Here is a 115,343-nt window from a genome sequence, read left to right as displayed (position 1 = left end):
ATGCGTCGATTTCCTGGCGCCACGGAACCGACGGCTGCGCTCCTTTACGGGTAACCGCAATGGCTGCCGCCGCATGAGCAAAGCGCACCGCGTCAGGAAGCGCTTTACCTTCCAGCATCGCCGTTACCAGCGCGCCATTAAAAGTATCGCCGGCGGCTATCGTGTCCACCGCTTTAACCCTGAATCCCGGAATACGCTGGCCGCTGCCGTTAACGCTCAGCCAGACGCCGCGACTGCCGAGGGTGATAATGACGGTTTCAATGCCTTTGCCATGCAAAACATTCGCCGCCAGAGCCGCTTCATCATCGTTTCCGACCTTAATGCCGGTGAGTTTTTCCGCCTCGGTTTCATTGGGGGTAATCATATTGACCAGCGCCAGCAGCTCATCAGGCAATTCGCAGGCTGGCGCCGGATTGAGAATCACCCGGGTCTGATGCTGATGGGCTATTTTTGCCGCCGCCAGTACGCTTTCCAGCGGTGATTCCAGTTGCATCAACAGAGCGGCCGCCGCGGCAATTCTTTCTTCCTCGTCGGCGACGCGCTGCGGATTCAGTGCGCCATTCGCGCCAGCGCTAATACCAATAACGTTTTCACCTTCGCTGTTAACAAAAATTAGCGCCACGCCGGTAGGCTGCTGCGCCACAACACCAATCGGCGCGATATCAATACCATCGCTGGCCAGTTGTTGGCGTACCCGACCACCAATATCGTCATCGCCCACACAGGCGATAAACGCAATATCCGCGCCGCTACGCCCGGCAGCCACGGCCTGGTTAGCTCCTTTACCGCCAAACGCTACCTGGTAATGATGACCGGTAACGGTTTCTCCGGGAGCGGGAAACTGGTCGAGATTCAGAATATGGTCGACATTGATACTGCCAAGAACAACCAACTGACCTGAGTTTTTCATCTTTGCGCTATCCCTCTGCAGACCAGAATGACGCCGCCGCAACGGGGTGTAAAACTGGTGACAAGCTTCAACCCGGTCATTAAACCGACCTGGCTACAGGAAAATTCATTGGTAAAATCAATGCTGCGATTTTTACCGTAAACGATAAAGCCCAAAAAGAGATTTTTGGGCTTTATCAGTCATTTCACGCCGCTCAGGGCGGCGCCATGCCCGGCGTTGGTTAATGTTTACTTAGTCACCAGCTTCAGTTCAACCGGGATCTGAGCTTCTACCTTTTCACCTTTCAGCACTTTATCCGCCGTCTGCACGCCAATAACGCCGATCAGTTCAGGCTGCTGAGCAACGGTAGCCCCCATTTTACCGCCTTCTACAGCTTTAATTCCGTCTGCGGTACCGTCAAAACCAACCACCAGCACATCACTCTTACCGGCAGTCTGCAGCGCGCGCAGTGCGCCAAGCGCCATCTCGTCGTTCTGAGCAAATACCGCCTGAACGGTCGGATGCGCCGTCAGCAGGTTCTGCATCACGTTCAAACCTTTGGTGCGATCAAAGTCCGCTGGCTGGCTGGCCAGTACACTGAATTTATGCGCCGCCACGGCCTGTTTAAAACCTTCACCACGCTCGCGGGCTGCGGAGGTGCCGGCAATGCCCTGTAATTCGATCACTTTGGCACCCTCACCCGCTTTCAGAGCGATAAAATCACCGGCCATTTTTCCGCCCGCCACGTTGTCAGAAGCGATATGGCTGACCACATCCCCTTTACCGGCCATACGGTCCAGGGTAATGACCGGGATATTGGCCTGGTTCGCCATCTTCACCGCATTCCCCACGGCGTCAGAATCCGTTGGGTTAATCAGCATCAGTTTGGTGCCCCGCACCGTCAGATCCTGAACGTTAGCCAGCTCTTTCGCCGGGTTATTCTGGGAGTCAAGCACCACCAGGTTGTAGCCAAGCTTGTCCGCCTCCTTCTGGGCACCATCTTTCAGCGACACAAAGAAGGGGTTATTCAGCGTTGAAATGACCAGCGCGATGGTATCTTTCGCCATCGCGTTGGCACTGAGGGTAGCGCTCAGCGCCACGGCGGAAACCAGGGTAGCCAGTTTTTTCATGTTCATATTCACGATGTCCTGTAGGGTTAGCGTTACTGTTTTTTGTTGTCCACCAGAACCGCCAGCAGAATAACCACTGCCTTAACGATCATCTGGTAATAGGAAGAAACACCTAACAAATTCAAACCATTATTCAGGAAGCCAAGAATCAATGCGCCGATCAGCGTCCCGACAATGCGGCCTTTCCCTCCCGCCAGGCTGGTACCTCCCAGCACTACAGCGGCAATGGCATCCAGTTCATAACCAGTACCAGCTGTAGGCTGTGCTGAAGAAAGGCGCGCGACTTCAATTATCCCCGCCAGCGCGGAAAGCAGGCCGCACAGGGAATACACAATAATTTTTACTCGATCAACGCTGATGCCGGAAAGTCGGGTCGCCGCTTCGTTACCGCCCAGCGCATAAATATAACGGCCCAGGCGAGTATGGTGCAGCATGTACCAGGCCGCCAGAAAGACAATCGCCATAATCCATACCGGCGTCGGGATCCCCAGCGGACGGCCAATCCCGAACCAGCCAAACAGATCGGCGTTGTCTGAGAACCCCGTATTCACCGGGCTACCGTTGGTATAAACCATAGTAACCCCACGCAACAGCAGCATCATGACCAGTGTGGCGATAAATGCCTGTACCCGGCCTTTGGCGACGATAACCCCGGTAACCGCGCCGATCGCGGCCCCCAGCGCCAGCGCAGCGGCAACCGCCACCAGCGCATTCACTTCAATACCGACAATCGACGCTGCCACCGCGCCAGTTAATGCCAGCAGAGAACCAACCGAAAGATCGATCCCGGAAGTCAGAATCACCAGCGTCATTCCCACCGCCATGATGGCGTTGACCGACGTCTGCTGCAGAATGTTAAACAGGTTATTGACGGTAAAAAAGTTAGGGCTCAGCGTCGAGACAATCGCAATCAACACCAGCAGAGCAATAAGCGATTTTTGATCCATCAACCAGGCTTTAGTGAACCAGCGACGGCTGGTGACTGTCGGGGTATTCATAATAATTGCTCCTGATTCACACGATTTAGTTTGCCAACAGCCGCGGCCATCAATACTTCCTGGGTAGCCTGCTCGCGCGTGAATTCCCCACTGCAATGGCCTTCATGCATCACAATGATTCTGTCGCTCATCCCAAGCACTTCCGGCATCTCACTGGACACCAGGATGATACTTAACCCTTCGGCTTTAAACTGATTAATTAACTGATAAATCTCTTTTTTCGCCCCCACGTCAACGCCGCGGGTTGGCTCGTCAAGGATCAGAACTTTCGGGCGGGTCATCAGGCCGCGGGCAATCGCGACCTTCTGCTGGTTACCGCCGGACAGTAACCCTATGGCCTGTTCCATGGAGGGGGTTTTTACGTTGAACAGACGGATAAAATCCTGTACCGCCTGCTGTTCGTCTTTGTGTTTCAGGCTACCGCCGGCGCGACTGAAATAGCGCAGCGCGGTAAGCGACATGTTCTCTTTAACGGACATCCCCAGTACCAGACCATCCCGCTTACGGTCTTCGGAAATATAAACAATGCCGTTTGCCAGACCATCCTGCGGGGTGCGGGTAACCACTTCACGCCCGTCAAGATATACGCCTCCGGCGCTGCGCGGCAGGGCGCCATACAATACTTTCATTAATTCAGTGCGTCCGGCCCCCATCAGGCCGGATACGCCGAGGATCTCACCGCTGCGCAGCTCAAAGCTGACGTCATGCACTCCTGGCCCGGAAACTTTATCAACGCGCAGGCGTACGCCGCCGGGCGCCTTATCCAGATGGGGATACTGCTCTTCCAGCTTACGGCCCACCATCATCTCAATCAGGCTGTCTTCGGTTAACGACGCCACTTCCCGTTCGGCAATAAACTGCCCGTCACGGAATACCGTCACATCATCGCAAATCTCGAAAATCTCTTTCATACGGTGAGAGATATAAACGATTCCTCTGCCCTGCGACTTCAGTTCACGAATGACCCGAAACAGCGATTCGGTTTCAGTATCGGTCAGCGCGTCGGTAGGCTCGTCCATGATGATGACCTTCGACTCAAAGCTCAGCACTTTCGCGATTTCCACCATTTGCTGATCGCCTATTGAGAGTTCTCCCACCGTCCGGTGACTGTTAAAGCGCAGGTTCAATCTGGCCAGCAGTTTATCCGCTTCGGCATACATCTTTTTCCAGTCGATGCGCCCGAGGCGGTTAACAAATTCCCGGCCCAGAAAAATGTTTTCGGCAATCGTCAACTGCGGGATCAGATTCAGTTCCTGGTGAATAATGCCAATTCCCGCCTCCTGAGAGGACTTCGGCCCGGTAAAGGTTGTCTCTTTTCCCAGCCATAACAACGAGCCGGCATCACGGGAATAGATACCAGTCAGAACTTTCATCATGGTGGATTTACCGGCGCCGTTTTCACCCACCAGCGCCATAACGCGCCCGGCGTACACATTGAGCGCCGCGCCGGACAGGGCTTTCACGCCCGGGAACGACTTATCGATCCCTTTAAGTTGGAGTAATGCTTCCATAGCAACCTCAGAAGGTTACGCCGGCGCACAGAATGATATTCGCATAAGGAGAACACTCTCCACTGCGAATGACCGCCTGGCTGTCAGCGGTTTTCTGTTTGAACTGCTCATGAGAAATGTAACGAATTTCAATGGCATTGCCCTGGCGCTGCTGCAACTGTTCCAGATGCTGCAGTAATGCCTCGTGAAGTTGAGGGTTCTTTTGTTTGATCTCACTGGCAAGGATAGCGGCTTCAACCTGCATTTCCACCGTAACCACCTCCAGCACCTGCATAAATGAAGGCACTCCCTGAGTCAGCGCCATATCCACGCGCTGTGTGGAAGAGGGAATAGGGAGACCCGCATCGCACACCACCAGCGTATCGGTGTGACCCAGGCGAGAGATAACGGCAGAGATTTCGGCGTTGAGGACAGTACCTTTTTTCATTTCTTTTACTCCACGAGCGAAACGTTTCGCTGACAAAAGTGTAGCCAGAGAGTTGCGCAGGCAACAACCAGATAAAATCAGAATTGTGATCACTATCGAAACGTTTCGCTCACGTTTTGCAGTATCAAACAATAATAGCCGTTACTGCCCTGCTGAACGCCGACACAACAGAGGAAGGAGCCCCCGGCAACCCGGGGGCAAAAGGAAAAGGGTTAGATTTCTACCTGTGTACCCAACTCGATCACCCGGTTAGGCGGGATTTCAAACTGATCCGGGGCGCGTAACGCATTGCGCTGTAGCAATAAAAACAGTTTGCCGCGCAGACGCAGGTACCACGGACGATCGCCAATAATCAGCGACTCATGAGACATAAAGAACGATGTCTCCGTCATCCGGCAACTTAATCCTTCCAGACCGCAGCGGTGGAAAACCTCCTCCACATTCGGCGTCTCGCGCCAGCCATAGCTGGCCACCACGCGCCAGAAGGTCGGGGAAAGCTGCTCTATCTGCACGCGCCGCACATTATGAACATAAGGCGCATCCTCGGTGCGCAGCGTCAGCAAGATCACCCGCTCATGGAGCACCTTATTGTGTTTAAGGTTATGCAGCAGGGCAAAGGGAATAACGTTCAATGCCCGGGACATATAAACTGCCGTTCCCGGTACCCGCACTGGCGGTGATTTTTCCAGTGAAGCTATCATCGCCTCCAGGGAGTTACCATGCTCATGCATACGGCGCAGCAGGCGAAAACGCTCGCTCTTCCACGTCGTCATGATCAAAAACATCACCAGGCCGAGGCTTAACGGCAACCAGCCGCCGGAAAAAATTTTCTGCACGTTGGCGGAAAACAGCGGGATGTCGATGCATAAAAACGCGGCGCCCGTCAGCAGGACGGCGATTTTATTCCAGTGCCAGTTTTTCCGCGCCACGGTACAGGACAGAATCGAGGTCAGTACCATCGTTCCGGTAACAGCGATACCGTACGCCGCCGCCAGGTTGCTGGAGTGCTCAAAGCTGATAATCACCAGCACTACCGCAAAATAGAGCAGCCAGTTAACTACCGGAATATAAATCTGCCCGGACTCCATCTCCGAGGTATGAATAATGCGCATCGGCGACAAATATCCCAGCCGTACCGCCTGGCGGGTCAGAGAGAAGACGCCCGAAATCACCGCCTGAGAAGCGATAACCGTCGCCAGGGTAGCCAGAATCAGCAAAGGAATCAGCGCCCAGTCAGGCGCCAGTAAAAAGAAGGGGTTCTTAATCGCCTCGGGATTTTTCAACAGCAGCGCCCCCTGGCCAAAATAGTTGAGTACCAGGGAAGGCAGCACCGCGCTGAACCAGGCTATACGGATTGGTAATTTACCGAAATGCCCCATATCGGCATACAGCGCTTCCACTCCGGTAATCGCCAGCACCACCGCTCCCAGCGCAACGAAAGAAACCGCTTTGTATTCCAGGAAAAAGTGCACCGCCCAGGCCGGGTTCAGCGCCCGCAATACTTCCGGATTATCAATAATACTATTCAGCCCAAGCACGGCGAGGACCAAAAACCAGGCCAGCATCACGGGAGCAAACAGCTTTCCGACCATGCCTGTCCCATGCTTTTGAATAGCAAACAGCAGAGTCAGTACAATCACTGAGAGTGGAACAATATACGGATCGAGGGAAGGCGCGGCGATCTCCAGCCCCTCAATTGCCGACATAACGGAGATAGCCGGGGTTATTACCACCTCGCCATAGAAAAAGCTGCCGCCGATCAGCCCCATAATGACCAGCATCGAGGTAGTTCGCGCCGAGGTATTACGCCCGGCCAGCGACATCAGCGTCAGAATCCCCCCTTCCCCGGCGTTGTCGGCGCGCATGACAAAGGTGAGGTATTTAATAGAGACGACAAAAATCAGCAACCAGAAAATCAGCGACAGAAAGCCAAAGACAGCATCCCGCTCCACGCCAAATCCAAATTGCCCGGAAAGACATTCCCGCAGGGTATAAAGGGGGCTGGTACCAATATCGCCGTATACCACCCCAATGGCCGCCAGCGTGACCGCCGGCAACGACTGTTTATTATCAGTGCTCATAGACTAATCTTTCATATAGATTCTGAAATCGTGTGCTCAGAGCCGGCCGGTCAGTCATAACTTTTGTAACCCGTTCGAACGATTCCCGGATTCGAAGTGGCAAATAAAATCGCCCGACAGGACAGGCTCTTAGTCCATTGGCACACCAAAAGGCGCACAGTATGCACGATGCGTCTGGTAATCGTAGCGCTAAATGATGCTGCATTAACATATTGCAAAGAAATACCCCGCAGCTTAGCTCAATATCGATGCCCTTACGAAACGGCTATACTCGCCATTCTGTCGTAGTGAAACCAGGTAAGGACGCAGATTAATTATGGCTCAACCACATTTACTGGCAGAAAGAATTTCCAGGCTCAGCCAGGCGCTGGAAAAAGGACTTTTCGAACGCAGCCACGCCGTACGCCTGTGCCTGTTGGCCGCCCTCAGCGGCGAAAGCGTATTTTTGCTGGGCCCGCCGGGGATCGCCAAAAGTCTGATCGCCCGGCGCCTGAAATTTGCCTTCGAGCGGGCCACCGCCTTTGAATACCTGATGACCCGCTTTTCCACGCCGGAGGAAGTTTTCGGCCCCCTGTCAATCCAGGCGCTGAAAGACGAAGGCCGCTATGAGCGACTGACCCGGGGCTATCTGCCGGAAGCGGAAATCGTCTTTCTCGACGAAATCTGGAAAGCCGGGCCGGCTATCCTTAATACTCTGTTAACGGCTATCAATGAGCGGCGCTTTCGCAACGGCGCCAGCGAAGAGAAAATCCCCATGCGCCTGCTGGTGGCCGCTTCCAACGAACTCCCGGAAGCGGACAGCAGCCTGGAGGCGCTTTATGACAGGATGCTGGTGCGCCTGTGGCTGGACCGGGTACAGGAAAAACACAACTTTCGCTCGATGCTGGTGAGCCAACAGGACGAAAATGATAATCCGGTTCCCGCCAGCCTGCGGATCAGCGACGATGAATACGCCAGCTGGCAACAGGCGATCCCCGCCGTTGCGCTGCCGGAGTCGGTTTTTGAATTGATCTATACCCTGCGCGAACAGCTGGAGGCACAGCCACAGGCCCCCTATGTCTCCGATCGACGCTGGAAAAAGGCCATCCGCCTGTTACAGGCCAGCGCATTTTTCAGCGGCCGCGAACAAGTTGCTCCTGTTGATTTAATCCTGCTGAAAGACTGCCTGTGGCACGACACCAGCGCGATGCAACTGATGGAACAGCAACTGGATATATTGATGACCGGTTCAGCCTGGCGGCAAAACGCCATGCTGGCCCGACTGGCCGCCATTCAACAGCAACTGATGCAACTACGCCAGCAGCAAAGCGATCGCGAAGCGTTGACCCTGACCCGCCAGAGCGGGCTGTTCCGCCGCCAGCCGCACTATATTCTGCCGCCGTCCCTGAGTGAGGAAAACCTGACGCTGCTGCTTCAGCGCCCGCTGAGACTGCATGATATTGAAGTCAGCCATGTGGTGCTTGCCCGCAGCGCGCTGGAGCAGTGGCTGCAAAAAGGCGGCGAGATCCGCGGCAAACTTAACGGCGCCGGTTTCAGTCAGTTACTCAATCTGGAAGTGGATGCCGCCTCCCGCCTGGTGATCCGCGACATCAGCCTGCAGTCCAGTGAGCTGGCGTTACCGGGATCCCACCAGCATAATAAATTGCCGCCAGAAATTGCCAGCGCCCTTGATGAACTGATGACCACCTGGCGCCAGCAGCACAGCGCATTTACCGAACAACAACGCTGCCTGTTTATTCAGGATGCCTGGCTGGGGCGTATCGAAGCCAGTCTGCAGAACGTCGCGACACAGATAAAACAGGCTCAGCAATGCTGAGCCTGGCCGCTATTGATACACTGCTGGCCATCAGCGAAGGGGAATTAATCGAAGAAATTATTCTCACCCTGTTGGCTGCGCCGCAACTGGCGGTTTTCTTTGAAAAGCACCCGCGATTACGCAAAGCGGTAACCCGGGATATCGGCCAGTGGCGGGCGCTACTGAAAAATCGCCTGCAGGACGCCCGGGCTCCCGCCGAACTCACCCGGGAAGTACTGTGTTATCAACAAAGCCAGTTATTACCGGATGCGCAGTTCAACGCCCGGCTGGCGGATATTGTCCAGCAACTGGCATCCTGGAACTCTCCCTTTCTGGGCCAGGCGCGCCAGATGATTGATGACAACCCACACTTTACTCCGGCCCAGCAGACTCTGTTCCTGCAACGCTGGCGCGTCAGCCTGATTGTCCAGACCACTGCTCTGAATCAGCAATTGCTGGAAGAAGAACAGGAGAAGCTGCTTAATGATGTCCAGCAGCGCCTGACGCTTAGCGGCCAACTGGCGCCAACGCTGGCGACCAGCGATACCGCCGCCGGGCGCTTATGGGATCTCAGCGCCGCTACGCTGAAGCGTGGCGATTATCTGCTGATCGTCAAGTACGGCGACTTTCTTTCCGGCCAACCAGAGCTGGCGGCGCTGGCGGAACAACTCGGGCGTTCCCGGGAGGCAAAAGCGGTCGAAAAGAAAGACGCGCCGCTGGAAACCTGGCGCACGCTGGTGCGGGAACCCGCGACAGTACCTGAACAGGTCGACGGGCTACAGCGCAGCGACGACATTCTGCGCCTGCTGCCTCCGGAACTGGCTACTCTGGGTATTACCGAGCTGGAGTTCGAATTTTACCGTCGGCTGGTGGAGAAACAGCTTCTCACCTACCGTCTGCAGGGCGACAGTTGGCGGGAAAAAATCACTGAACGCCCGGTGGTACACCGGGAAACCGAACAACAGCCCCGGGGGCCGTTTATCGTCTGCGTCGATACATCCGGTTCAATGGGCGGTTTTAACGAACAGTGCGCCAAAGCCTTCAGCCTGGCGCTGATGCGCGTCGCGCTGAGCGACAATCGCCGCTGTCATATTATGCTGTTTGCCAGCGAAGTGGTGCATTATGAATTAACCAGCCAGCAGGGCATTGAGCAGGCGATTCGTTTTCTGAGCCAGCAGTTCCGCGGCGGTACCGATCTTGCTCTCTGTCTGCGGGCTACGGTGGAAAAACTACAACAGCCCGGCTGGTCGGAAGCGGATGTGGTGGTGATTTCCGACTTTATCGCCCAGCGCCTGCCGGATGATGTCGTCAGTCAGGTGCGCCGCCAGCAACAGCAGTTACAGCAACGCTTTCATGCCGTAGCGATGTCCAGACATGGAAAACCCGGGATCATGCGCATCTTTGATCATATCTGGCGCTTTGATACCGGGTTGAAAAGCCGCCTGCTGAGACGCTGGCGGCCGGGGAAGTAAATTACAGCAGAGTGGAAACGCTGTCGCGCACCTCAGCAGGCCAGACGCCGCACTGTACCTGGCCGATATGCGACAGTTGTAGCAGAAGCATAGTCAGGCGTGACTGACCGATACCGCCGCCAATCGTCTGCGGCATTTCCCCGTTCAGCAGGCTCTGGTGCCATTCCAGCGCCATGCGGTCTTCATCGCCGGTCAACGCCAGCTGGCGTTTTAATGTTTCCGCATCAACGCGAATGCCCATTGAAGAGATTTCAAACGCATCTTCCAGCACCGGGTTCCAGACCAGAATGTCGCCGTTAAGGCCGGCGATCCCCTGCGCGGTAGGTGTCGTCCAGTCATCATAATCCGGCGCCCGCACGTCATGACGCTTACCGTCCGCCAGTTTGCCGCCGATCCCCACCAGGAATACCGCGCCCAGTTCCCGGGCGATAGCCCGCTCCCGGCCTTTGGCATCCAGATCGGGAAAACGCTGCTGCAGAGTTTCGCTGTGTACAAAGTGAATATGTTCCGGCAGGAAAGGGGTCAGCCCATAGCGCTCGCTGACTTCCCGCTCTGTCGCTTTAATCGCCTGCCAGATAGCTTCAACGGTGGATTTCAGGGTGCCAAGGTGGCGTTCGCCGTCTCCCATCACCCGCTCCCAGTCCCACTGATCTACATATACTGAGTGGATTGGCGAAAGCCGGTCTTCATCCGGGCGCAGCGCTTTCATATGGGTATAGATCCCTTCGCCGGCGCTGAAATCGTGCTGGCCGAGGGTTTTGCGCTTCCATTTGGCCAGCGAATGCACCACTTCAAATTGCGCTTCCGGCAGCGCTTTCACTCTCACCTGCACCGCTTTTTCGCTGCCCGACAGATTGTCCTGAGTGCCGTCGCCGATACGGCTAAGAATCGGAGCCTGGACTTCGATAAGCCCCAGTTTCTCCTCAAGCTGACGAGAAAAATAGGACTTAACAAAACTGATCTGGCGTTGTGTGTCGATATAAGCGGCTTTCATTGTTATTTACTCCTGTCATTCCTGTACCGGAGATTAAGCAACAGATTGAGGTATGAATTCAATATTCAACAACAAAAAAGCCTTATAGCTTTTAAAATCGTTAAAATAAGGCTATAAAAAATTGTAATTCGATATTATCCATAAGGAAAAGCGATGGAAAATTATCAGATCGACAATCTCGATCGCGGAATACTGGAAGCGCTGATGGCGAATGCGCGTACACCGTATGCCGAACTGGCTAAACAGTTCACCGTCAGCCCCGGGACTATCCATGTCCGGGTAGAGAAGATGAAACAGGCGGGCATCATTACCGGCGCTCGTATCGATGTTAGCCCGAAGCGCCTCGGCTACGATGTCTGCTGCTTTATCGGCATCATCCTCAAAAGCGCCAAAGACTACCCATCGGCGCTGGCCAGGCTGGAAAGTCTGGAAGAAGTGACCGAAGCCTATTACACCACCGGTCATTACAGCATCTTTATTAAAGTGATGTGCAAATCCATTGATGCGCTCCAGCAGGTACTTATCAACAAGATCCAGACTATTGACGAAATTCAATCCACAGAAACCTTGATCTCGCTGCAAAACCCGATCATGCGTACCATCACTCCCTGACAGGTTGTCAGTACTGGCGGGGCCGTCCGCCGATCGTGATGTCTCAGCCGCACGATCGGCGCGTTATCCATGACGCTCCAGGTATACCCATATTATCCACAGGTAGATCCCAGCCCGCTCACAGCGTACAATACGCGTCGATTTGATTTTTGCGGGATCGCCCATGGCCGAGATAACCCTGATCAGCGGCAGCACGCTGGGGAGTGCTGAGTATGTCGCCGAACACCTGGCGGATAAGTTACAGGAGGCGGGACACAGCGCTACGGTTTTGCATGGTCCGCAACTGGCGGAACTGAAGCCGCAGGGGATCTGGCTGGTGGTGAGCTCCACACACGGCGCCGGCGACCTGCCTGATAATCTTCAGCCGCTGTATGACGATATCGCCAGTCAGCGTCCCGATTTGAGCGCGCTGAGTTATGGCGCCATCGGCATTGGTAGTCGCGAATACGACACCTTCTGCGGAGCAATAGAAAAAGTGGATGCGCTGTTAACACAATGCGGCGCTTCGCGGATCGGCGATCTACTGAAGATCAACATACTCGATCATGAAATACCGGAGGATCCGGCGGAAGAATGGCTGGGATCCTGGGTGAAATTACTCCCTGAAATGTAAAGATCATCTTTTTTTCTGTGGATAACTGGCTTAAGAAGCTTGGATCAACCGGTAGTTATCCAGATAACAAGTGTTGTTCACTTTTTGAGTTGTGTATAACCAGCCATTCTGATCCCAGCTTATACGGGCCGGGATCACCGATCTTTCACAGCAAACGATCCTGAGCAACCTTTTGATCATAAAAAGGGAATCCGCCTTATCCACAGACCATGGCGATCTTAATAAAAGATCACAATAGAACAGATCTCTAAATAAAAAGATCTTCTTTTAAATAGCAAAGATCCTGGCGCTTTCTCGATCGACTAAAGTTGAGTAGAATTCCCGCCCCGGGATTAGTCACCCTCATTCGCACAACCGCGAGGCAGTTAACCATGTTTTATCCGGATCCTTTTGACGTCATTATCATTGGCGGGGGTCATGCAGGTACTGAGGCCGCGATGGCCGCAGCCCGTATGGGTCAACAGACCCTGTTATTGACACATAACATTGATACGCTGGGCCAAATGTCATGTAACCCGGCGATCGGTGGTATTGGCAAAGGACATCTGGTTAAGGAAGTGGATGCGCTGGGCGGTCTGATGGCACAGGCGATCGATAAAGCCGGTATTCAGTTCAGGATACTAAACGCCAGTAAAGGCCCCGCCGTTCGGGCTACCCGCGCTCAGGCGGATCGGGTGCTTTACAGGCAGGCGGTACGTACCGCGCTGGAGAACCAGCCGAATCTGATGATCTTCCAGCAGGCGGTTGACGATCTGATCGTTGAAAACGATCGCGTGGTGGGGGCTGTCACCCAGATGGGGCTGAAATTCCGCGCCAGGGCTGTGGTGCTGACAGTGGGGACATTCCTCGACGGGAAAATTCATATTGGGCTGGAGAATTACAGCGGTGGCCGTGCCGGCGATCCGCCTTCGGTTCCTCTGGCCCGCCGACTGCGTGAACTGCCGCTACGGGTCAACCGCCTGAAGACCGGGACGCCGCCGCGCATAGATGCCCGAACGATAGATTTCAGCGTGCTGGCGCAACAGCATGGCGATAACCCGATGCCGGTATTCTCTTTCCTCGGGGATGCCAGCCAGCACCCACAGCAAATGCCGTGTTACATCACACACACTAACGAAAAAACCCACGATGTGATCCGTAATAATCTCGATCGCAGCCCGATGTATGCCGGGATCATCGAGGGGATCGGCCCGCGTTATTGCCCGTCTATCGAAGATAAGGTGATGCGCTTTGCCGATCGTAATCAGCACCAGATCTTCCTGGAGCCGGAAGGGCTAACCAGCAACGAAATTTACCCCAACGGGATCTCTACCAGCCTGCCTTTTGACGTACAAATGCAGATCGTGCGCTCTATGCAGGGGATGGAGAACGCCAGAATTGTCCGTCCCGGTTATGCTATCGAGTATGATTTCTTCGATCCCCGCGACCTTAAGCCAACGCTGGAAAGCAAATATATTCACGGTCTGTTCTTCGCCGGCCAGATCAACGGCACCACTGGCTATGAAGAGGCCGCTGCCCAGGGGCTGCTGGCCGGGCTTAACGCCGGCCTCTATGCGGCGGAGAAAGAGGGTTGGGCGCCAGCCCGTTCCGATGCCTATCTCGGGGTTCTGGTGGATGATCTGTGTACTCTCGGCACCAAAGAACCGTATCGCATGTTTACCTCGCGCGCCGAATACCGTTTGATGCTGCGTGAAGATAACGCTGACCTGCGTCTGACGGCGATGGGCCGGGAACTGGGGCTGGTGGATGATGTGCGCTGGGCGCGTTTTAACCAGAAGCTGGAAAACATTGAACGTGAGCGCCAGCGGCTGAAAGAGACCTGGGTGCATCCCGGCGCGGACAATGTCGCTGAGGTGAACGCTCAACTGATTTCGCCGCTTTCCCGGGAAGCCAGCGGCGAGGATCTGCTGCGCCGCCCGGAAATGAGTTATGACAAACTGGTGGCATTGCCGATGTTCGCGCCGGCGCTGAGCGATACTCAGGCGGCGGAGCAGGTGGAGATCCAGGTGAAATACGCAGGCTATATCGCCCGCCAGCAGGATGAAATTGAAAGACAGCAGCGCAATGAGAACACACTGCTGCCGGCGACTCTGGATTATCGCCAGGTGAGCGGGCTGTCGAATGAAGTTATCGCCAAGCTTAACGATCATAAGCCAACATCTATCGGCCAGGCATCGCGTATCTCCGGGATCACGCCGGCGGCGATCTCGATTCTGTTGGTGTGGCTGAAAAAACAGGGGTTGCTGCGCCGCAGCGCCTGATTAAAACCCTTATCCAGGCCGGGTGTTACCTGGCCTCTTTTTTTATGGATTCAAGACTGTGTTGAATGAACTCAATCGTCTGCTTAAGAGCGCCGGTATTTCACTGCCTGATCATCAGAAACACCAGTTACTGGCCTATGTGGATATGCTCCACAAATGGAACAAAGCCTATAACCTGACTTCAGTGCGCGATCCCCGGGAAATGCTGGTGCGCCATATTATCGACAGTATCGTGGTGGCGCCGCAACTGACAGGCGGCCGTTTCATCGATGTCGGAACCGGACCGGGGCTGCCGGGAATTCCGCTGGCGATAGTACTTCCGCAGGCGCATTTTACGTTGCTTGATAGTCTGGGGAAACGGGTGCGTTTTTTGCGCCAGGTGCAGCATGAGCTGAAGCTGGAAAATATTACCCCGGTGCAGAGTAGGGTGGAGGCGTATCCGGCGCAGCCGTCGTTTGACGGCGTTATCAGCCGGGCATTTGCCTCGCTGGCGGATATGGTGAACTGGTGTCATCACCTGCCAGGAGAAGAAGGCTGTTTTTATGCCCTGAAGGGCCAGCGTCCTGATGATGAAATCGCCGCGTTGCCGCAGGGCTATCAGGTTGCAGATATCGTTCAGCTCAATGTACCGGAACTGGTTGGCGAACGTCATCTGGTGATTATTAGACCTCAAAAAAATTAATATTTATCAAAAAAAGTCGGAAAAAAAATGTTTCTCTAACGTTAAAATCCACCTTCTGAGTCCAGGAAATGGTTAGTTACGTTTAACCATATATTAACGTTGGTTTTTCCTGAGGTTAACGTCGCTTTTTTTGTTAACCCAAAATAATAGTCAACAGCGAAAATATCAGCTTCCTATCAGTCAGCTGTGTGGAATATGTTGCAACCGTTAAAATATATTCTTATTTGTCAATGAATGGTTTTTGCACTGTTAGTGAATGTTTTGAAAAGAGTCGCTGCGAATTATCTTATTTATCATAGAGATGGTAGATAGATAAACAGAACTATGTGCAAAAGGAATGGAATTTTTCTGTTTAATATGTGATCGCCGGCACGCTTTTCTGGTGCGGGATTTCGGCTTTTTACTGTTTTTGTGCAATAACGCCAGTTTCCTGAAAAATAAGAAAATGAGCGTGCCGAAAAATATTTAAACATTTATTCACCTTTTTGCTACTTATAGTTTGAAATCACGAGGCTGGCCCGTATAATTTGACCGCTTTTTGAAGCTTGACTCGAAGCCATAAAGACAGTTTTATACGACACGCGACATTCCTCGAAAATGGAGCAGGAGTCACTACCATGCCAGTGTCGCTCGTGAGCCTGAATGTGGCTCGTAAGCTTCTGTTTGTTCAGTTTCTGGCGGTAATGGCATCAGGCGTGCTGTTTAGCCTCAAAGACCCCTCCTGGGGAATATCCGCCGTAGGCGGAGGTTTGGCGGTCTGGTTGCCAAACGCGTTGTTTATGATTTTTGCCTGGCGTCATCAGGCGCATACACCTGCGAAAGGCCGCGTGGCCTGGTCGTTCGCTCTCGGGGAAGTGTTCAAGGTGGTGATCACCTTTACGCTGTTGGTGGTGGCGCTGGCATACTTTAAGGCGGTGTTTTTGCCGCTGATAGTAACGTGGGTTTTGGTGCTGGTGGTGCAGATCCTGGCGCCAGCTGTAATTAACAACAAAGGGTAAGAGGCATCATGTCTGCAGGAGAAATCTTAACCCCACAGGAGTACATCGGTCACCATCTGAATAACCTTCAGATTGACTTGCGTAACTTCTCGATGGTGGATCCGCATAACCCCCCGGATACTTTCTGGACGTTGAACATCGACTCGATGTTTTTCTCCGTGGTTCTGGGCCTGCTCTTCCTGGTTCTGTTCCGTAAGGTTGCCAAACATGCTACCAGCGGCGTCCCCGGGAAATTCCAGACCGCCGTGGAGCTGGTTATCGGCTTTGTGCATGGTAGCGTGAAAGACATGTACCATGGCAAAAGCAAGGTTATCGCCCCGCTGGCTTTGACGATTTTCGTCTGGGTATTCCTGATGAACCTGATGGACTTACTGCCAATCGACCTGCTGCCGTATATCGCAGAGCACTGGATTGGTCTGCCAGCGCTGCGCGTGGTGCCGTCTGCCGACGTGAACATCACCCTGTCCATGGCGCTGGGCGTGTTTATCCTGATTCTTTTCTACAGCATCAAAATGAAAGGCGTTGGCGGCTTTGCAAAAGAGTTGACGCTTCAGCCGTTCAATCACTGGGCATTTATTCCGGTCAACCTGATTCTGGAAGGTGTCAGCCTGCTGTCCAAGCCGGTTTCACTTGGTCTGCGACTGTTTGGCAACATGTATGCCGGTGAGTTGATTTTCATTCTGATTGCTGGTCTTCTGCCGTGGTGGTCACAGTGGATCCTGAATGTGCCCTGGGCCATTTTCCACATCCTGATCATTACGCTGCAGGCCTTCATCTTCATGGTTCTGACGATCGTTTATCTGTCGATGGCGTCTGAAGAACATTAATTTTTACACAACACTACTGCGTTTTAACTGAAACAAACTGGAGACTGTCATGGAAAACCTGAATATGGATCTGCTGTACATGGCTGCCGCTGTGATGATGGGTCTGGCGGCAATCGGTGCTGCGATCGGTATCGGCATCCTCGGGGGTAAATTCCTGGAAGGCGCGGCGCGCCAGCCTGATCTGATCCCTCTGCTGCGTACTCAGTTCTTTATCGTAATGGGTCTGGTGGACGCAATCCCGATGATCGCTGTGGGTCTGGGTCTGTACGTGATGTTCGCCGTCGCGTAGTACGCGTTGCTTTTATAAATTTAAGCAATATCAGAACGTTAACTAATTAGAGGCATTGTGCTGTGAATCTTAACGCAACAATCCTCGGCCAGGCCATCGCGTTTGTCCTGTTCGTTCTGTTCTGTATGAAGTATGTATGGCCGCCAATTATGGCTGCCATCGAAAAACGTCAGAAAGAGATTGCTGACGGTCTGGCTTCAGCAGAACGAGCTAAAAAGGATCTTGATCTAGCCCAGGTCAACGCGACCGACCAGCTGAAAAAAGCGAAAGCGGAAGCCCAGGTGATTATTGAGCAGGCGAACAAACGCCGCGCTCAAATCCTGGACGATGCCAAAGTCGAAGCAGAGCAGGAACGTAACAAAATCGTGGCGCAGGCGCAGGCGGAAATCGACGCCGAGCGTAAGCGTGCTCGCGAAGAGCTGCGTAAGCAGGTTGCTATGCTGGCAGTGGCTGGCGCCGAGAAGATCATTGAACGTTCCGTGGATGAAGCTGCTAACAGCGACATCGTCGATAAACTGGTCGCTGAACTGTAAGGAGGGAGGGGCTGATGTCTGAATTTGTTACGGTAGCTCGCCCCTACGCCAAAGCAGCTTTTGACTTTGCCGTTGAACACCAGAATGTCGAGCGCTGGCAGTCGATGCTGGCGTTTGCCGCTGAAGTGTCTCAGAACGAGAAAATGGCCGAGCTTCTCTCTGGCGCGCTGGCGCCGGAAACGCTCTCTGAGTCGTTTAACTCAATTTGTGGTGACCAGCTTGACGTCCACGGCCAGAACCTGATCCGGGTTATGGCGGAAAACGGGCGTCTGCGGGTACTTCCTGATGTTCTGGAGCAGTTTATTCAGTTACGCGCAGCCCGCGAGGCTACTGTGGAAGTGGAAGTCACTTCCGCCAGCGCGTTGAATGACGCCCAGCTTGCGAAGATTAGCGCCGCAATGGAAAAACGTCTGTCACGCAAAGTAAAGCTGAATTGCAAAATTGATAAGTCTGTAATGGCAGGCGTTATCATCCGCGCGGGTGATATGGTCATTGATGGTAGCGTACGCGGCCGTCTTGAGCGCCTGACAGACGTCTTGCAGTCTTAAGGGGACTGGAGCATGCAACTGAATTCCACCGAAATCAGCGAACTGATCAAGCAGCGAATCGATCAGTTCAACGTGGTGAGCGAAGCTCACAACGAAGGTACTATTGTATCCGTAAGCGACGGTATCATCCGCGTCCACGGCCTGGCCGATGTGATGCAGGGCGAAATGATCTCCCTGCCGGGTAACCGTTACGCTATCGCACTGAACCTTGAGCGCGACTCTGTCGGTGCGGTCGTTATGGGTCCGTACGCTGACCTCGCCGAAGGCATGAAGGTGAAGTGTACTGGCCGTATCCTGGAAGTTCCGGTTGGCCGCGGCCTGCTGGGCCGCGTGGTGAACACCCTGGGTGCGCCTATCGACGGTAAAGGGCCGGTTGAGCACGACGGCTTCTCCGCTGTTGAAGCCATCGCTCCGGGCGTAATCGAACGTCAGTCTGTCGACCAGCCGGTGCAGACCGGTTACAAGTCCGTTGACGCCATGATTCCGATCGGCCGTGGTCAGCGTGAGTTGGTTATCGGCGACCGTCAGACCGGTAAAACCGCGCTGGCTATCGATGCCATCATCAACCAGCGCGATTCCGGCATCAAATGTATTTATGTGGCTATCGGCCAGAAAGCGTCCACCATTTCTAACGTGGTACGTAAGCTGGAAGAGCACGGCGCGCTGCAAAACACTATCGTTGTGGTTGCCACCGCGTCTGAATCCGCCGCACTGCAGTACCTGGCGCCATATGCCGGCTGTGCGATGGGCGAATACTTCCGCGACCGCGGCGAAGATGCGCTGATTGTTTACGATGACCTGTCTAAGCAGGCTGTCGCTTACCGTCAGATCTCCCTGCTGCTGCGCCGTCCGCCAGGACGTGAAGCATTCCCGGGCGACGTATTCTACCTCCACTCACGTCTGCTGGAGCGCGCTGCGCGCGTTAACGCTGAATACGTTGAAGCTTTCACCAAAGGTGAAGTGAAGGGCAAAACCGGTTCATTGACCGCACTGCCGATTATCGAAACCCAGGCGGGTGACGTTTCCGCGTTCGTTCCGACCAACGTAATCTCCATTACCGACGGTCAGATCTTCCTGGAATCCAACCTGTTCAACGCCGGTATTCGTCCTGCGGTGAACCCGGGTATCTCGGTATCCCGTGTCGGTGGCGCAGCCCAGACCAAGATCATGAAGAAACTGTCCGGCGGTATCCGTACCGCGCTGGCGCAGTATCGTGAACTGGCAGCGTTCTCTCAGTTTGCATCCGACCTTGATGATGCTACCCGTAAACAGCTGAGCCACGGTCAGAAAGTGACCGAGCTGCTGAAACAGAAACAGTATGCGCCAATGTCCGTTGCGCAGCAGTCTCTGGTGCTGTTCGCGGCCGAGCGCGGTTATCTGGAAGATGTTGAACTGGCGAAAATCGGCAGCTTCGAAGCCGCTCTGTTGGCTTATGTTGACCGTGATCATGCTCCGCTGATGCAGGAAATCAACCAGTCCGGTGGCTATAACGACGAAATCGAAGGCAAGCTGAAAGGCATCCTCGATTCGTTCAAAGCAACCCAATCCTGGTAATGGTCGGATGGCCTGCTGTTAAGCAGGCCTTCTGGCACAGAGGAGAAGCTCATGGCCGGCGCAAAAGAGATACGTAGTAAGATCGCAAGCGTCCAGAACACGCAGAAGATCACTAAAGCGATGGAAATGGTCGCTGCCTCGAAAATGCGTAAAACGCAGGAACGTATGGCGGCCAGCCGTCCTTATGCAGATACCATGCGCAAAGTGATTGGTCACCTTGCGACCGGTAATCTGGAATATAAGCACCCTTACCTGGAAGAACGCGACGTAAAACGCGTGGGCTACCTGGTGGTGTCGACCGACCGTGGCCTGTGCGGCGGCCTGAACATTAACCTGTTCAAAAAGCTGCTGGCTGATATGAAACAGTGGTCTGATAAGAGCGTTCAGTGCGATCTGGCGCTGATTGGCTCCAAGGGCGTTTCGTTCTTCAGCTCTGTGGGCGGCAACATTGTCGCTCAGGTAACCGGGATGGGGGACAACCCTTCCCTGTCAGAGCTGATCGGTCCGGTAAAAGTGATGTTGCAGGCCTATGATGAAGGCCGTCTGGACAAGCTTTATATTGTCAGCAACAAATTTATTAACACCATGTCTCAGGTTCCGACTATCACTCAGGTGCTGCCGCTGCCGGCGTCAGAAGATGAGGAGTTGAAGCGTAAATCCTGGGATTACCTGTACGAACCGGATCCGAAGTCGCTGCTGGATACCCTGCTGCGCCGCTATGTGGAATCACAGGTTTATCAGGGCGTGGTAGAAAACCTGGCCAGCGAGCAGGCCGCACGTATGGTGGCGATGAAAGCCGCTACCGACAATGGCGGCAGCCTGATTAAAGAGCTGCAGTTGGTATACAACAAAGCTCGTCAGGCCAGCATTACTCAGGAACTCACCGAGATTGTCGGTGGTGCATCCGCGGTATAACCAGGTTAATTCGTAGAGGATTCAAGATGGCTACTGGAAAGATTATCCAGGTAATCGGCGCCGTAGTGGACGTCGAGTTCCCTCAGGATAGCGTACCGAAGGTGTACGACGCTCTTGAGGTGACGAATGGCAATGACCGTCTGGTGCTGGAAGTTCAGCAGCAGCTGGGTGGCGGCGTGGTGCGTACCATCGCCATGGGTTCTTCTGACGGTCTGCGTCGCGGTCTGGATGTTGCTAACCTCGATCACCCGATTGAAGTCCCGGTAGGTAAAGCGACGCTGGGTCGTATCATGAACGTACTGGGCGAGCCGGTCGACATGAAAGGCCCTATTGGTGAAGAAGAACGTTGGGCGATTCACCGCGAAGCGCCGTCCTATGAAGAGTTGTCAAACTCTCAGGAATTGTTGGAAACCGGCATCAAAGTTATCGATCTGATTTGTCCGTTCGCCAAGGGCGGTAAAGTTGGTTTGTTCGGCGGTGCGGGCGTAGGTAAAACCGTAAACATGATGGAGTTGATCCGTAACATCGCGATCGAGCACTCCGGTTATTCCGTGTTTGCCGGCGTGGGCGAGCGTACTCGTGAGGGTAACGACTTCTACCACGAAATGACCGACTCCAACGTTATCGACAAAGTATCCCTGGTGTACGGCCAGATGAACGAGCCGCCGGGAAACCGTCTGCGCGTTGCGCTGACCGGCCTGACCATGGCTGAGAAATTCCGTGACGAAGGTCGTGACGTTCTGCTGTTCGTTGACAACATCTATCGTTACACCCTGGCCGGTACCGAAGTATCCGCGCTGCTGGGTCGTATGCCTTCAGCGGTAGGTTATCAGCCGACCCTGGCAGAAGAGATGGGTGTTCTGCAGGAACGTATCACCTCTACCAAAACCGGTTCTATCACCTCCGTACAGGCGGTATACGTACCGGCGGATGACTTGACTGACCCGTCTCCGGCCACCACCTTTGCGCACCTTGATGCAACCGTGGTACTGAGCCGCCAGATTGCGTCTCTGGGTATCTACCCGGCCGTTGACCCGCTGGATTCCACCAGCCGTCAGCTGGACCCGCTGGTGGTTGGCCAGGAGCACTATGATGTGGCGCGTGGCGTGCAGTCAATTCTGCAGCGTTATCAGGAACTGAAAGACATTATCGCCATCCTTGGTATGGACGAACTGTCTGAAGAAGACAAACTGGTGGTAGCTCGCGCGCGTAAGATTCAGCGCTTCCTGTCCCAGCCGTTCTTCGTGGCAGAAGTATTTACCGGTTCTCCGGGTAAATATGTGTCTCTGAAAGATACTATCCGTGGCTTCAAAGGCATTATGGATGGTGAGTATGATCATCTGCCAGAGCAGGCGTTCTACATGGTTGGCTCTATCGACGAAGTCGTGGAAAAAGCCAAGAAACTTTAACGCCTTAACTGGAGGGTGATATGGCAATGACTTACCACCTGGATGTCGTCAGCGCAGAACAGGCAATGTTTACTGGTCTGGTTGAGAAAATTCAGGTAACGGGTAGCGAAGGTGAACTGGGTATTTACCCGGGTCACGCGCCGCTGCTCACCGCCATTAAGCCTGGTATGATCCGCATCGTGAAGCAGCACGGTCATGAAGAGTTTATCTATCTGTCCGGCGGCATTCTTGAAGTGCAGCCTGGCAGCGTGACCGTTCTGGCTGATACCGCGATTCGCGGCCAGGATCTCGACGAAGCGCGAGCCCTGGAATCGAAGCGCAAAGCAGAAGAGCACATTAAGAGTTCTCACGGTGACGTGGATTACGCTCAGGCGTCTGCGGAACTGGCCAAAGCGATCGCCAAACTGCGCGTTATCGAATTGACCAAAAAAGCGATGTAATACCGGCCTGTAGTATGTGGAAAAGCCAGTCAAACGACTGGCTTTTTTTTATTGGCAAGTATAGCTTTTGGGTTATTTTGTGTGTTTTTTAGTTCTTATGTCCTCAATTTTTTCCAGTTTTTCATCTTGTATGTAGTAGCGATGAGTGTTATCACGCAAAATAATTTCCCCGGTTTTTTTGTTATATTTTTCATGACGTAAATTGTATTGTTTTTTTTCACTAGTATTGGTTAGAGAGCGGCGGTTTGCGATGGTCCGATCTTCGGATGTGCTGAGAATGACACCATATCTGTCGATAAAATTTTCGCTGTAATAACTCATCAGGAAATCGGAAAAAATAAACGGATTGTGTTTTTGGTGTGAGTCGTTGCTCAGATAGTCATTCAGGCTGTAGAGGGCGTTATTGATAATAATGTAATGTTTATAAGAAATTCTGAAGTAGTGAATATTATCCTGTGGTGTGATAGCTATTTTTTTGAGGTTTGTTGGTATGTTTCTTTGTATCCATAAATTTTTATTGGTTCGGGTAATGTAGTAATCAGTGAAAGTAGAATCCTCTGAGGGGACACATCTTAACAAAGGGTAGCCGGGAATTGGGCAGGTTTTTTGAACGGCAACAGGCTTTGAGCCTGATAAAGATTCTATTATTTGCTGGTGATAAAAGAGATTATTTTGATCCGCTGACAGGCCTGTACCAGGAAGAACGTCAAGATCGGTGGAGACATCTCTGCGAAGAGTCAGGTGTACCGGGCTGGTTCTGTCTTCTGGCCAGTTAACTGCGTATATGTGCTGGCCAGTGCTGATAAATGAGGAATTAATAACTCGTACTTTGCCGGTAACCTGAACATTCAGAGAAATACCGTTCATATAAATATTATTTTTATCCCAGGCCAGCTGGCAGCCCAGATCCTCCTGGTATTTATTTTCAGGATGGTACAGCTGAAAGGTTAGTGGATCTGCGCCTTTAATTTTTTTGTCATTATAGTAAACATTGACATTATCTGAGATGTAAAATTTTCTCAGGCATGAGTTTTCTTTATTGAAGGTTTTTATTTTTTGTGGATTAATATCAAGCAAGTAATAATGTGTTTTTTCCCGACGAATTTCAGGGAGAATGTTCATATTTGGGGCCATGCAAATGACCGAGGTACATGACTTTCTTTGATTGTAGGTTTTGTTATCAGATATCGGATACCAGATCTTATTATCATAAAGGACATAAATGTTTTTATCGATTCGCTGGTATTCGCTATCTTTTTTGCAAGCCTTCTTTTTTACTTTTCCGTCTGCATGCCAGTATTCTTTACAGGAATCGAAGGCGCTATACCCGGGAGATATAAACATAAATGATATTAATATTGTCAGGAGCGGTCGGTTTGTTATCGTTAGTGTATTTTTATTGATTTTGTTTTTCATAAACTTCCCTGTTTTTAGTTCATTCATTGACCATTTTTTATTTCCATTAATTCAGTATTTATATTTATGTTGTTAATAATTCTCTGTTTGTATTATTTTTTGAATGTAGCAATTTCCTGGTATCTCAGCAATGGGCTTTATAATTGAAGGTAAACCCAAAGGATCCTCTCTGTAGCGCTTTTTTTGGAGGGGGAATAAAGTTAGTTTATTGAAATAAAAAATAAAAATTGATTGGCAACAGAGGGCGTGCATAATATTTTCTTGAATAGTCAGTTTTGCACCGAGGCTGGCGGGGCGTTTGGTCGATTTATAGGCGTTCCATTTTAGCTTGCAAAATATGTAGAATTTTTAACATGAGAGAGTTTAACTTCCCACTCCATCTACCGTCAGGATGCGTATGTCAAACAGTGCGATGAGCGTGGTTATTCTTGCCGCAGGCAAAGGTACCCGCATGTATTCCGATCTTCCGAAGGTACTGCATCTGCTTGCCGGAAAGCCCATGGTGCAGCACGTCATTGATGTAGCCAATGAATTAGGCGCATCTCAGGTTCATCTGGTCTATGGACACGGCGGCGATCTGCTTAAACAGCGTCTGAGAGAAGACAATCTGAACTGGGTGTTACAGTCTGAGCAACTGGGAACCGGCCACGCGATGCAGCAGGCGGCGCCATTCTTTGCCGATGATGAAGACATTCTGATGCTGTACGGTGATGTGCCGCTGATTTCCCAGGCTACCCTGCAACGACTGCGCGATGCTAAACCACAGGGTGGTATTGGTTTGCTGACCGTAAAACTGGACGATCCCTCCGGCTACGGGCGCATCACCCGCGAAAATGGCAAAGTAACCGGTATTGTCGAGCAAAAGGATGCCTCTGAAGAGCAGCGTCAAATCCAGGAAATCAATACCGGGATCCTGATTGCCGGCGGCGCCGATCTGAAGCGCTGGCTGGGGCAATTGACCAATAATAATGCCCAGGGTGAATACTACATCACCGATATTATCGCCATGGCGTACCAGGAAGGGCGCACTATTGCGGCGGTACATCCGGACAGGCTCAGCGAGGTGGAGGGGGTGAATAACCGTCTGCAACTGGCGCGGCTGGAGCGCGTTTGCCAGACCGGGCAGGCGGAAAAATTGCTGCTGGCTGGCGTGATGTTGCGCGATCCGGCGCGCTTTGATCTGCGCGGCGAGCTGGTGCATGGGCGCGATGTGGAAATTGATACTAACGTTATCCTCGAAGGGCGGGTAACGCTCGGCAATCGCGTCAAAATTGGCGCCGGCTGTGTTATCAAGAATAGCGTTATCGGCGATGACTGTGAGATCAGTCCCTACAGCGTCGTGGAAGACGCCCATCTCAGCCCGTTCTGCACCATTGGCCCGTTTGCCCGCCTGCGCCCCGGCGCGGAGTTGCTGGAAGGCGCGCACGTGGGGAATTTCGTCGAAATGAAAAAAGCGCGTCTGGGTAAAGGTTCCAAGGCCGGGCACCTCACTTACCTGGGCGATGCGGAAATTGGCGATAATGTGAATATCGGCGCCGGTACCATTACCTGTAATTACGATGGCGCCAGGAAATTCAAAACTATCATCGGCGATGATGTGTTCGTGGGGTCGGACAGCCAGTTGGTGGCGCCGGTCAGCGTTGGTAAAGGGGCGACGATCGCCGCTGGCACCACGGTGACGCGCGATATCGCCGAGAATGAACTGGTGTTAAGCCGGGTGCCGCAGGTCCATAAACAGGGCTGGCAGCGGCCGGTGAAGAAAAAGTAAAGTGAATCAGGCAGGCGGTTTTCGCCTGCTGTTTGACCGACGGGAGGCAATAAAAATAACCGCCACCGTCCTCTCCCGATGCGGAGAATAAAATGATAACCCCACTCTCTACAAGGCTCGGGGAAATAACAGGTCAGCGACAACGCATGGCGTAATGCCATCATCAGGAAATTTAACTATGTGTGGAATTGTTGGCGCGGTCGCGCAACGCGATATTGCTGAGATCCTTCTCGAAGGGCTACGTCGCCTGGAATACAGGGGCTATGACTCCGCCGGACTGGCGGTACTTGATAGCCAGGGCAAGATGACCCGGATACGCCGTCTCGGAAAGGTGCAGATGCTGGCCCAGGCGGTGGAAGAGCAGCCGCTGCATGGCGGTACCGGGATAGCCCATACCCGTTGGGCGACCCACGGCGAGCCGTCGGAAAAAAACGCTCACCCGCATATCTCCGAACACGTTGTTGTGGTCCACAACGGTATTATTGAAAACCACGAGCCACTGCGCGAAATGCTGCAGGCCCGCGGCTATCAGTTTGTTTCAGAAACCGACACTGAAGTGATTGCTCACCTGGTGCACTGGGAGCTGGAGCAGGGCGGAACGCTGCGCGAGGCCGTAATGCGCGCTATTCCCCAACTGCGCGGCGCCTACGGTACTGTGATTATGGATACCCGCAATCCTGACGTTCTTCTGGCCGCCCGCTCCGGCAGCCCGCTGGTTATTGGCCTGGGGGTTGGGGAGAACTTCATTGCTTCAGACCAACTGGCGCTGCTGCCGGTAACCCGCCGCTTTATCTTCCTTGAAGAAGGCGATATTGCTGAAGTGACGCGCCGCACAGTCACTATTTTCGACCGCAGCGGTACAGAAGTGAAGCGCCCGGATATTGAGTCCAGCCTGCAGTATGATGCCGGCGATAAGGGACACTACCGCCACTACATGCAGAAAGAGATCTACGAGCAGCCGGACGCGATTAAAAACACCCTTACCGGGCGCATCAGCCATGGTGAAGTGGATTTAAGCGAACTGGGGCCCGATGCGGATACGCTGCTGGCCCAGGTCGAGCATATTCAGATAGTCGCCTGTGGTACCTCTTACAATTCAGGTATGGTCTCCCGCTACTGGTTTGAAGCGCTGGCCGGCGTGCCCTGCGATGTCGAAATTGCTTCCGAATTTCGCTATCGCAAATCGGCGGTGCGCCGCAATAGCCTGATGATAACGCTCTCTCAGTCTGGCGAAACCGCCGATACGCTGGCGGCGCTGCGTCTTTCTAAGGAGCTGGGGTACCTCGGATCGCTGGCGATTTGTAACGTGCCAGGGTCTTCGCTGGTGCGGGAATCCAGCCTGGCGCTGATGACCAAAGCCGGTACCGAGATAGGCGTCGCGTCGACGAAAGCATTCACCACCCAGCTTACTGTGCTACTGATGCTGGTAGCGAAGCTGAGTCGTTTGAAGGGGCTGGATGCCGCCGTGGAGCGCGAAATTGTCCACGGTCTGCAAACGTTGCCGAGTCGTATCGAGCAAATGCTGTCTCAGGATAAGCGTATTGAGGCGCTGGCGGAGGAGTTCTCTGACAAACATCATGCATTGTTCCTCGGGCGCGGCGATCAGTATCCGATCGCCATGGAAGGGGCGCTGAAGCTGAAAGAGATCTCTTATATTCATGCCGAAGCCTATGCGGCCGGGGAACTGAAACACGGTCCGCTGGCGCTGATTGACGCCGATATGCCGGTGATTGTTGTGGCGCCGAACAATGACATGCTGGAGAAGCTCAAATCCAACATTGAAGAGGTTCGCGCGCGCGGCGGGCTGCTGTATGTGTTTGCCGATGAAGACGCCGGCTTCAGCGATAGCGAGACGATGCGCATTATTCAGATGCCGCATGTTGAAGAGGTGATAGCTCCGGTTTGCTATACCGTTCCGCTACAACTGCTGTCTTATCACGTCGCTCTGATTAAAGGCACCGATGTGGATCAGCCGCGTAATCTGGCTAAATCCGTTACCGTGGAATAACCCCCTCTGCCGCGCCCGATCCGGGTGCGGCATTACCCCGCGTTTTATGACAATTTGTCATTTTCAGCTACTGTTAATCCTTTCATAAAAAGAAAATCCTCCGGTCATTATTTGGTTATAATTATAGATAACAGATTGATTGTATAAGCATTTTTTAAATCAATTTGCCGGGGAATTGCGCTGTCATAAAACTGTCATAATTCGTACATTTAACTGTCACCAAACTGTCCTATTTTGCTCGCATAGCAACTCAAACAACGAATTACCGACACCGAGCAGGAGACATTATGAACGTTATGCGTACCACCGTCGCAACTGTTGTCGCCGCGACCTTCTCTCTGAGCGCTTTCTCCGCTTTGGCGGCAGCAAGCCTGACTGGCGCGGGTGCCACTTTCCCGGCGCCGGTGTATGCCAAATGGGCGGATACCTACAACAAGGAAACCGGTAATAAGGTGAACTACCAGGGTATTGGTTCCTCCGGTGGCGTTAAACAAATCACCGCTAATACCGTCGATTTTGGCGCCTCCGACGCTCCGCTGTCTGATGAGAAATTGCAGCAGGAAGGGTTATTCCAGTTCCCGACCGTTATCGGCGGCGTAGTGCTGGCGATTAACCTGCCGGGCGTCAAATCCGGTGAGCTGGTACTGGATGGTAAAACCCTCGGTGATATTTACCTCGGCAATATCAAGAAGTGGGATGATGCGGCGATTGCCAGGCTGAATCCGGGTCTGAAACTGCCTTCCCAGAATATTGCCGTGGTACGTCGCGCTGACGGCTCCGGTACCTCTTTCGTCTTCACCAGCTACCTGTCCAAAGTGAATGAAGACTGGAAATCTAAAGTTGGCGCTGGCTCAACCGTTAACTGGCCGACCGGCCTGGGCGGTAAGGGTAACGATGGCATCGCCGCTTTTGTTCAGCGTCTGCCTGGCTCCATTGGCTATGTAGAATACGCTTACGCTAAACAGAACAGCCTGGCTTACACCAAACTGGTGTCTGCCGACGGCAAACCGGTTAGCCCGACAGAAGAAAGCTTCTCTAATGCCGCTAAAGGGGCTGACTGGAGCAAATCTTTCGCTCAGGACCTGACCAACCAGAAAGGCGATGATGTATGGCCGATCACCTCTACCACCTTCATCCTGGTGCATAAAGAGCAGAAGAAACCAGAACAGGGCGTTGAAGTGTTGAAATTCTTCGACTGGGCCTACAAAGAAGGGGCTAAACAGGCTAACGATCTGGACTATGCTTCACTGCCGGAAAGCGTGATTGAACAGGTTCGCGCCGCCTGGAAAACCAATGTCAAGGATAGCAGCGGTAAAGCGTTGTACTAAGCAGCCTTACCTGCTCTGAAGCGTTGTGGTTCAGGAGGTTAACGGATTCCCTCTCGCGCAGAGGGAATCATGCGGTTAGCCTTCTGAAAATTCAGTATCATGGCACTTCTTCAGAGCTCAACGTAAAGAGTGGAATATGGCGGTATCAAAGCCTGTGTTTAACCCCCCGGGGAAAAAAGGTGACATGATTTTCAGTGCGCTGGTCAGACTGGCAGCGCTGATAGTGTTATTTCTGCTGGGCGGTATTATTGTTTCTCTGATCTTCTCCTCGTGGCCAAGCATTGAGAAATTTGGATTCTCTTTCCTGTGGACCAAAGAGTGGGATGCCCCTAATGATATCTATGGCGCGCTGGTGCCGATTTACGGCACGCTGGTTACCTCGTTTATCGCGCTGCTGATTGCGGTGCCGGTGAGCTTCGGTATCGCCCTGTTTCTTACCGAACTGGCGCCTGGCTGGCTTAAGCGACCGCTGGGGATCGCCATTGAGCTGCTGGCGGCAATCCCCAGTATTGTGTACGGCATGTGGGGGCTGTTTATCTTCGCTCCGTTGTTCGCGACATACTTCCAGGAGCCGGTCGGCAATATTCTTTCCGCGGTGCCTATTCTTGGCGCGCTGTTTTCCGGTCCGGCGTTCGGCATCGGTATTCTGGCCGCCGGTGTGATCCTGGCGATAATGATAATTCCCTACATTGCCTCGGTAATGCGCGATGTGTTCGAACAAACGCCAGTGATGATGAAAGAGTCAGCCTATGGCATTGGCTGTACCACCTGGGAAGTTATCTGGCGCATCGTACTGCCGTTCACCAAAAACGGGGTGATTGGCGGCGTTATGCTCGGACTGGGGCGCGCGCTGGGGGAAACCATGGCGGTCACCTTTATCATCGGCAACACCTACCAGCTCGACAGCGCCTCGCTGTATATGCCGGGGAACAGTATCACCTCGGCGCTGGCCAATGAATTCGCCGAGGCGGAGTCCGGGCTGCACGTAGCCGCGTTGATGGAGCTCGGCCTGATTCTGTTTGTTATTACCTTCATTGTGCTGGCTGTCTCTAAACTGATGATTCTGCGCCTGGCGAAGAACGAGGGAGCACGCTGATGGCAACCATGGAAATGCAAACTCCGGCTGAACTGGCGGAATCGCGCCGTAAAATGCAGTCCCGCCGTCGTATGAAAAACCGCGTGGCGTTGACGCTATCGATGGCGACCATGGCCTTTGGCCTGTTCTGGCTGGTCTGGATCCTGCTGTCGACTATCACTCGCGGTATCGACGGTATGTCGCTGGCGCTGTTTACCGAAATGACGCCGCCGCCGAATACTGCCGGCGGCGGTCTGGCGAACGCGCTGGCAGGTAGCGGATTGCTGATCCTGTGGGCGACTATTTTCGGTACGCCGCTCGGTATTATGGCCGGTATTTACCTGGCGGAATATGGTCGTAAGTCCTGGCTGGCGGAAGTGATTCGCTTTATTAACGACATTCTGCTTTCCGCGCCGTCGATCGTCGTGGGGCTGTTTGTCTACACCATTGTTGTGGCGCAGATGCAACATTTCTCCGGCTGGGCCGGGGTGATTGCGCTGGCGCTGCTGCAGGTGCCTATCGTTATCCGCACCACGGAAAATATGCTCAAACTGGTGCCGGACAGCCTGCGTGAAGCAGCATACGCACTGGGTACGCCGAAATGGAAAATGATCTCCGCCATTACGCTGAAAGCATCGGTGTCCGGAATTATCACCGGGGTGCTGCTGGCGATTGCGCGTATTGCCGGTGAAACCGCGCCGCTGCTGTTCACATCGCTCTCCAACCAGTTCTGGAGTACCGACATGATGCAGCCGCTGGCCAACCTACCGGTGACCATTTTTAAATTTGCTATGAGCCCGTTCGCCGAATGGCAACAACTGGCCTGGGCCGGGGTGCTGATTATTACCGTCTGCGTGCTGTTGTTGAACATTCTGGCGCGCATACTGTTTGCGAAGCGTAAGCATTAATTTTTAACGGCGGGGCATGGTCGCCGCGCCGCATGAGGAATAGACACCGATGAGTATGGTTGATACCGCCCCGGGCAAAATTCAGGTTCGCGATTTGAACTTCTATTACGGGAAATTCCATGCCCTGAAGAACATCAATCTGGACATTACCAAAAACCAGGTGACGGCGTTTATCGGGCCGTCAGGCTGCGGTAAATCCACGCTGCTGCGCACTTTTAATAAAATGTTTGAACTGTATCCGGATCAGCGGGCAGAAGGGGAAATTTTGCTGGATGGTGAAAACATTCTCACCAATACCCAAGATATCGCCCTGCTGCGCGCCAGAGTCGGGATGGTGTTTCAGAAGCCGACGCCGTTTCCAATGTCGATTTATGACAATATCGCCTTTGGCGTTCGCCTGTTTGAGAAACTCTCCCGGGCGGATATGGACGAGCGCGTCCAGTGGGCTTTGACCAAGGCCGCACTGTGGAATGAAACCAAAGATAAATTACACCAGAGCGGGTACTCTCTCTCTGGCGGTCAGCAACAGCGTCTGTGTATTGCCCGCGGGATTGCCATCCGTCCGGAAGTATTACTGCTTGATGAACCCTGTTCCGCTCTTGACCCCATTTCCACCGGGCGAATTGAAGAACTGATCACCGAGCTCAAGCAGGACTATACGGTGGTGATTGTAACCCACAATATGCAGCAGGCTGCGCGCTGTTCCGATCATACGGCGTTTATGTACCTGGGCGAGCTGGTGGAGTTCAGCGACACGGACGAGCTGTTTACCCGGCCAAAGCAAAAACAGACTGAAGACTATATTACTGGCCGTTACGGTTGATGCGTTCCCGTCATCTCCGGTCCCCGACCATCAGACGCGGGCCGGATGTCGGGTATCAGGAGAGCACCATGGATAATCTCAATCTTAATAAACACATTTCCGGCCAGTTTAACGCCGAGCTGGAATATATCCGCACCCAGGTCATGACCATGGGCGGGCTGGTGGAGCAGCAGTTGTCTGACGCCATCACGGCGATGCATAACCAGGATAGCGAGCTGGCGAAGCACGTTATTGAAGGCGATAAAAAGGTCAACATGATGGAAGTGGCGATTGATGAAGCCTGCGTGCGCATTATCGCCAAACGCCAGCCGACGGCCAGCGACCTGCGCCTGGTGATGGCTATCATCAAAACCATTGCCGAACTGGAGCGCATTGGCGACGTTGCCGATAAAATTTGCCGTACCGCGCTGGAGAAGTTTTCCCACCAGCACCAGCCGTTGCTGGTGAGTCTGGAATCGCTGGGGCGCCATACGGTGCAGATGTTGCATGACGTACTGGACGCTTTCGCGCGTATGGATCTCGACGAAGCGGTACGAATCTACCGTGAAGATAAAAAGGTCGATCAGGAGTATGAAGGGATTGTGCGTCAGCTGATGACCTACATGATGGAAGATTCGCGCACCATACCCAGCGTACTGACAGCGCTGTTCTGCGCCCGTTCTATCGAGCGGATCGGCGATCGCTGCCAGAATATTTGCGAATATATTTTCTATTTCGTTAAAGGGCAGGATTTCCGTCACGTTGGCGGAGATGAGCTGGATAAACTGCTGGCCGGGAAGGACCCTAAAGAGTAACCTTCGTTATTCTTTATAAAGCCACCTGCATATGGGTGGCTTTTTATTTATTTGTTTTATGTGATTTGTTTTTATATTTATATTGTTTATATTTTGGTGATAATTTTCGTTATTCATCACAGTTTATGCATTTTATAATTGTCTGGAAATTTAATTAGCTTATTTTCAGGTAAATTTTACGGATTGTTACTGCATATCGCAGGCAAAACCTGACCCTTCTGTGGAGGGGGCAGGTTTTTTTTTGCCTGAATTTTCAGAATGTGATTTTTTGAGTGGAAAAAGCGATGGAAAAACTGACACAGGACATTATTGCCGGGGTTGGGGGAAAGAACAATGTGGTCAGTGTGATCCATTGCGCTACGCGCCTGAGGTTTAAATTAAAAAATAGTTCGCTGGCCGGGACGGAAATGTTACGTAATCACCCGGGCATTATTATGGCGCTGGAGAGCGGCGGTCAGTATCAGGTGGTGATTGGTAATCACATCAATGATGTTTATAAGCTGTTGGTTAAAAACCTCGGGCCAGCAGAGGATATGCCGGATGGTAAAGAGACCTTGCTGGGGCGCTTTATCGATTTGGTTTCCGGGATCTTTGCGCCGTTTCTGGGGGTCATGGCCGCGGCAGGGATTCTGAAAGGAATGCTTTCGTTACTGGCCGTCTGCGGCTGGATACAGGAAAAAAGTGCGGCCTGGATGCTGCTGTACAGCGCCAGCGATGCGCTCTTTAACTACTTTCCGCTGGTGCTCGGTTACACCGCCGGAAAGAAATTTGGCGGTAATCCTTTTGTTACCCTGACCATTGGCGGCGCGCTGATGTATCCGCTGATAGTGCAGTCTGCGGGGCTGAGCGTGGATTTTTTTGGGATACCGGTCAGGGTATTGAATTATAGCGCGTCGGTAATACCGATCATTTTCGCTTCATGGGTGAGCTGCCGGCTGGAACGTTTTGTTTATCCACGACTGCCGGTGGCAATACGAAATTTTATCACCCCGTTACTTTGTCTGATCATCGTTGTACCTCTGACTTTTAGCCTCATTGGGCCGGTTTCCGTCTACCTGAGTCAATTGTTCGCTCAGGGATATCAGGTTGTTTACAACATGGTTCCGTGGCTGGCTGGCGGGTTAATGTCCGGATTATGGCAGGTGTTCGTTATTTTTGGGCTGCACTGGGGTTTTGTCCCGGTAGCGATTAATAATCTGACGGTTCTCGGACATGACACTTTTGTTCCTCTGGTGCTACCGGCAGTGATGGGCCAGGTCGGAGCCTGCCTGGGAATTAGTCTGCGCCAGCGCGATGCGCAGAAAAAAATGATCGCCAGTTCTGCTGCCATTACCGGGCTGTTTGGTATTACAGAGCCCGCAGTATATGGCGTCACATTGCCATACCGCCGCGCTTTTATTTTTGGCTGCACAGGCGCGGTCGCCGGCGGCATTATTATTGGCATCGGCGGAACGCAGGTTTATTCATTTGGCATGGCCAGTATATTTACCTTTATGCAAATTATTCCACCGCACGGTGTTGATATGACGGTATGGGCTGCGGTGATTGGCTCGGGCGTTGCTCTGTTTTTTGCTTTTATTGGTAGCTGTCTTTTCGGTATACCGCGAAAAAAATAAATATCTCCATTAAGGACTATCACTTCAGGAAAGGAAACGATGAAAAAACTATCTTATCTCATTGCGTGCGCGCTTTTTTTCCCCTCAGTTGCCTGCCGGGCAGATAGCCAGGCGGCAGGTATGACAATTGAACAACGGCTGGCGGCGCTGGAAAAAGATTTGCAGGAGACAAAACAGGCACTGAAGCGCTACCAGGAGAAAGAAAAAAATCACCAGCAGACAGTTATTGCTGCTGCGCCGCAACAAAACAAAATGCCGCCTGTGGCGGTGTTGGTTCAGTCTCAGCCGGGTACGGATCAGGGAGCGGAAAAGACATCCACAGTAACAGCTATCACCATGAAGGACCTCAGTAAATTTGTTAAGGATGAAATTGGTTTTAGCTACAACGGTTATTTCCGATCGGGATGGGCGACGACATCAAATGGCTCGCCGACCTCCTGGGCGATTGGCTCCCTGGGGCGTCTGGGCAATGAATATTCCAGCTGGTTTGATCTTCAGCTATCGCAGCGCGTTTATCATGAAAACGGAAAAACTGTAAAAGCGGTGGTGATGCTGGATGGTAATGTCGGGCAAAATTATGCCACTGGCTGGTTCGGCGATAATAAAGCCAATGACAATTTTCTGCAGTTTTCTGATATGTACGTAACCGCCAATGGCTTTCTGCCCTTTGCTCCGGCTGCTGATTTCTGGGTCGGTAAACACGGGCTACAAAAATACGAAGTACAAATGCTTGACTGGAAAACCCAGCGTACCGATGGCTCTGGCGGGGTGGGAATCGAGAACTGGCTGCTTGGGCCCGGGAAGCTGGATATCGGCCTGACGCGGGATGATGTGGATGTTTATAACACCTCATTGACCAGCTCCCAGAAAGTCAATGCCAACACTATTGATGTACGCTATAAAAAAATTCCACTTTGGGCGCAGGCCGATATGCTGCTCAGTGGTCGCTATACGATGGCGAATAAAAATGGTACCCAGAAAGACAATGAAAATAGTGGTGCTTATTACCAGTGGAAAGATACCTGGATGCTGGGCGCGGCCCTCACTCACCAGTTTGACGGCGGCGGCTTTAATGAATTAAGCCTGCTGGTCGCCAATAATTCGACGGCCAGTAGTTTTTCAAGATATGCGGGGTCCAGCCCATTCGTGACCAATATGGGGCGCTATTATGGCGAACATACTAATGGCACAGCGCTGCGCCTGGTTTCTCAGGGAGAAAATTATCTCGCCGATGATGTGATTGTCGCCCATGCGCTGGTCTGGTCGGCGGGGAATGATATTTATAGCTATGAGACCGGGTCACACAGCGATTTTGAAAGTATCAGAGCGGTCGTCAGGCCTGCTTATATCTGGAGTAAATATAATCAGAGCGGCGTTGAGTTGGGGTATTTCACCCAGACTAATAAAAATAAATTTGACGACAAATTTACCGAGTCAGGATATAAGGCGACGCTTTATCATGCGTTGAAAGTTAACACCAGTATGCTCACCTCCCGGCCGGAAATTCGCTTCTACGGTACTTATATGCATGTTCTTGATAATGAGCTCGATCAGTTCAGATACGCTGATGATAAAAATAATCAGCTTGCCTTTGGTATACAGGCTGAAGTCTGGTGGTAATTAATCATTGAGGGTTATAGAAATGACTTTTAAAAAAAATGGTGTAATGCTTTTGCTGGCCGGTGTCCTGGCATTCGCCCCGGTGGGTTCATGGGCTGAAACGTCCCCATTGCCAAAAGTGCCGGACTTTAGTATTCCGGTAAAAAATTATATTACGGCTGTGAATGCCGATAACAGTGTGACATTCCGCCTCTGGGCGCCTGACGCTCGCCGGGTTGCGGTCGTCACTGGCGCTACCCCGGAGAGTCTGGCCTCTCACGTCATGACGCGCGATGCCGGCGGCATCTGGTCGTGGCGTAGTCCGGTACTATCCGCCGGTTTGTATGAGTATTTTTTTAATATTGACGGTTTTCGTTCGGCGGATCCAGGCAGCAGTTATCCAAAACCTCAGCGACAGGTGAATACCAGCCTGGTGCTGGTACCGGGCAGCATTCTGGATACCCGGGCAGTACCGCACGGCGACCTGCGAACCCTGACTTATCATTCCGCCGCCCTCAGCGCTGAGCGCCAGCTTTATGTCTGGACGCCGCCGGGATATGACGGTACCGGCGATGCGCTGCCGGTACTCTACTTCTATCACGGGTTTGGCGATACTGGTCTGTCGGCGGTAACCCAGGGGCGCATTCCGCAGATCATGGATAACCTGCTGGCGGAAGGGAAGATTAAGCCCATGCTGGTGGTAATACCGGATACGGAAACCGATATCCCCCACGCGGTACCGGAAAACTTCCCGCCCGCTGAGCGGCGCAAAGATTTTTACCCTGCCAATGCGCAGGCGGCTGACCGCGAATTGATGAACGATATTATTCCACTGATCGGGCAGCGTTTTAACGTCCGTCCGGATGCGGACGGCAGGGCGCTGGCCGGGTTGTCTCAGGGGGGATATCAGGCGCTGGTCTCTGGTATGACCCATCTGGAAAGTTTTGGCTGGCTGGCGTCATTCAGCGGGGTGACCACGGCCACGGTCCCCAACCGTAATGTGGAAAAACGCCTGAATCAGCCGCAGAGCATTAATCAGCAATTGCGCTACTTTGCCCTGGTGGTTGGCGAGAAGGACGGCGTTACCGGCGGTGATATTGCGGCGCTGAAACGCGAGCTTGAACAGAACGGCGTGAAATTTGACTATCGCGCTTATCCGGAATTGGGTCATGAAATGGATGTCTGGCGCCCGGCGTATGCGGAGTTTGTCCAGAAATTGTTTAAATAAAACATAAGCCCGCCACGCCTGGCGGGCTGTCGCGTTTTTTCAGCGCGTCAGATTCCAGCCCCGGGCTTTCCACAATTCGGGAAGCTGTGCGAGGTCGGTAAACGTGGTCACCAGCGGGTGATCGATAGGTTTATTGTGGGGATCGGCGCAGAAGTAAAACACTTCCATACCCGCAGCGATCCCCGAGTGAGCGCCAGCTGACGAATCATCCACCAGGATGCAACGCTGTGCCTCCACGCCCATCGCGCTGGCGGCGTGGTACATCAGCGCAGGATCGGGTTTCCAGCGCTGAATGTCATAACCGCTGTACAACCGCTGATCAAAGTAGTGCAACATGCCGGTTTTCCCCAGCGAATGCTGCATTTTGCTGACCGGGCCATTAGAGACCACGCACATCGGGGCGGTGATGGTTTCCAGCAGGCGGGCGGCGCCGGTAATTTCTACCAGCTCGCTGTCGAACAGGCGCGCTACCTCAGCCCGGTAGAGCGGTTCCAGCTCATCGCGTTGCAGATTGACGCCATGTTCGGCGTTGACGGTATCAATAATTTCGTAGAGCTTGACCCCTTTAAAGCGCCGGAATACCTCTTCGAGATCCAGCATAATGCCCGACTGCGCGAACATATGGACATAAGCTTTAGAACAAATGACTTCACTGTCGACCAGCGTGCCATCGCAATCAAAAAAAACCGCTTCGGGTTGGGACATGCCATTTCCTGTTTCTACAAGTTGAACGTTTACTCTATGCTGTTCGATCCACGCAATCGATGCCGTATAAGCAAATTCAATGAAAAAAAGTCAGCTTCAGCCGTCAATATCGCGGCATTTTGGTATAGGATAGCGGCGAATTTTCCCCTTTTCTCCGGAACCAGATGATGAGCCAACACAACACCGCCCAGCCGTCAGGCCAGGGGCTGCTCGAACGCGTGTTTAAACTACGCGCCCACGGTACCACGGCACGTACTGAGGTTATTGCCGGTTTTACTACTTTTTTGACGATGGTCTATATCGTCTTCGTTAATCCCCAGATTCTTGGCGCGGCCGGGATGGATACTCAGGCGGTATTTGTCACCACCTGTCTGATTGCGGCGCTGGGCAGCATCCTGATGGGGATCTTCGCTAACCTGCCGGTGGCGCTGGCGCCGGCAATGGGGTTAAACGCTTTTTTCGCCTTTGTCGTCGTCGGAGCGATGGGCCTGTCCTGGCAAGTGGGGATGGGCGCTATTTTCTGGGGCGCGGTGGGGCTGCTGCTGCTGACGGTTCTGCGGGTGCGTTACTGGATGATCGCCAATATCCCTCTCAGCCTGCGGGTGGGGATCACCAGCGGTATCGGGCTGTTTATCGGCATGATGGGACTGAAAAACGCTGGCGTTATCGTCGCGAATCAGGAAACCCTGGTGACTATTGGCAATTTGACCTCCCACAGCGTGCTGTTAGGGATTCTCGGGTTCTTTATCATTGCTATTCTGGCCTCGCGTAATATTCACGCCGCGGTGCTGGTTTCCATAGTGGTGACCACGCTGCTGGGCTGGATGTTGGGGGATGTGCACTATACCGGGGTGGTCTCCGCGCCGCCGAGCGTCATGTCGGTTGTCGGTCAGGTTGACCTGATGGGCTCACTGAATATTGGTCTGGCGGGGGTGATTTTCTCTTTCATGCTGGTTAACCTGTTTGACTCTTCCGGTACGCTGATCGGCGTCACCGATAAAGCCGGACTGACCGATGAAAAAGGCAAGTTTCCGCGGATGAAGCAGGCGCTGTATGTTGATAGCGTCTCTTCAGTGGCCGGTTCTTTTATCGGCACCTCATCGGTTACCGCATATATTGAGTCTTCTGCCGGCGTTTCGGTTGGGGGGCGCACCGGTCTGACCGCGGTGATTGTCGGCATTCTGTTCCTGCTGGTGATTTTCCTTTCGCCGCTGGCCGGCATGGTTCCCGGTTACGCGGCGGCTGGCGCGCTGATTTATGTCGGCGTGTTGATGACTTCCAGCCTGGCGCGGGTTGACTGGCACGATCTTACCGAAGCGGTACCGGCGTTTATCACCGCGGTAATGATGCCATTCAGTTTCTCGATCACCGAAGGCATTGCGCTGGGCTTTATCTCTTACTGCGTGATGAAACTGGGGACCGGGCGTCTCCGGGAACTGAGCCCGTGTGTGGTCGTGGTGGCGCTGCTGTTTATTCTGAAGATTGTATTTATCGACGCTCACTAAGGCGCGACTGGCAGGAAAAATGCCGGCCTGATGGCTGGCATTTTTTAGGGTTGCGATCAGGCTTTAACGCGCAGGATAAATTCGCTGAATGCGGTGAGCTGGCCCTGCAGATGGTCCAGTGTGCCCTGATCGATCACTTCGCCGGACTGGGCGTCCACTTTGTTCTGGATGGCGCCGCCCATAAACTCCGGTTTATTCATCACCATGGCGTCAAGGAAGACCAGGATCTGGCGCAGGTGATACTGGCAACGGGCGCCGCCGATCACCCCCATGGAGCTGGTCTGAATCAGTACCGGTTTCCCGGCCAGCGGCTGTTCCGGCAGACGCGACAGCCAGTCGATGGCATTTTTCAGGCCGCCTGGCACTGAATAGTTATATTCTGGCGTCACGATCACAACGCCATCCGCCGCGGCTATCTGTTCCGCCAGCGCGGTAACGGTTGCCGGGAAGCCTGCTTCCTGTTGAAGGTCGGCGTCATACAGCGGAATATCCGCAATAGAAGGAAGCGCGTCGATTTGCATGTTTACCGGTGCCAGCTTTGGCAGCGTACGAGCGACCATCGCGTTATATGAGCCTTTACGCAGACTCCCCAGTAAAGTAACCACTTTCAGTGTATCGGACATCGTCGCTCCTTGGTTGCGGTTATATGAGTATTAAATCATCAGCGCCTTTTCAGACGGCATGCTGGTAAAACGCATGATACGCCCATCGGGACTGTGACAGCGAGTCTGAATATCCGGGAGTTTTCGCCAGCCCTGGCGGTTGTCGAACTCCCACAGCGTCACGGGGACAACGGAGGGCGTGCCTGCCAGCGCCCAGACCAGAACATCTTCAGCATCGCACAGCGCCTCAACCTCTGGTATGTCCGCCACCCGCAGGCGCCCGGCGCCGGGAAGCAGTTGGATATCGTCAATGTGCAGATTGTTCTGGTTGGTTAATTTCATCACGCTTCTGCGCAACGTCGCCAGTTGTAGGCTCGCTTCCTGCGGGTCTTTTTGGTTGTGAATCCAGATGGTTTCGTTGCGGGTAAACTGCTGTGGGGAAAGAGGTTCGCGGCTGGTTCGGGTACCGGTAGAGGGGCGCTGGATGGCCATATCCAGGCCACATCGCCCGTCCGGGGTTAGCGCCACGCCGACAATATTGCCGGCGCAGGAGAGAGAGAAGTCCGCCAGCATGGGATCGGCAAAACACAAACGCCCGCTTTTAGATTCAATAATTTTGGGCAATCGCCCGATACCGTAAAGCATAAATAGCAGTTCAGCCAGCAACGAGCGTGCGGCAATGAATCGTGCGCTCAGGTGTTCGGGAAGACCGCGGGCAATGGCATGGCATTCGCTGGATAGTCGCGTCGATGTCAGGTGTTTGGGACTGATGATCCCTCGCGCAAAATGCGTCGCCATTTTTCTCTCCTTGATAATGGTCGTGTGTGAGGTCACGTGCTGTAGCGCAATGGCTGGAGGCGTTCTCCGATGCTACAGAAACTATAGGTCGTACTCTGCGTCCTGGCCAATTTTCCCGCGTTTGTTATGGGGAAATTCTTTATCAGGGGAAAAAAAGCGACAGGCTTTACAATTTAGTATCGTTATCAATTTATCGGACAATATATTACCTGTCGATGCCTTCACAGGAAACTGCTGAACCTACGGAAAAAGGGCGGGTTATATCAACAAAATGGCGATTATCCGCTGCATCTGCTGATGCGCTGGACAATGAGTCCGGCCCACCAGGTCTGGTGGGCCGGGGAGGAGCATCACTCTCCGACGCGATAAGTCGCGCTGTCAGGATCGGTTTTCACTTCCCAACTGCCGCCGGTACGGAATGAACTGGCGGAGGCGTAAGTGTCTTCCATAAACTGGAAATAAACGATCTTACCGTCGCGGACTTTGGCAAGGATAGAAAAGGGTGAGTTGAACTGCTTACCCACTGCCGTTGAGCGATAGGTAAAGTCGCCAAATACCGCTACGTTGTCGCCGCTGGCGAACATCTCACTTACCCTGAAATCGACGATTTTCCAGTATTTCGCCACCCGGGTGAAGGTGCTGACAAACGCTTCAGGACCTTTTGAGGTGCCCGTCCATGGCTCGATTTTCTTCAATTCCGGGTTATCAAAGTTTAACGAAACGTAGGTCGCGTCTGGCGCTACCAGTTGCCCGGCGGCGGCGGCCACTTTGTCCGGCGAAGTATGGTTCAGGAAGGCCTTGACGACATCCAGCGGCTGACGGGTTTTCTGGGCGGTAGCCATCATCTGCTCTGGCGTTTCAGCCATCGCGCTGGATTGCCACCCCGCGACAGCCATCAGACCCAGCAATCCAATACCGATTGCGCGGAAATTGATCGGGTTTGTGTTCATAAATATCTCCTCACTGGCTCGTTACGCCAGGTTGTAAAATGATATGTTTGTACTCCAGAAAATCATCCATTTGCGCCAGTCCACGCAGACGCCCCAGTCCGCTTTGCTTGTAACCACCCTCTTCAAATTCATCGCGCAGTACCGCCCAGTCGTTGATCCAGACGGTGCCGGCTTCAAGCTTTGTCGCCACGCGCAGCGGGAGATTGATGTCCGACGACCAGACGCTGGCTGCCAGTCCGTATTCGCTGGCGTTGGCCAGCATGATGGCCTCTTCTTCGCTGTCAAAAACCTGTAGGGTGAGCACCGGGCCGAAAACCTCCTGTTGCACGATGGGTAACCCGCTGTCTGTCACCTCCAGCAGCGTCGGGCGATAGAATGCTCCGCTGGCCAGCGGCCCCTCCGTCACTGCGCCGCCGCGTAACAGCGCTACTGCGCCGTTGCGCAGCGCGTCTTCAACCATAGCGTCTACCCGCGCCACATTGGCTTTATCAATCAATGGCCCCATTTCACTGGCGGGATCGCTGGCCGGGCCGATATTCAGTTGCGATAAGCGGGCAATTAATTGCCGGCGCACGGATTCTGCCACTCCACGCTGTACCAGCAGCCGGCTGCCGGTCATACAGAACTGACCGGCGAAGGTGGTGAGCGCCATTTGTGTTGTGCGCAGCGCCGCCTCCAGGTCGGCGTCATCAAAAATAATCAGCGGCGTTTTTCCGCCCAGCTCAAGGCCAAATCGCTTCAGTTTTGCTGCTCCTGCCGCGGCGATCGCCCGTCCGGTGCGGGTGCTGCCGGTAAAGCTGATTACCGGCACATCCGGTGATTCCACCAGATAGCTGAGTACTTCTTTTTCGCCGGTAACGATGTTTACCACGCCGGTGGGCAGCAGCAGTGATTCGCTGATAATCTGTGCGAGTAGCGCGTTGAGTTGCGCGGTCTGTCCGGGCATTTTGATAACCGTGGTACATCCAGCCGCTAGGGCGGGAGCAAGCGAGCGGCTCAGTAACGCCACCGGCGAGTTCCACGGTATGCTGATACCGGCAACCCCTGCCGCCTCGCGGATGACCAGTGAGAACCGGCCTTCTCCCCACTGCGCGGCGCGTCCGCCATCCTGAAAAATCAACCCGGCGCAATAACGTAATGCCGGTACCGACAGGGAGACCTCAAACCGGGCTTCCGGCAAAACTTTACCGTTCTCTAGGCTCAATAGTTGCACCAGCGGCTCAGCATGATGTTCAATGCGATCCGCCAGATCGTGCAGTACCCGGGCGCGTAATTCGCGATTATATTTCCAGTCGCTGCTGATAAATGCGCGGCGTGCCGCCTGTACGGCCCGGCTGGCTGTATCCGTATCGCCAATGGCATAATCGCCAATTCTTTCGCCGGTTGCCGGATTGATGCTTTCTCCGTGCTGAAGGCTGTCCAGCCACTGACCATTGACCCAGTGGCGGGCGCTGGAAAATGGGGTTGGTTGATGGCTCATTGTGATTCCCTGGGTGGTGAATGTATTGCCAGGATAACGGCTTTACCTGGCGCGAATAAGCCGCTAAGTTGGGAAATACTGTTCCATTAATGGAATAATCGATGGCGCTTAATCCTAATGACCTGCTGCTGTTTATTCGTGTGGTTGAAGAAGGCAGTTTTACGCGCGCGGCGGAAAAACTGGCGCTACCTAAATCCACGCTATCACGGCGTATTTCCCTGCTGGAGAATGTGCTCGGCGAGCTTCTGCTGCGGCGCTCCACCCGCAAACTGTCGATAACCGATTTCGGCCATACGTTTTATTTGCAGGCAAAACGTATGGCGAATGAGCTGGATATTGCTGCGGCGCTCGGCGATCGGGTGTTAAATCAGCCCTGCGGCTTGCTGCGTATCTCAATGCCCGGCGATTTTACCAGCGACATGCTGGGCGAATTTCTGGCGCGTTTTATGGCTAATTATCCGGCGGTGATGCTGGAGATCGACGTATCGCAACGGCGCGTTGATTTAACCGGGGAAAATTATGATCTGGCGATCCGTATGGGGACGCTACCTGACGACGCCACGCTGGTGGCGCGTCGTATCGCCAGTTTCCATCCGGGGCTGTACGTATCGCCCGACTGGTTGGCGAAATGCGGTGAACCGCAACGGCCCGAGGAGTTGCTGAATCATCAGGTATTGTCGTTACAAATGCGCGCCAACAGTTCGCCGTTATGGACATTAAGCTGCGGCGAGGCGCGCTGGCAGGGCTCTCCGCAGATGCGGGTAAAAGCGAATGCGCCTGGGGTGTTGAGGGAGATGGCGATCGCCGGTGCTGGGATTGCCTGTCTGGCCGGGCACTTTGTCAGGGATCAGGTGATAGCGGGAACGTTAAGGCAGATACTCACGGAATGGACCATGCCTGAGATACCGGTCTGGGCGGTTTTTCCGGGACGGCGTTTAATGCCCGCGCGTACCCGGTTATTTATTGAAAAACTGCAGGTCTATCTACAGGATGTTTAGCCGCGCATTAGCCACTTCAGCTAATGCGGGTTAGTAAACGCTCACCTGTCTGCCAGGGAGAGGCTATTTACCAATACAGAAGCTGGAGAAAATACGTCCCAGCAGGTCATCGGAGGTAAATTCGCCGGTTATTTCGCTGAGATTGTGCTGGGCCAGACGCAACTCTTCGGCCAGCAGTTCGCCAGCCCAGGCGCCCAGCAACTGGTCTTTCCCCTGTTCGAGATGGAGAGCCGCCTGCTCCAGCGCCTGCAGGTGACGGCGGCGCGCCAGAAATCCGCCCTCCATGCTGGTATCGAACCCCATGGTCTGTTTCAGATGATGACGTAACGTATCCACGCCGGCGCCGGTGCGGGCGGAGAGGCGAATAAGTGAGTGACCATTCACCTCGCTGATACCCGGCTCCTCGCCGGTGACATCGGCCTTATTGCGCACCACCGTAATCGGTAGTCGCGCTGGCAGGCGGGCAAGAAAATCAGGCCATATCTGCGCTGCATCGATGGCGTCAGTGGTGGTGCTGTCCACCATAAACAGCACCCGATCGGCCTGTTCAATTTCCTGCCAGGCGCGCTCAATGCCGATACGCTCCACCTCATCGCTGGCTTCGCGCAGGCCGGCGGTATCAATAATATGTAGCGGCATCCCGTCGATATGAATATGTTCGCGCAATACATCGCGGGTTGTGCCGGCGATGTCGGTCACGATGGCAGCTTCACGCCCGGCCAGCGCGTTCAGCAGGCTGGATTTGCCGGCGTTGGGCCGCCCGGCGATCACCACCTTCATCCCTTCGCGTAACAGGCTGCCCTGGCGCGCTTCGGCGCGTACCGCGTCGAGATCGGCGATCACCGCATTGAGCTGGGCTTCGATTTTACCGTCAGAGAGAAAGTCGATCTCTTCATCCGGAAAGTCGATAGCCGCTTCCACATAGATACGCAGGTGAGTGAGTGCTTCCACCAGCTGGTTTACGCGGCTGGAAAAAGCCCCCTGCAGAGAATTTAGCGCCGAACGGGCCGCCTGTTCAGAGCTGGCGTCGATCAGGTCGGCGATAGCTTCCGCCTGTGCCAGGTCGAGCTTATCGTTGAGGAAGGCGCGCTCCGAAAACTCTCCAGGGCGGGCGATGCGCAGACCCGGGAGAGTCAAAATACGTTTGAGCAGCAGATCGAGGATCACCGGCCCGCCGTGCCCCTGCAATTCCAGCACGTCTTCGCCAGTGAACGAGTTAGGTCCGGGGAACCATAGCGCAATGCCCTGATCCAGCGCGGTACCGTCGGTATCGTTAAACGGCAGGTAGTCGGCATAGCGCGGCTTCGGCAATTTCCCCAGAACAGCCAGCGCCACGTCCCGCGCTTTCTGACCGGAGATACGCAGAATACCTACTCCGCCACGCCCTGGCGGGGTGGCCTGGGCGACGATGGTGTCGTTATGGCTCATGGTTTATCTCTTTGAAAATGTAAAAAAGGCGGTCTAATGACCGCCTTCTCTGGCATTAAGCTTACTGCGGCTTGAAGAATGAAAAGCTATCAGGAACTTTTCTTCTCGCGGCTATGCAGACCGCGTTTCTCCAGACCACGGTAAATCAGCTGCTGCTGGATGATAGTCACCAGGTTGCTGACGATATAGTACAGTACCAGACCGGACGGGAACCACAGGAAGAAGACCGTAAAGATAACCGGCATATAGGTCATGATCTTCTGCTGCATCGGATCGGTGACGGTGGTCGGCGACATCTTCTGGATGAAGTACATCGTTACGCCCATCAGGATCGGCAGGATATAGTACGGGTCCTGGGCCGAAAGGTCGTGGATCCACAGGGCGAACGGCGCATGGCGCAGCTCAACGGAACCCATCAACATGTAGTATAGCGCCAGGAAGATAGGCATCTGGATCAGCAGCGGGAAGCAGCCGCCCAGCGGATTAACTTTCTCCGCTTTGTACAGGGCCATCATTTCCTGACTGATGCGCTGCTTATCATCACCCAGACGTTCGCGCATGGCCTGAATCTTCGGCTGCAGCATACGCATCTTGGCCATCGAGGTGTACTGCGCTTTCGTCAGCGGGTACATAATACCACGCACGATAAAGGTGATGACGATGATGGAGAAGCCCCAGTTGCCGAGGAAGCTGTGGATAAATTTCAGCAGTTTGAACAGCGGCTGAGAAATAAACCACAGCCAGCCATAGTCAACAGTCAAATCAAGATGCGGCGCCACGGCGGCCATTTTGTCCTGAATTTCCGGACCTACCCACAGCGTGCTATTCAACTGGCCGGACTGGCCCGGCTGAATCAGCGTCGGCGCTGATTTATAGCCGATAGCGACCACGCCATTGCCCAGACTGTTGGTATAGAAATTGTTGCTGGTGTCGCTGCCAGGGATCCAGGCAGTGGCAAAATATTGTTGCAGCATTGCCACCCAACCGCCTTTAGAGTTGACGTTCAGGTTGTCGTTATCGGCAATGTCTTCAAACTTATGTTTTTCGTACTTGGCGTCCGGGGTGGAATATGCCGCGCCGCGGAAGGTATGCAGCGCGAAGTTGCTGCTGCCGGTATCGCGGTGGGACGGCAGATTAACGGTTTGCTTAAGCTGACCGAACGGCGCAATCTCCAGCGGTTTTTCACCGGCGTTCTTCACGCTGTAATCAACCTTAACCGCATACTCTCCGCGTTTCAGCACGAAGGTTTTGGTAAAGCTATTACCGGCGGAATCGGTCCAGGTCATCGGAATCGCCAGCTCGTTCTGGCCCTCTTCCAGCACGAACGCATCTTTATCGACGTTATACAGCGGACGCGGGCCGTTAGCCGGGTTGTCCGGGCCGTCGCGACCGGTCAGACCGCTTTGAGCCTGATAGATGAATCCGGGAAGCGTCTCCAGTAACTGGAAAGGTTCGGAAGAACCGAGATCTTTCGGGTAAGCCAGCAACTGCGCCTGCTCAATATCGCCACCGCGGGTATTGATGGAGAGCTCAAGGACGTCAGTTTTTACCGTAATCAGTTTCCCCTGGCCACTGGCCGGTACGCCCTGGTCTGCGGCGCTAGCCTGGCTGGTCGTAGTCTGCGTGGTCTGCTGAGTCTGAGGTTGCGGATTTTTATCCTGCTCCCAGGCCTGCCAGATCATGAAAGACACGAACAGCAGAGCGATGATAAGGAGATTGCGTTGCGAATCCATCGTTAGTGTTCTCTGGTATCAATGGGTCCGGGCGGGACGGGGTCGTCTCCACCAGGGTTCAAAGGGTGGCATTTTAATACGCGTTTCACTGTCAACCAACTGCCTTTTATCACTCCAAACCTGCGCAATGCCTCAATTCCATAGTGTGAGCAGGTGGGGTTGAAACGGCAGTGCGGCCCAAGAAGCGGACTTATCAGGCGTTGATAGACCCGAATAAGGGCTATCAGGACTCGCGAGACAGGCGACAGTGGCGGCGCCATAATTTTTCCAACGCCTGCGACAGCGCCTGGTTATCGAGTTCCGCAACCCCTTTTTTCACTACCACCACAAAATCCATAGGCGGGAGTTCGTGCTGGCGCAAACGAAAGCTTTCACGCGTCAGACGTTTAATCCGATTGCGTTCATGGGCGCGTTTGACGTTTTTTTTAGCGACGGTAAGACCGATACGGGGATGCCCCAGCGAATTCTGGCGGCCGAGGATGGTGATTTGCGGCGTGCCGGCGCGAACTGGCTGCTGGAAAACGAAAGTGAAATGAGCGGGAGTTAACAAACGTAACTCCCTGGGAAATGCGAGCTTAACCACTCAGGGGTTAGCTTTTATTACTTGGAAACGGTCAGACGAGCGCGGCCTTTAGCACGACGACGTGCCAGAACCTGACGACCATTTTTAGTAGCCATACGAGCACGGAAACCGTGAGAACGGTTGCGCTTCAGTACAGACGGTTGAAAAGTGCGTTTCATGGCGATTTCTACCTAAACTTGAAAAAATTTCACTGGGTTTGCGTAGGCCCGGACGGTTTAAGCGAACGACTCACGCCTCAGTGGGGCTGATTAAAGAGGCCGGATTGTAATAATTGTACACTCCGGAGTCAATTCACTTTCCTTATTTCTCGCGCCGCAGACCGCCTTTTATGCTGAAAAAAGCGCCGGTCATCGCGGGGCAAAAGCCGGGCGCAACGCGCCGGGTGGGGAATTATACGACCTCCCGGCTAAAGCGCAAGGATCATCCGGGATCTTATGACGATCGTTTGCAGGTCGTTTTGCGACAGCCATTAGATTTTCCAATATTGATCGTAAATCCTGCTGCATCCCCGCGCCGATCGTTTACACTTAGGCGGTTCGGATCCTCCCCCTGTGGATAACCAGACAAGAATCTGTGAGAAACAGAAGATCTCGCGTTCAGTTTAGGCTATGATCCGCGGTCCCGATGGCGATCCAGGGATCTTTAAATTGCTTCGGGCAAACCGTAATAGCGGTTCGCACGCTCCCCCTTTGGGCTTGTCGGCGTGTGTCAACAATCATGAATGTTTCAGTCTTTGTCTTTGATCGACTTTGTTCGAGTGGAGTCCGCCGTGTCACTTTCGCTTTGGCAGCAGTGTCTTGCCCGATTGCAGGATGAGTTACCAGCCACAGAATTCAGTATGTGGATACGCCCCCTACAGGCGGAACTGAGCGATAACACGCTGGCTTTGTATGCGCCAAACCGTTTTGTGCTCGATTGGGTTAGAGATAAATATTTAAATAATATCAACGGGTTATTAAACGATTTTTGTGGCGTCGATGCGCCGCTGTTGCGCTTTGAAGTCGGCTCCCGGCCGGTTCAGGCGATGGCGGCGCCGCAAACTGCCAGCGTTATCCCGTCCTCTCAGACGGTGCGTGCGGTCGCCCCGGCGCGCCCCAGTTGGGACAATGTCCCGGCGCCCGCAGAACCGACTTATCGTTCTAATGTCAATGTTAAGCACACCTTCGATAATTTCGTGGAAGGTAAATCTAACCAGTTGGCGCGCGCGGCGGCGCGTCAGGTCGCGGATAACCCCGGCGGCGCCTATAACCCGCTGTTCCTGTACGGCGGCACCGGGCTGGGTAAAACTCACCTGTTACATGCGGTCGGCAATGGCATCATGGCGCGCAAGCCGAATGCCAAAGTGGTTTATATGCATTCTGAACGTTTTGTTCAGGATATGGTGAAAGCGCTGCAAAACAACGCGATTGAAGAGTTCAAGCGCTACTATCGATCGGTCGATGCGTTGTTGATCGACGATATCCAATTCTTTGCCAATAAAGAACGATCCCAGGAAGAGTTTTTCCATACTTTCAATGCGTTGCTGGAAGGCAATCAACAGATCATCCTGACGTCGGATCGGTATCCGAAAGAGATCAATGGCGTTGAGGATCGTCTGAAATCCCGCTTTGGCTGGGGGCTGACGGTGGCTATCGAACCGCCGGAGCTGGAAACCCGAGTGGCGATCCTGATGAAAAAGGCCGATGAAAACGACATTCGCCTGCCCGGCGAGGTGGCGTTTTTTATCGCCAAACGGCTACGTTCCAATGTCCGTGAACTGGAAGGGGCGCTGAATCGGGTGATCGCCAATGCCAATTTTACCGGCCGGGCGATTACTATCGACTTTGTGCGTGAAGCGCTGCGCGATTTACTGGCGCTGCAGGAAAAGCTGGTCACCATCGACAATATTCAGAAAACGGTGGCCGAGTACTATAAAATCAAGGTGGCCGATCTGCTGTCCAAGCGTCGGTCCCGGTCGGTTGCCCGCCCGCGCCAGATGGCGATGGCGCTGGCAAAGGAGTTGACGAACCATAGTCTGCCGGAGATTGGCGACGCGTTCGGCGGCCGCGACCATACCACGGTGCTGCACGCCTGCCGCAAGATTGAGCAGTTGCGTGAAGAAAGCCACGATATCAAAGAAGATTTTTCCAATTTAATCAGAACATTATCGTCGTGATGCTATGAAATTTACCGTTGAACGTGAACATCTGTTAAAACCACTCCAGCAGGTCAGCGGTCCGCTGGGTGGCCGCCCGACGCTGCCTATTCTTGGCAACCTGCTGCTGCAGGTGGCGGACGGGGTACTGTCTTTGACCGGCACCGACCTTGAAATGGAAATGGTCGCCCGCGTTGCGCTGCTTCAGCCTCACGAACCTGGCGCCACCACCGTCCCGGCCCGCAAATTCTTTGATATCTGCCGCGGTCTGCCGGAAGGCGCCGAGATAGCGGTGCAGCTTGAAGGCGAACGTATGCTGGTGCGCTCCGGCCGCAGTCGTTTCTCGCTCTCCACGCTGCCGGCGGCGGATTTCCCGAATCTTGACGACTGGCAGAGCGAGGTGGAATTTACCCTGCCGCAGGCCACCATGAAACGCCTGATTGAGGCGACGCAGTTTTCCATGGCCCACCAGGACGTACGCTACTACTTAAACGGCATGCTGTTTGAAACCGAAGGAGAAGAGCTGCGTACCGTGGCGACCGACGGGCACCGCCTGGCGGTATGCTCAATGCCGGTGGGGCAATCTCTGCCGAACCATTCGGTGATCGTGCCTCGTAAAGGGGTTATCGAACTGATGCGTATGCTGGACGGCGGCGACACTCCGCTGCGGGTGCAGATTGGTAGCAATAATATCCGCGCCCACGTCGGCGACTTCATTTTTACCTCCAAACTGGTGGATGGCCGTTTCCCGGACTATCGCCGGGTACTGCCGAAAAGCCCGGATAAAAATATTGAGGCCGGTTGCGATCTGCTGAAGCAGGCATTCGCCCGGGCGGCGATTCTCTCCAATGAGAAATTCCGCGGAGTGCGCCTGTTTGTGGCGGAAAATCAAATTAAGATCACTGCCAATAACCCGGAGCAGGAAGAGGCGGAAGAGATCCTCGACGTCAGTTATGACGGCACGGAGATGGAGATTGGCTTTAACGTCAGCTATATCCTCGATGTACTGAACGCGCTGAAGTGCGAGAATGTTCGCATTCTGCTGACGGATTCCGTGTCCAGCGTGCAACTGGAAGATTGTGCGAGTCAGAGTGCGGCGTATGTGGTTATGCCCATGAGATTGTAATCCTGAAAAGGGCGGGTTGATTTGCTATTTTGCTTCCGGGCTGCGCTCGAAATGCTCACGTACTTCGTGTACGCTCCGCTTTCTGCGCGCTGGCCGTAAGCAAACGGCTGCGACACACACGCCCTTTGGAATGATGCGACATATGTCACTGACGCGTTTACTCATCAAAAACTTCCGCAATATTGAAGACGCGGATCTCGCTTTATCCCCCGGTTTTAACTTCCTGGTCGGCGCCAACGGCAGCGGCAAAACCAGCGTACTGGAAGCCATTTATACCCTCGGACACGGGCGGGCGTTCCGCAGTCTGCAAATTGGCCGGGTTATCCGTCACGACCAGCCAGATTTCGTGCTGCATGGCCGGCTGCAGGGCGCAGAGCGTGAAACGGCTGTCGGACTGACCAAAGATCGCCTCGGCGAAAGCAAAGTGCGCATCGACGGCAGCGATGGCCATAAGGTGGCGGACCTGGCGCTGCTGCTGCCAATGCAGCTCATCACCCCGGAGGGGTTTACTTTACTCAATGGCGGCCCCAAATACAGAAGAGCATTCCTTGACTGGGGATGCTTTCACAACGAACCCGGTTTTTTTGCCGCCTGGAGCAACCTGAAACGGCTGATAAAGCAGCGTAATGCCGCCCTGCGTCAGGTATCCCATTACGGCCAGTTGCGGCCCTGGGACCGGGAACTGGCGCCGCTGGCGGAACAAATCAGCCGCTGGCGGGCCGAGTACAGCAGCGCCATTGCCGAAGATATGGCGGACACCTGTGCCCAGTTTCTGCCGGAATTTCGCATCACCTTCTCTTACCAGCGCGGCTGGGAGAAGGAGAGCGACTATGCCGAAGTGCTGGAGCGTCAGTTTGAGCGCGACAGGCAACTGACCTGGACGGCCTACGGCCCGCACAAAGCCGATTTCCGCATCCGCGCCGACGGCGCGCCGGTGGAAGACACGCTGTCCCGCGGCCAGCTTAAACTGCTGATGTGCGCGCTGCGTCTGGCGCAGGGGGAGTTCCTCACTCGCCAGAACGGGCAGCGTTGCCTGTACCTAATAGATGATTTTGCTTCTGAACTGGATGACGCGCGTCGCGGCCTGCTGGCCAGCCGGTTGAAGGCGACGCAGTCACAAGTGTTCGTCAGCGCGATTAGCGCAGAACATGTGATGGATATGGCGGACAAAAATTCGAAGATGTTCGTCGTGGATCAGGGTAAAATAACCGATTAACCCAAGTTTAAATGAGCGAGAAACGTTGATGTCGAATTCTTATGACTCCTCCAGTATCAAAGTCCTGAAAGGGCTGGATGCGGTGCGTAAGCGCCCGGGTATGTATATCGGCGATACGGATGACGGCACCGGTCTGCACCATATGGTATTCGAGGTGGTAGATAACGCTATCGACGAAGCGCTCGCCGGCCACTGTAAGGACATTGTGGTGACCATCCACGCCGACAATTCCGTGTCGGTGCAGGATGATGGCCGCGGCATTCCTACCGGTATTCACCCGGAGGAAGGCGTTTCGGCTGCGGAAGTGATCATGACCGTGCTGCACGCAGGCGGTAAATTCGACGATAACTCCTATAAAGTCTCCGGCGGTCTGCACGGTGTTGGGGTGTCGGTGGTAAACGCCCTGTCCCAGAAGCTGGAACTGGTGATTCATCGCGACAATAAAATCCACCGCCAGATTTACGAACATGGCGTACCGCAGGCGCCGCTGGCGGTTACCGGCGATACCGAAAAAACCGGCACCATGGTGCGTTTCTGGCCCAGCCTGGAAACCTTCACCAATGTGGTCGAGTTTGAATATGAAATCCTTGCCAAGCGCCTGCGCGAGCTGTCGTTCCTTAACTCCGGCGTGTCGATTCGTCTGGTCGACAAGCGCGATGGCAAACAGGATCACTTCCACTACGAAGGCGGTATCAAAGCGTTCGTTGAGTATCTCAACAAGAATAAAAACCCGATCCACCCGAATGTGTTCTATTTCACTTCGGAAAAAGACGGTATCGGCGTGGAAATCGCTCTGCAGTGGAATGACGGTTTCCAGGAAAATATCTACTGCTTTACCAACAATATTCCGCAGCGCGACGGCGGTACTCACCTGGCGGGTTTTCGTGCCGCGATGACGCGTACCCTGAATACCTATATGGATGCCGAAGGCTACAGCAAGAAGGCGAAAATCAGCGCCACCGGCGATGACGCCCGTGAAGGTCTGATTGCCGTGGTATCCGTGAAAGTGCCGGATCCGAAATTCTCCTCGCAGACTAAAGACAAGCTGGTCTCCTCGGAAGTGAAATCCGCAGTGGAATCCCAGATGAACGAACGTCTGGCGGATTACCTGCAGGAGAACCCGTCTGACGCCAAGATTGTGGTGACGAAAATCATCGATGCAGCCCGCGCCCGTGAAGCCGCGCGCCGCGCCCGCGAAATGACGCGCCGTAAAGGGGCGCTGGATCTGGCCGGTCTGCCGGGCAAACTGGCGGATTGCCAGGAGCGCGACCCGGCCCATTCCGAACTCTACCTGGTGGAAGGGGATTCGGCGGGCGGCTCTGCTAAACAGGGGCGTAACCGTAAGAATCAGGCGATTCTGCCGCTGAAGGGTAAGATCCTTAACGTTGAAAAAGCGCGTTTTGACAAGATGCTGGCTTCTCAGGAAGTGGCGACCCTGATCACCGCGCTGGGGTGCGGTATTGGCCGCGATGAGTACAGCCCCGACAAACTGCGCTATCACAGCATCATCATCATGACCGATGCGGACGTCGACGGTTCGCACATCCGTACCCTGCTGTTGACCTTCTTCTATCGTCAGATGCCGGAAATCATTGAGCGCGGTCATGTGTATATCGCTCAGCCGCCGCTCTACAAGGTGAAGAAAGGTAAGCAGGAACAATACATCAAAGACGACGAAGCGATGGATCAGTTCCAGATTTCCATCGCGCTGGATGGCGCGGCCCTGCATACCAACGCCAGTGCGCCGGCACTTTCCGGTGAAGCGCTGGAAAAACTGGTGTCGGAGTTCAACAGCGTTCAGAAGATGGTTAACCGCATGGAGCGCCGCTTCCCGCGCGCGCTGCTCAAAGAGCTGGTCTATCAGCCGACCCTGACGGAACAGAGCCTGTCCGATGAGGCGACCATTACCCGCTGGATTTCCGGCCTGATCGCTATTCTGAACGAAAATGAGCAGCACGGCAGCGTCTGGAAATACGATATCCGCGAAAACCGCGAACTGCAGCAGTTTGAGCCTGTCGTACGGGTGCGGACTCACGGGGTCGATACCGACTATCCGCTGGATCTCGAGTTTGTGGTGGGCGGCGAATATCGCCGTCTGTGCGGCCTGGGTGAAAAACTGCGCGGCCTGATTGAAGAGGGCGCGTTTGTTGAGCGCGGCGAGCGCCGCCAGCCGGTAGCCAGCTTCGAGCAGGCGCTGGACTGGCTGGTGAAAGAGTCGCGCCGCGGTCTGGCCATACAGCGCTATAAAGGGCTGGGAGAAATGAACCCGGATCAGCTGTGGGAAACCACCATGGATCCGGAAAGCCGCCGTATGCTGCGGGTGACCGTGAAGGACGCCATCGCCGCCGATCAGCTGTTCACCACCCTGATGGGGGATGCGGTTGAGCCGCGTCGGGCATTTATTGAAGAGAATGCCCTAAAAGCTGCCAATATCGATATCTGATGTACTACAATTAAAAATAGCGCCGCGCCCGTTGCGCGGCGTTTTTTTTGGTGGAAAATCACGCTAAGGAGTGAATTATGAGCCTTTTTGACCAGGTGGCGGGAATGGTATCCGGAGGGGATGCGGGTAAATACCAGGCTATTTTAAGCTGGATTAATAACCAGGGAGGGATTCAGGCGCTGCTGGAGAAATTCCGTCAGGGAGGCCTGGGTGAGATTGTCGCCTCCTGGCTGAGTAGTAGCGCAACCAATCAGCCGGTTAGCGCCGATCAGGTATCCAGCGCGCTGGGATCGCCGGCGATTGCCGACCTGGCGGGTAAGCTGGGTATTGACGGTCAGGCGGCATCCGCACTGTTGGCGCAATATCTGCCGAAAGTCGTGGACGCCCTGTCCCCGCAGGGGCAGGTTGACGCCAGCGCCGGCAACGACCTGCTGTCGGCGGGGATGAATATCCTGAAAGGAAAATTATTCGGCTAATCCCCCGAGCCTCTTCCGGCATATTGCGGGAGAGGCTTTTCTATTCTGCGACAGCGGCCTGATTGCGCTAATTTCGCGCTATTTTTGTGAGCGGAATCGCGTTAGCATGAGGTAAATCCACGACCTCAGAAGATACCCATGACCATAAAACTGATTGCGATTGATATGGACGGCACCCTGCTGCTGCCGGATCACACAATATCTCCAGCGGTGAAAAACGCGATTGCCGCTGCGCGCGCGCGTGGCGTGACGGTTGTACTGACGACCGGGCGCCCTTTTGCCGGCGTGGAGAGTTACCTCAAAGAGCTGGAGATGGTCAATGACAGTGATTACTGCATTACCTACAACGGCGCGCTGGTCCAGAAAGCCAGCGACGGCAGCACCGTAGCGCAAACTGCGCTGACTTATGACGATTACCGCTATCTGGAAAAACTCTCTCATGAAGTCGGTTCGCATTTTCATGCCCTCGATCGTCATACCCTGTATACCGCCAACCGCGACATCAGCTATTACACGGTGCATGAATCCTATGTCGCCACCATTCCGCTGGTGTTCTGCGAAGCAGAGAAAATGGACCCGGCGACGCAGTTCCTGAAAGTGATGATGATCGATGAACCAGCGATTCTCGATCGCGCTATCGCCCGCATTCCGCCAGAGGTGAAAGAGAAGTACACCGTGCTGAAAAGCGCGCCCTACTTCCTGGAAATCCTCGATAAACGCGTCAATAAAGGCACAGGGGTGAAATCGCTGGCGGACGCCCTGAATATTGAGGCGCATGAAGTGATGGCGATTGGCGATCAGGAAAATGATATTGCCATGCTGCAGTACGCCGGCGTTGGGGTGGCGATGGGGAATGCCATTGATTCCGTTAAACAAGCCGCGGACTTTATCACTGCCAGCAACCTTGAAGATGGCGTTGCGCAGGCGATCAATCAATTTGCCCTGAACTAAACCTGTCTCTTTTCCCGCATAACCCGCCGTCTGTGGCGGGTTTTTTATTCCTTATTCCGGCTTCCGCCAGCATTCTGGTTATCAATTGTGTTTTTTGTGATCTAAATTGTAGTACAACATTATTATATAGTACTACTATGTGTGCGTGGTAGAGAGAGGTTAACCGGCACTGGTAGTACAAAAATGAGGATAAATACGTCGGTCGGAGTAAAGTAAGGGAGTGCAAAGCCATAAGGACATTTCCATGACCATTACGAAAACCGATCGCATTATCGTCACGCTGGGCCAGCAAATCGTTAGCGGTAAATATGTACCCGGCGCCGCGCTGCCGGCGGAAACGGAGCTGTGTGAGGAGTTCGAAACCTCGCGCAACATTATTCGCGAAGTGTTCCGCTCGCTGGTGGCGAAGCGGTTGATTGAAATGAAGCGCTATCGCGGCGCGTTTGTGGCGCCGCGTAACCAGTGGAACTACCTCGATACCGACGTTTTGCAGTGGGTGCTGGAAAACGACTATGACCCGCGGCTGATCGCCGCCATGAGCGAGGTGCGCAACCTGGTGGAGCCGGCGATAGCCCGCTGGGCCGCGGAACGCGCCACCTCCGGCGAACTGGCACAGATAGAGGCAGCGCTCAACGATATGGTGGCCAATAACCAGGATCGCGACGCGTTTAACGAAGCGGATATTCGCTACCACGAAGCGGTGCTGGCATCGGTGCATAACCCGGTGCTGCAGCAGCTCAGCGTGGCGATTAGCTCGCTACAGCGTGCGGTTTTTGAACGAACCTGGATGGGCGATGAGGCCAACATGCCGAAAACGCTCCAGGAACATAAAGCGCTGTTCGATGCGATACGGCATCAGGATGGCAATGCGGCAGAGCAGGCGGCGCTTACCATGATCGCCAGCTCGACACGAAGGTTAAAGGAAATCACATGACATCTCGCTACATCGCAATTGACTGGGGATCGACCAATCTGCGCGCCTGGCTTTATCAGGGCGAGCAGTGCCTGGAAAGCAGGCAATCAGAGGCAGGCGTTACGCGTCTGAATGGGAAATCCCCCGAAGCGGTGTTAGCGGAAGTCACACAACACTGGCGCGAAGGCGCCACGCCGGTGGTGATGGCGGGAATGGTTGGCAGTAATGTGGGCTGGAAGGTCGCCCCTTACCTCCCGGTTCCCGCCTTTTTTTCGACGATTGGCGAACAGTTGACGTCCGTTGGCGACAATATCTGGATTGTTCCCGGATTATGCGTTTCGCGCGACGATAACCACAATGTGATGCGCGGGGAAGAAACACAACTGCTCGGCGCACGCACCCTTTCTCCTTCTTCTCTCTATGTTATGCCCGGCACCCATTGCAAATGGGTACTGGCCGACAGCGCGCAAATCCTCGATTTTCGTACCGTGATGACCGGCGAACTGCACCACTTGCTGTTAAATCATTCACTGGTGGGCGCGGGGCTACCGCCGCAGGAGAGTGCGCCTGACGCGTTTGCCGCTGGGCTTGAGCGTGGACTTAACGCTCCCGCTGTTTTGCCGCAACTCTTTGAAGTTCGCGCCTCGCACGTGCTGGGAACGCTTCCCCGCGAGCAGGTTAGCGAGTTTCTCTCCGGTCTGCTGATTGGCGCGGAAGTCGCCAGTATGCGCGAATACATGGCTCAGCAGCAGACCGTCACTATCGTCGCGGGCTTTTCACTGTCGTCGCGTTATCAACAGGCGTTTCACGCTGTTGGTCAGAATACGGACGTAGTGAGTGGCGATACGGCATTTCAGGCAGGTATAAGGAGCATCGCTCATGCAGTGGCAAACTAAACTCCCGCTGATCGCAATTCTGCGCGGCATCACGCCCGATGAGGCATTAGCGCACGTTGGCGCGGTGATTGACGCCGGTTTCGACGCGGTTGAGATCCCGCTTAACTCTCCACAATGGGAAAAAAGTATTCCGGCAATTGTGGACGCATACGGCGATAAAGCCTTGATTGGCGCAGGTACGGTTCTGCAACCTGAGCAGGTTGATACGCTCGCGAAGATGGGGTGTCGGCTTATTGTGACGCCAAATATTCATTCTGAAGTGATTCGCCGCGCAGTGGGGTATGGCATGACCGTCTGTCCTGGCTGCGCAACGGCGACGGAAGCCTTTACTGCCCTCGATGCCGGCGCGCAGGCGCTGAAAATATTCCCGTCATCGGCCTTCGGCCCGGCGTACATCAGCGCGCTGAAAGCGGTACTCCCACCGGATGTACCGGTCTTTGCCGTCGGCGGCGTAACGCCAGAAAACCTGGAACAATGGATCAACGCAGGATGCGCAGGGGCCGGGCTGGGTAGCGATCTCTATCGCGCCGGACAATCCGTGGAGCGCACCGTGCAGCAGGCAGCAGCATTTGTTAAGGCATATCGAGAGGCAGTGAAATGAAAATAACCAAAATCACCACGTACCGTTTACCCCCACGCTGGATGTTCCTCAAAATCGAGACTGATGAAGGTGTTGTGGGCTGGGGCGAACCGGTTATTGAAGGGCGCGCCCGCACGGTAGAAGCCGCCGTGCACGAGCTGGGGGACTATCTGATTGGTCAGGATCCTTCACGTATCAATGACCTGTGGCAGGTAATGTACCGCGCGGGTTTTTATCGTGGCGGCCCGATCCTGATGAGCGCCATTGCCGGGATTGACCAGGCGCTATGGGACATCAAAGGTAAAGTGTTGAATGCTCCGGTCTGGCAACTGATGGGCGGTCTGGTACGCGACAAAATCAAAGCCTACAGCTGGGTGGGCGGTGATCGTCCGGCAGATGTGATCGACGGCATTAAGACCTTGCGCGAGATTGGCTTTGATACCTTCAAACTGAACGGCTGTGAAGAGCTGGGGCTGATTGATAACTCCCGCGCGGTGGATGCCGCAGTGAACACGGTGGCGCAAATCCGCGAAGCCTTTGGCAACCAGATCGAGTTTGGTCTCGATTTCCATGGCCGCGTGAGCGCGCCGATGGCGAAAGTGCTGATTAAAGAACTGGAACCGTATCGTCCGCTGTTCATTGAAGAACCGGTACTGGCTGAACAGGCTGAGTACTACCCGAAACTGGCGGCGCAAACCCATCTTCCGATTGCGGCGGGCGAACGCATGTTCTCGCGTTTCGAGTTTAAACGCGTGCTGGAAGCGGGCGGAATTGCCATCCTGCAACCCGATTTATCCCATGCGGGCGGTATCACCGAATGCTACAAAATTGCCGGCATGGCAGAAGCGTATGACGTGGCGCTGGCGCCACACTGTCCGCTCGGCCCGATTGCGTTGGCAGCCTGTCTGCACGTTGATTTTGTCTCCTACAACGCGGTGTTCCAGGAGCAGAGTATGGGCATTCACTATAACAAGGGCGCGGAATTGCTCGACTTTGTGAAAAACAAAGAGGATTTCAGCATGGAAGGCGGCTTCTTTAAACCGCTGATGAAACCGGGACTTGGCGTGGAGATCGACGAAGCGAAGGTCATTGAATTCAGCAAAAGTGCGCCGGACTGGCGTAACCCACTCTGGCGTCATGAAGACGGTTCCGTAGCGGAATGGTAAATGCGCGTCATACTTCGCGCTGGTGATGTGTTGGCTGCGCTTTCTTACCCCGGTCACATACTTTTGTATGCTCCCGGGGATGCGAAAACTTGCCGCCTTTCCCCAGCACGAATTATTTAGCGCATTCCGGTTACGTTTTTAATTAAAAAAATCAAATACACCCTCTGTAAATTACCGGGCATGGTGAGCGGCCTCGCTGTGCCCAAAATCTGGAGACAGATTACGATGGATATTCCAGTTACTACTGCAAAACCGGGGCGTCGCCGTTATCTGACGCTGATAATGATCTTCATTACCGTAGTGATTTGTTATGTCGACCGCGCCAACCTTGCGGTGGCGTCGGCGCATATTCAGGAAGAGTTCGGCATCACCAAAGCGGAAATGGGCTACGTCTTCTCGGCGTTTGCCTGGCTGTATACGTTGTGTCAAATCCCGGGCGGCTGGTTCCTTGACCGCGTGGGTTCACGCCTGACCTATTTCATCGCCATTCTCGGCTGGTCTGTGGCAACGCTGTTCCAGGGGTTTGCGACCGGGTTGATGTCGCTGATTGGTTTGCGCGCCATTACCGGGATTTTCGAAGCCCCGGCGTTCCCGACCAACAACCGGATGGTGACAAGCTGGTTCCCGGAGCATGAACGCGCCTCTGCCGTTGGGTTCTACACCTCTGGCCAGTTTGTCGGTCTGGCGTTCCTGACCCCGCTGCTCATCTGGATCCAGGAGTTGCTGAGCTGGCACTGGGTGTTCATCGTGACTGGCGGTATCGGCATTATCTGGTCACTGATCTGGTTTAAGGTTTATCAGCCGCCGCGCCTGACCAAAAGCATTACCCAGGCGGAGCTGGAATATATCCGTGAAGGCGGTGGTCTGGTGGATGGCGATGCGCCAGTGAAAAAAGCGGATCGCAAACCGCTCACCGGCGCTGACTGGAAGCTGGTGTTCCACCGCAAACTGATGGGCGTTTATCTGGGGCAGTTTGCTGTCACTTCCACACTGTGGTTCTTCCTGACCTGGTTCCCGAATTATTTAACCCAGGAGAAAGGCATTACCGCGCTGAAAGCGGGATTCATGACCACGGTACCTTTCCTGGCGGCGTTTGTTGGCGTACTGCTTTCCGGCTGGCTGGCGGATAAACTGGTGAAAAAAGGGTTTTCGCTGGGGGCGGCGCGTAAAACCCCGATCATCTGCGGGCTGCTGATTTCCACCTGTATCATGGGCGCCAACTACACCAACGATCCGGTGTGGATTATGACCCTGATGGCGCTGGCCTTTTTCGGTAACGGATTTGCCTCTATTACCTGGTCTCTGGTGTCGTCGCTGGCGCCGATGCGCCTGATTGGTCTCACCGGCGGAGTCTTTAACTTTGTCGGCGGGCTGGGCGGCATCACCGTACCGCTGGTCATTGGCTACCTCGCGCAGGACTACGGTTTTGGCCCGGCGCTGGTCTATATCTCCGTGGTGGCGTTGATTGGCGCACTCTCCTACATTCTGCTGGTCGGCGATGTAAAACGGGTAGGCTAAATACCTGGCTTGCTATACCCTGAGGCGATATTTTCGCTTCAGGGTATAACGTGATGAAACAGCTCACTTTTGCTTCCCGCCACCACCAGTTAACCAATATTAACGCCTGGACCCCCGATAGCCGCTGGCTGGCGTTTGATGTGCGGCCATCGGGCGCCTCGTTTACCGGTGAGACCATTGAGCGGGTAAATGTCGACACCGGCGAGGTGCAGGTGATCTATCGGGCCGGCCACGGTGCCTGTGTGGGGGTGGTGACGGTAAATCCCTGCCCGCCGGAACGCTATGTCTTTATCCACGGCCCGGAAAATCCTGATGCCGGCTGGCGCTATGACTTTCATCACCGCCGCGGCGTGGTAGTGGAAAACGGCGTGGCCGCTAATCTGGACGCCATGGATATTACGCCGCCCTTTACCCCCGGAGCGCTGCGCGGCGGCAGTCATGTTCATGTCTGGAGCCCGGACGGTCAGTGGCTGAGTTTTACCTATAACGACCATGTCATGCATGAGCGCTGTCCGGCGCTGGACCTGCGCAATGTCGGTGTGGCGTTACCCTGCGGACCGGTCATTCCGCCGTGCCGCCACCCCAGGGAATATGCCGGCAGCCACTGGTGTGCGCTGGTTAGCCGCACCACGCCGCAGCCGGCGGCCGGCAGCGATGAAATCAACCGCGCTTACGAAGAGGGTTGGATCGGTAACGCGGGCTACACGCGGGCCGACGGTAGTCGGCAGCGCCGGGCGCTGGCGTTTATCGGCGATACCTTATCGCTGAGCGGGGAGAAAGTGCCGGAGCTGTTTATCGTCGATTTACCGGATGATGAGCAAGCCTGGAAGCGAGCCGGCGAAACGCCTGTGCAGGGAACCTGTACAGCGCTACCGGCGCCGCCGCAGGGCGTGATGCAGCGGCGACTGACGTTTACCCACGCGCGGCGTTATCCGGGGCTGGTAAATACTCCCCGCCACTGGGTGCGCAGTAATCCACAGGGATCGCAAATTGCGTTTCTGATGAAGGACGACGCCGGCGTTGTGCAATTGTGGCTGATTGCGCCGGACGGCGGAGAACCGCGTCAACTGACCTACGGTCCTCCGGGAGTACAGTCGGCGTTTAACTGGCACCCGTCAGGAGAGGCGCTGGGTTTTGTGCAGGCTAATCGACTGGTGCTGTGCGATGCTCACAGCGGCGCGATTACGCCGCTAACTCAGGGTACCGGAGAACCCTCGGCAGACGCCGTGGTGTTCTCCCCGGATGGCAGACATATCGCCTGGATGCAGGACGTGGGTGGATTTCGCCAGCTGTTTATGGCCAGTACCGGCGAGTGATCAGGGCTGCGGGTCAGCGGGAGGAAGCGCGGCATCGGTCTGCTGGCTTTTCTGTTCGCTGGCCTCGACCCGGGCTTTGACGGATTTGTCGGTACGGAAGGCGTCCCACGGCAGCAGGACAGTGTCCATAATGGCGGTGAACGGCATATCCAGTACCACCAGCGGTTTCAGTCCCCAACTGGTTTCATCATTGGTCAGCATATCGTAGCTGGCGCGGGTGCCCGGATAATAGCCCGGTTTGCCCCCGGTATGGGTCATGACGCTGGAACAACCGCACAGCGCCAGAACGCCGCAGCTCATCAAAATATGGTGTAAGTAGCTCTTCATCATCAACTCATTCACTATTGTGGTGCTGCGTTCAGCTACTTTGAGTTATAGCATCCCTGGCCGTGATAAATAGCGCCGAGTGCCTGCTCTGTGGCGGCGTTCGCAGATTGTTAATTTCTTCCCTGATATGAGGCGGTATCCATAATTGCGCGAATGTCGGCGCAGACCTTTGCGGCTCAGTGCCAGGTTATGGAACACAATCTAGTCTAAGCAAAGAAACGTAAACCGCCAGAAAATTGATCCCGCCAGGCTTGAAATTCGGAAGAAGATAACCATCTATAGGGTGTAACCGAACAGGAACTTGCCGTCAGGGAGTTCCGGCGTTTCTTAGCCTGTCCTGGTGGAAGGCTGTATTAATCTCGCTGATTTCAGGAGTATTGTTATGCGTATCGATCTTTCCCCGCTGTACCGTTCCGCTATTGGTTTCGACCGTCTGTTTAGTCTGCTGGAAAACAATCAAACACAAAGCAACGGCGGCTATCCTCCGTACAACGTCGAACTGGTGGACGAACACCATTACCGCATTGCCATTGCCGTCGCCGGGTTTGCTGAAAGCGAACTGGAGATCACCGCTCAGGACAACCTGCTGGTGGTAAAAGGCTCTCACGCCGCCGAGCAGAAAGAGCGGACTTATCTCTACCAGGGTATCGCCGAGCGCAACTTCGAGCGTAAGTTCCAGTTGGCTGAAAACATCCATGTTCGCGGCGCGAAACTGGTTAACGGTCTGCTGTACGTTGACCTGGAGCGGGTGATGCCGGAAACCATTAAGCCACGCCGTATCGAAATTAACTGATTTGTGTGGGCCGCCAGCGGCGGCTCGCGTTGATGGCCCGCCGCCTGTCGGGGGCCGATGCCAGTTCGCATGCTGGCAGGTATAGACTCGCTTCTCAGAAGGAGAAAACATGATGCGTAACTATGATTTATCCCCGCTGCTGCGTCAGTGGATCGGTTTTGACAAACTGGCTAACGCGCTGCAAAGCTCCCCGGAAAGTCAGGGTTTCCCGCCGTACAATATTGAAAAAAGCGATGACAACCATTATCGCATTACGCTGGCGCTGGCCGGTTTCCGCCAGGAAGATCTGGATATCGAACTGGAAGGGACGCGCCTGAGTGTAAAAGGCACGCCGCAAAAACCGGAAACTGAGCCGAAGTGGCTCCACCAGGGGCTGGTCACTCAACCGTTTAGCCTGAGCTTTACGCTGGCCGAGCATATGGAGGTCTCCGGCGCCTCTTTCACCAACGGTCTGTTGCATATCGACCTGGTGCGTAATGTTCCGGAAGCGATTGCCCCGCAGCGTATCGCGATTAGCGAGCGTCCGGCGCTGAACAGCTAATCGAATCGTGTTTTATCACCCGGGCCCCTTTATGGGGCCTTTTTGCGTTTTTAATCCTCTCTGGCGGCGCCTGCCGCATCGGCGGGTTAATGCTTTCAGCTCCCGGGGGACTCATCCGCCACTTTTGTGCGCCAGGGCGCGGTTAACGCCTGGCGGCTCTGACAAAATCCATAATAACAATATCGTTATTCAGGGATGTCGTCATGAGTGGGATAGCGTTAACCGTCAGCGTACTGGCGCTGGTTGCCGTGGTTGGGCTGTGGATTGGTAGCATCAAAATTCGTGGGGTGGGATTCGGTATCGGCGGCGTGCTGTTCGGCGGCATTATTGTCGGCCACTTTGTCGATCAGGCCGGGATAACGCTGAGCGGCGATATGCTGCATGTCATCCAGGAATTTGGCCTGATTCTGTTCGTTTATACCATCGGGATTCAGGTCGGGCCGGGTTTTTTCTCCTCGTTGCGGGTGTCCGGTTTGCGGCTGAATTTGTTCGCTGTGCTCATTGTGGTGCTGGGCGGGGCGGTAACCGCGGTTCTTCATAAGCTGTTTGATATCCCGCTGCCGGTGGTGCTGGGTATTTTCTCCGGCGCGGTGACCAACACCCCGGCGCTGGGGGCCGGGCAACAAATCCTCACCGATCTTGGTACCCCCGGCGCGCTGGTGGATCAGATGGGGATGAGCTACGCCATGGCCTACCCGTTCGGTATTTGCGGGATTCTGCTGACCATGTGGTTTATCCGTTTCGCTTTTCGCATTAATGTCGACAGCGAAGCGAAGGATTATGAGGTTACCAGCGGCAGTCATCATGCTCAGTTGCACACCATCAATATCCGGGTGGAAAACCCGAACCTCAACCATATGGCGATTCAGGATGTACCGATCCTGAATAGCGATCACATCATCTGCTCGCGCCTGAAACGTGAAGAGCTGTTGATGGTACCGTCACCCACCACCGTCATTCAGACCGGGGATTTGCTGCACCTGGTGGGGGCGGAAAAGGATCTGCATGAAGCGCAACTGGTAATTGGTAAAGAGGTGGAGACCTCGCTGTCCACTCGCGGTACCCTGCTGAAGGTAGAGCGGGTGGTGGTAACCAATGAGAAGGTGCTGGGGCAGAAAATCCGCGATCTGCGCCTTAAGCAGCGTTATGACGTGGTGATCTCGCGCCTGAATCGCGCCGGGGTTGAGCTGGTGGCCAGTAGCAATGCCAGCCTGCAGTTTGGCGATATCCTCAATCTGGTCGGGCGGCCGGAGTCCATTGACGCGGTTGCCGCCGAGGTAGGCAACGCCCAGCAAAAATTGCAGCAGGTGCAGATGCTGCCGGTGTTTATCGGTATCGGTCTGGGGGTGTTGCTGGGATCTATCCCGCTGTTTATTCCCGGTTTTCCGGTGGCGCTGCGCCTCGGGCTGGCCGGCGGGCCGCTGATTATGGCGCTGATTCTGGGGCGTATCGGCAGTATCGGTAAGCTGTACTGGTTTATGCCCCCGAGTGCGAACCTGGCGCTGCGTGAGCTGGGGATTGTGCTGTTCCTCGCCGTCGTGGGGCTGAAATCCGGCGGCGACTTCGTGGATACACTGATCGCCGGCGATGGGGTGACCTGGATAGGGTATGGCATTCTGATCACCGCGATACCGCTGCTGTGTACCGCGCTACTGGCCCGGGTGGTGGCGAAAATGAACTATCTGACCCTGTGTGGGATGCTGGCCGGCTCAATGACCGATCCGCCGGCGCTGGCTTTTGCCAACGGACTGCACGCCACCAGCGGCGCGGCGGCGCTCTCTTATGCCACGGTATATCCGCTGGTGATGTTCCTGCGCATTATTACGCCGCAGCTGCTGGCCGTGCTGTTCTGGGGCATGGGATAGGTTTTTCTACGAAGAGAAAGGAGCCTGCGCTGGCCGCTGGTGTACGCGGACAAAACCCAAAAACAGTGTTTTTGGGTTTTGTTGTTTTGCGGGGTACAGCGAACCCGGTTTTTCTTTTCTGGCGCACGGACCTGAAACCGACATCTGGTTGGGGCGATTTCTGCGGTTAATCCGTTTTGTGCCGCGGCATACGGCGCAGATGGTAATCCACCTGATATTCACTGGCATCCCGGAACATCACCGAGTAATTCAGGAAAACCCCTTCGTCGCTGTAAGAGAGTGATGTAATGCGCAGAATCGGCGTACCTTCAGCGATATTCAGGATCGCCGCCGTTTGCCGGTCAGCCAGTACTGGCGTCAGGGTTTCATAATTTCCGCTGATGGTGATGTGGCACTCTTCCTCGATGTAGGTGAATTTAGACCCTTCTATATGGGCCAGAGAAAGATTGCGAAACAGTTTAACCGGCATATAGCTGTCTTCCAGCATCAGCGGTTTACCATCGATAAACCGTATCCGGCGTGAATAATAGATGCGCTCGTCCGTTTTAATCCGCAACTGACTGGCGATGGCTGGCGGCGCCGGAATCACTTCAAAATTCAGCACTTCACTGGTCACCACTTTCCCGTGATCGCGCATGACTTCCACTAACCCGGTGAGGTTGGAGGTTTCATGATGGATATCTTTTTTCGCCACATACGTCCCGCTACCGTGGCGCCGGATGACCAGCCCCCAGCTCACCAGCAAATCAGTGGCCTTTCTGATAGTCATCCGTGAAACCCCGAACTCCCGGGCCAGCGCTTTTTCACCGGGTAACGGGCTGCCGATGGGGTAATCTGCGGAATTGAGCCTCAGGCGTAACCTGTCGGCGATAGATTTATAGATCACCTGTAGACCTCTTTCGCGGCGTTTTCGGACCCGAATGATGGCCCGTTTCCCCTCTGTTTCTGTTGAAAATAAAGCTATTTCTGACTACAGACAGTGAATTTTCGTAGCCGGTTTTTCAACAGATCTAAAAATATCTCAAAAAGTAGACAACATAGGGCAAATAAAAACCATGAAAAGGATCACGAATTGCAACGCCGGAGCAGGCCAGGCGATCGGCAGATTCTTATGCTCATATTCGACCAGAGAAAATAAAAAATAAGGTCATTCCTGAATGTTGGTTATATGAGGATGTGAAAATGCTCAGTCAAATACAACGATTTGGTGGTGCAATGTTTACCCCGGTATTACTTTTTCCGTTTGCCGGTATTGTGGTTGGTATTGCTATTATGTTACGCAATCCATTATTTGTCGGCGAAGCATTAACGGCGCCGGACAGTCTTTTTGCGCAAATAGTTTACATAATTGAAGAGGGTGGTTGGACGGTATTTCGTAATATGCCGCTAATCTTTGCCGTAGGCTTGCCGATTGGGCTGGCGAAGCAGGCGCCAGGCCGGGCGTGTCTGGCGGTGCTGATGAGTTTTTTAACCTGGAACTATTTTATTCATGCCATGGGGGTCACCTGGGGGACGTTTTTTGGCGTTGACTTTGCTCAGGACCCTGGCGCCGGTAGCGGGTTAACGCTAATTGCCGGTATAAAAACGCTGGATACCAGCATTATTGGCGCCATTGTTATTTCCGGGCTGGTGACAGCTATTCATAATCGTTATTTTGAAAAACAGCTTCCGGTATTTTTGGGGATATTTCAGGGGAGCGCATTTGTCGTCATAATTGCTTTTCTGGTGATGATTCCCTGTGCCTGGCTGACGCTGCTGGGCTGGCCGAAAGTGCAAATGGGTATTGAATCTCTGCAGGCGTTTTTGCGTGGTGCAGGGGCGCTGGGCGTCTGGATATACACCTTTCTGGAACGCATTCTAATCCCAACCGGCTTGCATCACTTTGTCTATGGCCCGTTTATTTTTGGCCCGGCGGCGGTGGAAGGAGGGATCCAGGTGTACTGGGCAGAACACTTACAGGCGTTCAGTCAGAGTACCGAATCGCTGAAGACGCTGTTCCCGGAGGGGGGCTTCGCTTTGCATGGTAACAGCAAGGTGTTTGGCTCTGTCGGGATTGCCCTGGCGTTATGGTACACCGCCGCGCCGGAAAACCGCGTCAAAGTGGCGGGTCTGCTGGTGCCGGCGACGCTGACCGCCGTACTGGTGGGGATCACGGAGCCGCTGGAGTTTACCTTCCTGTTTATCTCGCCGCTGCTGTTCGCCGTTCATGCGCTGTTGGCCGCGACTATGGCCACGGTGATGTATCTCTGCGGCGTGGTGGGAAACATGGGCGGCGGTCTGCTGGATCAGTTTCTGCCGCAAAACTGGATACCGATGTTCCATAACCATGCGTCAATGATTTTTACCCAGATAGGTATCGGGCTGTCTTTTACCGCTATCTATTTTGCGGTGTTTCAGACTCTGATTGTACGTCTGAATCTGAATACCCCGGGGCGGGAAGCGAGCGAAATCAAGCTCTACAGTAAAGCCGACTATCAGGCTGCCCGCCAGCAAACCAGCGCGGCAGCGCAGGAAAACCAGCAGGGGCAGGCCGCCGGGCTCCTCAGCGCACTGGGCGGCGCGCAAAATATTCTCAGCATCAACAATTGTGCGACCCGCCTGCGCATCGCGCTGCGCGAGATGGCGCAAACCCAAAGCGACGATGTCTTTAAAGCCCTGGGCGCCCACGGTGTGGTGCGGCGCGGCAACGGTATCCAGGTCATCGTCGGTCTACACGTGCCACAGGTACGCGACCAGCTTGAAACCCTTATGAAGCACGCTTCATCCAGCGACAACACATCCATGACGGAGGCAGTATCATGAAGAAATTTTCCGTAGTCATTGCCGGCGGCGGCAGCACATTTACACCGGGTATCGTTTTGATGTTATTGCAGAATCAGCATCGTTTCCCACTGCGGGCGATTAAGTTCTACGATAATGACGGCGCCCGCCAGGAAGTCATTGCCGAAGCCTGTAAAATCGTTCTGCGCGAACAGGCGCCGGAAATTGACTTCAGTTACACCACCGATCCGCAAATCGCCTTCAGCGATGTGGACTTTGTCATGGCCCATATTCGGGTAGGGAAATACCCGATGCGGGAACAGGATGAAAAAATCCCATTGCGCCACGGGGTTTTGGGCCAGGAGACTTGCGGTCCCGGCGGCATCGCCTACGGTATGCGTTCGATAGGCGGCGTGCTGGAACTGGTGGACTATATGGAAAAATACTCCCCCGATGCCTGGATGCTGAACTATTCCAATCCGGCGGCTATTGTGGCGGAAGCGACGCGCCGTCTGCGACCGAATGCCAAAATCCTCAATATTTGCGATATGCCGATTGGTATTGAAGGCCGTATGGCGCAGATTGTCGGTCTGCAGGACCGCAAGCAGATGCGGGTGCGTTACTATGGTCTGAACCACTTTGGCTGGTGGACTTCTATCGAAGATCTGGATGGCAACGATCTGATGCCGAAACTACGTGAATATGTGGCGAAATTCGGCTATGTACCGCCTTCCCGGGATAATCACACCGAGGCCAGCTGGAACGATACTTTCGCGAAAGCGAAAGATGTCCAGGCACTGGATCCGGATACCATGCCGAATACCTATCTGAAATACTATCTGTTCCCGGACTATGTTGTGGCGCATTCGAATCCACAGCACACCCGCGCCAATGAGGTGATGGAGCACCGGGAAAAGCAGGTGTTCAGCGCCTGTCGGGCAATTGTCGCTGCCGGGAACTCATCCGCCGGTGAGCTGGAAATCGACGAACATGCGTCCTACATTGTCGATCTGGCGACGGCTATCGCCTTCAATACCCAGGAACGAATGCTGCTGATTGTGCCGAACAACGGGGCGATTAATAATTTTGACCCGGAGGCGATGGTGGAGATTCCGTGTCTGGTCGGCAAAAATGGGCCGGAACCGCTGGTGGTCGGCGATATTCCCCAGTTCCAGAAAGGATTGATGAGCCAGCAGGTCGCGGTGGAGAAACTGGTGGTGGATGCGTGGGTACAGCGCTCTTATCTGAAGCTGTGGCAGGCGATAACGCTGTCGAAAACCGTACCGAGCGCGTCGGTGGCGAAAGCGATTCTTGACGACCTGGTTGAGGCTAACCGGGCATACTGGCCACAATTACATTAATGATGCGGGCCGACGTCGCCAGGCGTCGGCTAGATTGTTTCCTTTTTATCCGCTCTCCCGGGTAATCTATTACTCATCCTGTTACGCTTTCCTGCAACATTGAGGGCATTGACGCCAGCCGCGGGTGGCGGGTGGATGTGTCTATAGCGCGCGATTATGATACCGCTATGGTCAATATTGCGGGATCGTGGCAGGCCGTCTCGCCCTGTGGCGTGGGGAATGGATAAGGAGAACACATGAAAATATCTCAGGTTGGCGAGGCGCCGGACTACCGTTTTTCACTGGCCAATGAGCGGACCTTCCTTGCCTGGATCCGCACCGCGCTCGGGTTTTTGGCGGCAGGTGTCGCGCTGGATCAACTGGCGCCGGACCTGGCGACGCCACTGGTGCGGGAGGTGGTGGCGTTATTGCTGTGCCTGTTTGCCGGTGCGCTGGCTGTCTGGGGATATTTACGCTGGCTGCTGAATGAGAAAGCGATGCGTCTTAAGCAGGATCTTCCCTATACCCGCAGCCTGAAGGTGGTGAGCGCCATTATGGCACTGGCTGCTGTCGCGGTGATCGTGATGGTGCTGTATGGCGGATAGCCGAAAAGCGCGCCGCATGGCCGATCCCGGGCTACAGCCGGAGCGTACCGCGCTGGCCTGGTGGCGTACTCTGCTGGGCTACGGGGCGCTTTTAGCCCTGGCGCTTCGTCACAGCTGGTATCAGGCGGGTGCGTTGTTCTGGCTGTCGCTGGCGATCATTTTTCTGGTGGCGGGTATCCTCTGGTATTACGCCCACCAGCGTAATTTGATGAATATCGCCATCAGCGATTTTGCCAAACCGCAGACCGTACGCGCCAAATTGCTGATCGCGCTGGCGGTACTGGGGCTGGGGCTGATGTTTGCCGCCGCTCATCTGCGTCAGGTGATTTTGCTCAGTGGGATGACGTTATGAACGACGGTGATGGGGGAAACGTTATCTGCCATGCGGCGGCCGGGCATTGGCGTGTTCATGCATAACGAGAGTGATACCGGGACGGGCGGTGTGACCCGCCCCGGCATTGCGGTTTAGCGGCGTCTTTTCTCCAGGTACTGCGCCATCTCTTGCGGCGGTACCATGCCGCCCCCGGTGGCCCACACCAGATGAGTGGAATTTTTCATTTGCTGAGCAGTCAACAGGTGCATTTGCTGCCAGGCGCCGTCTGCACATACCCGCTGCGGCCCTGCCATGCCCGCCAGTGCCGACGGTTCAAGACGGATGTTTTCCGCTTCGTCGAGCCAGCCGAGCAGATCGTACATGGTCTGATCGTCCAGGGTGTAGCAACCGTCAATCAGCCGCTCCATCGCGCGGCCTACAAAGCCGGAGGCGCGTCCGACGGCCAGGCCGTCAGCGGCGGTTAAATTGTCGATACCGATATCCTGAACTGAAATGGCGTCATGTAATCCGCTGCTCATGCCCAGCAGCATACAGGGGGAGTGCGTCGGTTCCGCGAACAGACAGTGGACATCATCGCCAAAAGCCATCTTCAGACCGAATGCCACGCCGCCCGGGCCGCCCCCGACACCGCAGGGCAGGTAGACGAACAGCGGATGGTCACGGTCTACCACCACGCCCTGCTGCTGGAACTGGGCTTTGAGACGCTCGCCGGCCACCGAATAACCAAGAAACAGGGTGCGGGAATTTTCATCGTCGATGAAGAAGCAGCGGCTATCTCCCTGTGCCGCCTTACGGCCCTGCGCGACAGCCACGCCGTAGTCCTGCTCATATTCCACCACGTCAACGCCGTGTTCGCGCAGTTTCGCCTTCTTCCAGGCTCTGGCATCCGCGGACATGTGTACCGTGACGTGGAAACCGAGACGGGCGCTCATGATGCCGATGGACAGGCCGAGGTTGCCGGTAGAGCCGACGGCGATGCGGTATTGGCTGAAAAATGCCCGGAATTTCGCGCCAGACAGTTTACTGTAGTCATCGTCCGGGCTGAGTAACCCGGCTTGCGTCGCCAGTTTTTCGGCGTGGGTTAGTACTTCATAAATCCCGCCCCGGGCTTTGATGGAGCCGGAAACCGGCAGATGGCTATCTTTCTTCAACCACAGTTTCCCGGCGATCGGCTGGCCATAGCGCTGCTCAAGGACGCTGTGCATCGCCGGGATGGCTACCAGCGGAGATTCGATAATGCCGGCGCTGGCGGCGGTTTCCGGGAATGCCCCGGCCAGGTAAGGCGCAAAACGTTGCAGGCGGCGGCTGGCGTCGGCAATATCCTCAGCGTCGAGGCCGACATATGGCAGCCCGGCTTCCAGCGACGTCACCCCGGGGTTAAACCAGATGGTCTCTTTCAATTCCACCAGGTCGCCGATGACCGGACAGCGGTTAATCAGCGCGGTGATTTCAGTTCTGGTCATAGCGGATCTCTTTGCGCCCGCATGACAAGGCAAAACGGACACAGCGTGAAGCGATGAAAATGGTCGTGATATAGTACCTGAAAGTTTTATACAACATAGCGTTGGCCGTTCCGCTATTCCTGTATGCTGAATCGGGTTGTGTATATACTCAGAGGGGTTGTCTGGCCGGCGGACGCCAGTGGTTCCGGCGGTGAAAATCTCCCTTTCCTTGACGGGCAGGACCGATGCTTTGAAGCGCTTTTTTGCTATCGCCACTTTCTTGTTTAGCGCGGCCGTTGTCGCGGCGCCACCTGTTGCAGCGCCGCCGCCGGCTACTCAGCAGTATATCCGACAACTGGGGGTCGGAATGGTGGTCGACTGGGCGCGTACCGAACAGGGCATTCGCGAATTCGATCCGCTGGTGGTGCGTGATTTCAGTCAGCGCGGGATTCATCATGTGCGTATTCGGGTGGCCGGCGCCGCAACGGAGCAGCATTTGCTGCATCTGCGCAAAATCGTTGAGGCCTGTGAGCAGTACGGCGTTATCCCGATCATTTCCTACCAGGCGGAGGCTTTCCGCAACGATCCGAGTCTGGAAAACGCCCGGGGGGTGGTGGCATGGTGGCGAACGGTGACTGGCTATTTTGCCGGCGTCAGCCCGCAACTGGGGTTCGATGTGATTTTCGAACCTGGCGATAAATTTAACCGTAACCCGGCGCCACTGAACCGGCTCTACGATCAGGTCCTGAAGGCAATACACACCATCAGCCCGCAGCGGGTGGTATTTATCGCACCGCATCTGCGCGCCGCGCCGGAAGCCCTCGCCAGTCTGAAGTGGCCGTTTCACAACAATGGCGTCACGCTGGCGGAATGGCATATTTTTCCCTGGGGACCGGTGAAAAGTAACGGCAAATATCCGTGGACTACCGGTACCCTTCTGGAAAGAGCATCGATCCGCGCCCGTATTCACGCCGCCCTGCGCTGGCAGCAGAAAACCGGGCTTTACAGTTGGCTGGGGGCCTGGTCCGCCGGTGAAATCGCCCGTAACGCGTCGCTGAAAAATCCGGTCGCGTTTGCAACATTTATGGCCTGCGAGCTGCAGAAAGCGCGTATCCCGTATGCCATTAATCCGGATACCTGGTTTTATGACGGCGAGGAAGGGAACTGGCGTACCCGGATGCAGCCGTTACTGGATGCGATGATAAAACCGGACTGTTCGACATTTAAAAACGCGCAGCCCGACGTTAAGCCGGGCCGTAGCGGGTAGAGCACCGTCGTTCAGCGACTTAAACATTAAACCATCTGACTGTGGTGGCGCAGGCGCTGGCGGTACGCCAGCGGCAACCAGCACAGCAGAATCATCAGCCCCATCGCTGTCATCAGCATGCCAATACTGAACTGCCCGGTCTGGGGCAGCAGGGCGGAAAACCACGCCAGCGCGCCGGACCCCATATTCTGCAGGCCGCCGATCAGCGCTCCGGCAGTACCGGCCAGAAACGGGAAAGGCTCCATGGCGCCGCTGGTGGCCAGCGGGAACAGCATCCCGGCGCCGAAGAAAAACAGCGCTGCCGGGACCAGCAGGGTCCAGATATTGATAATGCCGAACCAGCCCGGTAACCACATCAGTATCCCCGCCGCCAGGCAACACCAAACCGCTTGCCACATCAGAGAGGAAAACCGTTTCCCTGGCCTGCCGGCAAACCAGGCGCCAAAGAATGCCGCCGGGATTGGCAGAATAAACAGAATGCTGACCACCATACTGTTCAGCCCGAGAACCCCGCCCATCAGCACGCCGGAGCTGGCTTCAAACACGGCAATTCCGGCCAGTCCGCCAATCAGCATCAGCAGATAACAGCTGAACGCCATGTTGCCAAACAGGGCGCGGTAGCTGGCAAGCAGCCGCTGGCGCGGCGCCTCGGCCGGTCGGGTCTCCGGCATCCAGTGCAACATACTCCAGCTTACGCCGGCGCACAGCGCCAGCAGAAAAGCGTAGCAGGCGCGCCAGCCCCACAGGGTATCCAGCGCTCCGCCGATCAACGGCGCCAGCAGTGGGCTAACCAGAATGCCCATATTTAACAGGCTGTTGGCATGGCGCAGCGCCTGGCCCTGATACAAATCTCGCGGCATGGTGCGCGCCATAACGCCCGCGACGCCGGTTCCCATCCCCTGCAGGGCGCTGGCGGCGATTAACACCGACAAATGGTGAGTAAACAGTGCGGGCAGGGTGGCCAGCATAAATACCGTCATGCCAAAAAGGATCACCGGCCGGCGGCCAATGCGGTCAGAGATTGGACCATAAAAGAGCTGGGAAACGCCGTAGGTCAGCAGATAAGCGGCCATGATGCTCTGCACCGCGCCTTCGCGAACGCCGAGATCCCGGGACATTCCCGCCAGCGACGGAATATAAATGGTCTGCGCCATCTGCCCCACGGCGACGAGCAGAATGAGCATCAGCATAATGTGATGATGAGTGAGCTTTCTCATTATGATTCTGGATAAATGACAGGTCTGCAGGTGATATTCATTCAGAATATGATTCTGCATGAATGATAAATTTGAGGTGAATCTACCACGATAAAAGTGAAAATCCAGTGATGGTGCGATTCTGGCGCAGTCAGAGGCGGCAAGAGATGTAAACCCGCAGTGGCAATAATTATTGCCAGAACGACCCGTTGTGCCCGTGGGGATATGCGGGGTGGGGATAATCCGCGCTCAGGCGAGGCGTAAAATAATCGCCCCCAGCGCGATGCCGATAGCGGCGAACAGCCGCTGCCGGGTCGCGGTTTCCTTCAGCACGACGACTGCTATCAGCGCGCCAAACAGAATCGAGGTTTCCCGCAACGCGGCGACAACCGCCAGCGGCGCCTGGGTCATCGCCCACAGCGCCAGGCCATAGGAGAGCAGAGTGCCCACGCCCCCGGCCAGCCCCTGCGGCCAGTATTTCACCGCGTAATGGACCATGCGCTGGCGCTGAAAGCTCAGGGCCCACAGCCACAGACACAGGCCGTTGAGCAGAAACGTCCAGAGGGTGTAACCCAGCGCCGTACCGGACAGACGAACCCCTGTTCCGTCGATGAGCGTATAGGCGGCGATCATGCCAGCGTTAAGCAGCGCCATCCATACCCCTTTACCGGGCCGGGTATGGCGGGTAATCGCCATCAGTAAAATGGAGCAGCAAATGACCGCGATCCCTGCCGCTGCGCTCAGGGTGAGACTTTCGCCGAGAAATGTCGCCCCGACAATAGCGACGATCAGCGGCGCGGTGCCGCGCATAATCGGGTAGGTCTGACTCATATCGCTGACCTGGTAGGTTTTTGCCAGCAATACGCAATAAATGGCCTGGATCAGGCAGGATGCGCCGAGGTATGGGAAACTGGCGGCCGCCGGCTGGGGTGAAAACGGCAGTGCGGCGACAGCGATTAGCGCCGCAAAGCCATTCAGGGCGATTGCCGCCAGCAATTTATCAGGGCTGGCTTTCACAATGGCGTTCCAGGTGGCGTGCAAAAGCGCGGCGAACAGTAAAACAGCAAAAACGGTCAATGTCATGATCTGAATCCAGTCCCGGGAATATGCAGCAAGCACCCTTTTACAGGGTTCTATTAATAACACTCGCGTCACAAAAATGTAAGCATCAGAAAAAACGCTGAAAACGGTACAAAAACCGTCATGGGGCTGGTAAAAGCAGGCCTCCCGGTAGCACTGTCACTATCGATTATTGGGAATTTGGAAGTGGTATTATATATTATGTGAATTTATCTTTAATAAAGATCTGAGAATTAGTGGTTTGTTGATTAATTTATCGATTGAATTATCCGGTATTTATTTGACGCTGATAATAATATAAGTGTAATCCTAAATGATAATTATTATTTGTTATTTACATTGTATGGCGGCTTTATGTGATATATTTTTGGAAGTTGTTAATAGGATTTTATTAATTTTTTGATAATAATGGATGGTTTGTATTTTAAATTTTTGAATTGTTTTCGGGGATTCATCCGTTTTGTTGAGTGATAGAATGTCGGGAAATTTCGCCTGGATGGTGTGGAAATTAACCTGAACAATAAAGGTTATTGTTCCTGATTGTATTCAATCTATTAACTCTTTGATTTTTAAAGGAAGGTGCAAGGGAGTAAAGGATTATGGTGTTGTATGTACTGGGTGATGATGCGTACTTTATGCAGGGGGTGCGTGCTTACTTTTCTCAGAATAATATTACAGTTTATACGTTTGATGCATACTGTAAAAATGTGATTAATCAATGCTCGCGGCTGACGCAGAAAGATTTACTGCTTATTGCAATTGAAGATTATGCATTAATGCGGCGGTTATTTAATGCATTAGATTTACAAAATAAGTCTTTTTTATTTATTTTTGATATTCAATCTAATTATCTTAACTCTCTGCGCTGTGGCTATCTTTCTAAAAAACTTCCGGTAAGAATATTATTTGATGGCATTTGTTATTATAAAGTAGCACGTCATTCGCTGGATAAAATCGCCATGACGGAAAAAGAAATCTCGCTGGTAAAAATATTGCTGGAACAGGAAAACACCTTACAAATCGCCAGCGACCTGCGGGTATCGGATAAAGCGATTTACGCCAGGAAAGTGGCGCTGTTGAAAAAAATGGGGCTGCGTGAGCTTAATGCCCGGGGATTATTACTGTGTGAATCACTCACCGCCTGGCGCGACGATCCCTGCGGCCTGCAAGCGGAAATGGCGTGAAATGCCGCCTCGTGACGTGTTGCAGAGGTTTGCGCCTCTGTGCGCGCAGCGGTGGTTTTTTTCCGGGGAATAGGAGAAAGTAACAGGAGTTAAAGGACGGGAAGGAGAACTCACGGTGTACAGAAATATCCTGATGCCTGTTGATGTGTTTAATATGGATTTAACCGATAAAGCCATCGCCCATGCGGATTTTCTGGCTCGCGGCGCAGGGGCGAAGATTCATTTACTGCATGTGTTCCCCAAAAGTTCCAGCGCCATCCTGCCGGGATTTGCCTCTGATATCGGTAAATTTGAAGAATATATGACTAAAGAAGCCACGGCGAAAATGCGCGACCTGGCGTGCAGTTTTAAAACGCCGTTAAACCGCATTGAATCCATTGTTCGTTTTGGTTCGGTGCGTGATGAAGTCAATCAGGTGGCGCAGGACATTGATGCTGATGTAGTGATTATTGGTTCCCGCTCGCCCGGCCTGGCGACGCACCTGCTGGGCTCGACGGCGGAAAATGTCGTTAACCATGCCCGGCTGCCGGTTTTTGTCGTACGCTGACTACCCGGAAATTACCTGAATGTTGCGGCGTCCGGGGGCTGGCGCGGCCTGTACGCCGCGATAACGCTCCCGGTGGTAGCGTATGTTTTTCTGCCGTCTGGCGAGGCGGTGCCCCTCTCGCGCGTTTCCGGCAGGCCGGGAATCCAGGTTTCTTCTGCCTGTCAGTGTGATACTTCTCGCAAAAATTTTTCCCCAGCGCAAAAAGCGGTTGTGCAGATGGAATCCCTGTGCTTGTATAAATTTTATCGTTGATACAGATAACAGGTCCCCAATGACTACATACCCGCAAACCACGACCCTACTAAATACCGCGCATTCCGCCGCGGTGGTCGTCGTGCGTGTGGTGGTGGTCGTCGGCAATGCGCCGTAGGGTCCGAATCAACGTACGATTCCAGAGAACCCCGCCGGCGCAAACCGGACGGGGTTTCTTGTTAATGCCGCCCGGAAAAGTTCGCTGGCTCAGAAAGAAAAGGACCGGAGCATGGCAACAACGGGCACGACACCACAGCGTAAGCGCTACACCGGCGCGCAATTAATCGTTCATTTACTGGAACGCCAGGGGATCACCATGGTCAGCGGCATCCCCGGCGGTACGGTATTACCGCTTTATGACGCACTGAGCCAGAGCAAACAGATCCGCCATATCCTCGCCCGCCACGAGCAGGGCGCCGGGTTCATCGCCCAGGGTATGGCGCGTACCCGGGGAAAACCGGCCGTTTGTATGGCCTGTAGCGGACCTGGCGCCACTAACCTGGTGACCGCCATTGCCGATGCGCGCCTGGACTCTATTCCGCTGGTGTGCATTACCGGCCAGGTGGCGACTTCAATGATTGGCGCAGACGCGTTTCAGGAAGTGGACACTTACGGTATCTCTATCCCCATCACCAAACATAACTATCTGGTACGGCATATCAGCGAACTTCCTCAGGTGATGGCCGATGCTTTCCGTATTGCTATGTCTGGCCGCCCGGGCCCGGTGTGGATTGACATACCCAAAGATGTGCAGACGGCGGAGATCGAGCTGGATGAACTGCCGCAGCCGGGTGGCGTACAGGCTGCGCCAGCCTTTAGCGCCGACATGGTAGCGGAAGCGGCGGCGATGATTAATCAGGCGCAGCGTCCGGTGCTGTATCTGGGGGGCGGCGTCATCAATGCCGCCAGCCGGGTGCGCGAACTGGCGGAGTTAAGCAATCTGCCTACCACGCAAACATTAATGGCGCTGGGCACGCTGCCGTCTGACCACCCATTGTCGCTGGGGATGCTGGGGATGCACGGCGCGCGCAGCACTAACTATATCCTTCAGGAGGCGGACCTGCTGATTGTTCTGGGGGCGCGTTTTGACGATCGGGCGATTGGTAAGACGGAGCAGTTCTGCCCGAACGCGCGCATTATTCATGTCGATATCGACAGAGCCGAGCTGGGGAAAATTAAGCAGCCGCATGTGGCGATTCGCGGCGATGTCGACGAAGTGCTGGCGCAGATGCTGCCGCAGATTATGCCGCAAACCCGCGATGCCTGGCGCATGCTGGTCGCGGATTTGCAGCGTGAATTCCCGTTCCGGATGCCGGGAGTGGACGATCCGTTGACGCCCTACGGTCTGATTCGGGCTGTGGCGCAGGCGGTGGATGATGAAGCAGTAGTGACGACCGATGTCGGCCAGCATCAGATGTGGGTAGCTCAGGCCTACCCGCTGAACCGCCCTCGCCAGTGGCTGACATCCGGCGGGCTTGGCACCATGGGTTTTGGCCTGCCGGCGGCGATTGGCGCGGCGCTGGCGGAGCCGCAGCGTAAGGTGGTCTGTTTTACCGGCGACGGTAGCGTGATGATGAATATTCAGGAGCTGGCCACGCTGGCCGAGCATCAACTGGATGTAAAAATTATCCTGATGGACAACCAGGCGCTGGGGCTGGTGCATCAGCAGCAGACGCTGTTTTATAACCAGAACATTTTTGCCTGTACTTACCCCGGGGCGGTGAATTTTACCCATATTGCCGCCGGTTTCGGTATTGCCACCTGCGATCTTAACGCGGCGGCGGATCCGCAGGCGGCGCTGCAGGAGGCGATCAGCCAGCCCGGCCCCTGCCTGATTCACGTTCGAATTGATGTCAGCGAAAAAGTTTACCCGATGGTACCGCCGGGAGCGGCAAATACAGAGATGGTGGGAGAATAAGTCATGCAACAAGCTAATGAAAACGTCATTCTGGAACTGACGGTACGCAACCATCCCGGGGTTATGTCCCATGTATGTGGTCTGTTTGCCCGCCGGGCGTTCAACGTGGAAGGCATTCTGTGTCTGCCGCTAAACGGCGGCGAGCGGAGCCGGATATGGCTACAGGTGGCCGACGATCGTCGGCTGGAACAGATGATCAGTGAGATCGATAAACTGGAAGATGTGGCGGAGATCGTGCGGCACGACAGCGATCCGGGTGTATTTAACAAGCTCGGGCTGTTTTTTCAGTAAACGTGGTTCAGGGCGCCCGCCTTCGGGTGCCCTGATGGCTGACGAAGCGGGGCGCCAGCGCGCCCCATACTGCCTTCCTGAAATTATCAGCGGATCTATATCATCACCGGGAAGCGCTGGATTCCATTTTCCGATATATACCTAACGCTGCTTCTTTACCCATTTGCTACGCTTTACTATCAGGCATTGCCAGATAATATCCCGGCGGATAACTGCCGTCGGATATCGTTATCTCTCAGGCGCTGCGCTTTATATTTTATGGTGTGCTTATCCGGACGAGAAACCGGCAATAGCGAACAGGCCCAATGTTGGTCGATGTCGCAAGGGATCGCTGCACAGGCGCTGTACGCCTGAGGTTCACCCGCCGGACGGGAGCAATGGCGGTTTATGGCGATATATAATCTCGCAATATGGTGCGTTAATTCCTGGTCACTATTTATTTTAGCGCGGGTTTTTTATTTGCGATTAAAAACATTGTTTTTTGTTTTATCGCGGATGGGCGGTTTTATTTTTGGGTGGCAAACTTTATTATCCGGCAGACTGATATTAATAAGATCGGTGTATTCAGAACGTCTATCAGATAATTCAGCTGACGCTATTTAAGGAGAAAAGAATGAGTCAACAAGGGATGCGCATAACTCTGCCGCTCGTCATGGCGCTATTGCTTGGTACGGCAGGTTGTGTGGAAAAAAAGCCCTCTTCGCTGGTGAGCAGCAATCAGCAGGCTGAATTTACCCAGATGCCGAGTCAGAGTATTGAAGATGATATGTCCAATATGGGGCGCTGTGAGCAGGAGCTGAAAGCGCTGGCGACGGTCGACCCGGCAAAACACACCGAACTGAATGCGCGTTTTGGCAAGGTGATGCGCGGCGCAGTGGGCTACAGCGATGTGCGCAAGGTGGTCAACCCGGAAACCCAGAACGCGATTGACGCGCTCTATAAATATCAGGCTGTGAAACTGTGCGCGGAAATTCGCGACAGCATGCTGAAGGCGCTGTCTTCGAAGCCCACAGAGGGTCAACCTGTTGACGGCAATGCTGTTCTGGTGCGCTGATGGCATATCGCAGCGGAAGGCTTATCACATTACTGGTTGCGCTGTTGGCGGGCATTTGCCTGACGCCGGCGTACGCCGATGATGTTTTCAGCTTTGCGCGTGAATGGGCGCAGCGCGAAGACAGTAAAGCCACTCCCGCGCAGGCAAAACAAAATGCGGGACAAGCCTCCTCATCTAAAAAATCCGCCAGAGCTGAAAAGAAACCCGCAGCAAAGCCGCTGTCTTCGGAAGTGAAACCGGCGGCGAAAGCGCCAGCGACAAAGGTCGTATCGCGGGACGTTAAGCCTGCGGCACAGGACAAACCTGTCGCCCAGGCTGCGAAGCCGGCAGTTCAGGACAAACCTGTCGCCCAGGCCGCAAAGCCGGCAGTTCAGGACAAACCTGTCGCCCAGGCCGCGAAACCGGCAGTTCAGGATAAGCCTGTCACCCAGGCCGCAAAGCCGGCAGTTCAGGATAAGCCTGTTGCCCAGGCCGCGAAGCCGGCGGTTCAGGATAAGCCTGTCGCCCAGGCAGTGAAACCGGCAGTTCAGGATAAGCCTGTCGCCCAGGCCGCGAAGCCGGCAGTTCAGGACAAACCTGTCGCTCAGGCCACTCAATCGCCAACCCAGCAAAAACCCGTCATTCAGGTCGCTCAACCGGCGGCGGTGGCGACAGCACAGGACGCGCCGCCGCCAGCGCTGGCCGATCCGGTGCTGCTGGGAAGATGGATTAAAACGCTGACGCGCGCCGTCGCCCCAGAGCCCGGCGAAGAGATCTTGCGCCAGCAGAATATGGCCTTGCGTAGTGAAATCAGGACATTGGAGGCACAGGCCGCCCGCAGTCAGCCGCAGCAGGAACTACAGGCCAGACTGGAAGCGCGGGAAAAACAGTATCGGGAAGCCGTACTGGCGCTACAGAGTCAAATGGCGGCGCGGGAGGCGCATAACCAGCAGCAACAGCAGACGTTACAAAGTCGGCTGACTGCGCTGGAAACGCAGGAAAAACAGTACCAGGAAACGGTGCAGGCGCTGCAAAGTCAACTGGCGGCCCGGGAAGAGCGAGAGGCGCCGCCTGACATCGCCCGGGCGCAGTCGTCGCCTGCGGCGGTGGAAATGGCGGACCCGCAATTACTGGGGCGCTGGATAAAAACTCTGGCTGACGCAGTAGCGCCAGCGCCGGAGGAAGAGTCCCTTGAGCGAATCAATGCCCGTCTGCGTGATGAAACGCATAAGTTACAGGCACGACTGGCGGCGCTGGATCAGCGTGAACATGAGCAACAGGAAACGCTACAGGCATTACAGAAGCGGCTCAAAGAGACACAGCATCCATCGCTGCCGAAAACCCAGCGCGGGCTGGAAGACTTTGTCGCCGGCATGATGACCGGGCGCGATGTCGCCAGTTTGCTGGAAATTCGTGAAGAGTGGGGCGTACAGATTGATAAAGAGGCTTTTCTGGCCGGGGTCCGGGAAAGCGTCAGGGGGGACAATCGTCTTTCCGATGCAGAGTTTGCCCGCCATATGGCTGGTATGGATAAACGGCTGGAAAAAGCTCGGGATCGGGTATTTGAAGAGCGGGAAAAACGCGATCGGGAATGGCTGATGGCGTTCCGCCAGGAGAAGAATGTCAGCCAGTCTGAAGAGGGGATCTGGTATCGCGTCAATCACCAGGGGGAAAGCGTTGCGTTAAATCACCAGAACACTGAGCTGATTATCTCTCTCAGCCGCCGACTGGCGGACGGGACCCTGCTGGAGGACAGCGATATTTCCGGCGAGCTGATTCAGGCTCCGCTGGTTGAATACCCTGGTTTCCTGCAGAAGGTGTTGTCGCAAATCGGCAAGCGCGGCGAAGCGGAACTGGCCGTCACGGTAAACCGTAACGGGGAGCCTGATCGCGCCGGGCATATGGTGGAACTCTGGCGGGTACGTATGGAGGATTTCCGCGTGGTTCCCACTCAGGGAACGCCTTTCGCCGCCCGCCATTAATCCTTTGCGGCTACGTATGTCGCGTCAGTTAGCGTAATAAATTGCCTTCCATTTCTCCCGGGAGCGGACTCCCGGGATTCTTTTTGTCTGCCGGTACCTGGTGAATGTGAATAAATACCCTGAATATTATTTGTGGTGTTGATTGATTTTGCTTTTTTGCCCGCTTGTGGTTATAACGATGCTTCAACTGGATGTTTAGATGTCCATACGTATAGAAGGTTATATGCAAGAAACACGGCAGGAAGGGCAGCTTCAGCGCACGATGAAGGCCCGTCATTTGATTATGCTGTCCCTTGGAGGGGTAATCGGCACCGGGCTGTTTTTTAATACCGGATACATTATTTCAACCACCGGCGCAGCGGGGACACTGCTGGCCTATCTGATTGGCGCGCTGGTGGTCTGGCTGGTGATGCAGTGCCTGGGGGAATTGTCGGTCGCCATGCCGGAAACCGGCGCGTTTCACGTTTATGCGGCGCGCTACCTCGGACCGGCTACCGGTTATACCGTTGCCTGGTTGTACTGGCTGACCTGGACGGTGGCGCTGGGCTCCAGCTTTACCGCCGCCGGTTTCTGTATGCAGTACTGGTTCCCGCAGGTGCCGGTATGGATCTGGTGCCTGGTGTTCTGCGCGCTGATTTTTTCGCTCAATGTGGTATCGACGCGCTTTTTCGCCGAAGGGGAGTTCTGGTTTTCACTGATTAAAGTGGTGACCATTGTGGCGTTTATTATCCTTGGCGGCGCGGCGATTTTCGGGATTATCCCGATGCAGGACGGCTCCCCGGCGCCGCTGCTGCGCAATATCACCGCCGAAGGCTGGTTCCCCCATGGCGGTTTGCCGATCCTGATGACCATGGTGGCGGTGAACTTCGCTTTTTCCGGCACCGAACTTATCGGTATTGCCGCCGGTGAGACGGAAAATCCCCATAAGGCGATCCCGGTGGCTATCCGGGCGACCATCGTACGGCTGATCCTGTTTTTTATCGGTACCGTATTTGTGCTGGCGGCGCTGATCCCCATGGCGCAGGCCGGGGTGGTGAAAAGCCCCTTTGTGCTGGTCTTTGAGAAAGTGGGTATCCCGTATGCGGCGGATATCTTTAACTTCGTGATCCTGACGGCGATTCTCTCTGCCGCTAACTCCGGGCTGTATGCTTCCGGGCGGATGCTGTGGTCGCTGTCGAATGAGCGCACCCTGCCGCGCTGCTTCACCCGGGTAACCCGGCGCGGGGTGCCGCTGGTAGCGCTGTCGGTGAGTATGCTCGGCGGAGTGCTGGCGCTGTTTTCCAGTATTGTGGCGCCGGATACCGTGTATGTCGCGCTGTCGGCCATTTCCGGTTTTGCTGTGGTGGCGGTCTGGCTGAGTATCTGTGCTTCTCACTTCATGTTCCGTCGTCGCTATCTCCGGGAGGGTCACCCGATTGGCGGTCTGCAGTATCGGGCGCCCTGGTACCCGGTAACGCCGATCCTCGGTTTTATTCTGTGCCTGGTGGCCTGCGTGGGGCTGGCGTTTGACCCCGAGCAGCGTATCGCGCTGTGGTGTGGGATCCCCTTTGTGGCGCTGTGCTATGGCGCTTATTATCTGACCCGAAATCTCCGCCAACGCGATGCTATTCAGGAGCGTGCCCATGTCATTGAATAATCCTCTTCCGCCATTGCTGGCGCGCCAGCCTTTCGTGCTGCTCGATGGCGCGATGGCCACCGAGCTGGAGGCCCGCGGCTGTAACCTCGCCGATAGTCTGTGGTCGGCGCGGGTACTGCTGGAAGATCCGCAGCTTGTCTACCAGGTGCATCTCGACTATTTTCGCGCCGGCGCGCGTTGCGCGATCACCGCCAGCTATCAGGCGACACCGGCCGGCTTTGCGGCCCGCGGCCTTGATGAAGCGCAGTCCCGGGCGCTGATTGCCCGCAGCGTTGAGCTGGCCCGCCAGGCCAGAGAGACGTATCAGCAGGAAAACCCGGATGCAGGAGCATTACTGGTGGCAGGATCGGTGGGGCCGTATGGCGCCTTTCTGGCGGATGGCTCTGAATATCGCGGCGACTATCAGCGTAGCCGGGAGGAATTCCAGGCGTTCCACCGGCCGCGTATTGAGGCGCTGACAGGGGCCGGAGTGGATTTGCTGGCCTGCGAGACGCTGCCCTCATTCAGCGAAATCACCGCGCTGGCTGAGCTGCTGGAGAGCTGTCCGCAGACTGCGGCGTGGTTCTCTGTCACTTTGCGCGACAGCCAGCACCTCAGCGATGGCACGCCGCTGGCGGACGTTGCGCGCGAGATTGCGCGCCATCCGCAGATTGTCGCGCTGGGCATCAACTGTATTGCGCTGGAAAAAACCACCGCGGCGCTGGAGTATCTGCATGGTCTCACCACGCTACCGCTGGTGGTGTACCCGAACTCCGGGGAACATTACGATGCGCAGAGCAAAACCTGGCACCACCACGGGGAGCGTTGCGCGACGCTGGAAAGCTACCTGCCGGCGTGGCTGAACGCCGGCGCACGGCTGATTGGCGGCTGCTGCCGCACCACGCCGGGCGATATCATTGCCCTTGCCCGCCATCTCGACCCTGCCTGAGAAAAGATCGTCGCGCCGTCCGGAGCGGCGATTTTTAAACCTGTTATACCAAATTGGTGATTTTTGGTTGACCTGTCGATCTGCCGTTCGCTGCCGCGATATTGTGCCGCCGTATCCGTTACTCTCTGATACCTGAAGGCGATAGCAGTGGATTAGCTAATCTGTGATTTGGTTAACCAATTTGCCTGATGTAGTTGACTTCTCCGGTCGATTGGTTGAATTTATAGGCCAGATCTGAAAAGTTGTTACACCACAATGCCGGGCTCCGGCAACCGATGAACCCAAATTCCCCGGTTCTGCCGGCTTTAGCGGCCAGGTGGAACGCTGACTGAGGTATGAAATATGAAACAGACATGGCGCTGGTATGGTCCTAACGATCCTGTCTCGCTGGCCGATGTCCGCCAGGCTGGCGCGACCGGCGTGGTGACCGCGTTGCACCATATTCCGAATGGTGAAGTGTGGACCGTCGAGGAGATCCTCAAGCGTAAAGCGCTGGTTGAAGCAGCCGGGCTGGAGTGGGCGGTGGTAGAGAGCGTACCGATCCATGAAGACATCAAAACCCATAGCGGCCAGTACGATCTGTGGATTAAAAATTACCAGCAGTCGCTGCGCAATCTGGCGCAGTGCGGTATCTATACCGTGTGTTACAACTTTATGCCGGTGCTCGACTGGACCCGCACCGATCTGGAATATGTGCTGCCGGACGGCTCGAAAGCGCTGCGCTTTGACCAGATAGAATTCGCGGCGTTTGAACTGCATATTCTGCAGCGTGCCGGGGCTGAGGCCGATTATAGCGCTGAAGAGATTGAGCAGGCTGGCCGGCGTTTCGCGGCGATGAGCGATGAAGATAAAGCGCGCCTGACGCGCAATATTATCGCCGGGCTGCCGGGCGCTGAAGAAGGCTATACCCTTGAGCAGTTCCGCGCCCACCTTGAACGCTATAAAGAGATTGATAAAGCGCGTTTGCGCGACAACTTCGCGTACTTTTTACGGGCGATTATTCCGGTGGCGGAACAGGCTGGCGTGCGAATGGCGGTTCACCCGGACGATCCGCCGCGGCCAATCCTCGGCCTGCCGCGTATCGTGTCGACCATTGAGGATATGCGCTGGATGGTGGATACCGTTAACAGTACGGCTAACGGTTTCACCATGTGTACCGGCTCTTACGGCGTACGCGCCGATAACGATCTGGTGGATATGATTAAGCAGTTCGGTCCGCGTATCTACTTTACCCACCTGCGCTCCACGCTGCGCGAAGAGAACCCGAAAACCTTCCATGAAGCCGCACATCTGTATGGCGATGTGGATATGTACGCAGTGGTGAAGGCTATCGCCGAAGAAGAGCATCGCCGTAAACGGGCGGGTGAAGACGATCCGATCCCGATGCGCCCGGACCACGGTCATCAGATGCTGGACGATCTGAAAAAGAAAACTAACCCGGGTTACTCCGCCATTGGCCGCCTGAAGGGACTGGCCGAAGTGCGCGGCGTTGAGCTGGCAATTCAGCGCGCTTTTTTCTCTGAGTAATGTTCCGCGCGCGGCGCTTTGCCGCGCCGGATTTCCCTGATTTTCATTACCCGACATAGTCAGCTGGCAGGAGCAGGCGCCCGGTAAGCGGCGCGCCATGACATCCGCAACGGCTATGTCGGATCTCCGCCGCCAGGGCTGGGCGGCTTACAGGAGTTGATTATGACTACGACAATTGCTGATGGCGACCTGACAGTGGCGCGCCCGCAGTGGGACCGCGCACGCCTGAAATCACGCATTGTTCACCTCGGCTGCGGCGCATTTCATCGCGCCCACCAGGCCCTGTATACCCATCATTTGCTGGAGGCTTCCGACAGCGACTGGGGGATTTGCGAGGTCAATCTGATGAGCGACCAGGCGTTGATTGAGAACCTCAAACGCCAGCAGTTGCTATATACCGTCGCTGAAAAAGGGGCCGACAACACCAGGCTGAAAATCATCGGTTCGATGAGTGAAGCGCTGCACCCGGAGATTGACGGCTGCGACGCTGTGCTTAACGCCATGGCGCGATCGCAGACCGCCATTGTCTCTCTGACGGTGACCGAGAAAGGTTACTGTACTGAAGCGGCCAGCGGCGAACTGGATCGTCATAATCCGCTGATTGTTCATGACCTGGCTAACCCGACAGCGCCGAAATCAGCCATTGGCTATATTGTCGAGGCGCTGCGTCTGCGCCGTGAGCGGGGGCTGCCGGCGTTTAGCGTCATGTCCTGCGACAATGTGCGGGAAAACGGTCACGTAGCCCGCGCGGCGGTGCTGGGCCTGGCCCGGGCCCGGGATGCGCAGCTGGCGGCGTGGATTGAAGCGCACGTCACCTTCCCGTGTACCATGGTCGACCGCATTGTACCGGCCGCCACCCCGGAGACATTGCAGGAGATTGCCGACCAGCTTGGTGTATACGATCCGTGTGCGATTGCCTGCGAGCCGTTCCGCCAGTGGGTGATTGAGGATAATTTTGTCAATGGCCGCCCGGATTGGGATCGCGTCGGAGCTCAGTTTGTCGCCGATGTGGTGCCGTTTGAAATGATGAAACTGCGCATGCTCAACGGCAGCCATTCGTTTCTGGCTTATCTCGGCTATCTTGGTGGCTATGAAACCATTGCCGACACCATGACCAACCCGCAATACCGCGCAGCGGCGTTAGCCCTGATGACGCAGGAACAGGCGCCGACGCTGGCGATGCCGGAAGGCACCGATCTGCAGGCTTACGCGCAGTTGTTAATCGAACGCTTCAGTAATCCCGCTCTGCGCCATCGGACCTGGCAGATCGCGATGGACGGTAGCCAGAAACTCCCCCAGCGTCTGCTCGATCCGGTGCGTATACATCTGGAGCAGGGCAGCGACTGGCACCATCTGGCGCTGGGGGTCGCGGGCTGGATGCGCTATGTGCAGGGCGTTGATGAGCAGGGAGCGGCGATTGAGGTTGTCGACCCGCTGGCCGCTGAGTATCAGGTCATCAACCAGCGCTACCAGGGGGCGGAGCGTGTGCAGGCCCTGCTGGGCATCAGCGCGATTTTCGGTACGGATTTGCCGGCGGATGCGCGGTTTGTCGCCGCAGTGACCGGGGCCAGCGCAATGCTCAACCAGAACGGCGCCCGGGCGGCGGTGGCGGCGCTGTAGCTTTGGCGCCGTTTTTCCGCTCACAGCCGTGTCGGGTCCGGCGATAGCCGGACTGTCAACGTTTTTACACCATGGTGTTACCCTTCCGTCCGGGTTAGCTTCTTACGGCGCGAATCCCGGGCGATAATCACCACCGATGAAATAATCAGCAGGGTTCCCAGCCAGTCCGGCAGCGTAAACATCACCCCGAGCAGCAACAGAGAAAGCAGGGCGCTGCTTAATGGTTCGGCGCAACTGAGAATGCTGGCCCGGGAACCACCGATCATCTGGGCGCCCTTCAGATACAGGCTGAAGGTGATGGCGGTGCCCACCACGATTAAATAACCGAAAGCGAACATGACGCCGCCGCTGGCGGTAAACTCAATCCCCTGCCCGGCGTAAAACGGCGTCATCAATAGCCCGCCCAGCAGCATGCTCCACCCCACCACCGGCAATGTACCGTAACGGGCGATCAGCGTGGCCGGCCAGGTGGTATAAAACGCGGCGGAAAACGCCGAGGCGACGCCCCAGAACAGCGCCGCCGCCGAGATACTCAGCGAGGTCGGATTGCCGTGGGTGACCAGCAGGAAGGTACCGGCCAGAGAGGTGAGTATCGCGCTGCAAACCGCGCGCCCCGGGCGCTGTTTGCGCGCCACGGCGAACCAGGCAACGATAATGGTGGGGGATAAAAACTGTAGCACCGTCGCGGTGGCGGCGTTGGATTTTTCGATAGTTAACAGAAAAGTGAGCTGTACAGTCAGCGCCCCAAAGACGGTAAACAGCAGCATACTGAGCAGGTCGCGGCGTGAACTGAACAGCGCAAACAGGCGGTCGCCGTTCATAAACGACAGGGCCAGCAGAATAAACCCGGAAAACAGCAGCCGTAGCATGGTCAGCCACGGCGACGAAATATGACTTTGCTCCATGATGTATTGCGCGCAGACGCCGGAACTCCCCCAGAGTACCGCGGCCAGCAGGACGTACAGCATGCCTTTTTTATTCGCGCTCATGATTTCCCCTGTAACATCATGGTGTTCGGTGTCTGGATAGCGGCCACCATGATACACAGATTTCCTTATTCGGATCTCCCGGAATCGGTCCGTCGGCGCAAAGGCGGCGGGGATTAAGGGGATACCCCCGCCTGGTGAGTTTACTTAGCTATGTTTTTCACGCACGCACAGCGCGAGCACCATAAACAGGGCTACAAAGGCAATGATCAGATTAAAACCACTGGAAATACCGTAGCTTTCCGATACCTGGCCGATAACCGAGCCGGACAGCGCGCCGCCAAAACCGGAGGCGACGTAGATAAGCCCCATTACCGAGCCGCTCTTACTGGTCAGACGCGTCGCGATAGCCGATGCCGTCGGGAACAGCACCGACATGGCGAAGCCGAATGCCATAAACAGATAGACAAAATCAGTGACCAGCAGGCGGCTGAGGATAATGGCGACCAGCGAAAGAATGGAAAACCACACCAGGGTGCGGCGCTCCCCCAGTTTGAGGTTAATAAATCCGCCAATGACGCGTCCGATGGTAAACAGGCCGGCGAAAGAAGAGATAACGTAAGCGGCCTTTGCGGCTTTATCCGCGCCGCTCATGCCCGGGATATCCAGCGATGAGTAAAAAATCGGGAAGAAATTCAGGAATGCGGCCTCTGCCGCCACATAGAACAGCAAAAACGCGATCACCAGCACCAGCTGTTTTTGCGTCAGTAGCTCAAGAAAATCACTGAACTTCATGGCGCTCTGCGCGGTGTTCTCTATTTTCAGGGTACCGAGAACCAGAATAATCACCACGACGATGGCCGCCACGCCGACATAGAACGCCCGCCAGGAGATGCTGTTGGCGAACAATTGATGCAGTACCAGCGGCGTGACTATCATCCCGACGCCAAACATGGCGTTGGAGATGTTGAACATCATGCCGGCTTTCTCTTTATAGAAGGTGGGGATGACGGTAACAATCGATACCATCATGGAGCCAATCCCCAACCCGATCACCAGATAAAAGCCAAAGAACAGGATGACATTAAACGCCAGACTGGTGCCCATTAGACCCACGGCCATCAACAGCGAGCCGATGAACATCATAATCTTCAGGCCTTTTTTATCGGTAAAATAACCGGTAAGCAGGCTGGAGATAAGAAAACCAATCTGGAACAGGGTGATCAGGGTACCGACCTGGCTTATGTTCAGATCGATGCTGTGTTGAACCTGCTCAAGGATCAGACCTTTGGTATTCTGAATACCGCCGAGCAGGAACATGGTCATAAACAGCAGGAAAAAGACTTTCCATCTTTGCTTGTCAGCCATGGTTAGTTTCCTTTTGCGTTGTGGGCGCTAATTGCATCAAACAGAGCCTGATCGGCCCATCCGTAGCAGTAATACAGCAGATCGTCGCAGGCGCTTTGCCGGGCGGCGTCGACGGCTTCAATAAGTTGGTCGGCGGGCAGGTTCCACATCTGAATGCCGCTGTAGATGAAGGTTCCGGGCTGGGATTGCTGGCGGACCTGGTTGTTCTGCCAGGCGACAAAGTCGATGGGAAATCCCCTGGCCTTAAAATCCTGATAACTCAGCTCATAAGGCAGCCTGAACAGACGTTTAAACGCCGCAAAGGCGCGTTCCTGTTGGGCTGCATCGTGGGCGAAATGGTTGATTAACCCCTGGACATCGGCGCCGCCGCCAAGCTTGTGATAAGGGAAATGTTTCAGCGTGGCGGCGTGGCGGGTTAACTCGTGGTAATCCTGGCCCAGCAGCCAGCTGTAGGCCGGCGGCCAGAGGTCCAGCCACAGGGTGATACCGCCCACCTGTCCTGCCGACGCGCGAATCTTCGCTACCAGGCGAGAGACGCTGCGCTGGCGAAATACCTGCCACTGCTGGAGTAGCGGCTCGTTAAGCAGCGCGTCCACCGGGGTGTCAAAATCCCCGCCGTTGAGGGCGTCGGCCAGCGCATGCAGGCGCTGTTTGACCGCCTCCGGCGCCAGGCCCTGCTGACGCATGGCCGCGGAGCAGTGGGGACAAAAACAGCTGAACAGCCCTGCCGGATTGACCGTTTTTCCCGCCCAGTCCGGAAAGCGGATGCGATCGATCAGAAATGTGTCATAGCCGTAGCGCTGTTTCAGGGCGGCAAAGGTGTGCTGCCAGAAGTCCGCGACATCCGGTCCATTGGGGCACAGCCAGTGTTCGACGGGGCGGCCTTTGAAATCGATAACCTGATTGTTTTCCACCTCGCCGGTGAAATCGCCGTTAAGAATGTTGGCCCACGGGACGACCCGAAAGCGGCTGCTGTGCGTCGCCTCTTTGACGCGCATCAGCGGGTCCGCGCCCTGTTCAATGCCCGGATCGGGGCGCTGGGCCAGGCGGGTATCGCCGGGCTGCGTGTGGATATGCAGCGTGCCGGTTCCCATGACGGATTCATGCCGCGGGTTGTGGGGCAATATTCCCGTCGGGTAGGGGTTACGTTCAAAAATAGTGTTAATTTCTACGAAAAGATGGTCAACATCGTGCATTGCAGCAATTCGCGCGAGGATGTTGTCCATCCCTTCGTCGAGGATATCATGTGGGTGAAGATGGATTCCGGCCATAAGTTTCCCCTCGTGTTATTTGATTTGAATGTCAGACATAAACTGGATGGAGGGATACATGGTGGTCAGCGCCAGTAAGGCGATACCGTACAGCGAACCTTTTTCCCTTAATGTCGACAGTTCAACGGTGACTCTGGTGTTGGTGAACAGTTGCCGGTCCAGATTCGCCTGGACGCGGGGTAAAAATGTCGATGCGGCGTGGGTGATGCCGCCGGTGAGTACCACTTTCTGCAGGTTGGCGACCGCGACCAGGTTGATGATGCCGATGGTCAGATAGTCGGCCATCTCTTCAATCAGCGACATGGCCAGGCTGTCATGGTTGGCGGCGGCGGTAAAAATCGCTTCCGCCGACATCTGGCGCTGGGTTAACGCCATCATCCGCTCGCTCAGCCCGGAACCGGAACAGTAGCTTTCAAAGCACCCTTTATTGCGCCAGTTCTGGTAGAGGTGCTCGCGGTTGAACAGCATATAGCCGATCTCGCCGGCGGCATTGTTGGCGCCGCGGATGATCTTGCCGTCCATCAGCAGCGCTGAGCCCAGGCCGGTGCCGATACCGATTAGCGCGGCGCTTTGCGCATGGCGGCACTTGCCGCACCACATTTCCCCCACCAGCGCCGCCCGGATATCGTTTTCCAGTACTACCGGTAGCCCGGTACGGCGCGTTAATTCTTCGGCCAGCGGGAGGTCTTCCCAGCCAGGCAGGTTGGGAGAGCCTTCAAGGACGATGCCGTTATGGATGTCGATAATCCCCGGTGTGGCGACTCCGATCACCATGATTTTGCTGCGATCGGCGCCGCTATTTTCAATAAAGGACGCAATGCTGTCCGCCAGCCGGTCGAGAAAGACGTTGCGGTCTGTGGTCTGAAAAGTGGCTTCGCGGTGCTCGAACAGAATGTCAGCGTCGAGGTTGAACAGCGACCAGGCGATTTTGGTACCGCCTAAATCGATGCCGATGCCCAGACGAAAATTGGGGTCGAAATTGATCAGGATGCCCTTACGTCCCTGCCCGGCCTGAGGGCTGACGCCGCTTTCATAAATAATTTTCTCGGCCAGTAGATCGTTGATGATTTCAGAAACTGTGGCTTTGGTGATGCCGCTAATTCTTGATATTTGCGCCCGGGAAAGGGCGCCGTGCTGGCGGATGATGTTCAGCACCAGCGTGGCGTTCATTTGACGTAAGGTGTTGGGTACGGACGGTGTCAAAATCGTATTCCTTTTGTTTTGATTCTAAACTAATTGGTTAAATTACATCTCTGAATACGGGTTAAAGATCTTGTCATTCAGTGAGTTAATTTATTGTGCCATAGCGAAATTACGCAAATAAAAGCGATATAATTTCAGGAAAACAGTGAGTTGTTACACTCTGTTGCGGTGAGCCTTTCCCTGAAAAGGGGATGGGTAACAGAGCGTCTGTGTACAGTTATTGCGCGTTTTACAATTTCTGTAAAGAGGGAAAGGTTATTTTGTTTGCTTTCTATACCAATAGGGTGATGGCGGTCACTTTTAGAGGGCGGCGGCGGGGCAAAGAGGCGGCCTCCCGCCGCGGCGGGAGGCCGGGGGGACGTTACGGCGCCGGTTGCTGAGCGGCAAACTGCTTCAGTACAAACGGGACCGAATCGCGCAGCGAGGGGTTAACGGTCCCGCTGTGGTCGAGCCCCGGATAATTATGAATTTCCACCGCAGTGCCCGCTTCTTTGACTGCCGCCGCGAAACGCTGCTGCATTGCGGTTGGCACATTGATATCTGCGCCGCCAATACCGATAAACACCGGCGGTTGTACTTTCAGCGTCGGGTAGCGCAGCGCGGCGGTCTGATCCTCCAGCAGCGTCTGGATTGCGGGCTTGAGGCTATTTTCAGCATTCAGACGCTGCTGCATTACGGTTTCGGTCAGCGGCGTGATACACAGTGACTGCGCCTTCCCGAGAGCTTCCAGCGCGCCGCTCTGGAAGTAGTCCGCGGCTTTCAACTGCGGATTCCTGTCGGCGGCGGAAAGCCAGATATAAAAGACATAGGGGATTTTAGGATCGCCGGCGTTGGTACCGGCACCGTTGGTGGACGCGAACAACTGGGCGGCGGACATATCGGGAGCGAACCACGGCGTGCCGGTCAGCACCACAGCCTGAATATGCAACTCCGGCGCGTAGTCAGGCTGGTAGCCGGCGCTGGAAAAAGCGGCATGGGCGCCCTGAGACTGCCCCACCAGCACCAGTTGGTTGCGCAGCGGGAAGTTGGCCAGCGCCGCGCGTATGCCATCCAGTACGCTCCAGGCTTCCGCCCGGGCGTGGAGGTAGTGGTGCAGCCCGTCAGAGCCTAATCCGGCGTAGTCCGGCGCCACCACCGCGAATCCCAGCGACAGCCAGGTGTTCAGATACTGGCTATCGCGCGCGGTGCGCGGATTGAGGGATGGCGCACAGCCGTTGGCTACCCCGATAGTACCGTGGGTCCAGACGACGACCGGCCAGCCGCCCTGCGGGGGCGTTCCTTTGGGGATAAACACTGCCGCGCTGTCCTGGCGGGCGGTTTTACCGTCCACGCCGCTGGTGGAAGGATACTGAATGCGATACTGCTCTGCGGCCTCCTGCAGGCCGTTCTGCACGTCGAGGGGCGTTTTACTGACCCGATCGCTCAGGCTGTGGTGGGCGGTGTCGGCAAAGGCCGGCACCAGAGCAAACAGCGCCAGTAGCGGTATCGCCAGGCGGAAAAGAGTATGGAGAGGAAACGTCATGTGATCGACTACCTTATTTACCCGTAGATGTGAATTACCTTAGTCGCGTTTCGCCAGCCTGCCAGCGCGCTGCAGATAAAAACCGCCAGCGCAGGTGGATCAACGCGAAAGTGATGGTGCTGATTATCAGTCTGCGGGTTTCAACAAAGCGTTAATCGCGGCGCGAAAGTACAACCCATGACGGCGCTGCGTCAGCGTCAGCGATATGCGCAAAGATACATCGCTGACCCGCGCATTCGGCAGAATTTTACTGTCCCGGTATACCTTTCGCGCAGACCAGTACCGGCTCGAACAGGCTGGATATCATGTAGTAATGGGGGTATTCGGTAATGGCGAACTGACCCTCATTTTGATCGGAGAAGTTAAGAAAATACTGGTTAAATAACCGTTCAGAAATGGTATCCGAAGGGTGGTTAACCATATTCAGACGCTTAAATTCGTAATATCCTCCAGCGGTTTTATGGTACGACAGCGAGAGGTCGCGCCAGACCCGGTATACTGTTTTCCCCTGAACCATTAATCCCTTTATCGTGACAAACGCATGGCCCGTCGGCTGGAAAGAGACCACGATTTCACTGGTGATTGTGGCTGTGGCGGTGTCATCGAATTGTTTTTCGATGGTGTAAGTTGCGTGACACTGCCCGTCCAGATGCGGGGCCGGCATCAGGAAAGCAATTGTTGGGAATAATAACAGTACGGCTCCTGCACAGAGGGCCCACTTTAATGTTTTAGATGCCATAGTTAGCCAATATATAAAGGGAAAAATTCCCCACCAGACATTCTGGCGAAGGCACTGTGTCGATCATAGTTGACATTATCCTGGCTGATGACGTATGCCTGCTGTTGCCGTGCGTTTTTGCGACCGGAGCGCCATTATTTTTGCGTCATTGCAGGCGCCGGGGGAAAGCGACCTGTTTTTCCGGCCAGTAGAACCCTTGCCCCAGCAGGGCGCCGGAAGCCTGCGCCAGTTTAACATCCCGGCGGGTTTCAATACCTTCCAGTAAAACAATTGCAGCAATAGGTTTTGCTTCTTGCACTGTGTGGCGTAGCGTGGGTAAGCGATCGCGACATTCATGCAGAATACTTCGGTCAATTTTCACGCCGTCAAAGGTGTGGTTCAGCGCGGTTAACGTCGACAGATATTGCGGTTTGAAATCGTCGAGCCAGAGGGTAAAGCCCGCCTGTTTCAGATTGCTCAGGTTTGTGCGTAGCTGGCACATTTCATCCGCGGTGAGTCGCGCCAGTTCGTCCGGATCTTGTAGCTCAATGCCGGTGCGGAAGTGGTTGGCATGGTGAATAATTTTTTGTACTAAGGCGTAATGGGTCAGTACGGCAACGGGCAAATTAATCAGCCGCAGCGACTCCGCGGATTCCACTGTTCTTTCGAGCCTGCTTTGGGTAATAAAATAGTCGCAGGCCATCTGGGGCGTTAGCTGAATAAACCAGTATTCAAGCCGGGTAGTGGAATTCAGTTGGGTCAATATTTCATGGCCGACGATATTCTGCGTAGCCAACAGCACAATGGGCTGAAAGCGTGAGCCAATGATATGGTCTGACATAATAGATACTCTTCATGCGGGGTCCTGTTACCAGGACCGGATGGTTATTTGTAATTGACAATAAAAATGATGTCGGTTTCGAAAGCCCCGGGCGTCGCCTGGCCGTTAGAAAAGAGTACGGCCTGGAATTTTCTGGTGACATTCCGGTCCACGGTGAGATCGGCGAAATCGCGTTTTTTATTGAAATCGATGAATTCATTGAACCCGGAATCGTAAAGTTTTAATACGGCTCCGTTACCCAAATCTGCGCCGTTGCTGCCCTGCAGGTTTCCGGTAGGGGTGAAGATGGCGTCAAGGGCAAATGGCGCGTCGCAATTGCGTGATACCGGAATTGAGAAATCCCGACGTACCAGCTCCTGACCGACGCTATCCCAGGGTTTTAGCTCGCCGAAGTCGACCTCCGTAACTTCCGGGATACTGGCGCTGCACGCCAGGGCCATCAGATTAGAAAGGCCCGTCAGGGTATAACGGTAGTTTTTACCTTCTTTATTGTTGATATCGTTGGCGCCATCAAGCTGAAAGACCGCAACTTCGTCAGTATTAAAAACGATTTCATTATTGAGCGGACCGGTTTTCTGAATATAAACCTGATAGCTCATGGTCATCTGCTTTTTATTTTTCGTGCTTTCTTTTTTTTCAAAAAATAGATCGGTCTGGGTTTTTGTGCTTTCAGTCCCTAAATCGATGCCGTTGTAAATAATGCCGAATTTGATGCCGGGCGGCATGACGGCGCTGGTATCCACCCGTGGGTAGGTGTAGATATAGACATACTCTTCATATTTGGTGGTGGTGGACCAGCAAACGAATGTATTGGTCTGCACCTCCGAGCGCCAGACAATGGTGCCGTCTGGTACATCGCGCGGAATTTTTACGTTGCCGATATTGACCTTTTCACTGGTGGTGCCGGTGGCGGATCCCTGATGACATTCCAGTGCCTGTGCGGGTGTCAGCGCAGCACAGAACATCAGGGCCATAAAAATAACAAATAGCTTTTTCACCATTATTTTGCTCAATAGTATTTAAGATTAAACGTCACCATGCTTTCGATGGGCCCGCGGTATCCGGTACTGTCCCCGGGATGAACGACCTGAATGTCATAGCGCAGCCAGCTCCCATCCTGCTCCTGCGCGGGCGCCCGGATAGCGGCGAGGGGGGAAGCCTGAGGCGGCTCGATAATCTTCAGTCCCAGCCCGCTGTTGCGTGGCCAGACGGTAAACAGCCCCGGCGCTTGCGGTAAACTGTCGCCGCTGAAAGTGATGGATACCAGGGAATCCCCTTCCCGCAGGAGAGGGGGCATACTGGTATTCTCTGGCCGGGGGATTTCACGCCGCGCGCAGTTACTCAGGTGGATCACCAGGCTATCCGGAACTTCCAGAACGCTATACCGGGAATCTGTCTTTCCTAACGCCACGATCTGTTCGCCGGACTCAAAGACCAGTGTGCAGGGGGACTCATACAGCGTTCCCTGAAAATGGAGCTTTGCGCGTGTTCCCTGACTTTCCGTTAACGCATCCGCGCCAGCGAAGGACGGGAACATCAAAAACAGTATGCTGCCTGCGATACGTGACCCCATCGTTTAGCCTCGTTTGTTGTTGTCAAACCGGCAGGTATTGCCCTGGCACAGGTAGCGCATACTGACCACGCCGCCGAAATCGTTGATAAATGAAACAGAGAAGCGATCCCCGAGCGCAACGTTTTCCAGGGTGGTCGTGAGGTCGGAAAAGGGCGCGATCATTTCACCATCAATGTTCTTGACCGTTTTGCCGTCAGCGTTTTTGATAGCCAGCAGCGTGATAAACCAGGGCGTGGGATTAGCCAGTTGTACTTTGCCCGGCATTCGGGTCACGACCATCTGTTCTTCTTCCCGATTTTGACCGTCGCGGCGCAGGTTGGCCGGGCGATAGAACAGTTTCAGACGGCTTTGAATCGCCACCTGCATCACGTTCTTTTTGCTACTTTTCGGCGGCACTTCCCGGACATTGAAATAAAACAGGCTTTCCCGATCGCCAGGCAGGCTGGCGCTGCGCTGGCCTTTAACGATTCGTACCTGGCTTTTCTCTCCGGCTTCAATACGCTGCAGAGGAGGCAGGGCAATCAACAGATCGGAGGCGTTCTCTCCCTGGGGATTTTCAATCCACGACTGGGCGAGATAAGGCAGATCCGGGCTCTCATTGGTCAGGGTGATGGCCGTCGACTTATCGTCGGCGTTATAGATGAGCCGGGTCCGGTCGGGGTTGATTGCCGCTTCCAGGGAGCTGGTGGACGTCAGCAGAACGACACTGAGCAGCAGAGAATACAGGGAAGAGAGATTTTTCATCGCAAATTGACTCGTCATGGTTATTTTTCACAGGGAAGCAGCAGGGTCGGGAAGGCGCCTTGCGCGAAATCCGGTATCCGGACCGTACAGGTAGCGCCGTTTTCCAGTTCGATATGGGCCGTCGCGTTGGCCCGAATGCCGGTCAGGTATACCTGACCGTCGTTGCCGACAATCCCCAGTTCTTTACCGGTTTCGTTATCCACAACCGCGGATCCGAAGCCGGGGGCCGATCCATCGGGCAGGGTGATGGCGGCCATGGCCTGGTGCCCTTTGTTGAGCGCCAGGTGCTGGTAACCGATGGCGCCTTCGGTGAGGGTGCTCTGGAAAACCGAGCGTCGGGCTTCCACGTCCTCCGGCAGATGGCGAACATCCACCGACCAGGCGCTATTTTCGTAGCTACTGCCGCCAGGGATCACCGCGATACCAAAGCGGTTGGTTCGCGTGCCGCCATTGTTGAAACCGACATCCTTTTCACCGTCCGCGGAGATCATGATGCGCGGGGTCTCGCCATTGAGGTTTTCGCTCAGGGCGGCCCCCTGCCGGGTAATGGTCAGCGAGCCGGTCCAGTCTATGTTGGCGGCGCGATAGCTATTATTTTTTTGGCTGGCGCTGGCCGAAAACGTGCCCCACTGCGTGCGCTGGCGATAGTTGCCGCGCACCAGAGCATTGCCGGAACTGAGATCGCTTTCGCTACCGCCGGCGGAAATACGCCAGTTGCGATCGCGCCCGGCGGCGTTAAAATAAGAAGCCGTATGGGAGTGGCCGTCGGAGCCGTACTGGCCGTCATAGCTGACCTGTTGGCCAGGGCCTACCGGAATACTGATACCCAGGTAGACCTGATTGTCACTGCTGTTCTGGTAACGGCTGCGCGATATGGACAGCGAACCGGTGATGTTGCGCCAGTCCAGCAGTGAGAAGTTGCGGTTAGCGGAGAGCGTCATGCTGCTGGAATGTTGCCCGTACCAGTAACTGCGGTGGGTGTACGATAAATAGGTGTACACATCCAGCACCGGGATCGGTTGGTTGCCCATCAGGGTCCAGGTCTCCCGCTCGCGCCAGCTTCGCTCCGGTCGCCGGGAATTGTCGAGATAGTCATTCAGGGAAATATACTGGCGATCGGAAAATCGATAGCCGGCGAAAGAGAGTTGGCTACCAGTAGCGGCGAACTGTTTGGCATAGTTAAAACGATAACTGTGGCCGGATGAGGCGCTTTCGTTTTCACGCCGGGCCCGGGAACGCGTGACATCAGCCGACAGGGCGCCAAAAGTGTGCATATCCTGGCCAAGCCCGAGCGTGGCAGCCTGATACTGCTGCCCGGCGGTGATCAGGCCACCGTACAGCGAGGTGTTATTGAAGACTCCCCGGGAAACTTCGCCGCTGAAAAATTCCGGCCCCCGGGTATGGTTGCTCATGCCATAGGTCGGTTTGCCGGCAAACAGTTTGAAACGGGTGAAACCCTGGCGGGTCAGAAACGGGATGCTGGCGGTGCTGACCTGAAAGGTATGCGTACTACCATCTTCCTCTTCCACACTGACATCCAGCAGCCCCTGAACGGCCTGGTTCAGGTCGCTAATGACAAAGGGGCCGGGAGGCACACTGGTTTCATACAGCGTTCGTCCATTCTGGGTGATGCGTACCCGGGCATTGGTTCTGGCGATGCCCGATACCTGCGGCGCGTAGCCGCGCAGCGATGGCGCCAGCATGCGCTCATCGCTGCTCAGGGAGAGACCGTTAAAGCGAAAGGCATCGAAAATGCTGGAGTTCAGGTAAATCTGACCCGCCTGGAGTTTGGCTCCCAGTTCGGGAATGGCGCGAAACGCATAGCGTTGCGTCCAGTCGAAACGCTGTGTGGTGGTTCCCGCGCTTCTGTTCTGCGCATACTGGTAGTTACCCCGCACCCGCCAGGCGCCGACATTGACGCCCGCGGTGCCGTAACTGGAAATATCCCGGTTACTGGCGCCGTGGCGATAGTGTGCATTACTGGCGGCAATATCATAGTCCAGTAATAACCCGGCGATCCCTTCGTCCCAGCGCGCCGGGGGGACCCAGTCCGGATCGTGATAGCGTAATAGCGCCTGAGGAATGGTTATCATTAATTCGCTGCGCGCCATACGCGTGGCGGTGGAAATCGTGTCGACGTCATCAATCAACAGGCAGCCGTGATAAACGGGAATCGTTTTTAATACTTCCTCTTTTATTCCCAGCATATCCACCAGTTCACGGGACAGGCATGGCTGTACGCGATTGTCATGTTGTGATGTGATAAAAAGGATATCCACCTCATCTTTGATGAACTGTTTGTTCAGCAATACCGCCATTCGGTAATTTCCTGGTGAAATATATCCTGCCTGCTCGAATTTCCTGAGGTTGATATTATCTTTGTCATCCATGTTCAGAATACCGGTGGCAAACTCAATGGCGTGAGCTGGTCCGCTCGCATTTAAATTGAGTAGCGCCGGGAGAATAACAAAAGAATATCTCTTCATGATTGAGAAGGTTTTTTTTAATATAGTCATATGCTAATAAGCTGGCAGTGAAAGCCCCACGCAGAAAGTTAACTCCGTGAGGCTTTATTTACCGGAGTGGTTACTTGTACGTCAGTTTAAATGTGGCATCTGAGCGAACATCGCCAGCCGTAACGGTTTCACCGGTCGCTTCGATATAAGCCTGATAGGTAATAGTGGCGCCATTGCCCAGCGGATATTCGATAGGGGTATTCAGCGCGATTGTCTCGCCTTCTTTATCCAGCAGACGTACGCCGACGCCCTGGGCGCTGGAATCATTCACCAGCAGATTTGTGACGCTGCCAGTGGTACCGGAGAACGTGACGCCAACTTTCGAATAAGCGGTGTCTTCATCAATATCCAGCGTACAGTCAACGAGCTTGATTTCACCCGTTGCCGGACGAGAGTGATCTCCGGCGGTTTTCAGTGAATTGATGGCAACAGAGCCTAACTCAATGGTCTGTTCAATGCTTTCCGGCGCGATAGAACAAGGTGCATCAATGACTGTACCGGTAAAATGAATTTTTCCGGAACCGCCGTTGACATCAGCCATTGCCATCGGGGAGGTGGTCATAACAAATGCCAGAGACATTAATTTGATAGTAGTGTTTCGCATTTTATTTAACTCTTGATATAACATTCAGATAGTAATGATATTGATTCACACTTGTGAGTCCTGCAGTTACGCTTTTATCTCCGGGATAAAATGTTGGGATACAACAAGTGATTGTTTTATAATTCCTTTAGCTACTAACAGCCGTTTATGTCGGGCCTTTGGCTGTTTGTCACTCCTTTGAGGTGGCTAATTCTGATAAAATGCAAACTAACAGTACAGAAATCTTTTTTGTAGGTGAAAAATTATTTTAAATGTTGGATTGTGATGTTTTATTAGAATTTAATTTTTTGTAATCGTTTGGCAAAGTACTGGTTTTAGAATTATTTGCTGGAAGGTTTTAGATAAAATGCTTTTTTTATTATTACGTCGTCATGTATAGGGTTTGTTTAACAAACACATCTTCTCCGCAGGTGTTGTGAAGGATATAATTTATCGACATCAAGACATTACATCTCCTTTTCTCTTTTATTCAGGGCTTTTGTGGCTCTCTGGGGTATTTCTTTATATATGTCAGTTATTTATATCATCGATAATACGATTTATTTTTCTGTATCTGAATCCTGTCTGTATGTAGAAGAGCCCGGCCGCGACCCTATCTATCTTTCCCGCTCGGCAAGTCGCTTGCTGATGGAGTTAGTAAAGAACAGCGGCAAAGATTTGTCCCGGGAGTATTTACTCGACAAGGTTTGGGAGGATTATGGCTATCGTTCTTCCGACGGTAATCTCAATAATACAATTAGCCAGCTACGCAAATCGTTTGTGGCGCTGGGATTGTCAAAGAAGATTGTTGTCACCTTACCTAAAATCGGCTTTCGTTTTGAGGCGCCAGTGAGCCGCCTGGAAGATGAAAATATTGAGCCTGACGGGAGAAGTGAAAAAACCGCCGCGGCGCCAGATATCGATAACGAGTGTCGCGCTGCCGCGCCGGCTGAATGCGCCGCGCCACCGAATGTTTCCGGAGAGCCTGGCCGCCGCCGGTTGATGTATCTGACATTAATGATGGTGTTTATCGGGCTGGTTGGCTATCTGGGGTATTCAACGGCCAGACAAACCCGGCTTCATACCGCGCCGCAACCGCTGTTTAAAATAGAGCAATGTAATATCATCCCCATGGTCCCGGTAGACGATGAAAGGATCGCGCACGTTGTTGATCAAGTGAAGAAGTTCATTGTCCGGCAGGAAATCGCCTGTGCCAGGAAGGAGTATGATATTTTCTTTCGCATGTCGGATAGCCAGTTCGAAAGCCGCTATATGTTTTCTGTCTGCCGACAAAAAAGCGCTGCCGGATATGTCAATTGCCATAATGTGAATACCATGGTGGCCACATCATCACGTAGAAAACCCTTGTCCTGACTCTGCCCCGCGATACCTGGTACAATAATCGCAGATTGCGTGGTTCAGACGATCGCCGAGCGGTTGTAAGGGCTGCGCGATACATTTGATTATGCTTCCTGTTGCCGGTGGCGGGCGGTTTTATCAGTATAAAATTCTGAGGGGATTCTGAACTTCCTGCGACTAACGCGGTAATACGTGATGAGCCAGGTTGTGCGCTGGTATCAATGCGTCTCGCGACATAATAAATGAGTCGGCAGACGGCAGGCTTTTCATCTTGCTGTTCCCCAGGTAACCACTTGAATTATCCGGGATTTAAATAGTTGTTGTATAAACCCGGACTATGTATTTAACATTACTGCGAACTTTCCTATCCATTGAGATTATTCCTGATATCTATTTCCTGGTTTTACATTTAATTTACATAATGCTCCCCGAATTATCCCCCTGGTAATAACTCTGCGTAATTTGTTTTTAGGAAATATCGCAACATACCGCAAGATAACCTACCAGCAAAATAAAAATCGCGAGGTTAAAAAGTTTTTTGATTCCCCTGAGTCGGTAGTGCTTTTAACAAAAAAAAGTATTTGTTAGCATTTTTTGGCGCTCGAAGGACCGGCTGAAAATTAAAGTTTTGTCAGTGATGCTTTAATTATTAACAGGGATTTCGTTGCTATAAAACAGAGGGCTTGTTGTCGTTGCGCGTTAGTTCTCGCCGGCTCTAGGGCTCTTTACTCTTTAGGATATAAGTTTATAACGCAGGAATTTTTTATGAAACTGAATAAAGTTGCTATGGCTGTGGCAATTACTGCCGCTCTGGGCTCTATGTCTGTTCTGGCGGACGTGACTACTGGACAGATCGAATTTTCTGGTGAGTTGGTAAATACCGCATGTGGTCTGGCACCTTCTTCCAGCCCGGTGCAGGTTGACTTCGGTCAGGTACCTGTTTCTTATCTGCAGAATGGCAATCAGGCGACTGAAGCCAAGAACATCGAACTGCAGTACTGCGATACGACTGTGGCTACCAGCGCCATCGTTTCTTATAGCCCGACCAGCGTAAACCCGAATGACGCCACTCTGGCTGCCTTCACCTCTGGTTCTGCTTCTGGTGCCGGTATCGGCCTGAAAGACAGCGCCAGCCAGACTGTAACCTGGGGTACTCCGACTACTGCTGTAACTCTGGTTGATGGTAGCAATGCTATCCCGTTCGTTGCTTTCCTGAAAGCTGATGGCGGTACTTTAGCGGCTGGTTCCTTCCAGTCTACCATCAACTTCACCATCGATTATCAGTAATCGAAAGTGATGTTGGGCACGCGGGGGAATACCCCCGCGTTAATCTGGTGTGATATCCGATAATATGGACTGCTGAGTATGATGATGGAGACAGGAAAAAAGATATCGCTCTCGCTGTGCTTATCCACACTGCTATTTTCCGCTCATGCTTTGAGTACCAATAATGTCACGCCTGGCGAGCTGGCGATTTCTGGAGAGATTATTGCTGCTGCCTGCGATATTGATCCAAATTCACGCGAAATGTGGGTGGCATTCGATGATGTGACTGCGCGTGATATCCATATGAACGCCGAAAATAAGCTGATAAAACCGATTAAGGTGCATCTTACCGGCTGTTCTCCTTATGATAGCGGCGATAAAGAAGGCCGTTATCCTTACGCCACAATTACTTTTACTGGTAATGCTGCAGCGAATGATCCTACCGTACTTATGCCGGATGGTGAAGGAAAGGGGTTCGGTATTCGCCTGCACAATCAGCATGGTTCAGTTTTAACCTTTGGTCAGCCGTCGCCGGGATATGAACTCAGCGATGGGCAAAATATCTTGAGATTTACCGCCTCGCTGGTGCCGGTGCATCAACATATTCAGGCCGGGGATTTTTACGCCGTCGCTCGCTTCTATATGGATTACAACTGAGCGTTACCCATATTTATTCATGCATGACGGGATGCATGTCATATTTCACTGAATGATTCGGGATGAATAGTCATGTCGGTAGAACTAAAAACAAAAATAAAGATACTCCTCCCTCAGGCCCTTATCCTCTGCTGCGCCTCCGTCGTCCATGCCAGTAACGATGTTGAATTTAATACCGATGTGCTGGATGCCGCTGACCGCGGCAATATTGATTTGACGCGCTTTGCTTCGGATAACTATGTTCCGCCGGGCGAGTATTTGCTGGATATTCGTATTAATAGCCAGTCTGTGGGTCAGGAAAAAATCCGCTACGTACCTGCAAAAGACGGTAAGCATACTCAGGCCTGTATTAACAGTAATCTGTTGACGAAGCTGGCTCTGAAAGAAGAAGCACGCCGTCAGGTGGTACAATCTTATGAAGATTGTTACAACGTGTTGAGCTTGCCTGGCTCCAGTCTGAGTAACTATGCCGGGGTGCTGGATATTACCGTTCCCCAGGCGTGGATGAAGTACAGCGATCCAAACTGGACGCCTCCTGAACGCTGGGATCACGGTATTGGCGGGTTCCTGTTTGACTATAGCCTTACTGGTCAGTACACCCGCCAGTTCGATATGAATGAAAATTACAGCTCACTTTCCGGGTATGGCCAGGCTGGCGCCAACCTGGGTGCGTGGCGTTTACGTAGCGAATACCAGACCAACTACTACAGCTCCAATCATAAGTTTGATTTCAACTGGAACCAGATTTACGCCTATCGTCCGCTGCCGACGATGGCGGCGAAGCTGACGGCCGGTGAAATATATCTGAATTCCCAGGTGTTCGACACCGTGCGTTTCACGGGTCTGAACCTGGCCAGCGACGAACGTATGTTACCGCCGAACCTGCAGGGCTATGCCCCGGAAATTCACGGCGTGGCGAAAACCAACGCCAAAGTCACCGTCAGCCAGAGCGGGCGTGTGATTCATGAAACCACCGTACCGGCAGGGCCGTTCAACATCCAGGATCTGCGCAGTTCGGTGCGCGGTACCCTGGACGTGCGGGTTGAGGAACAGGACGGCTCGGTATCCACTTTCCAGGTGAACACTGCCAATATTCCTTATCTGACACGTCCGGGCTATGTACGTTACAACGTGGCGGGTGGTGCGCCGTCGCGCTACAACCACAAAATTCAGGGGCCGGGCTTTCTCTCTGGTGACTTCTCGTGGGGTATTTCTAATGCCTGGTCTCTGTACGGCGGCGCACAGTCTGCCGGGGCTGAATACACCGCGGTATCCTTAGGTATTGGCCGCGATTTAAGCGTGTTGGGAGCCCTTTCTCTGGATGCGACGGAGTCGTACAGCAGAAGAACCGATCGTAAGCGGATTAAAGGAACATCGTACAAGTTCAGCTACGCGAAGACCTTCGATGACTACCACAGTTCTATCACCTTCGCGGGTTATCGCTTCTCGCAGGAAGACTTCCGTTCTCTGTCACAGTATCTGAACGAACGTTATGACGGCTACGACAACCTGGGCCGCGAGAAAGAGATTTACACCATAACCGGAAGTAAAACGTTCTGGGCCAATGAACCAGGTAAGGCGACGACCTTATTCCTGACCTATACCCACCAGAACTACTGGAATCGCAGGAGCCAGGATCGCTACGGCTTATCTGTGGGTCGGACATTTACTATCGGTGATATTCGCGGCATTACCGCTAACCTCTCCGCCTACCGTACCGATTATCAGGGGCGTCAGGACGATGCGATCGCTTTCTCGATTTCGATACCGATTGGCGATAACAAGTGGAGCGGCCTGGACATCCAGACTAACAACGGGAAGACCAGCCCGATGTTGTCCTACACCGACAGCAGTGATTACAACAACCTGTGGCGCGTGCGCGCCGGTGCGAACCAGAGCGGTAACGCCAATGTTGACGGCTATTACCAGCATCGTTCGCAGTACGCAGAGATCAACACCAACGCCAGCTATCAGCAAAGCCACTATATGTCGCTGAGCAGTACCCTGCGCGGGGGCTTTACCGCCACGCGTCATGGGGCGGCGCTGCATAACAGTAGCGCGACGCTTAATACCGCGCGCGTGATGGTCAGCACCAACGGGATTGATGATGTTCCGCTTAATGACGGTAAGTCACGCACCAACTATTTCGGGATAGCGGTAGTACCGGACATCGTCAGTTACAACAGCTTTGATACCCGCGTCGACGTTGATGCGATGGCGGATAACATTGAACCGTCGAAGGCAATTAGCACCTCCACACTCACCGAAGGCGCTATTGGTTACCAGGCCTTTGGTATGGCGAAGGGCGAGAAGATGATGGCTATCATCCGCCTGGCGGACAGCAGTTACCCGCCGTTTGGCGCCGAAGTTTTCAATAGTGACGGCGTCAGCGTGGCAATGATCATGGAAGGCGGTCAGGCCTGGCTGGCGGGCATCAACCCGGAAGAGTCGCTGAATGTGTTCTGGGCGGGTAAAAACCAGTGTCGGATAACGGTACCGCCGTTTGTAGCAAGTAAATCATCGTCTTCACTGTTGCCGTGCCGCTAAGCGGCGCGGGGCAGAGTGACCAACTGTGAATGAAAGGCCAAAAATGAGCATGACAAGCAATAAACGCTACTGGATGGGCGTCATGATGCTGGCGGCAGTAAGCAGTGCCGCGCAGGCAGGGGTTTCGCTGGATCGCACCCGGCTGATTATTACCGGTAAAGACAGTTCGGCGAGCGCCAACCTGACCAACACCAGCCCGGATATTCCCTTTCTGGCTCAGTCATGGGTGGAAGACAGTAAAGGGAATAAAATCACATCGCCGTTGGTGGTTCTGCCACCTCTGCAGCGTATTAACGGTGGCCAGAAAGGGATTGCGCGCGTCACCAAAACTGACGGTATCAATCAATTGCCCCAGGATCGCGAAAGTCTGTTCTATCTGAGTGTGCGTGAAATTCCACCTAAGCCGGATAAAGCCAATGTACTCCAGCTGGCGATGCAGTCGCGTATCAAACTGTTCTATCGTCCGACAGCCATCATCCCGAAGACGAAAAGCGAAGTCTGGCAGGACCAGGTGGTATTCCAGAAGAACGGTAATCGCATGACGGCGCAGAATCCGACGCCGTACTACGTGACTATTATCGGTCTAAGTCGCAGCGGCGGCGGCAAGATCACCCAATTTCCGGGAATTATGATCGATCCAAAATCCAGTCTGGATTTTTCGGTCACTGATGGCAGCGTCAGGGAGTTTTCCATGATGTATGTGAATGATTACGGCGGACACCCGGACCTGAAATACCGCTGTGAAGGAAATACCTGTAAAGCTCTGCCGCCTTCGCAGCAGGGGTAATGGAAAGGAGCCTGACAATGCAAAACCGCTTACTGTTATTGGCACTTATTGCCTCAGGAGTCAGTTTTTCCGCGCTGGCTGATATCCCGTTACAGCCTCAGCACTACAACCAGGGTCAGCGGGTTGAAGATAGCGGCATCGTCCATTTTCACGGCTCCGTCTACGCTTCACCTTGTGTGCTGGCGCCTCAGAGTCGTCTGCAGGTTATTGAACTGGGCGATGTGAGCGCCCGCAGCTTTCGCCAAATGGGCGATCGCAGCAAACCGGTGCTGGTAAAGATTTATTTTAAAGATTGTTTGAAAGGTGCGGCGCAATCGCGCAGTAGCCTGGCATCGAAAACCACCGGTAACGACTGGCGTGCCTATACCACCGGCGAACAGGCGGTACAGTTGACCTTTATTGGCGAGTCGGATCCCGCCAACAGTCAGCTGTTGCGCACTACCGGCAATGTGTTGGGTGCTGGCGTACGCATACTGGATATTAAAGGCAGGGCGCTGGATATTAACCAGACTCAGCCACCTTATGTCGTGAAAACCGGAGATAGCGAGCTGACGTTTATGGCCGCGTTGGAATCCACCGGTACCTGGGTCACCGCTGGTGAGTTTCGCGGTCTGCTACGCCTGAAAATGGAGTACATGTAATGATAAATTCAGGCGTGTTACGCAAAACCCGCATTGCCGTGCTATTGAGCGCGGCGTTATTGCCATGGAGTGTCCTCGCGGTTGAAGGGGAAATTACCCCAGTCGGTGGTTCGAAAATTTATAATATTGATGTTGCGACCCAGAATATTACGTCTAACGTCGTGGGTGCGACTATTCCTTATACTTTTTCTTTAGGTGGACAACTCTATTCTGGTACAGCGATTTGTTCTACGGGTATGCAGAGTCAGCCGATTTTTTACAGCGCTACAGCTTCACTGTTACAGCCAGGGAGTTCATCAGGATATCTGAAACTCAACGACTATATGGACGTTAAGATTGAGGTTTATCTCGGTGGTCATCGAACGGATTACCTTGAAGTACCGTTTGATAATGAATCTAACGAAGCCTATCAGAATAATTGTGTTCCACCGTCTACTACTTTTACTAACTTTGCTACCGGATCTATGGGACGGGTGACTTTTATGATCACCAAACCCATTATCAATGGCGTTAGTTTGACAGGTACTGAGGTGGCGAAACTGTATGGTCGCCTGGGGAGTGCCAGTACCGGGATGGGCTCAACGCCGATGGCGATCATCTACATTAATTCCGGGGTTATTACCGTACCGGATAAATGTATTGTTAATCAGGGAACGCCAATTGTCGTTGATTTCGGTAATGTCGCCAGTACTGGTTCATTACTCAACGGAACCCGCTATAGCCAGTCGGTGCCAATCCAGGTTAAATGTGAAGGTGGTAGTTTTGCCAATGGTGAGCTGAATATCAAACTTGGTATTCAGCAGGCGAATACCGCCAGCTTTAACAGTAATTATCTGGGTACCACCGGTACAGTGGATCGCAGCAATCTCGGCATTATTTTAAAAGACACCGGCGGCAATCTGGTGGCGGCGAACACGTTCTACAATATGACAGGATTTTCTAATAATCAGGGGACCTGGAATCTGGTGGCAGCGCCCATTGCCAACAGCGGGACCAATATTCCCGAAGGGGAATTTCAGGCTTCGGCAACAGTGGTAGCCGAATTCCAGTAAGGAGGGAATATGCGTCTGTTAGCGGCAACACTGGCACTGGTTGGTGTACTACCGGCGTCGCTGTCGGTTCATGCTATGGGGGAATTGATTGGCGGTGATATTACTTTTAAAGGTACCGTCGTAGCCCACGGCTGCAGTATTGTGCCGACGTCGGAAAATATTGCTGTGGATTTCAAGACGATTTCTACAAAAACCCTGTATGCCGTCGGAAAATCAACGCCGGTGGCGTTTTCGATTGAATTACAGGACTGCAGTACCGAGGTGTTTAACACAGTAACAGTAACATTTAGCGGTACGCCGAATCCGAACATGAACGACCGTATCGCTATTACGGCGGTAGGGCCGAATAGTGCCAGTGGAATCGGTATTGGGCTTGAAGAAGCTGACGGTACCGCAATTCAGCTTAATCAGCCGACCAGCGTGGTGGCGATTTCTGGCGCCACCATGAAGCTGGACTTTAAAGCATTTGTGGAAGGGGAGCCCGATGCGCTGAGTAACAATACGCTATCAACAGGGGCCTTTACGGCGACGGCGAACTATACGCTGAATTATCAATAAACGCATTCAGGGATGGTTTGAGATGAATTGTCAGTTTTTCCTTTATGATAAAAACGTGTTTTTTTCCGAAGGAGTGAAGTCGGTTATTTTCGATCTGTTCACTGAAGAGGCTGATGTTTCGTTCTCAAGTTCAGACAGCTTCTCACAATTAGTGAACACTCTGCGTCTTCCGGAAAAAATCAACGATCCACGCTGGGTGCTCTGCGATATTGAGAGCTTACCTGATGAGCGCTTTAATGCGCTGAATATTATTAAAGAACTGTACAGTAAACGTAATCAGAAGCTGATTGTTCTGCTCGGTGAAAACAATGTGTCGCTATTCTTCGCCCTGCATTCTCTGTTGCCTGGCGCCAGCTGGTTGCTGAAGAGCGAAACGCTGGAAAATGTTTTTTCATTTTTTCAGGAGGCGATGGTACTGGAAAATAACCGCAGCTGCTTTAGTTATTCGCTGGTTAACTATACCCGCATGAAGTGGCTGTCCCGGGATCTGGAAAGAAGTATTTCCAGTGACGATTGGTGGCTGATGGAGGAAATTTTTAAAGGTAAAACTCTGTCGCAGATCTCCCTGGAGCTGAATGTCGATGTACGGCGCTTGAGTTACCATAAACGGCGTTTAATGAAAAAGCTTAACGCTAAAAATAACGTTGAGCTGTTTAATGTATTCAAATGTATTGTCGCCACACCGTAGTGGTGATGATTATTTAGTATTTTTGCTTTGCTATTACCAGATTTACTGGCGGGTTCTCCGTCGGTATATACATGCAAGTGATTGCATATTTTTTAAGACTAAAATACAAGGAAATTGGAAAAATGAAAAAACTGAACGCCATTGAAGCTGCAAACGTAATTGGTGGTTGCAAAGACGCTGTTTGCACCAGCTCTTACGAGACCGTTGTGGTTGGCGGTGTTTCTTCCTGTAAGCAAGTAACTACCTGTACTGATAAGCACGGCACCACTGTTTCTATGCGTGATGCCGCTAATGGCATGTGCGTTGTTCCGAACAGCGCTCTGATTAAGTAAGAGTGATGTCGTAGTGTGTGGAGGGCGCCCCCCTCCACACACGCACAATCCTTCAGGTTGCGGTTATGCGCCCTGGAGGATTTTGTGTATCTATTTTCGCGTCAGGATGAGGCGTCAATCAAATGAACGTTAAACGCAGTACGGTGCTTGGCTACACACTATTTGTGGCGTTGATATCAGCATTAATCACCGTGTTATTTTATCATGTATTTGTTTTTAATACCTTTTCCGATAGCGGCGAACATGTTTCGCTGCGCGAGCTGAGCGCCGAACAGATACTTTCCAGCCCAATCGCTGAGAACAACACCATTATCGAGGTGATGTCTTACGGCTGTCATTATTGCGCGTCGAATGAAGAAAACCTCAACGCGTTTAAGAAAACCCTGCCGGCTGGCAGCGCTTTTAAAGTGATTCACATTACTTCGGATAGCAGCGGCCTGGCGCTTTACGCTTCGTTGTTTGCCACCCTGGAAGAGATGGAGATTGAAAGCAAATTGCGTGATAGCGCCTATAACGCAGTGATTACTCGCAATATCAATCTGGCGGATGATGCGGCGCTGGAAACGTGGTTGGTGAACAACGCTATTGACGTGAATGAATATCGCAAAGTTCGGCAAAGCGCTGCCGTTCAGGAACGTCTGAAATATATGGCGGCAATCACCCAGCATTACAATATTAGCGCCACGCCGTCTTACATTATTAATAAGCGTTTTGTAGTGACGCAGGATCGTAATTTCCCGGCGTTTGCTGAGCATATGCTCGAACTGTTGGCTAAGGGCGACGGGCAATAACCGTGGCGCGCTTTCTGGTGGTGTGGTGTGTCTTCAGCGTAAAAAATACCGTCGCCCGGTTGGGCGAGGTGCGCTGGCCGCTGGCCGGAACGGCGAGATCGTTGCTGCGTCTGGTGTTGCGCTATGGTCATATGCCCACCCTGCTGGCGATAACCCACGGATTGTGTCGCCTGCGCCTGTTGGGCTGGGGCTACCGCGACCGTAGCGCCGTGGCGACGCAAAACTTTCGCTGTCTGACCGGTCAGCCTGGGCGTATTGACGCGGCATGGATCGCGATGCGCCGCCAGATGCTGGAGCTGGGGGCAACCTGGGGTCAGAATCCGGCGTGTTTGCGTCAGGTGCAGGCCTGTATTAGCGAACTGGAACAGGTCGTGGCACCGCTACATCAACAAAACATTCCTGTAGTCCTGGCGCCGCTGCATGCGGTGTCCGACATTATCGCTGCCATGGTGGGGTCCGCCGTGACGCCGGGCCGCGCCAGCGTAGTGGTCTCATCCAGCGTTGAACAGGCGGAGCTATTTAACCAGCACGCCCGGGAACTGGGCGGGGTTGAGCTCTCCTACTGCTCAATTCATCAGGACAATAAGCAGCTTGCCGGTGAACTGATGTCATTAATTAGCGATGTGGCGGACGGCAGGCAGAATATGATCATCTTCCCGGATATTACTCCGGATTACACCATCCAGACCGACGAAGCCCACTCAGGCAAAATCGCCTGCCGACTGTTTGGTCGGACAGCAAAACTGCACAGCGGCGTGGCGCGTCTCTCCCGGGTAGTGGCGGCGCAGGTGGTCTTTTATCACCTCAGTTATCAAAACGGGCTCACCATAAAAATCCACCCGCCAGTGACGGCCAGGCAGGTCGCGGCAACGATGCCGGCGATTATCGAAAATACCCTGCGCGATTATCCCGGGGACTGGCTGCTATGGCATAGCCATTCGCTCTATTTTATTAATCATTAAGCGTAATAATGAAAACGATAATTCCCGACATGATATTTCAGGAAGAGACCAACGAGTGCGGTCTCGCCTGTATTGCTATGCTGGCGCAAACCCGGGGGGTGTCTCTGTCTCTGGAAGCGCTGCGCGAGGTGTTTCCAGCCTCCGATCACGGTACTTCGCTCAATGATTTATCGAATATCCTGCAGCGTACCGGTATCGCCACCACCCCGGTGTTGTTTGATCACCAGGAATTAGGAGAGCTGCCGTTTCCGGCGATTCTGCATTACGGCGCCAGCCATTATGTGGTGCTGGCTTACCGCAAGGGGAATACCGCCTGCGTGATGAATCCGGCGATTGGTCAACAGTGGCTGCCGTTTTCCGCCCTTAAAAAAGAGATCAGCGGCTATGCGCTAATCCTTGAAGATTCTCCTGCTCAGACTGCGCCTGCTCCCGGGGAGATCCCCGGTCAGGGTAAAAAAATGGCTGGCGCCATGAGCCTGAAAGAGACGGCGGCGGTACCGGGGATCTACGGGCTGATGCTGATGACCTTCCTGGTGTCGTTAACGCTATTTTTAATGCCGACCATGGTCAGTAATGCGATTAACCAGGCGTTCTCCAGTACCGGAAATATGGATTTCCCGTATTTTCTGTTCATTATCGCCTTTGTCGCTTCCACCCTGTTAGCGCTGGGAGTCAGGGTTATCAGCGAACGCTTCATTCGCCGTTTTGTGCTGCTCCATAGCGGCATCGGGTTTTCGCGCTTGCTCAGTAATCCGCTGCGTTTTTTTGAAAAACGTGCGCCGGGGGAAGTGTTCAGCCGCTTTGTCGCCTGGCAGGGGGGATTAACCCAGAAAATCGAACTGGATAACGGCCTGCGCTCTGACTGGGTGATTTGCGCTATCGCTATCGGCATTATGTTCTGGATTGCGCCAG

Annotated in this window: 106 protein-coding genes (2 of these 106 cut by a window edge); 71 read left to right on the top strand and 35 right to left on the bottom strand. The window is 54.3% G+C overall.

What is annotated here, in order from left to right; genetic code table 11:
- The 6 genes from rbsK to kup form a co-directional block, all read right to left on the bottom strand.
- Positions 1-910, bottom strand: the 5' portion of a protein-coding gene (gene rbsK, locus AQ981_RS05535) for a ribokinase (RefSeq protein WP_058910745.1). It extends 23 nt beyond the left edge of the window; only the first 910 of its 933 coding nucleotides appear in the window; the start codon lies at positions 908-910; the stop codon falls past the left edge of the window.
- Positions 911-1,137: 227 nt separating this feature from the next.
- Positions 1,138-2,025, bottom strand: a complete 888-nt coding sequence (rbsB, locus tag AQ981_RS05530; protein ID WP_058910744.1) for a ribose ABC transporter substrate-binding protein RbsB — start codon at positions 2,023-2,025, stop codon at positions 1,138-1,140.
- Between the two features lie 26 nt (positions 2,026-2,051).
- A complete protein-coding gene (rbsC, locus tag AQ981_RS05525) occupies positions 2,052-3,017 on the bottom strand; it encodes a ribose ABC transporter permease (RefSeq protein ID WP_058910743.1) in 966 nt (321 codons plus the stop codon).
- Positions 3,014-4,528: a ribose ABC transporter ATP-binding protein RbsA gene (gene rbsA / locus AQ981_RS05520; protein ID WP_058910742.1), complete on the bottom strand. Its 1,515-nt coding sequence runs from the start codon at positions 4,526-4,528 to the stop codon at positions 3,014-3,016. Before rbsA ends, rbsC begins: the two co-directional genes overlap by 4 nt.
- A gap of 7 nt (positions 4,529-4,535) precedes the next feature.
- A complete protein-coding gene (gene rbsD, locus AQ981_RS05515) occupies positions 4,536-4,955 on the bottom strand; it encodes a D-ribose pyranase (protein ID WP_058910741.1) in 420 nt (139 codons plus the stop codon).
- 212 nt (positions 4,956-5,167) lie between these two features.
- On the bottom strand, positions 5,168-7,036 hold the full coding sequence (kup, locus tag AQ981_RS05510; protein ID WP_058910740.1) for a low affinity potassium transporter Kup: 1,869 nt from the start codon (positions 7,034-7,036) through the stop codon (positions 5,168-5,170).
- A 316-nt stretch (positions 7,037-7,352) separates the two neighbouring features.
- On the opposite strand from kup, the gene ravA reads away from it, so the two are divergent.
- Complete coding sequence (ravA, locus tag AQ981_RS05505; RefSeq protein WP_058910739.1) at positions 7,353-8,852, top strand: ATPase RavA; 1,500 nt, start codon at positions 7,353-7,355, stop codon at positions 8,850-8,852.
- A complete protein-coding gene (gene viaA, locus AQ981_RS05500; protein WP_058910738.1) occupies positions 8,846-10,303 on the top strand; it encodes an ATPase RavA stimulator ViaA in 1,458 nt (485 codons plus the stop codon). The genes ravA and viaA overlap by 7 nt, the downstream gene beginning before the upstream one ends.
- A 1-nt stretch (position 10,304) precedes the next feature.
- Here viaA and asnA read toward each other — a convergent pair whose 3' ends face one another.
- Positions 10,305-11,297: an aspartate--ammonia ligase gene (gene asnA / locus AQ981_RS05495; RefSeq protein ID WP_058910737.1), complete on the bottom strand. Its 993-nt coding sequence runs from the start codon at positions 11,295-11,297 to the stop codon at positions 10,305-10,307.
- 153 nt (positions 11,298-11,450) lie between these two features.
- Between asnA and asnC the strand changes: the two genes are divergently transcribed.
- The 13 genes from asnC to AQ981_RS05430 all read left to right on the top strand — a co-directional run bounded on the left by asnC (position 11,451) and on the right by AQ981_RS05430 (position 22,978).
- Complete coding sequence (gene asnC / locus AQ981_RS05490) at positions 11,451-11,909, top strand: transcriptional regulator AsnC (protein WP_058910736.1); 459 nt, start codon at positions 11,451-11,453, stop codon at positions 11,907-11,909.
- Positions 11,910-12,072: 163 nt separating this feature from the next.
- Positions 12,073-12,522 (top strand): FMN-binding protein MioC, encoded by a 450-nt coding sequence (gene mioC, locus AQ981_RS05485; RefSeq protein ID WP_058910735.1) that lies wholly within the window; start codon positions 12,073-12,075, stop codon positions 12,520-12,522.
- Between the two features lie 371 nt (positions 12,523-12,893).
- Entirely contained in the window at positions 12,894-14,783 is a 1,890-nt protein-coding gene (gene mnmG / locus AQ981_RS05480; protein WP_058910734.1) for a tRNA uridine-5-carboxymethylaminomethyl(34) synthesis enzyme MnmG, read from the top strand.
- A gap of 58 nt (positions 14,784-14,841) precedes the next feature.
- The gene (rsmG, locus tag AQ981_RS05475; RefSeq protein ID WP_058910733.1) at positions 14,842-15,465 is read left to right on the top strand and encodes a 16S rRNA (guanine(527)-N(7))-methyltransferase RsmG; all 624 of its coding nucleotides are present in this window, start codon (positions 14,842-14,844) and stop codon (positions 15,463-15,465) included.
- Positions 15,466-16,082: 617 nt separating this feature from the next.
- A complete protein-coding gene (atpI, locus tag AQ981_RS05470; protein WP_058910732.1) occupies positions 16,083-16,463 on the top strand; it encodes a F0F1 ATP synthase subunit I in 381 nt (126 codons plus the stop codon).
- Between the two features lie 8 nt (positions 16,464-16,471).
- On the top strand, positions 16,472-17,290 hold the full coding sequence (atpB, locus tag AQ981_RS05465) for a F0F1 ATP synthase subunit A (protein ID WP_058910731.1): 819 nt from the start codon (positions 16,472-16,474) through the stop codon (positions 17,288-17,290).
- A gap of 49 nt (positions 17,291-17,339) precedes the next feature.
- Positions 17,340-17,579 carry a F0F1 ATP synthase subunit C gene (gene atpE, locus AQ981_RS05460; RefSeq protein WP_000429386.1) on the top strand — a complete coding sequence of 80 codons (240 nt, stop codon included), beginning with the start codon at positions 17,340-17,342 and terminating at the stop codon, positions 17,577-17,579.
- A gap of 62 nt (positions 17,580-17,641) precedes the next feature.
- Complete coding sequence (gene atpF / locus AQ981_RS05455) at positions 17,642-18,112, top strand: F0F1 ATP synthase subunit B (RefSeq protein WP_058910730.1); 471 nt, start codon at positions 17,642-17,644, stop codon at positions 18,110-18,112.
- Between the two features lie 14 nt (positions 18,113-18,126).
- Entirely contained in the window at positions 18,127-18,660 is a 534-nt protein-coding gene (atpH, locus tag AQ981_RS05450) for a F0F1 ATP synthase subunit delta (protein ID WP_058910729.1), read from the top strand.
- 12 nt (positions 18,661-18,672) lie between these two features.
- Positions 18,673-20,214, top strand: coding sequence for a F0F1 ATP synthase subunit alpha (gene atpA / locus AQ981_RS05445; protein WP_058910728.1), 1,542 nt, complete (start codon positions 18,673-18,675; stop codon positions 20,212-20,214).
- A 51-nt stretch (positions 20,215-20,265) separates the two neighbouring features.
- Positions 20,266-21,129, top strand: a complete 864-nt coding sequence (gene atpG / locus AQ981_RS05440) for a F0F1 ATP synthase subunit gamma (protein ID WP_058910727.1) — start codon at positions 20,266-20,268, stop codon at positions 21,127-21,129.
- Positions 21,130-21,155: 26 nt separating this feature from the next.
- Positions 21,156-22,538, top strand: coding sequence for a F0F1 ATP synthase subunit beta (gene atpD / locus AQ981_RS05435; RefSeq protein WP_058910726.1), 1,383 nt, complete (start codon positions 21,156-21,158; stop codon positions 22,536-22,538).
- Between the two features lie 20 nt (positions 22,539-22,558).
- Positions 22,559-22,978 (top strand): F0F1 ATP synthase subunit epsilon, encoded by a 420-nt coding sequence (locus AQ981_RS05430; RefSeq protein WP_058910725.1) that lies wholly within the window; start codon positions 22,559-22,561, stop codon positions 22,976-22,978.
- Between the two features lie 72 nt (positions 22,979-23,050).
- Here the strand turns inward: AQ981_RS05430 and AQ981_RS05425 are convergent, their stop codons facing one another.
- The gene (locus AQ981_RS05425) at positions 23,051-24,394 is read right to left on the bottom strand and encodes a DKNYY domain-containing protein (protein ID WP_058910724.1); all 1,344 of its coding nucleotides are present in this window, start codon (positions 24,392-24,394) and stop codon (positions 23,051-23,053) included.
- Positions 24,395-24,791: 397 nt separating this feature from the next.
- Here AQ981_RS05425 and glmU point away from each other — a divergent pair, with 397 nt between their 5' ends.
- The 10 genes from glmU (at position 24,792) to AQ981_RS05375 (ending at position 37,541) form a co-directional block, all read left to right on the top strand.
- Positions 24,792-26,162 carry a bifunctional UDP-N-acetylglucosamine diphosphorylase/glucosamine-1-phosphate N-acetyltransferase GlmU gene (gene glmU / locus AQ981_RS05420; protein ID WP_058910723.1) on the top strand — a complete coding sequence of 457 codons (1,371 nt, stop codon included), beginning with the start codon at positions 24,792-24,794 and terminating at the stop codon, positions 26,160-26,162.
- Positions 26,163-26,340: 178 nt separating this feature from the next.
- Positions 26,341-28,170: a glutamine--fructose-6-phosphate transaminase (isomerizing) gene (glmS, locus tag AQ981_RS05415; RefSeq protein ID WP_058910722.1), complete on the top strand. Its 1,830-nt coding sequence runs from the start codon at positions 26,341-26,343 to the stop codon at positions 28,168-28,170.
- 287 nt (positions 28,171-28,457) lie between these two features.
- On the top strand, positions 28,458-29,498 hold the full coding sequence (pstS, locus tag AQ981_RS05410; protein ID WP_058910721.1) for a phosphate ABC transporter substrate-binding protein PstS: 1,041 nt from the start codon (positions 28,458-28,460) through the stop codon (positions 29,496-29,498).
- Positions 29,499-29,634: 136 nt separating this feature from the next.
- Positions 29,635-30,594: a phosphate ABC transporter permease PstC gene (gene pstC / locus AQ981_RS05405; protein ID WP_058910720.1), complete on the top strand. Its 960-nt coding sequence runs from the start codon at positions 29,635-29,637 to the stop codon at positions 30,592-30,594.
- On the top strand, positions 30,594-31,481 hold the full coding sequence (gene pstA, locus AQ981_RS05400; RefSeq protein WP_058910719.1) for a phosphate ABC transporter permease PstA: 888 nt from the start codon (positions 30,594-30,596) through the stop codon (positions 31,479-31,481). The genes pstC and pstA overlap by 1 nt, the downstream gene beginning before the upstream one ends.
- A 49-nt stretch (positions 31,482-31,530) precedes the next feature.
- The gene (gene pstB / locus AQ981_RS05395; RefSeq protein WP_058910718.1) at positions 31,531-32,304 is read left to right on the top strand and encodes a phosphate ABC transporter ATP-binding protein PstB; all 774 of its coding nucleotides are present in this window, start codon (positions 31,531-31,533) and stop codon (positions 32,302-32,304) included.
- Between the two features lie 68 nt (positions 32,305-32,372).
- On the top strand, positions 32,373-33,098 hold the full coding sequence (gene phoU, locus AQ981_RS05390; RefSeq protein ID WP_058910717.1) for a phosphate signaling complex protein PhoU: 726 nt from the start codon (positions 32,373-32,375) through the stop codon (positions 33,096-33,098).
- Positions 33,099-33,382: 284 nt separating this feature from the next.
- Positions 33,383-34,714 (top strand): PTS transporter subunit EIIC, encoded by a 1,332-nt coding sequence (locus AQ981_RS05385; protein WP_058910716.1) that lies wholly within the window; start codon positions 33,383-33,385, stop codon positions 34,712-34,714.
- Between the two features lie 39 nt (positions 34,715-34,753).
- On the top strand, positions 34,754-36,334 hold the full coding sequence (locus tag AQ981_RS05380) for a carbohydrate porin (RefSeq protein WP_058910715.1): 1,581 nt from the start codon (positions 34,754-34,756) through the stop codon (positions 36,332-36,334).
- A gap of 46 nt (positions 36,335-36,380) precedes the next feature.
- A complete protein-coding gene (locus tag AQ981_RS05375; protein WP_058910774.1) occupies positions 36,381-37,541 on the top strand; it encodes an esterase in 1,161 nt (386 codons plus the stop codon).
- Between the two features lie 39 nt (positions 37,542-37,580).
- On the opposite strand, the gene yieH is transcribed toward AQ981_RS05375, so the two are convergent.
- Positions 37,581-38,246, bottom strand: coding sequence for a 6-phosphogluconate phosphatase (gene yieH / locus AQ981_RS05370; RefSeq protein ID WP_058910714.1), 666 nt, complete (start codon positions 38,244-38,246; stop codon positions 37,581-37,583).
- A 167-nt stretch (positions 38,247-38,413) separates the two neighbouring features.
- Here yieH and AQ981_RS05365 point away from each other — a divergent pair, with 167 nt between their 5' ends.
- Entirely contained in the window at positions 38,414-39,751 is a 1,338-nt protein-coding gene (locus tag AQ981_RS05365) for an NCS2 family permease (RefSeq protein WP_058910713.1), read from the top strand.
- A gap of 56 nt (positions 39,752-39,807) precedes the next feature.
- On the opposite strand, the gene AQ981_RS05360 is transcribed toward AQ981_RS05365, so the two are convergent.
- From AQ981_RS05360 to AQ981_RS05345, 4 genes are all read right to left on the bottom strand, one after another.
- Complete coding sequence (locus AQ981_RS05360) at positions 39,808-40,374, bottom strand: NADPH-dependent FMN reductase (RefSeq protein WP_058910712.1); 567 nt, start codon at positions 40,372-40,374, stop codon at positions 39,808-39,810.
- Between the two features lie 30 nt (positions 40,375-40,404).
- Positions 40,405-41,151: a 4'-phosphopantetheinyl transferase family protein gene (locus AQ981_RS05355; protein ID WP_058910711.1), complete on the bottom strand. Its 747-nt coding sequence runs from the start codon at positions 41,149-41,151 to the stop codon at positions 40,405-40,407.
- 350 nt (positions 41,152-41,501) lie between these two features.
- Positions 41,502-42,101, bottom strand: a complete 600-nt coding sequence (locus AQ981_RS05350; RefSeq protein ID WP_121500617.1) for a nuclear transport factor 2 family protein — start codon at positions 42,099-42,101, stop codon at positions 41,502-41,504.
- A gap of 10 nt (positions 42,102-42,111) precedes the next feature.
- Positions 42,112-43,581, bottom strand: a complete 1,470-nt coding sequence (locus tag AQ981_RS05345; RefSeq protein ID WP_058910710.1) for an aldehyde dehydrogenase family protein — start codon at positions 43,579-43,581, stop codon at positions 42,112-42,114.
- A 101-nt stretch (positions 43,582-43,682) separates the two neighbouring features.
- On the opposite strand from AQ981_RS05345, the gene AQ981_RS05340 reads away from it, so the two are divergent.
- Positions 43,683-44,579: a LysR family transcriptional regulator gene (locus tag AQ981_RS05340; protein ID WP_058910709.1), complete on the top strand. Its 897-nt coding sequence runs from the start codon at positions 43,683-43,685 to the stop codon at positions 44,577-44,579.
- A gap of 63 nt (positions 44,580-44,642) precedes the next feature.
- On the opposite strand, the gene mnmE is transcribed toward AQ981_RS05340, so the two are convergent.
- From mnmE to rpmH, 5 genes are all read right to left on the bottom strand, one after another.
- Positions 44,643-46,007, bottom strand: coding sequence for a tRNA uridine-5-carboxymethylaminomethyl(34) synthesis GTPase MnmE (gene mnmE, locus AQ981_RS05335; RefSeq protein ID WP_058910708.1), 1,365 nt, complete (start codon positions 46,005-46,007; stop codon positions 44,643-44,645).
- 89 nt (positions 46,008-46,096) lie between these two features.
- Positions 46,097-47,740 (bottom strand): membrane protein insertase YidC, encoded by a 1,644-nt coding sequence (yidC, locus tag AQ981_RS05330; RefSeq protein ID WP_058910707.1) that lies wholly within the window; start codon positions 47,738-47,740, stop codon positions 46,097-46,099.
- A 2-nt stretch (positions 47,741-47,742) separates the two neighbouring features.
- A complete protein-coding gene (gene yidD / locus AQ981_RS25750; protein WP_071608809.1) occupies positions 47,743-48,000 on the bottom strand; it encodes a membrane protein insertion efficiency factor YidD in 258 nt (85 codons plus the stop codon).
- Positions 47,964-48,323: a ribonuclease P protein component gene (gene rnpA / locus AQ981_RS05325; protein ID WP_071608808.1), complete on the bottom strand. Its 360-nt coding sequence runs from the start codon at positions 48,321-48,323 to the stop codon at positions 47,964-47,966. The genes yidD and rnpA overlap by 37 nt, the downstream gene beginning before the upstream one ends.
- Positions 48,324-48,340: 17 nt before the next feature.
- Complete coding sequence (gene rpmH, locus AQ981_RS25745; RefSeq protein WP_000831330.1) at positions 48,341-48,481, bottom strand: 50S ribosomal protein L34; 141 nt, start codon at positions 48,479-48,481, stop codon at positions 48,341-48,343.
- 611 nt (positions 48,482-49,092) lie between these two features.
- On the opposite strand from rpmH, the gene dnaA reads away from it, so the two are divergent.
- From dnaA to AQ981_RS05265, 12 genes are all read left to right on the top strand, one after another.
- A complete protein-coding gene (dnaA, locus tag AQ981_RS05320; protein WP_058910705.1) occupies positions 49,093-50,478 on the top strand; it encodes a chromosomal replication initiator protein DnaA in 1,386 nt (461 codons plus the stop codon).
- A 4-nt stretch (positions 50,479-50,482) separates the two neighbouring features.
- Positions 50,483-51,583, top strand: a complete 1,101-nt coding sequence (dnaN, locus tag AQ981_RS05315; protein WP_058910704.1) for a DNA polymerase III subunit beta — start codon at positions 50,483-50,485, stop codon at positions 51,581-51,583.
- Between the two features lie 142 nt (positions 51,584-51,725).
- Positions 51,726-52,799: a DNA replication/repair protein RecF gene (recF, locus tag AQ981_RS05310; RefSeq protein ID WP_058910703.1), complete on the top strand. Its 1,074-nt coding sequence runs from the start codon at positions 51,726-51,728 to the stop codon at positions 52,797-52,799.
- 28 nt (positions 52,800-52,827) lie between these two features.
- Positions 52,828-55,242, top strand: a complete 2,415-nt coding sequence (gene gyrB / locus AQ981_RS05305; RefSeq protein WP_058910702.1) for a DNA topoisomerase (ATP-hydrolyzing) subunit B — start codon at positions 52,828-52,830, stop codon at positions 55,240-55,242.
- A gap of 77 nt (positions 55,243-55,319) precedes the next feature.
- Positions 55,320-55,718: a YidB family protein gene (locus AQ981_RS05300; protein ID WP_058910701.1), complete on the top strand. Its 399-nt coding sequence runs from the start codon at positions 55,320-55,322 to the stop codon at positions 55,716-55,718.
- Positions 55,719-55,856: 138 nt separating this feature from the next.
- Complete coding sequence (yidA, locus tag AQ981_RS05295; RefSeq protein ID WP_058910700.1) at positions 55,857-56,669, top strand: sugar-phosphatase; 813 nt, start codon at positions 55,857-55,859, stop codon at positions 56,667-56,669.
- A 244-nt stretch (positions 56,670-56,913) separates the two neighbouring features.
- The gene (dgoR, locus tag AQ981_RS05290) at positions 56,914-57,603 is read left to right on the top strand and encodes a D-galactonate utilization transcriptional regulator DgoR (RefSeq protein ID WP_058910699.1); all 690 of its coding nucleotides are present in this window, start codon (positions 56,914-56,916) and stop codon (positions 57,601-57,603) included.
- Positions 57,600-58,478 carry a 2-dehydro-3-deoxygalactonokinase gene (locus AQ981_RS05285; RefSeq protein WP_058910698.1) on the top strand — a complete coding sequence of 293 codons (879 nt, stop codon included), beginning with the start codon at positions 57,600-57,602 and terminating at the stop codon, positions 58,476-58,478. The genes dgoR and AQ981_RS05285 overlap by 4 nt, the downstream gene beginning before the upstream one ends.
- The gene (locus tag AQ981_RS05280; RefSeq protein ID WP_058910697.1) at positions 58,462-59,079 is read left to right on the top strand and encodes a 2-dehydro-3-deoxy-6-phosphogalactonate aldolase; all 618 of its coding nucleotides are present in this window, start codon (positions 58,462-58,464) and stop codon (positions 59,077-59,079) included. Before AQ981_RS05285 ends, AQ981_RS05280 begins: the two co-directional genes overlap by 17 nt.
- Entirely contained in the window at positions 59,076-60,224 is a 1,149-nt protein-coding gene (dgoD, locus tag AQ981_RS05275; RefSeq protein ID WP_058910696.1) for a galactonate dehydratase, read from the top strand. The genes AQ981_RS05280 and dgoD overlap by 4 nt, the downstream gene beginning before the upstream one ends.
- A 180-nt stretch (positions 60,225-60,404) precedes the next feature.
- Positions 60,405-61,742: an MFS transporter gene (locus tag AQ981_RS05270; RefSeq protein WP_121500616.1), complete on the top strand. Its 1,338-nt coding sequence runs from the start codon at positions 60,405-60,407 to the stop codon at positions 61,740-61,742.
- 53 nt (positions 61,743-61,795) lie between these two features.
- Positions 61,796-63,058: a YidR family protein gene (locus tag AQ981_RS05265; RefSeq protein ID WP_058910694.1), complete on the top strand. Its 1,263-nt coding sequence runs from the start codon at positions 61,796-61,798 to the stop codon at positions 63,056-63,058.
- On the opposite strand, the gene AQ981_RS05260 is transcribed toward AQ981_RS05265, so the two are convergent.
- The gene (locus tag AQ981_RS05260) at positions 63,059-63,388 is read right to left on the bottom strand and encodes a YceK/YidQ family lipoprotein (protein ID WP_058910693.1); all 330 of its coding nucleotides are present in this window, start codon (positions 63,386-63,388) and stop codon (positions 63,059-63,061) included.
- Positions 63,389-63,767: 379 nt separating this feature from the next.
- Here AQ981_RS05260 and ibpA point away from each other — a divergent pair, with 379 nt between their 5' ends.
- The 3 genes from ibpA (at position 63,768) to AQ981_RS05245 (ending at position 66,584) form a co-directional block, all read left to right on the top strand.
- Positions 63,768-64,178, top strand: a complete 411-nt coding sequence (gene ibpA / locus AQ981_RS05255; protein WP_058910692.1) for a small heat shock chaperone IbpA — start codon at positions 63,768-63,770, stop codon at positions 64,176-64,178.
- Positions 64,179-64,290: 112 nt separating this feature from the next.
- Positions 64,291-64,719, top strand: coding sequence for a small heat shock chaperone IbpB (gene ibpB / locus AQ981_RS05250; RefSeq protein WP_058910772.1), 429 nt, complete (start codon positions 64,291-64,293; stop codon positions 64,717-64,719).
- Between the two features lie 203 nt (positions 64,720-64,922).
- Entirely contained in the window at positions 64,923-66,584 is a 1,662-nt protein-coding gene (locus AQ981_RS05245; protein ID WP_058910691.1) for a putative transporter, read from the top strand.
- 166 nt (positions 66,585-66,750) lie between these two features.
- Here the strand turns inward: AQ981_RS05245 and AQ981_RS05240 are convergent, their stop codons facing one another.
- A complete protein-coding gene (locus AQ981_RS05240; protein ID WP_058910690.1) occupies positions 66,751-67,470 on the bottom strand; it encodes a GntR family transcriptional regulator in 720 nt (239 codons plus the stop codon).
- Positions 67,471-67,766: 296 nt separating this feature from the next.
- Here AQ981_RS05240 and AQ981_RS05235 point away from each other — a divergent pair, with 296 nt between their 5' ends.
- The 4 genes from AQ981_RS05235 (at position 67,767) to AQ981_RS05220 (ending at position 71,641) form a co-directional block, all read left to right on the top strand.
- Complete coding sequence (locus AQ981_RS05235; RefSeq protein ID WP_058910689.1) at positions 67,767-69,386, top strand: alpha-glucoside-specific PTS transporter subunit IIBC; 1,620 nt, start codon at positions 67,767-67,769, stop codon at positions 69,384-69,386.
- Positions 69,383-70,705 (top strand): 6-phospho-alpha-glucosidase, encoded by a 1,323-nt coding sequence (locus tag AQ981_RS05230; protein ID WP_058910688.1) that lies wholly within the window; start codon positions 69,383-69,385, stop codon positions 70,703-70,705. The genes AQ981_RS05235 and AQ981_RS05230 overlap by 4 nt, the downstream gene beginning before the upstream one ends.
- A gap of 236 nt (positions 70,706-70,941) precedes the next feature.
- Entirely contained in the window at positions 70,942-71,289 is a 348-nt protein-coding gene (locus AQ981_RS05225) for a YidH family protein (RefSeq protein WP_058910687.1), read from the top strand.
- Positions 71,279-71,641: a DUF202 domain-containing protein gene (locus AQ981_RS05220; protein WP_058910686.1), complete on the top strand. Its 363-nt coding sequence runs from the start codon at positions 71,279-71,281 to the stop codon at positions 71,639-71,641. The genes AQ981_RS05225 and AQ981_RS05220 overlap by 11 nt, the downstream gene beginning before the upstream one ends.
- 113 nt (positions 71,642-71,754) lie before the next feature.
- On the opposite strand, the gene dsdA is transcribed toward AQ981_RS05220, so the two are convergent.
- Positions 71,755-73,086 (bottom strand): D-serine ammonia-lyase, encoded by a 1,332-nt coding sequence (gene dsdA, locus AQ981_RS05215; RefSeq protein WP_058910685.1) that lies wholly within the window; start codon positions 73,084-73,086, stop codon positions 71,755-71,757.
- 229 nt (positions 73,087-73,315) lie between these two features.
- Here dsdA and AQ981_RS05210 point away from each other — a divergent pair, with 229 nt between their 5' ends.
- Complete coding sequence (locus AQ981_RS05210) at positions 73,316-74,332, top strand: cellulase family glycosylhydrolase (protein ID WP_249226268.1); 1,017 nt, start codon at positions 73,316-73,318, stop codon at positions 74,330-74,332.
- 26 nt (positions 74,333-74,358) lie between these two features.
- Here AQ981_RS05210 and emrD read toward each other — a convergent pair whose 3' ends face one another.
- Together emrD and AQ981_RS05200 are read right to left on the bottom strand one after the other, a co-directional pair.
- Positions 74,359-75,549 carry a multidrug efflux MFS transporter EmrD gene (gene emrD, locus AQ981_RS05205; RefSeq protein WP_058910684.1) on the bottom strand — a complete coding sequence of 397 codons (1,191 nt, stop codon included), beginning with the start codon at positions 75,547-75,549 and terminating at the stop codon, positions 74,359-74,361.
- Between the two features lie 228 nt (positions 75,550-75,777).
- Positions 75,778-76,611: a DMT family transporter gene (locus AQ981_RS05200; protein ID WP_058910683.1), complete on the bottom strand. Its 834-nt coding sequence runs from the start codon at positions 76,609-76,611 to the stop codon at positions 75,778-75,780.
- Between the two features lie 596 nt (positions 76,612-77,207).
- Between AQ981_RS05200 and AQ981_RS05195 the strand changes: the two genes are divergently transcribed.
- The 11 genes from AQ981_RS05195 to AQ981_RS05150 all read left to right on the top strand — a co-directional run bounded on the left by AQ981_RS05195 (position 77,208) and on the right by AQ981_RS05150 (position 89,526).
- Positions 77,208-77,792: a hypothetical protein gene (locus AQ981_RS05195; protein WP_058910682.1), complete on the top strand. Its 585-nt coding sequence runs from the start codon at positions 77,208-77,210 to the stop codon at positions 77,790-77,792.
- 115 nt (positions 77,793-77,907) lie between these two features.
- Positions 77,908-78,339 carry a universal stress protein gene (locus AQ981_RS05190; protein ID WP_058910681.1) on the top strand — a complete coding sequence of 144 codons (432 nt, stop codon included), beginning with the start codon at positions 77,908-77,910 and terminating at the stop codon, positions 78,337-78,339.
- Between the two features lie 271 nt (positions 78,340-78,610).
- Positions 78,611-78,709, top strand: coding sequence for an ilvB operon leader peptide IvbL (gene ivbL, locus AQ981_RS27170; RefSeq protein ID WP_121500615.1), 99 nt, complete (start codon positions 78,611-78,613; stop codon positions 78,707-78,709).
- 111 nt (positions 78,710-78,820) lie between these two features.
- On the top strand, positions 78,821-80,509 hold the full coding sequence (gene ilvB / locus AQ981_RS05185) for an acetolactate synthase large subunit (protein WP_058910680.1): 1,689 nt from the start codon (positions 78,821-78,823) through the stop codon (positions 80,507-80,509).
- A gap of 3 nt (positions 80,510-80,512) precedes the next feature.
- Entirely contained in the window at positions 80,513-80,800 is a 288-nt protein-coding gene (ilvN, locus tag AQ981_RS05180; protein ID WP_058910679.1) for an acetolactate synthase small subunit, read from the top strand.
- Positions 80,801-81,413: 613 nt separating this feature from the next.
- Positions 81,414-81,854, top strand: coding sequence for a hypothetical protein (locus tag AQ981_RS05175; protein WP_249226267.1), 441 nt, complete (start codon positions 81,414-81,416; stop codon positions 81,852-81,854).
- Positions 81,854-83,815: an FKBP-type peptidyl-prolyl cis-trans isomerase N-terminal domain-containing protein gene (locus AQ981_RS05170; RefSeq protein ID WP_058910678.1), complete on the top strand. Its 1,962-nt coding sequence runs from the start codon at positions 81,854-81,856 to the stop codon at positions 83,813-83,815. The genes AQ981_RS05175 and AQ981_RS05170 overlap by 1 nt, the downstream gene beginning before the upstream one ends.
- A gap of 223 nt (positions 83,816-84,038) precedes the next feature.
- Positions 84,039-85,451 (top strand): S-methylmethionine permease, encoded by a 1,413-nt coding sequence (gene mmuP, locus AQ981_RS05165; RefSeq protein ID WP_058910770.1) that lies wholly within the window; start codon positions 84,039-84,041, stop codon positions 85,449-85,451.
- A complete protein-coding gene (mmuM, locus tag AQ981_RS05160) occupies positions 85,438-86,379 on the top strand; it encodes a homocysteine S-methyltransferase (protein ID WP_058910677.1) in 942 nt (313 codons plus the stop codon). The genes mmuP and mmuM overlap by 14 nt, the downstream gene beginning before the upstream one ends.
- Before the next feature lie 342 nt (positions 86,380-86,721).
- Positions 86,722-87,906 carry a mannonate dehydratase gene (gene uxuA, locus AQ981_RS05155; protein ID WP_058910676.1) on the top strand — a complete coding sequence of 395 codons (1,185 nt, stop codon included), beginning with the start codon at positions 86,722-86,724 and terminating at the stop codon, positions 87,904-87,906.
- Positions 87,907-88,068: 162 nt separating this feature from the next.
- Positions 88,069-89,526 (top strand): fructuronate reductase, encoded by a 1,458-nt coding sequence (locus AQ981_RS05150; protein ID WP_058910675.1) that lies wholly within the window; start codon positions 88,069-88,071, stop codon positions 89,524-89,526.
- Between the two features lie 77 nt (positions 89,527-89,603).
- On the opposite strand, the gene AQ981_RS05145 is transcribed toward AQ981_RS05150, so the two are convergent.
- From AQ981_RS05145 to AQ981_RS05090, 12 genes are all read right to left on the bottom strand, one after another.
- The gene (locus tag AQ981_RS05145) at positions 89,604-90,515 is read right to left on the bottom strand and encodes an EamA family transporter (RefSeq protein ID WP_058910674.1); all 912 of its coding nucleotides are present in this window, start codon (positions 90,513-90,515) and stop codon (positions 89,604-89,606) included.
- 144 nt (positions 90,516-90,659) lie between these two features.
- Positions 90,660-91,820 carry an MFS transporter gene (locus tag AQ981_RS05140; RefSeq protein WP_058910673.1) on the bottom strand — a complete coding sequence of 387 codons (1,161 nt, stop codon included), beginning with the start codon at positions 91,818-91,820 and terminating at the stop codon, positions 90,660-90,662.
- Positions 91,821-91,822: 2 nt separating this feature from the next.
- Positions 91,823-93,091: a hypothetical protein gene (locus tag AQ981_RS05135; protein ID WP_058910672.1), complete on the bottom strand. Its 1,269-nt coding sequence runs from the start codon at positions 93,089-93,091 to the stop codon at positions 91,823-91,825.
- 15 nt (positions 93,092-93,106) lie between these two features.
- Positions 93,107-94,294 (bottom strand): ROK family transcriptional regulator, encoded by a 1,188-nt coding sequence (locus AQ981_RS05130; RefSeq protein ID WP_249226266.1) that lies wholly within the window; start codon positions 94,292-94,294, stop codon positions 93,107-93,109.
- A gap of 361 nt (positions 94,295-94,655) precedes the next feature.
- Positions 94,656-95,816, bottom strand: coding sequence for an alpha/beta fold hydrolase (locus tag AQ981_RS05125; protein WP_058910671.1), 1,161 nt, complete (start codon positions 95,814-95,816; stop codon positions 94,656-94,658).
- A gap of 247 nt (positions 95,817-96,063) precedes the next feature.
- Positions 96,064-96,480 carry a hypothetical protein gene (locus AQ981_RS05120; protein WP_058910670.1) on the bottom strand — a complete coding sequence of 139 codons (417 nt, stop codon included), beginning with the start codon at positions 96,478-96,480 and terminating at the stop codon, positions 96,064-96,066.
- A gap of 220 nt (positions 96,481-96,700) precedes the next feature.
- Positions 96,701-97,375: an EAL domain-containing protein gene (locus AQ981_RS05115; protein ID WP_058910669.1), complete on the bottom strand. Its 675-nt coding sequence runs from the start codon at positions 97,373-97,375 to the stop codon at positions 96,701-96,703.
- A 44-nt stretch (positions 97,376-97,419) separates the two neighbouring features.
- Positions 97,420-98,376, bottom strand: coding sequence for a fimbrial protein (locus tag AQ981_RS05110; RefSeq protein WP_058910668.1), 957 nt, complete (start codon positions 98,374-98,376; stop codon positions 97,420-97,422).
- Between the two features lie 8 nt (positions 98,377-98,384).
- Positions 98,385-98,948 carry a fimbrial protein gene (locus AQ981_RS05105; RefSeq protein ID WP_058910667.1) on the bottom strand — a complete coding sequence of 188 codons (564 nt, stop codon included), beginning with the start codon at positions 98,946-98,948 and terminating at the stop codon, positions 98,385-98,387.
- Positions 98,949-98,951: 3 nt separating this feature from the next.
- Entirely contained in the window at positions 98,952-99,710 is a 759-nt protein-coding gene (locus AQ981_RS05100; RefSeq protein ID WP_058910666.1) for a fimbrial biogenesis chaperone, read from the bottom strand.
- A gap of 2 nt (positions 99,711-99,712) precedes the next feature.
- Positions 99,713-102,178: a fimbria/pilus outer membrane usher protein gene (locus tag AQ981_RS05095; RefSeq protein WP_161969155.1), complete on the bottom strand. Its 2,466-nt coding sequence runs from the start codon at positions 102,176-102,178 to the stop codon at positions 99,713-99,715.
- 100 nt (positions 102,179-102,278) lie between these two features.
- Positions 102,279-102,812: a fimbrial protein gene (locus tag AQ981_RS05090; RefSeq protein WP_071608814.1), complete on the bottom strand. Its 534-nt coding sequence runs from the start codon at positions 102,810-102,812 to the stop codon at positions 102,279-102,281.
- 507 nt (positions 102,813-103,319) lie between these two features.
- Here AQ981_RS05090 and AQ981_RS05085 point away from each other — a divergent pair.
- The 13 genes from AQ981_RS05085 to AQ981_RS05025 form a co-directional block, all read left to right on the top strand.
- Positions 103,320-104,165, top strand: a complete 846-nt coding sequence (locus AQ981_RS05085) for a winged helix-turn-helix domain-containing protein (RefSeq protein WP_058910663.1) — start codon at positions 103,320-103,322, stop codon at positions 104,163-104,165.
- 750 nt (positions 104,166-104,915) lie between these two features.
- Positions 104,916-105,437, top strand: coding sequence for a fimbrial protein (locus AQ981_RS05080; RefSeq protein WP_058910662.1), 522 nt, complete (start codon positions 104,916-104,918; stop codon positions 105,435-105,437).
- A gap of 78 nt (positions 105,438-105,515) precedes the next feature.
- Complete coding sequence (locus tag AQ981_RS05075) at positions 105,516-106,073, top strand: fimbrial protein (RefSeq protein WP_058910661.1); 558 nt, start codon at positions 105,516-105,518, stop codon at positions 106,071-106,073.
- 72 nt (positions 106,074-106,145) lie between these two features.
- Entirely contained in the window at positions 106,146-108,620 is a 2,475-nt protein-coding gene (locus AQ981_RS05070; RefSeq protein ID WP_058910660.1) for a fimbria/pilus outer membrane usher protein, read from the top strand.
- 43 nt (positions 108,621-108,663) lie between these two features.
- Positions 108,664-109,407: a fimbrial biogenesis chaperone gene (locus AQ981_RS05065; RefSeq protein WP_058910659.1), complete on the top strand. Its 744-nt coding sequence runs from the start codon at positions 108,664-108,666 to the stop codon at positions 109,405-109,407.
- 17 nt (positions 109,408-109,424) lie between these two features.
- Positions 109,425-110,048 (top strand): fimbrial protein, encoded by a 624-nt coding sequence (locus tag AQ981_RS05060; protein ID WP_058910658.1) that lies wholly within the window; start codon positions 109,425-109,427, stop codon positions 110,046-110,048.
- A complete protein-coding gene (locus AQ981_RS05055; RefSeq protein ID WP_058910657.1) occupies positions 110,048-111,100 on the top strand; it encodes a fimbrial protein in 1,053 nt (350 codons plus the stop codon). The genes AQ981_RS05060 and AQ981_RS05055 overlap by 1 nt, the downstream gene beginning before the upstream one ends.
- 9 nt (positions 111,101-111,109) lie before the next feature.
- A complete protein-coding gene (locus AQ981_RS05050) occupies positions 111,110-111,658 on the top strand; it encodes a fimbrial protein (protein ID WP_058910656.1) in 549 nt (182 codons plus the stop codon).
- A gap of 22 nt (positions 111,659-111,680) precedes the next feature.
- The gene (locus AQ981_RS05045) at positions 111,681-112,346 is read left to right on the top strand and encodes a LuxR C-terminal-related transcriptional regulator (RefSeq protein ID WP_058910655.1); all 666 of its coding nucleotides are present in this window, start codon (positions 111,681-111,683) and stop codon (positions 112,344-112,346) included.
- A 122-nt stretch (positions 112,347-112,468) separates the two neighbouring features.
- Positions 112,469-112,678, top strand: coding sequence for a DUF4762 family protein (locus tag AQ981_RS05040; protein WP_058910654.1), 210 nt, complete (start codon positions 112,469-112,471; stop codon positions 112,676-112,678).
- Positions 112,679-112,800: 122 nt separating this feature from the next.
- Complete coding sequence (locus tag AQ981_RS05035) at positions 112,801-113,469, top strand: DsbA family protein (protein ID WP_058910653.1); 669 nt, start codon at positions 112,801-112,803, stop codon at positions 113,467-113,469.
- Between the two features lie 2 nt (positions 113,470-113,471).
- Positions 113,472-114,431 carry a lysophospholipid acyltransferase family protein gene (locus AQ981_RS05030; protein ID WP_058910652.1) on the top strand — a complete coding sequence of 320 codons (960 nt, stop codon included), beginning with the start codon at positions 113,472-113,474 and terminating at the stop codon, positions 114,429-114,431.
- A gap of 8 nt (positions 114,432-114,439) precedes the next feature.
- Positions 114,440-115,343, top strand: partial view of a peptidase domain-containing ABC transporter gene (locus tag AQ981_RS05025; protein WP_058910651.1) — the beginning only. 1,235 nt of this gene lie beyond the right edge of the window; only the first 904 of its 2,139 coding nucleotides appear in the window; the start codon lies at positions 114,440-114,442; the stop codon falls past the right edge of the window.

It is taken from the genome of Entomohabitans teleogrylli (assembly GCF_001484765.1).
In the GTDB taxonomy this organism is placed as follows: domain Bacteria; phylum Pseudomonadota; class Gammaproteobacteria; order Enterobacterales; family Enterobacteriaceae; genus Entomohabitans; species Entomohabitans teleogrylli.
Note: the sequence above shows the minus strand (reverse complement) of the source record. Positions and strands in the feature narration are given on the sequence as shown.

Coding starts and splice junctions, on each gene's coding strand:
- rbsB (WP_058910744.1), bottom strand. CDS start 2,025: ATGAACATGAAAAAACTGGCTACCCTGGTTTCCGCCGTGGCGCTGAGC.
- rbsC (WP_058910743.1), bottom strand. CDS start 3,017: ATGAATACCCCGACAGTCACCAGCCGTCGCTGGTTCACTAAAGCCTGG.
- rbsA (WP_058910742.1), bottom strand. CDS start 4,528: ATGGAAGCATTACTCCAACTTAAAGGGATCGATAAGTCGTTCCCGGGC.
- rbsD (WP_058910741.1), bottom strand. CDS start 4,955: ATGAAAAAAGGTACTGTCCTCAACGCCGAAATCTCTGCCGTTATCTCT.
- kup (WP_058910740.1), bottom strand. CDS start 7,036: ATGAGCACTGATAATAAACAGTCGTTGCCGGCGGTCACGCTGGCGGCC.
- ravA (WP_058910739.1), top strand. CDS start 7,353: ATGGCTCAACCACATTTACTGGCAGAAAGAATTTCCAGGCTCAGCCAG.
- viaA (WP_058910738.1), top strand. CDS start 8,846: ATGCTGAGCCTGGCCGCTATTGATACACTGCTGGCCATCAGCGAAGGG.
- asnA (WP_058910737.1), bottom strand. CDS start 11,297: ATGAAAGCCGCTTATATCGACACACAACGCCAGATCAGTTTTGTTAAG.
- asnC (WP_058910736.1), top strand. CDS start 11,451: ATGGAAAATTATCAGATCGACAATCTCGATCGCGGAATACTGGAAGCG.
- mioC (WP_058910735.1), top strand. CDS start 12,073: ATGGCCGAGATAACCCTGATCAGCGGCAGCACGCTGGGGAGTGCTGAG.
- mnmG (WP_058910734.1), top strand. CDS start 12,894: ATGTTTTATCCGGATCCTTTTGACGTCATTATCATTGGCGGGGGTCAT.
- atpI (WP_058910732.1), top strand. CDS start 16,083: ATGCCAGTGTCGCTCGTGAGCCTGAATGTGGCTCGTAAGCTTCTGTTT.
- atpB (WP_058910731.1), top strand. CDS start 16,472: ATGTCTGCAGGAGAAATCTTAACCCCACAGGAGTACATCGGTCACCAT.
- atpE (WP_000429386.1), top strand. CDS start 17,340: ATGGAAAACCTGAATATGGATCTGCTGTACATGGCTGCCGCTGTGATG.
- atpH (WP_058910729.1), top strand. CDS start 18,127: ATGTCTGAATTTGTTACGGTAGCTCGCCCCTACGCCAAAGCAGCTTTT.
- atpA (WP_058910728.1), top strand. CDS start 18,673: ATGCAACTGAATTCCACCGAAATCAGCGAACTGATCAAGCAGCGAATC.
- atpG (WP_058910727.1), top strand. CDS start 20,266: ATGGCCGGCGCAAAAGAGATACGTAGTAAGATCGCAAGCGTCCAGAAC.
- atpD (WP_058910726.1), top strand. CDS start 21,156: ATGGCTACTGGAAAGATTATCCAGGTAATCGGCGCCGTAGTGGACGTC.
- AQ981_RS05430 (WP_058910725.1), top strand. CDS start 22,559: ATGGCAATGACTTACCACCTGGATGTCGTCAGCGCAGAACAGGCAATG.
- AQ981_RS05425 (WP_058910724.1), bottom strand. CDS start 24,394: ATGAAAAACAAAATCAATAAAAATACACTAACGATAACAAACCGACCG.
- glmU (WP_058910723.1), top strand. CDS start 24,792: ATGTCAAACAGTGCGATGAGCGTGGTTATTCTTGCCGCAGGCAAAGGT.
- glmS (WP_058910722.1), top strand. CDS start 26,341: ATGTGTGGAATTGTTGGCGCGGTCGCGCAACGCGATATTGCTGAGATC.
- pstS (WP_058910721.1), top strand. CDS start 28,458: ATGAACGTTATGCGTACCACCGTCGCAACTGTTGTCGCCGCGACCTTC.
- pstC (WP_058910720.1), top strand. CDS start 29,635: ATGGCGGTATCAAAGCCTGTGTTTAACCCCCCGGGGAAAAAAGGTGAC.
- pstA (WP_058910719.1), top strand. CDS start 30,594: ATGGCAACCATGGAAATGCAAACTCCGGCTGAACTGGCGGAATCGCGC.
- pstB (WP_058910718.1), top strand. CDS start 31,531: ATGAGTATGGTTGATACCGCCCCGGGCAAAATTCAGGTTCGCGATTTG.
- phoU (WP_058910717.1), top strand. CDS start 32,373: ATGGATAATCTCAATCTTAATAAACACATTTCCGGCCAGTTTAACGCC.
- AQ981_RS05385 (WP_058910716.1), top strand. CDS start 33,383: ATGGAAAAACTGACACAGGACATTATTGCCGGGGTTGGGGGAAAGAAC.
- AQ981_RS05380 (WP_058910715.1), top strand. CDS start 34,754: ATGAAAAAACTATCTTATCTCATTGCGTGCGCGCTTTTTTTCCCCTCA.
- AQ981_RS05375 (WP_058910774.1), top strand. CDS start 36,381: ATGCTTTTGCTGGCCGGTGTCCTGGCATTCGCCCCGGTGGGTTCATGG.
- yieH (WP_058910714.1), bottom strand. CDS start 38,246: ATGTCCCAACCCGAAGCGGTTTTTTTTGATTGCGATGGCACGCTGGTC.
- AQ981_RS05365 (WP_058910713.1), top strand. CDS start 38,414: ATGAGCCAACACAACACCGCCCAGCCGTCAGGCCAGGGGCTGCTCGAA.
- AQ981_RS05360 (WP_058910712.1), bottom strand. CDS start 40,374: ATGTCCGATACACTGAAAGTGGTTACTTTACTGGGGAGTCTGCGTAAA.
- AQ981_RS05355 (WP_058910711.1), bottom strand. CDS start 41,151: ATGGCGACGCATTTTGCGCGAGGGATCATCAGTCCCAAACACCTGACA.
- AQ981_RS05350 (WP_121500617.1), bottom strand. CDS start 42,101: ATGAACACAAACCCGATCAATTTCCGCGCAATCGGTATTGGATTGCTG.
- AQ981_RS05345 (WP_058910710.1), bottom strand. CDS start 43,581: ATGAGCCATCAACCAACCCCATTTTCCAGCGCCCGCCACTGGGTCAAT.
- AQ981_RS05340 (WP_058910709.1), top strand. CDS start 43,683: ATGGCGCTTAATCCTAATGACCTGCTGCTGTTTATTCGTGTGGTTGAA.
- mnmE (WP_058910708.1), bottom strand. CDS start 46,007: ATGAGCCATAACGACACCATCGTCGCCCAGGCCACCCCGCCAGGGCGT.
- yidC (WP_058910707.1), bottom strand. CDS start 47,740: ATGGATTCGCAACGCAATCTCCTTATCATCGCTCTGCTGTTCGTGTCT.
- yidD (WP_071608809.1), bottom strand. CDS start 48,000: ATGGCGCCGCCACTGTCGCCTGTCTCGCGAGTCCTGATAGCCCTTATT.
- rpmH (WP_000831330.1), bottom strand. CDS start 48,481: ATGAAACGCACTTTTCAACCGTCTGTACTGAAGCGCAACCGTTCTCAC.
- dnaN (WP_058910704.1), top strand. CDS start 50,483: ATGAAATTTACCGTTGAACGTGAACATCTGTTAAAACCACTCCAGCAG.
- recF (WP_058910703.1), top strand. CDS start 51,726: ATGTCACTGACGCGTTTACTCATCAAAAACTTCCGCAATATTGAAGAC.
- gyrB (WP_058910702.1), top strand. CDS start 52,828: ATGTCGAATTCTTATGACTCCTCCAGTATCAAAGTCCTGAAAGGGCTG.
- AQ981_RS05300 (WP_058910701.1), top strand. CDS start 55,320: ATGAGCCTTTTTGACCAGGTGGCGGGAATGGTATCCGGAGGGGATGCG.
- yidA (WP_058910700.1), top strand. CDS start 55,857: ATGACCATAAAACTGATTGCGATTGATATGGACGGCACCCTGCTGCTG.
- dgoR (WP_058910699.1), top strand. CDS start 56,914: ATGACCATTACGAAAACCGATCGCATTATCGTCACGCTGGGCCAGCAA.
- AQ981_RS05285 (WP_058910698.1), top strand. CDS start 57,600: ATGACATCTCGCTACATCGCAATTGACTGGGGATCGACCAATCTGCGC.
- AQ981_RS05280 (WP_058910697.1), top strand. CDS start 58,462: ATGCAGTGGCAAACTAAACTCCCGCTGATCGCAATTCTGCGCGGCATC.
- dgoD (WP_058910696.1), top strand. CDS start 59,076: ATGAAAATAACCAAAATCACCACGTACCGTTTACCCCCACGCTGGATG.
- AQ981_RS05270 (WP_121500616.1), top strand. CDS start 60,405: ATGGTGAGCGGCCTCGCTGTGCCCAAAATCTGGAGACAGATTACGATG.
- AQ981_RS05265 (WP_058910694.1), top strand. CDS start 61,796: ATGAAACAGCTCACTTTTGCTTCCCGCCACCACCAGTTAACCAATATT.
- AQ981_RS05260 (WP_058910693.1), bottom strand. CDS start 63,388: ATGATGAAGAGCTACTTACACCATATTTTGATGAGCTGCGGCGTTCTG.
- ibpA (WP_058910692.1), top strand. CDS start 63,768: ATGCGTATCGATCTTTCCCCGCTGTACCGTTCCGCTATTGGTTTCGAC.
- ibpB (WP_058910772.1), top strand. CDS start 64,291: ATGCGTAACTATGATTTATCCCCGCTGCTGCGTCAGTGGATCGGTTTT.
- AQ981_RS05245 (WP_058910691.1), top strand. CDS start 64,923: ATGAGTGGGATAGCGTTAACCGTCAGCGTACTGGCGCTGGTTGCCGTG.
- AQ981_RS05235 (WP_058910689.1), top strand. CDS start 67,767: ATGCTCAGTCAAATACAACGATTTGGTGGTGCAATGTTTACCCCGGTA.
- AQ981_RS05230 (WP_058910688.1), top strand. CDS start 69,383: ATGAAGAAATTTTCCGTAGTCATTGCCGGCGGCGGCAGCACATTTACA.
- AQ981_RS05225 (WP_058910687.1), top strand. CDS start 70,942: ATGAAAATATCTCAGGTTGGCGAGGCGCCGGACTACCGTTTTTCACTG.
- AQ981_RS05220 (WP_058910686.1), top strand. CDS start 71,279: ATGGCGGATAGCCGAAAAGCGCGCCGCATGGCCGATCCCGGGCTACAG.
- dsdA (WP_058910685.1), bottom strand. CDS start 73,086: ATGACCAGAACTGAAATCACCGCGCTGATTAACCGCTGTCCGGTCATC.
- emrD (WP_058910684.1), bottom strand. CDS start 75,549: ATGAGAAAGCTCACTCATCATCACATTATGCTGATGCTCATTCTGCTC.
- AQ981_RS05200 (WP_058910683.1), bottom strand. CDS start 76,611: ATGACATTGACCGTTTTTGCTGTTTTACTGTTCGCCGCGCTTTTGCAC.
- AQ981_RS05195 (WP_058910682.1), top strand. CDS start 77,208: ATGGTGTTGTATGTACTGGGTGATGATGCGTACTTTATGCAGGGGGTG.
- ivbL (WP_121500615.1), top strand. CDS start 78,611: ATGACTACATACCCGCAAACCACGACCCTACTAAATACCGCGCATTCC.
- ilvB (WP_058910680.1), top strand. CDS start 78,821: ATGGCAACAACGGGCACGACACCACAGCGTAAGCGCTACACCGGCGCG.
- ilvN (WP_058910679.1), top strand. CDS start 80,513: ATGCAACAAGCTAATGAAAACGTCATTCTGGAACTGACGGTACGCAAC.
- AQ981_RS05175 (WP_249226267.1), top strand. CDS start 81,414: ATGAGTCAACAAGGGATGCGCATAACTCTGCCGCTCGTCATGGCGCTA.
- AQ981_RS05170 (WP_058910678.1), top strand. CDS start 81,854: ATGGCATATCGCAGCGGAAGGCTTATCACATTACTGGTTGCGCTGTTG.
- mmuP (WP_058910770.1), top strand. CDS start 84,039: ATGCAAGAAACACGGCAGGAAGGGCAGCTTCAGCGCACGATGAAGGCC.
- mmuM (WP_058910677.1), top strand. CDS start 85,438: ATGTCATTGAATAATCCTCTTCCGCCATTGCTGGCGCGCCAGCCTTTC.
- uxuA (WP_058910676.1), top strand. CDS start 86,722: ATGAAACAGACATGGCGCTGGTATGGTCCTAACGATCCTGTCTCGCTG.
- AQ981_RS05150 (WP_058910675.1), top strand. CDS start 88,069: ATGACTACGACAATTGCTGATGGCGACCTGACAGTGGCGCGCCCGCAG.
- AQ981_RS05145 (WP_058910674.1), bottom strand. CDS start 90,515: ATGAGCGCGAATAAAAAAGGCATGCTGTACGTCCTGCTGGCCGCGGTA.
- AQ981_RS05140 (WP_058910673.1), bottom strand. CDS start 91,820: ATGGCTGACAAGCAAAGATGGAAAGTCTTTTTCCTGCTGTTTATGACC.
- AQ981_RS05135 (WP_058910672.1), bottom strand. CDS start 93,091: ATGGCCGGAATCCATCTTCACCCACATGATATCCTCGACGAAGGGATG.
- AQ981_RS05125 (WP_058910671.1), bottom strand. CDS start 95,816: ATGACGTTTCCTCTCCATACTCTTTTCCGCCTGGCGATACCGCTACTG.
- AQ981_RS05120 (WP_058910670.1), bottom strand. CDS start 96,480: ATGCCGGCCCCGCATCTGGACGGGCAGTGTCACGCAACTTACACCATC.
- AQ981_RS05115 (WP_058910669.1), bottom strand. CDS start 97,375: ATGTCAGACCATATCATTGGCTCACGCTTTCAGCCCATTGTGCTGTTG.
- AQ981_RS05110 (WP_058910668.1), bottom strand. CDS start 98,376: ATGGTGAAAAAGCTATTTGTTATTTTTATGGCCCTGATGTTCTGTGCT.
- AQ981_RS05105 (WP_058910667.1), bottom strand. CDS start 98,948: ATGGGGTCACGTATCGCAGGCAGCATACTGTTTTTGATGTTCCCGTCC.
- AQ981_RS05100 (WP_058910666.1), bottom strand. CDS start 99,710: ATGACGAGTCAATTTGCGATGAAAAATCTCTCTTCCCTGTATTCTCTG.
- AQ981_RS05095 (WP_161969155.1), bottom strand. CDS start 102,178: ATGAAGAGATATTCTTTTGTTATTCTCCCGGCGCTACTCAATTTAAAT.
- AQ981_RS05090 (WP_071608814.1), bottom strand. CDS start 102,812: ATGCGAAACACTACTATCAAATTAATGTCTCTGGCATTTGTTATGACC.
- AQ981_RS05085 (WP_058910663.1), top strand. CDS start 103,320: ATGTCAGTTATTTATATCATCGATAATACGATTTATTTTTCTGTATCT.
- AQ981_RS05080 (WP_058910662.1), top strand. CDS start 104,916: ATGAAACTGAATAAAGTTGCTATGGCTGTGGCAATTACTGCCGCTCTG.
- AQ981_RS05075 (WP_058910661.1), top strand. CDS start 105,516: ATGATGATGGAGACAGGAAAAAAGATATCGCTCTCGCTGTGCTTATCC.
- AQ981_RS05070 (WP_058910660.1), top strand. CDS start 106,146: ATGTCGGTAGAACTAAAAACAAAAATAAAGATACTCCTCCCTCAGGCC.
- AQ981_RS05065 (WP_058910659.1), top strand. CDS start 108,664: ATGAGCATGACAAGCAATAAACGCTACTGGATGGGCGTCATGATGCTG.
- AQ981_RS05060 (WP_058910658.1), top strand. CDS start 109,425: ATGCAAAACCGCTTACTGTTATTGGCACTTATTGCCTCAGGAGTCAGT.
- AQ981_RS05055 (WP_058910657.1), top strand. CDS start 110,048: ATGATAAATTCAGGCGTGTTACGCAAAACCCGCATTGCCGTGCTATTG.
- AQ981_RS05050 (WP_058910656.1), top strand. CDS start 111,110: ATGCGTCTGTTAGCGGCAACACTGGCACTGGTTGGTGTACTACCGGCG.
- AQ981_RS05045 (WP_058910655.1), top strand. CDS start 111,681: ATGAATTGTCAGTTTTTCCTTTATGATAAAAACGTGTTTTTTTCCGAA.
- AQ981_RS05040 (WP_058910654.1), top strand. CDS start 112,469: ATGAAAAAACTGAACGCCATTGAAGCTGCAAACGTAATTGGTGGTTGC.
- AQ981_RS05035 (WP_058910653.1), top strand. CDS start 112,801: ATGAACGTTAAACGCAGTACGGTGCTTGGCTACACACTATTTGTGGCG.